The sequence below is a fragment of the Streptomyces sp. NPDC050759 genome (genome assembly GCF_044456945.1).
GTDB lineage: Bacteria > Actinomycetota > Actinomycetes > Streptomycetales > Streptomycetaceae > Streptomyces.
The window spans coordinates 457,751-569,898 of sequence record NZ_JBITGI010000001.1 but is presented as its reverse complement, the minus strand read 5'-3'; the positions used below and the strand labels follow the sequence as shown (position 1 = coordinate 569,898).

At 70.7% G+C, this 112,148-nt stretch carries 105 protein-coding genes, 1 tRNA gene and 1 pseudogene (2 of these 107 running past the window's edge); 48 read left to right on the top strand and 59 right to left on the bottom strand.

Annotated features, from left to right (window positions below; genetic code table 11):
* The 5 genes from ACIBJB_RS02535 to ACIBJB_RS02515 all read right to left on the bottom strand — a co-directional run.
* Nucleotides 1–1,186: the 5' portion of a condensation protein gene (locus ACIBJB_RS02535; protein WP_398925712.1), read on the bottom strand. It extends 206 nt beyond the left edge of the window; 1,186 of the gene's 1,392 nt are visible here — the first part of the coding sequence; its start codon is at nt 1,184–1,186; its stop codon lies off the left edge, out of view.
* Entirely contained in the window at nt 1,183–5,394 is a 4,212-nt protein-coding gene (locus ACIBJB_RS02530) for an alpha-(1->3)-arabinofuranosyltransferase family protein (protein ID WP_398926809.1), read from the bottom strand. The genes ACIBJB_RS02535 and ACIBJB_RS02530 overlap by 4 nt, the downstream gene beginning before the upstream one ends.
* Nucleotides 5,391–6,188 carry a class I SAM-dependent methyltransferase gene (locus ACIBJB_RS02525; protein ID WP_398925710.1) on the bottom strand — a complete coding sequence of 266 codons (798 nt, stop codon included), beginning with the start codon at nt 6,186–6,188 and terminating at the stop codon, nt 5,391–5,393. The genes ACIBJB_RS02530 and ACIBJB_RS02525 overlap by 4 nt, the downstream gene beginning before the upstream one ends.
* A gap of 5 nt (nt 6,189–6,193) precedes the next feature.
* Nucleotides 6,194–7,375, bottom strand: a complete 1,182-nt coding sequence (locus ACIBJB_RS02520) for a glycosyltransferase family 4 protein (RefSeq protein WP_398925708.1) — start codon at nt 7,373–7,375, stop codon at nt 6,194–6,196.
* Between the two features lie 193 nt (nt 7,376–7,568).
* Nucleotides 7,569–8,558 carry a DUF3068 domain-containing protein gene (locus ACIBJB_RS02515; protein WP_398925706.1) on the bottom strand — a complete coding sequence of 330 codons (990 nt, stop codon included), beginning with the start codon at nt 8,556–8,558 and terminating at the stop codon, nt 7,569–7,571.
* Between the two features lie 203 nt (nt 8,559–8,761).
* Here ACIBJB_RS02515 and ACIBJB_RS02510 point away from each other — a divergent pair, with 203 nt between their 5' ends.
* The 4 genes from ACIBJB_RS02510 (at nt 8,762) to ACIBJB_RS02495 (ending at nt 11,915) form a co-directional block, all read left to right on the top strand.
* On the top strand, nt 8,762–8,914 hold the full coding sequence (locus ACIBJB_RS02510) for a hypothetical protein (protein ID WP_020116177.1): 153 nt from the start codon (nt 8,762–8,764) through the stop codon (nt 8,912–8,914).
* A gap of 3 nt (nt 8,915–8,917) precedes the next feature.
* Nucleotides 8,918–10,141, top strand: coding sequence for a PucR family transcriptional regulator (locus ACIBJB_RS02505; RefSeq protein WP_398925704.1), 1,224 nt, complete (start codon nt 8,918–8,920; stop codon nt 10,139–10,141).
* A 155-nt stretch (nt 10,142–10,296) separates the two neighbouring features.
* Nucleotides 10,297–11,070, top strand: coding sequence for an IclR family transcriptional regulator (locus tag ACIBJB_RS02500; protein ID WP_398925702.1), 774 nt, complete (start codon nt 10,297–10,299; stop codon nt 11,068–11,070).
* Nucleotides 11,067–11,915, top strand: coding sequence for an SMP-30/gluconolactonase/LRE family protein (locus ACIBJB_RS02495; RefSeq protein ID WP_398925700.1), 849 nt, complete (start codon nt 11,067–11,069; stop codon nt 11,913–11,915). The genes ACIBJB_RS02500 and ACIBJB_RS02495 overlap by 4 nt, the downstream gene beginning before the upstream one ends.
* Before the next feature lie 10 nt (nt 11,916–11,925).
* On the opposite strand, the gene ACIBJB_RS02490 is transcribed toward ACIBJB_RS02495, so the two are convergent.
* The 3 genes from ACIBJB_RS02490 to ACIBJB_RS02480 are packed head-to-tail and all read right to left on the bottom strand — an operon-like array spanning nt 11,926 to nt 15,138.
* Entirely contained in the window at nt 11,926–13,326 is a 1,401-nt protein-coding gene (locus ACIBJB_RS02490) for an FAD-dependent oxidoreductase (protein ID WP_398925698.1), read from the bottom strand.
* Nucleotides 13,319–14,551, bottom strand: a complete 1,233-nt coding sequence (locus ACIBJB_RS02485; protein ID WP_398925696.1) for an MAB_1171c family putative transporter — start codon at nt 14,549–14,551, stop codon at nt 13,319–13,321. The genes ACIBJB_RS02490 and ACIBJB_RS02485 overlap by 8 nt, the downstream gene beginning before the upstream one ends.
* Entirely contained in the window at nt 14,548–15,138 is a 591-nt protein-coding gene (locus tag ACIBJB_RS02480; RefSeq protein WP_398925694.1) for a toxin-antitoxin system, toxin component family protein, read from the bottom strand. Before ACIBJB_RS02480 ends, ACIBJB_RS02485 begins: the two co-directional genes overlap by 4 nt.
* Nucleotides 15,139–15,331: 193 nt before the next feature.
* Here ACIBJB_RS02480 and ACIBJB_RS02475 point away from each other — a divergent pair, with 193 nt between their 5' ends.
* The 5 genes from ACIBJB_RS02475 to ACIBJB_RS02455 all read left to right on the top strand — a co-directional run bounded on the left by ACIBJB_RS02475 (nt 15,332) and on the right by ACIBJB_RS02455 (nt 21,444).
* Nucleotides 15,332–16,681 carry an extracellular solute-binding protein gene (locus tag ACIBJB_RS02475; RefSeq protein WP_398925692.1) on the top strand — a complete coding sequence of 450 codons (1,350 nt, stop codon included), beginning with the start codon at nt 15,332–15,334 and terminating at the stop codon, nt 16,679–16,681.
* A complete protein-coding gene (locus ACIBJB_RS02470) occupies nt 16,678–17,616 on the top strand; it encodes a carbohydrate ABC transporter permease (RefSeq protein WP_398925690.1) in 939 nt (312 codons plus the stop codon). Before ACIBJB_RS02475 ends, ACIBJB_RS02470 begins: the two co-directional genes overlap by 4 nt.
* Entirely contained in the window at nt 17,613–18,476 is an 864-nt protein-coding gene (locus ACIBJB_RS02465; protein ID WP_398925688.1) for a carbohydrate ABC transporter permease, read from the top strand. The genes ACIBJB_RS02470 and ACIBJB_RS02465 overlap by 4 nt, the downstream gene beginning before the upstream one ends.
* Before the next feature lie 460 nt (nt 18,477–18,936).
* Complete coding sequence (locus ACIBJB_RS02460) at nt 18,937–19,902, top strand: arabinan endo-1,5-alpha-L-arabinosidase (RefSeq protein ID WP_398925686.1); 966 nt, start codon at nt 18,937–18,939, stop codon at nt 19,900–19,902.
* 21 nt (nt 19,903–19,923) lie between these two features.
* Nucleotides 19,924–21,444 carry an alpha-N-arabinofuranosidase gene (locus ACIBJB_RS02455; RefSeq protein ID WP_398925684.1) on the top strand — a complete coding sequence of 507 codons (1,521 nt, stop codon included), beginning with the start codon at nt 19,924–19,926 and terminating at the stop codon, nt 21,442–21,444.
* Between the two features lie 18 nt (nt 21,445–21,462).
* On the opposite strand, the gene ACIBJB_RS02450 is transcribed toward ACIBJB_RS02455, so the two are convergent.
* Both ACIBJB_RS02450 and ACIBJB_RS02445 read right to left on the bottom strand, forming a co-directional pair.
* Complete coding sequence (locus tag ACIBJB_RS02450; RefSeq protein WP_398925682.1) at nt 21,463–23,316, bottom strand: endo alpha-1,4 polygalactosaminidase; 1,854 nt, start codon at nt 23,314–23,316, stop codon at nt 21,463–21,465.
* Between the two features lie 51 nt (nt 23,317–23,367).
* Nucleotides 23,368–26,355, bottom strand: a complete 2,988-nt coding sequence (locus ACIBJB_RS02445) for a beta-galactosidase (RefSeq protein ID WP_398925680.1) — start codon at nt 26,353–26,355, stop codon at nt 23,368–23,370.
* 110 nt (nt 26,356–26,465) lie between these two features.
* Here ACIBJB_RS02445 and ACIBJB_RS02440 point away from each other — a divergent pair, with 110 nt between their 5' ends.
* The gene (locus tag ACIBJB_RS02440) at nt 26,466–26,924 is read left to right on the top strand and encodes an RrF2 family transcriptional regulator (protein WP_398925678.1); all 459 of its coding nucleotides are present in this window, start codon (nt 26,466–26,468) and stop codon (nt 26,922–26,924) included.
* 121 nt (nt 26,925–27,045) lie between these two features.
* Complete coding sequence (locus tag ACIBJB_RS02435) at nt 27,046–27,696, top strand: DUF4360 domain-containing protein (RefSeq protein ID WP_398925676.1); 651 nt, start codon at nt 27,046–27,048, stop codon at nt 27,694–27,696.
* A 44-nt stretch (nt 27,697–27,740) separates the two neighbouring features.
* On the opposite strand, the gene ACIBJB_RS02430 is transcribed toward ACIBJB_RS02435, so the two are convergent.
* Complete coding sequence (locus ACIBJB_RS02430) at nt 27,741–28,496, bottom strand: intradiol ring-cleavage dioxygenase (protein ID WP_398925674.1); 756 nt, start codon at nt 28,494–28,496, stop codon at nt 27,741–27,743.
* 161 nt (nt 28,497–28,657) lie between these two features.
* Between ACIBJB_RS02430 and ACIBJB_RS02425 the strand changes: the two genes are divergently transcribed.
* A complete protein-coding gene (locus ACIBJB_RS02425; protein WP_057615412.1) occupies nt 28,658–28,963 on the top strand; it encodes a hypothetical protein in 306 nt (101 codons plus the stop codon).
* Between the two features lie 69 nt (nt 28,964–29,032).
* Here the strand turns inward: ACIBJB_RS02425 and ACIBJB_RS02420 are convergent, their stop codons facing one another.
* Both ACIBJB_RS02420 and ACIBJB_RS02415 read right to left on the bottom strand, forming a co-directional pair.
* The gene (locus ACIBJB_RS02420) at nt 29,033–29,812 is read right to left on the bottom strand and encodes a S1 family peptidase (protein WP_398925672.1); all 780 of its coding nucleotides are present in this window, start codon (nt 29,810–29,812) and stop codon (nt 29,033–29,035) included.
* Nucleotides 29,813–29,834: 22 nt separating this feature from the next.
* Nucleotides 29,835–30,026 carry a hypothetical protein gene (locus ACIBJB_RS02415; protein ID WP_398925670.1) on the bottom strand — a complete coding sequence of 64 codons (192 nt, stop codon included), beginning with the start codon at nt 30,024–30,026 and terminating at the stop codon, nt 29,835–29,837.
* Nucleotides 30,027–30,103: 77 nt separating this feature from the next.
* On the opposite strand from ACIBJB_RS02415, the gene ACIBJB_RS02410 reads away from it, so the two are divergent.
* The 6 genes from ACIBJB_RS02410 to ACIBJB_RS02385 all read left to right on the top strand — a co-directional run bounded on the left by ACIBJB_RS02410 (nt 30,104) and on the right by ACIBJB_RS02385 (nt 34,521).
* A complete protein-coding gene (locus tag ACIBJB_RS02410) occupies nt 30,104–30,364 on the top strand; it encodes a hypothetical protein (protein ID WP_398925668.1) in 261 nt (86 codons plus the stop codon).
* A 302-nt stretch (nt 30,365–30,666) separates the two neighbouring features.
* Nucleotides 30,667–31,236 (top strand): dihydrofolate reductase family protein, encoded by a 570-nt coding sequence (locus ACIBJB_RS02405; protein WP_398925666.1) that lies wholly within the window; start codon nt 30,667–30,669, stop codon nt 31,234–31,236.
* Between the two features lie 92 nt (nt 31,237–31,328).
* The gene (locus tag ACIBJB_RS02400; protein WP_398925664.1) at nt 31,329–32,288 is read left to right on the top strand and encodes a helix-turn-helix domain-containing protein; all 960 of its coding nucleotides are present in this window, start codon (nt 31,329–31,331) and stop codon (nt 32,286–32,288) included.
* 121 nt (nt 32,289–32,409) lie between these two features.
* Nucleotides 32,410–32,754, top strand: a complete 345-nt coding sequence (locus ACIBJB_RS02395; RefSeq protein WP_398925662.1) for a DUF1330 domain-containing protein — start codon at nt 32,410–32,412, stop codon at nt 32,752–32,754.
* Between the two features lie 85 nt (nt 32,755–32,839).
* Nucleotides 32,840–33,394: a hypothetical protein gene (locus tag ACIBJB_RS02390; protein ID WP_398925660.1), complete on the top strand. Its 555-nt coding sequence runs from the start codon at nt 32,840–32,842 to the stop codon at nt 33,392–33,394.
* A 170-nt stretch (nt 33,395–33,564) separates the two neighbouring features.
* The gene (locus ACIBJB_RS02385) at nt 33,565–34,521 is read left to right on the top strand and encodes an arabinan endo-1,5-alpha-L-arabinosidase (RefSeq protein ID WP_398925658.1); all 957 of its coding nucleotides are present in this window, start codon (nt 33,565–33,567) and stop codon (nt 34,519–34,521) included.
* Nucleotides 34,522–34,545: 24 nt separating this feature from the next.
* On the opposite strand, the gene ACIBJB_RS02380 is transcribed toward ACIBJB_RS02385, so the two are convergent.
* From ACIBJB_RS02380 to ACIBJB_RS02345, 8 genes are all read right to left on the bottom strand, one after another.
* Nucleotides 34,546–36,243: a pyridoxal phosphate-dependent aminotransferase gene (locus tag ACIBJB_RS02380; RefSeq protein WP_398925656.1), complete on the bottom strand. Its 1,698-nt coding sequence runs from the start codon at nt 36,241–36,243 to the stop codon at nt 34,546–34,548.
* A gap of 268 nt (nt 36,244–36,511) precedes the next feature.
* Nucleotides 36,512–37,660 carry an aldose epimerase family protein gene (locus ACIBJB_RS02375; protein WP_398925654.1) on the bottom strand — a complete coding sequence of 383 codons (1,149 nt, stop codon included), beginning with the start codon at nt 37,658–37,660 and terminating at the stop codon, nt 36,512–36,514.
* A gap of 61 nt (nt 37,661–37,721) precedes the next feature.
* On the bottom strand, nt 37,722–38,966 hold the full coding sequence (gene mmsB / locus ACIBJB_RS02370) for a multiple monosaccharide ABC transporter permease (RefSeq protein ID WP_355747834.1): 1,245 nt from the start codon (nt 38,964–38,966) through the stop codon (nt 37,722–37,724).
* The gene (gene mmsA / locus ACIBJB_RS02365; protein ID WP_398925651.1) at nt 38,963–40,513 is read right to left on the bottom strand and encodes a multiple monosaccharide ABC transporter ATP-binding protein; all 1,551 of its coding nucleotides are present in this window, start codon (nt 40,511–40,513) and stop codon (nt 38,963–38,965) included. The genes mmsB and mmsA overlap by 4 nt, the downstream gene beginning before the upstream one ends.
* Nucleotides 40,514–40,561: 48 nt before the next feature.
* Nucleotides 40,562–41,668: a multiple monosaccharide ABC transporter substrate-binding protein gene (gene chvE, locus ACIBJB_RS02360; RefSeq protein ID WP_398925649.1), complete on the bottom strand. Its 1,107-nt coding sequence runs from the start codon at nt 41,666–41,668 to the stop codon at nt 40,562–40,564.
* A 143-nt stretch (nt 41,669–41,811) separates the two neighbouring features.
* The gene (locus tag ACIBJB_RS02355) at nt 41,812–42,783 is read right to left on the bottom strand and encodes a hypothetical protein (protein WP_398925647.1); all 972 of its coding nucleotides are present in this window, start codon (nt 42,781–42,783) and stop codon (nt 41,812–41,814) included.
* Between the two features lie 108 nt (nt 42,784–42,891).
* Nucleotides 42,892–43,896 carry a zinc-binding dehydrogenase gene (locus ACIBJB_RS02350; protein ID WP_398925645.1) on the bottom strand — a complete coding sequence of 335 codons (1,005 nt, stop codon included), beginning with the start codon at nt 43,894–43,896 and terminating at the stop codon, nt 42,892–42,894.
* The gene (locus ACIBJB_RS02345) at nt 43,893–45,050 is read right to left on the bottom strand and encodes a mandelate racemase/muconate lactonizing enzyme family protein (protein ID WP_387719324.1); all 1,158 of its coding nucleotides are present in this window, start codon (nt 45,048–45,050) and stop codon (nt 43,893–43,895) included. Before ACIBJB_RS02345 ends, ACIBJB_RS02350 begins: the two co-directional genes overlap by 4 nt.
* 406 nt (nt 45,051–45,456) lie before the next feature.
* Between ACIBJB_RS02345 and ACIBJB_RS02340 the strand changes: the two genes are divergently transcribed.
* Nucleotides 45,457–46,623, top strand: coding sequence for a hypothetical protein (locus ACIBJB_RS02340; protein WP_398925643.1), 1,167 nt, complete (start codon nt 45,457–45,459; stop codon nt 46,621–46,623).
* A gap of 73 nt (nt 46,624–46,696) precedes the next feature.
* Here ACIBJB_RS02340 and ACIBJB_RS02335 read toward each other — a convergent pair whose 3' ends face one another.
* Nucleotides 46,697–47,131 (bottom strand): MarR family winged helix-turn-helix transcriptional regulator, encoded by a 435-nt coding sequence (locus ACIBJB_RS02335; protein WP_069759237.1) that lies wholly within the window; start codon nt 47,129–47,131, stop codon nt 46,697–46,699.
* A 91-nt stretch (nt 47,132–47,222) separates the two neighbouring features.
* Here ACIBJB_RS02335 and ACIBJB_RS02330 point away from each other — a divergent pair, with 91 nt between their 5' ends.
* Both ACIBJB_RS02330 and ACIBJB_RS02325 read left to right on the top strand, forming a co-directional pair.
* Entirely contained in the window at nt 47,223–48,221 is a 999-nt protein-coding gene (locus ACIBJB_RS02330; protein ID WP_398925641.1) for an NADP-dependent oxidoreductase, read from the top strand.
* A gap of 106 nt (nt 48,222–48,327) precedes the next feature.
* Nucleotides 48,328–48,750: an organic hydroperoxide resistance protein gene (locus tag ACIBJB_RS02325; protein ID WP_398925639.1), complete on the top strand. Its 423-nt coding sequence runs from the start codon at nt 48,328–48,330 to the stop codon at nt 48,748–48,750.
* A gap of 74 nt (nt 48,751–48,824) precedes the next feature.
* On the opposite strand, the gene ACIBJB_RS02320 is transcribed toward ACIBJB_RS02325, so the two are convergent.
* Together ACIBJB_RS02320 and ACIBJB_RS02315 are read right to left on the bottom strand one after the other, a co-directional pair.
* Nucleotides 48,825–49,976 (bottom strand): serine hydrolase domain-containing protein, encoded by a 1,152-nt coding sequence (locus tag ACIBJB_RS02320; RefSeq protein ID WP_398925637.1) that lies wholly within the window; start codon nt 49,974–49,976, stop codon nt 48,825–48,827.
* Nucleotides 49,977–49,991: 15 nt separating this feature from the next.
* Nucleotides 49,992–52,517: a M14 family zinc carboxypeptidase gene (locus ACIBJB_RS02315; RefSeq protein WP_398925635.1), complete on the bottom strand. Its 2,526-nt coding sequence runs from the start codon at nt 52,515–52,517 to the stop codon at nt 49,992–49,994.
* 174 nt (nt 52,518–52,691) lie between these two features.
* On the opposite strand from ACIBJB_RS02315, the gene ACIBJB_RS02310 reads away from it, so the two are divergent.
* The 3 genes from ACIBJB_RS02310 to ACIBJB_RS02300 are packed head-to-tail and all read left to right on the top strand — an operon-like array spanning nt 52,692 to nt 54,867.
* Entirely contained in the window at nt 52,692–53,555 is an 864-nt protein-coding gene (locus ACIBJB_RS02310; protein WP_398925633.1) for a hypothetical protein, read from the top strand.
* A 24-nt stretch (nt 53,556–53,579) separates the two neighbouring features.
* The gene (locus tag ACIBJB_RS02305; RefSeq protein WP_398925631.1) at nt 53,580–54,401 is read left to right on the top strand and encodes an EI24 domain-containing protein; all 822 of its coding nucleotides are present in this window, start codon (nt 53,580–53,582) and stop codon (nt 54,399–54,401) included.
* On the top strand, nt 54,385–54,867 hold the full coding sequence (locus tag ACIBJB_RS02300) for a GNAT family N-acetyltransferase (RefSeq protein ID WP_398925629.1): 483 nt from the start codon (nt 54,385–54,387) through the stop codon (nt 54,865–54,867). Before ACIBJB_RS02305 ends, ACIBJB_RS02300 begins: the two co-directional genes overlap by 17 nt.
* Here ACIBJB_RS02300 and ACIBJB_RS02295 read toward each other — a convergent pair.
* The 3 genes and pseudogenes from ACIBJB_RS02295 to ACIBJB_RS02285 all read right to left on the bottom strand — a co-directional run bounded on the left by ACIBJB_RS02295 (nt 54,815) and on the right by ACIBJB_RS02285 (nt 57,036).
* Complete coding sequence (locus ACIBJB_RS02295; protein ID WP_398925627.1) at nt 54,815–56,110, bottom strand: pyroglutamyl peptidase; 1,296 nt, start codon at nt 56,108–56,110, stop codon at nt 54,815–54,817. The two genes, ACIBJB_RS02300 and ACIBJB_RS02295, sit on opposite strands and share 53 nt — an antisense overlap.
* 75 nt (nt 56,111–56,185) lie before the next feature.
* A pseudogene (locus tag ACIBJB_RS02290) lies at nt 56,186–56,461 on the bottom strand (LysR substrate-binding domain-containing protein); the annotation flags it as partial.
* Nucleotides 56,455–57,036, bottom strand: a complete 582-nt coding sequence (locus ACIBJB_RS02285) for a TetR/AcrR family transcriptional regulator (protein ID WP_398925625.1) — start codon at nt 57,034–57,036, stop codon at nt 56,455–56,457. The pseudogene ACIBJB_RS02290 and the gene ACIBJB_RS02285, both read right to left, overlap by 7 nt.
* Nucleotides 57,037–57,140: 104 nt before the next feature.
* Here ACIBJB_RS02285 and ACIBJB_RS02280 point away from each other — a divergent pair, with 104 nt between their 5' ends.
* A complete protein-coding gene (locus ACIBJB_RS02280) occupies nt 57,141–59,570 on the top strand; it encodes a glycoside hydrolase family 3 protein (RefSeq protein WP_398925623.1) in 2,430 nt (809 codons plus the stop codon).
* Between the two features lie 74 nt (nt 59,571–59,644).
* On the opposite strand, the gene ACIBJB_RS02275 is transcribed toward ACIBJB_RS02280, so the two are convergent.
* On the bottom strand, nt 59,645–60,616 hold the full coding sequence (locus ACIBJB_RS02275) for an aldose epimerase family protein (RefSeq protein ID WP_398925621.1): 972 nt from the start codon (nt 60,614–60,616) through the stop codon (nt 59,645–59,647).
* Nucleotides 60,617–60,626: 10 nt separating this feature from the next.
* Nucleotides 60,627–61,511, bottom strand: a complete 885-nt coding sequence (locus tag ACIBJB_RS02270) for an SGNH/GDSL hydrolase family protein (protein WP_398925619.1) — start codon at nt 61,509–61,511, stop codon at nt 60,627–60,629.
* Nucleotides 61,512–61,763: 252 nt separating this feature from the next.
* On the opposite strand from ACIBJB_RS02270, the gene ACIBJB_RS02265 reads away from it, so the two are divergent.
* On the top strand, nt 61,764–62,258 hold the full coding sequence (locus tag ACIBJB_RS02265; protein ID WP_007381747.1) for a DUF3145 domain-containing protein: 495 nt from the start codon (nt 61,764–61,766) through the stop codon (nt 62,256–62,258).
* A 66-nt stretch (nt 62,259–62,324) separates the two neighbouring features.
* On the opposite strand, the gene fabF is transcribed toward ACIBJB_RS02265, so the two are convergent.
* From fabF to ACIBJB_RS02240, 5 genes are all read right to left on the bottom strand, one after another.
* Nucleotides 62,325–63,596 carry a beta-ketoacyl-ACP synthase II gene (gene fabF, locus ACIBJB_RS02260; protein WP_359375680.1) on the bottom strand — a complete coding sequence of 424 codons (1,272 nt, stop codon included), beginning with the start codon at nt 63,594–63,596 and terminating at the stop codon, nt 62,325–62,327.
* A gap of 99 nt (nt 63,597–63,695) precedes the next feature.
* The gene (locus ACIBJB_RS02255; RefSeq protein WP_062042561.1) at nt 63,696–63,944 is read right to left on the bottom strand and encodes an acyl carrier protein; all 249 of its coding nucleotides are present in this window, start codon (nt 63,942–63,944) and stop codon (nt 63,696–63,698) included.
* Nucleotides 63,945–64,021: 77 nt separating this feature from the next.
* Entirely contained in the window at nt 64,022–65,017 is a 996-nt protein-coding gene (locus ACIBJB_RS02250) for a ketoacyl-ACP synthase III (RefSeq protein WP_398925617.1), read from the bottom strand.
* Between the two features lie 16 nt (nt 65,018–65,033).
* On the bottom strand, nt 65,034–65,957 hold the full coding sequence (locus tag ACIBJB_RS02245) for an ACP S-malonyltransferase (RefSeq protein ID WP_398926807.1): 924 nt from the start codon (nt 65,955–65,957) through the stop codon (nt 65,034–65,036).
* 89 nt (nt 65,958–66,046) lie between these two features.
* On the bottom strand, nt 66,047–67,252 hold the full coding sequence (locus ACIBJB_RS02240) for a PucR family transcriptional regulator (protein ID WP_398925615.1): 1,206 nt from the start codon (nt 67,250–67,252) through the stop codon (nt 66,047–66,049).
* A gap of 80 nt (nt 67,253–67,332) precedes the next feature.
* On the opposite strand from ACIBJB_RS02240, the gene ACIBJB_RS02235 reads away from it, so the two are divergent.
* A complete protein-coding gene (locus ACIBJB_RS02235; protein WP_398925613.1) occupies nt 67,333–67,986 on the top strand; it encodes a pirin family protein in 654 nt (217 codons plus the stop codon).
* On the opposite strand, the gene ACIBJB_RS02230 is transcribed toward ACIBJB_RS02235, so the two are convergent.
* Nucleotides 67,983–68,798: a serine hydrolase domain-containing protein gene (locus tag ACIBJB_RS02230; RefSeq protein WP_398925611.1), complete on the bottom strand. Its 816-nt coding sequence runs from the start codon at nt 68,796–68,798 to the stop codon at nt 67,983–67,985. The two genes, ACIBJB_RS02235 and ACIBJB_RS02230, sit on opposite strands and share 4 nt — an antisense overlap.
* 137 nt (nt 68,799–68,935) lie before the next feature.
* On the opposite strand from ACIBJB_RS02230, the gene ACIBJB_RS02225 reads away from it, so the two are divergent.
* Nucleotides 68,936–69,400, top strand: coding sequence for a MerR family transcriptional regulator (locus tag ACIBJB_RS02225; RefSeq protein ID WP_069759259.1), 465 nt, complete (start codon nt 68,936–68,938; stop codon nt 69,398–69,400).
* The gene (locus ACIBJB_RS02220) at nt 69,397–70,413 is read left to right on the top strand and encodes an aldo/keto reductase (protein WP_398925608.1); all 1,017 of its coding nucleotides are present in this window, start codon (nt 69,397–69,399) and stop codon (nt 70,411–70,413) included. Before ACIBJB_RS02225 ends, ACIBJB_RS02220 begins: the two co-directional genes overlap by 4 nt.
* Nucleotide 70,414: 1 nt before the next feature.
* Here ACIBJB_RS02220 and ACIBJB_RS02215 read toward each other — a convergent pair whose 3' ends face one another.
* The 3 genes from ACIBJB_RS02215 to ACIBJB_RS02205 are packed head-to-tail and all read right to left on the bottom strand — an operon-like array spanning nt 70,415 to nt 73,238.
* Nucleotides 70,415–71,272 carry a DUF4429 domain-containing protein gene (locus ACIBJB_RS02215; protein ID WP_398926805.1) on the bottom strand — a complete coding sequence of 286 codons (858 nt, stop codon included), beginning with the start codon at nt 71,270–71,272 and terminating at the stop codon, nt 70,415–70,417.
* Nucleotides 71,273–71,330: 58 nt separating this feature from the next.
* On the bottom strand, nt 71,331–72,548 hold the full coding sequence (locus tag ACIBJB_RS02210; protein WP_398925606.1) for an alpha/beta hydrolase: 1,218 nt from the start codon (nt 72,546–72,548) through the stop codon (nt 71,331–71,333).
* 54 nt (nt 72,549–72,602) lie between these two features.
* Entirely contained in the window at nt 72,603–73,238 is a 636-nt protein-coding gene (locus ACIBJB_RS02205; RefSeq protein ID WP_398925604.1) for a TetR family transcriptional regulator, read from the bottom strand.
* 66 nt (nt 73,239–73,304) lie between these two features.
* Between ACIBJB_RS02205 and ACIBJB_RS02200 the strand changes: the two genes are divergently transcribed.
* On the top strand, nt 73,305–74,921 hold the full coding sequence (locus ACIBJB_RS02200) for an MFS transporter (protein ID WP_398925602.1): 1,617 nt from the start codon (nt 73,305–73,307) through the stop codon (nt 74,919–74,921).
* Between the two features lie 252 nt (nt 74,922–75,173).
* Nucleotides 75,174–75,485 (top strand): hypothetical protein, encoded by a 312-nt coding sequence (locus tag ACIBJB_RS02195; RefSeq protein ID WP_057615275.1) that lies wholly within the window; start codon nt 75,174–75,176, stop codon nt 75,483–75,485.
* 831 nt (nt 75,486–76,316) lie between these two features.
* On the opposite strand, the gene ACIBJB_RS02190 is transcribed toward ACIBJB_RS02195, so the two are convergent.
* Nucleotides 76,317–77,054 (bottom strand): potassium channel family protein, encoded by a 738-nt coding sequence (locus ACIBJB_RS02190; RefSeq protein WP_398925599.1) that lies wholly within the window; start codon nt 77,052–77,054, stop codon nt 76,317–76,319.
* Between the two features lie 79 nt (nt 77,055–77,133).
* Complete coding sequence (gene aceE, locus ACIBJB_RS02185) at nt 77,134–79,866, bottom strand: pyruvate dehydrogenase (acetyl-transferring), homodimeric type (protein WP_398925597.1); 2,733 nt, start codon at nt 79,864–79,866, stop codon at nt 77,134–77,136.
* 343 nt (nt 79,867–80,209) lie between these two features.
* Here aceE and ACIBJB_RS02180 point away from each other — a divergent pair, with 343 nt between their 5' ends.
* From ACIBJB_RS02180 to ACIBJB_RS02155, 6 genes are all read left to right on the top strand, one after another.
* Nucleotides 80,210–80,641 (top strand): DUF3052 domain-containing protein, encoded by a 432-nt coding sequence (locus tag ACIBJB_RS02180; protein WP_020116104.1) that lies wholly within the window; start codon nt 80,210–80,212, stop codon nt 80,639–80,641.
* Between the two features lie 110 nt (nt 80,642–80,751).
* Nucleotides 80,752–81,210 (top strand): peroxiredoxin, encoded by a 459-nt coding sequence (locus ACIBJB_RS02175; protein WP_398925595.1) that lies wholly within the window; start codon nt 80,752–80,754, stop codon nt 81,208–81,210.
* A gap of 96 nt (nt 81,211–81,306) precedes the next feature.
* Nucleotides 81,307–81,882, top strand: a complete 576-nt coding sequence (locus ACIBJB_RS02170; RefSeq protein WP_030323468.1) for a calcium homeostasis/redox stress adaptation protein — start codon at nt 81,307–81,309, stop codon at nt 81,880–81,882.
* Nucleotides 81,883–82,007: 125 nt separating this feature from the next.
* The gene (locus tag ACIBJB_RS02165; RefSeq protein WP_398925593.1) at nt 82,008–82,583 is read left to right on the top strand and encodes a TerD family protein; all 576 of its coding nucleotides are present in this window, start codon (nt 82,008–82,010) and stop codon (nt 82,581–82,583) included.
* Between the two features lie 125 nt (nt 82,584–82,708).
* Complete coding sequence (locus tag ACIBJB_RS02160; protein ID WP_398925591.1) at nt 82,709–83,857, top strand: DUF475 domain-containing protein; 1,149 nt, start codon at nt 82,709–82,711, stop codon at nt 83,855–83,857.
* A gap of 88 nt (nt 83,858–83,945) precedes the next feature.
* A complete protein-coding gene (locus tag ACIBJB_RS02155; RefSeq protein WP_062042516.1) occupies nt 83,946–84,683 on the top strand; it encodes a Tellurium resistance in 738 nt (245 codons plus the stop codon).
* A 6-nt stretch (nt 84,684–84,689) separates the two neighbouring features.
* Here the strand turns inward: ACIBJB_RS02155 and ACIBJB_RS02150 are convergent, their stop codons facing one another.
* The gene (locus ACIBJB_RS02150) at nt 84,690–85,484 is read right to left on the bottom strand and encodes a TerD family protein (protein WP_398925589.1); all 795 of its coding nucleotides are present in this window, start codon (nt 85,482–85,484) and stop codon (nt 84,690–84,692) included.
* A 174-nt stretch (nt 85,485–85,658) separates the two neighbouring features.
* Between ACIBJB_RS02150 and ACIBJB_RS02145 the strand changes: the two genes are divergently transcribed.
* From ACIBJB_RS02145 to ACIBJB_RS02135, 3 genes are read left to right on the top strand one after another with little or no spacing between them, the layout of a single operon-like run.
* Nucleotides 85,659–86,822, top strand: coding sequence for an HpcH/HpaI aldolase/citrate lyase family protein (locus ACIBJB_RS02145; protein WP_398925586.1), 1,164 nt, complete (start codon nt 85,659–85,661; stop codon nt 86,820–86,822).
* Nucleotides 86,823–86,846: 24 nt separating this feature from the next.
* A complete protein-coding gene (locus tag ACIBJB_RS02140; protein ID WP_398925584.1) occupies nt 86,847–89,315 on the top strand; it encodes a phosphoribosyltransferase in 2,469 nt (822 codons plus the stop codon).
* Nucleotides 89,315–90,145 (top strand): HAD family hydrolase, encoded by an 831-nt coding sequence (locus ACIBJB_RS02135; RefSeq protein ID WP_398925582.1) that lies wholly within the window; start codon nt 89,315–89,317, stop codon nt 90,143–90,145. The genes ACIBJB_RS02140 and ACIBJB_RS02135 overlap by 1 nt, the downstream gene beginning before the upstream one ends.
* On the opposite strand, the gene ACIBJB_RS02130 is transcribed toward ACIBJB_RS02135, so the two are convergent.
* Nucleotides 90,120–90,752 carry a DedA family protein gene (locus ACIBJB_RS02130; RefSeq protein ID WP_398925580.1) on the bottom strand — a complete coding sequence of 211 codons (633 nt, stop codon included), beginning with the start codon at nt 90,750–90,752 and terminating at the stop codon, nt 90,120–90,122. The genes ACIBJB_RS02135 and ACIBJB_RS02130 overlap by 26 nt on opposite strands.
* 57 nt (nt 90,753–90,809) lie before the next feature.
* The gene (locus ACIBJB_RS02125) at nt 90,810–91,028 is read right to left on the bottom strand and encodes a zinc ribbon domain-containing protein (protein WP_398925577.1); all 219 of its coding nucleotides are present in this window, start codon (nt 91,026–91,028) and stop codon (nt 90,810–90,812) included.
* A gap of 102 nt (nt 91,029–91,130) precedes the next feature.
* On the opposite strand from ACIBJB_RS02125, the gene ACIBJB_RS02120 reads away from it, so the two are divergent.
* A complete protein-coding gene (locus ACIBJB_RS02120; RefSeq protein WP_398925574.1) occupies nt 91,131–92,756 on the top strand; it encodes an alkaline phosphatase D family protein in 1,626 nt (541 codons plus the stop codon).
* Between the two features lie 176 nt (nt 92,757–92,932).
* Nucleotides 92,933–94,297, top strand: a complete 1,365-nt coding sequence (locus ACIBJB_RS02115) for a carbohydrate-binding protein (protein ID WP_398925572.1) — start codon at nt 92,933–92,935, stop codon at nt 94,295–94,297.
* A 39-nt stretch (nt 94,298–94,336) separates the two neighbouring features.
* Here the strand turns inward: ACIBJB_RS02115 and ACIBJB_RS02110 are convergent, their stop codons facing one another.
* The 7 genes from ACIBJB_RS02110 to ACIBJB_RS02080 form a co-directional block, all read right to left on the bottom strand.
* On the bottom strand, nt 94,337–95,431 hold the full coding sequence (locus ACIBJB_RS02110) for a serine hydrolase domain-containing protein (RefSeq protein ID WP_398925570.1): 1,095 nt from the start codon (nt 95,429–95,431) through the stop codon (nt 94,337–94,339).
* Complete coding sequence (locus ACIBJB_RS02105; RefSeq protein ID WP_398925568.1) at nt 95,428–96,348, bottom strand: DUF6895 family protein; 921 nt, start codon at nt 96,346–96,348, stop codon at nt 95,428–95,430. Before ACIBJB_RS02105 ends, ACIBJB_RS02110 begins: the two co-directional genes overlap by 4 nt.
* Nucleotides 96,345–97,322, bottom strand: coding sequence for a DUF6895 family protein (locus ACIBJB_RS02100; RefSeq protein ID WP_398925566.1), 978 nt, complete (start codon nt 97,320–97,322; stop codon nt 96,345–96,347). Before ACIBJB_RS02100 ends, ACIBJB_RS02105 begins: the two co-directional genes overlap by 4 nt.
* The gene (locus tag ACIBJB_RS02095; protein WP_398925564.1) at nt 97,319–98,029 is read right to left on the bottom strand and encodes a hypothetical protein; all 711 of its coding nucleotides are present in this window, start codon (nt 98,027–98,029) and stop codon (nt 97,319–97,321) included. Before ACIBJB_RS02095 ends, ACIBJB_RS02100 begins: the two co-directional genes overlap by 4 nt.
* A gap of 13 nt (nt 98,030–98,042) precedes the next feature.
* Nucleotides 98,043–98,231 (bottom strand): hypothetical protein, encoded by a 189-nt coding sequence (locus ACIBJB_RS02090; protein WP_398925562.1) that lies wholly within the window; start codon nt 98,229–98,231, stop codon nt 98,043–98,045.
* Nucleotides 98,232–98,370: 139 nt separating this feature from the next.
* The gene (locus ACIBJB_RS02085; protein ID WP_398925560.1) at nt 98,371–99,747 is read right to left on the bottom strand and encodes a hypothetical protein; all 1,377 of its coding nucleotides are present in this window, start codon (nt 99,745–99,747) and stop codon (nt 98,371–98,373) included.
* A gap of 79 nt (nt 99,748–99,826) precedes the next feature.
* Complete coding sequence (locus tag ACIBJB_RS02080) at nt 99,827–100,597, bottom strand: DUF4097 family beta strand repeat-containing protein (protein ID WP_398925558.1); 771 nt, start codon at nt 100,595–100,597, stop codon at nt 99,827–99,829.
* A 211-nt stretch (nt 100,598–100,808) separates the two neighbouring features.
* Here ACIBJB_RS02080 and ACIBJB_RS02075 point away from each other — a divergent pair.
* Nucleotides 100,809–100,880 (top strand) — tRNA-Val (locus tag ACIBJB_RS02075).
* A 46-nt stretch (nt 100,881–100,926) separates the two neighbouring features.
* Here the strand turns inward: ACIBJB_RS02075 and ACIBJB_RS02070 are convergent.
* Together ACIBJB_RS02070 and ACIBJB_RS02065 are read right to left on the bottom strand one after the other, a co-directional pair.
* Nucleotides 100,927–101,265, bottom strand: a complete 339-nt coding sequence (locus tag ACIBJB_RS02070) for a hypothetical protein (RefSeq protein ID WP_398925556.1) — start codon at nt 101,263–101,265, stop codon at nt 100,927–100,929.
* 51 nt (nt 101,266–101,316) lie between these two features.
* Nucleotides 101,317–102,633 (bottom strand): MFS transporter, encoded by a 1,317-nt coding sequence (locus tag ACIBJB_RS02065; RefSeq protein ID WP_398925553.1) that lies wholly within the window; start codon nt 102,631–102,633, stop codon nt 101,317–101,319.
* Nucleotides 102,634–102,849: 216 nt separating this feature from the next.
* Between ACIBJB_RS02065 and ACIBJB_RS02060 the strand changes: the two genes are divergently transcribed.
* On the top strand, nt 102,850–103,275 hold the full coding sequence (locus ACIBJB_RS02060; RefSeq protein WP_398925551.1) for a DUF6003 family protein: 426 nt from the start codon (nt 102,850–102,852) through the stop codon (nt 103,273–103,275).
* A 247-nt stretch (nt 103,276–103,522) separates the two neighbouring features.
* On the opposite strand, the gene ACIBJB_RS02055 is transcribed toward ACIBJB_RS02060, so the two are convergent.
* The 3 genes from ACIBJB_RS02055 to ACIBJB_RS02045 form a co-directional block, all read right to left on the bottom strand.
* Nucleotides 103,523–104,488 carry a YihY/virulence factor BrkB family protein gene (locus tag ACIBJB_RS02055; RefSeq protein ID WP_311719546.1) on the bottom strand — a complete coding sequence of 322 codons (966 nt, stop codon included), beginning with the start codon at nt 104,486–104,488 and terminating at the stop codon, nt 103,523–103,525.
* Nucleotides 104,489–104,550: 62 nt separating this feature from the next.
* Nucleotides 104,551–105,099, bottom strand: a complete 549-nt coding sequence (locus tag ACIBJB_RS02050) for a YciI family protein (protein WP_398925549.1) — start codon at nt 105,097–105,099, stop codon at nt 104,551–104,553.
* 28 nt (nt 105,100–105,127) lie between these two features.
* Nucleotides 105,128–105,889 (bottom strand): hypothetical protein, encoded by a 762-nt coding sequence (locus ACIBJB_RS02045; RefSeq protein WP_398925547.1) that lies wholly within the window; start codon nt 105,887–105,889, stop codon nt 105,128–105,130.
* 131 nt (nt 105,890–106,020) lie between these two features.
* Here ACIBJB_RS02045 and ACIBJB_RS02040 point away from each other — a divergent pair, with 131 nt between their 5' ends.
* Nucleotides 106,021–107,208: an MFS transporter gene (locus ACIBJB_RS02040; RefSeq protein WP_398925545.1), complete on the top strand. Its 1,188-nt coding sequence runs from the start codon at nt 106,021–106,023 to the stop codon at nt 107,206–107,208.
* Nucleotides 107,209–107,267: 59 nt separating this feature from the next.
* Complete coding sequence (locus ACIBJB_RS02035; protein WP_398925543.1) at nt 107,268–107,882, top strand: dihydrofolate reductase family protein; 615 nt, start codon at nt 107,268–107,270, stop codon at nt 107,880–107,882.
* Here ACIBJB_RS02035 and ACIBJB_RS02030 read toward each other — a convergent pair.
* Nucleotides 107,840–108,826, bottom strand: a complete 987-nt coding sequence (locus tag ACIBJB_RS02030; RefSeq protein ID WP_398925541.1) for an alpha/beta fold hydrolase — start codon at nt 108,824–108,826, stop codon at nt 107,840–107,842. The two genes, ACIBJB_RS02035 and ACIBJB_RS02030, sit on opposite strands and share 43 nt — an antisense overlap.
* A 155-nt stretch (nt 108,827–108,981) precedes the next feature.
* On the opposite strand from ACIBJB_RS02030, the gene ACIBJB_RS02025 reads away from it, so the two are divergent.
* Nucleotides 108,982–109,494, top strand: coding sequence for a GNAT family N-acetyltransferase (locus ACIBJB_RS02025; RefSeq protein ID WP_398925539.1), 513 nt, complete (start codon nt 108,982–108,984; stop codon nt 109,492–109,494).
* A 41-nt stretch (nt 109,495–109,535) separates the two neighbouring features.
* On the opposite strand, the gene ACIBJB_RS02020 is transcribed toward ACIBJB_RS02025, so the two are convergent.
* The gene (locus ACIBJB_RS02020) at nt 109,536–110,450 is read right to left on the bottom strand and encodes a ketopantoate reductase family protein (protein WP_398925537.1); all 915 of its coding nucleotides are present in this window, start codon (nt 110,448–110,450) and stop codon (nt 109,536–109,538) included.
* A 117-nt stretch (nt 110,451–110,567) separates the two neighbouring features.
* Between ACIBJB_RS02020 and ACIBJB_RS02015 the strand changes: the two genes are divergently transcribed.
* Complete coding sequence (locus ACIBJB_RS02015) at nt 110,568–110,798, top strand: DUF2277 domain-containing protein (RefSeq protein ID WP_057615221.1); 231 nt, start codon at nt 110,568–110,570, stop codon at nt 110,796–110,798.
* A 430-nt stretch (nt 110,799–111,228) separates the two neighbouring features.
* Here ACIBJB_RS02015 and ACIBJB_RS02010 read toward each other — a convergent pair whose 3' ends face one another.
* Together ACIBJB_RS02010 and ACIBJB_RS02005 are read right to left on the bottom strand one after the other, a co-directional pair.
* On the bottom strand, nt 111,229–111,840 hold the full coding sequence (locus tag ACIBJB_RS02010; protein WP_398925535.1) for a DedA family protein: 612 nt from the start codon (nt 111,838–111,840) through the stop codon (nt 111,229–111,231).
* 193 nt (nt 111,841–112,033) lie between these two features.
* Nucleotides 112,034–112,148 carry the 3' end of a DoxX family protein gene (locus tag ACIBJB_RS02005; RefSeq protein ID WP_398925533.1) on the bottom strand. The gene runs 335 nt beyond the window's last position, so 115 of the gene's 450 nt are visible here — the last part of the coding sequence; the start codon falls outside the window, past its right edge — the gene reads right to left on this strand; its stop codon occupies nt 112,034–112,036.

Below are 112,148 nucleotides of genomic sequence, written 5' to 3'. Positions count from 1 at the left end.
AGTCCAAGGGGTACGGGATGCGGCCGATGTTGCTGAGCAGCGTGGTCGAGGTCCAGGGGGCGGCGGCTCTGCGCAGACCGCGGGTGAGGGCCGCCCGCCAGGTCACCGGGGTGACCGGGGCGGTGAGCAGGCTCGCGCCGTGGCCCAGTTGGGGGCGGGTGAGGGATTTGAGGGCGCGGGTGCGTTGTGCCGTGCGGCGCAGGAACGCGGGCATGTCGTCGGGGTCGAGCTTCAACTCGTCCGGTGCGAAGGGGACTTCCACCAGGCGGGTGCCGTTTCCTATCGGCATCGTCGTGTCCCTCGGGCGGTCGTCGACGGGCATCGTGATGCGGAGGGGGCGGGGGCGGGCGCCGTGTTCCCTGTTCCAGTGGGCGATCGTCAGGGCCGTGGTGACCATGAGCTGGTCGTTGACCGTGTAGGGGGAGCCCTTGGGGCGGTGGGGGAGGGGGAGTTCGGTGACGAGGAGGCCGTTGCCGGGGGAGTTCTCGGGGGTGCCTTGCGCTACGCGGGCGGGGCGGGTCCAGTTCGAGGGGGTGTCTGGGGTCTGCTGTGGGGTTTCCGGTGCGCGGGTGGGGGCCGGGGCCGGGGAGTTGTCCTTGCCGCCGTAGATTTCGGCTGCCGTGGCGAGGATGCGGAGGCAGGCGGGGCCGTCGAGGGCGGTGTGGTTGATGGTGAGGAAGAGGACGGTTGTGTTTCGGGTGCGCGCCGGTGGGGGCTGGTCGCGCCCCGCGGCGGAGCCGCTTATCGATACAGCCCCGCGCCCCTTAAAGGGTGGGTGCAGGCCGACCATGTCTGTTGCCTCGCTGCCTTCTGCTGGACCCGCCCCCTCCACCACCTCCAGTCGTATCGGTGGGGACAGTGACAGGGGAGGCGCCTCCACCAGCGCCCTCGTCCGCGCGTTCCGCAACGCATCCCGCCCCGGAGTCGGAAAGGTAACCACCTCCACATCCGGCTCCGTCGTCAGTTCCCACTCGTAGCGGCGGCGGTAGCGGCCTCCTGGAGCCTCTCGCATCAGGATCCGGGGGTGTCGGTGCAGCGCCTCCGTGAACGCCTTTCGGAGGCGAGCCGGATCCAGCCGTCCCGGCAGATGCACCTCGATGTGGACCGTCTCCGGTTCCTCCTCCTGGAGGCAGTGGCGGGAGACCTCGTCGACCACCGGGAACGGGATGCGCGTCGGTGGGGTCATGTCGGTTCCGTCCTCCCCTTGCTCACCTCGACCGGCGGCAGTTGCTGTGTCGGTGCCTCGGAACCGGGGGGTGCCTCAGCCTGGGCCTCGCGCTCGTCCTCACGCACACTCACCAGGGCCGCGAACAGGCCGATCAGTGCGAGGAGTTGGGCCACGTGACCGAATGCCCCGTGCGATGCGCCCACCGGCTCTCCCGCGCCCACCGCCGCGGCGATGCCCGCCCCCGCCAGTGCCACGAAGGCGATCGGCACCAGGAGTCCATGGCGCCGGGACGCGAGCAGTGCCAACGCCGGGACCAGCAGGGCGAACCAGCCCGCGATGACCACGCCCACCACCGTGAGCGCCACCACTCCGAGCCACACGCCCGGCGCCGGGGGCACCCGCTGCGGCTCGTCGGGGTTCGGGGAGCGCCTGCGCCACAGCACCAGGCCCACCAGCGCCGCCAGTGCGACCCCGCTGCCGATCAGCGCGCCGTCGTGGGTCGTCGCGGGTTCGTACGACAGCTTGACCGTGCCGCCCGCGCCCGCGGGGATGCGCCAGCCCTGCTGCCAGCCGTCGAGCCGCAGCGGGGACAGCGACTTCCCGTTCAGGGTGGCCTTCCAGCCGTCGTTGTAGTTCTCGTACGTCGTGAGGTACGAGGCGGCGCCCGACCCCACGGTCACCTCGCGTTTGTCGCCGAGCCAGTCCCGTATCCGCACCTCCCGTGCGAGGGAGGTCGGTTCCGCGACGGTGCCACGGGTCAGCGTGATGCTGGTCAGGGCGAGCGGTCCGGCGTCCCCGCCCTCGACGACATGCTCACCGGAGGCGAGGGACAACTCGGCGTCGGAGCGGCCCGACTGACAGAGCGTGACCGTCAGCTCCCGCCGGTCGGTCAGGTCCCGGATCCGGCCCGACACGCCGGTCTGGTACAGCTTCCCGTCGACCGCAAGGACCGGTCCCTTGCCGCACGGCAGGGAGAACTTCCGGGTGGCCTTCGGCTGCGGGGTCCGGTACTGGTCGAGGGCCGGGATGTAGGCCTCCGTGAGCCCCACCGGGAGTTGGAGATCCTCGTCCGCGACCGGGTTGTGCAGGGTCAGCGGGGCCGTCTTGGTGATCGTGATGTCGAGGCGGTCGGTCGTGATCGGCGGGAAGCGCACCGCGCCGTTCTCGTCGACACCGGCGACCGTCGCGCCGTCGGGCGAGGTGATGTCGACCTCGGTGGGACGGGAGGAGAGTCCGCCGGCGGGCGCCAGCACCACTTCCCCGATGGGCTGTTTGCCGTTCCAGCTGAGGTGGACGGTGGGCCGGTCGCCCGCGATCCAGGCCGTGGTGAGGTCGCCGTCGGTGAGATTGCGGGCGGACAGGCCCGTGCCGAGGGTTGCCGTGGAGTCGGCGGTCGCGGTGATGCGGTTGCGCTGGTCGGGGGCGACCTCGTACAGCAGCCGGTCGAGTTCCTCCCCGCTCACCGGCACCGCGCTCGCCTTCACCGAGTACGTTCCCGAGGCCGCCGTCTCGAACCGGCGGTGCAGGCCGGCCTCGGTGCCGGTCGGGGAGATCCCGGCCGGGTCGGGGACCCGGTGCAGGGAGACGATCTCGGCGGGCGCGTCGGCGGAGTCCGCGTCGGCCGGCAGTCGCAGCAGCCGGGTCACCTGCACGTCCGGCAGGTCGATCTCGGAGAACCCGGCCCCGGCGAGACCGGTCCGGCGCGCGACCGAGTCGACGATCGTCAGCTTCATCCAACCCGTCGTGCCGGGAGGGGACTTGATGCTCTGTGTCGATCCGTCGGCCCGCAGGAAACTGGTGCGCGAGCCGTTCTCCGTCTCCACCCGCACCTTGGTCGCCGCCGACCGCACGCTCTCCTGCGGCAACGGCGTGACCTTGAACGACGAGGGCATGTCGTACGCGGGGTCGGAGAAGCCGATGCGCAGCCACTGCCCGTCCGGCGAGCCCGCCACGCCCTCCGCCCAGGCGGTGTCCGGATTGCCGTCGAAGGCGTTGACCGGGTCGAACTGCGGGAGATGGAACAGCCAGTTGCCGTACGACGACGCCGTCACCGTGCGGGCGCCGCGCAGTTCGGCCACCGTCTGGTGCGAGAGTCCCTTGGTCGGCAGGATCTGGTGCGGTTTCTCGCCGGCGTCCTGGGCGGCCCCGGAGGCGTTCCGCTCGTCCTCGGTGTACGTGTAGGAGGTGTTCGCGTTGACGAGCCCGAACCGGGTGTCCGCGCGCCGCAGTCCGTCGCCGACGACCTGGAGCGGCGGGGTACCGAGCCCCGGGTGGTTGTCCCCGGTCAACACCGTTGCCCGGCCGCGCAGTTCGGTCGCCAGCGGCAGCAGCGACTCGGGTCCGCCGGACACCTGGACGGTGTCGGCGACCGGCAGCAGCCCCGCCTGACCGGGCCGTGGCACGTCCTCGCTCGCCGGACGGTAGATCTCCACCGCCCGCTGCCTCGGGTACAGCCCCTCGATCTGGAGCGGGGTGTCGTGCGCGATCTTCCCGCCCGTCATGAGCGGCCCGAGGCCCGTCACCCGCTCGTAGCCGGACTGTTCGAGGGCCCGCTTGACGACCGAGGACGACACGGTGCCGATCTGGTCCGGGTCGAGGTCGTTGCGGACGACGACGTAGTAGACCCCGGCCCGGCTCAGGTAGTCGGCGAGTCCCGGGATCTCACCGCCGGTCAGCAGTGCCTGCTCGACCGCGTCCGTCGTGCGCCGGTTGCCGGGGGTGCCGAAGGGGACGTAGTCCCGTTGCGCCCACCGGGACTCGGCGAGCACGTCGAGCGGCTGGTCGATGGGGGAGCCCCAGGTGTAGATGCCGTGCGCGGTCGCGGGGACGACGAGGGCGCGTGAGTCGGGGGAGTACTTCTCCAGCCAGTCGGACGTGGACTGCCAGTACTTGGGCAGTTGCTGGAAGGAGCCCGGGTTCAGGATCGTGCCGTTGAGATACGGCCACATCAGCCCGGGCAGGACGAGGACCGCCGCGATCAGCGGGGCGTACCGGCGGCCTCTCATCGCACGCGCCCCGCGCGGTTCGGCGGCCACGCCCACCAGATGGGCGAGGCCCAGCACCAGCGCGAGCGCCAGCCCCGGCTGGAACTTGTAGATGTTGCGGAAGGGCGCGAGGCCGCCGTTCAGCCAGTCCTGCACGAGCCCGTGGAAGGGTGCGCCGAACGCGCCGCCGTATCCCGCGAGCAGCACCAGGACGGCCGTCAGCACGGTCAGCACCAGCCACCGGCGCTCCGGCATGTCCCGCCGCGCGAGGCCCGCGAGACCGAGCCCGGCCGCGAGCGCCGAGCAGAGGATCACGATCACCGAGGAGGCCACGGTCCAGCCGGCCGGCAGCCACGCCTCGCCCAGGTGCAGGTAGGCGACCCAGTTCCCGGCACCGCGCAGGGCCTCCGTCGCCGACATCGTCTCGGTCGTGGTCCGCGCGCTCTCGACGTACGGCAGGAAGTTCTCGCCGTAGAGGCCGAGCAGCAGCAGGGGGATCACCCACCAGGCCGTCGCCAGGATCACGCCCGGTACCCACCAGGCGATCAGCTTGCGCTGCCGGGGCCCGGGTGGCCGGGAGAGGAGATACAGGCCGACGGGCAGCAGAGAGGCCAGCGTGGAGGCCGCGTTCACCCCGCCCATGAAGGGGATGATCAGCGCCGAGCGCAGGGCGGCGATCCGGGCGCTGTAACGCTCGTTCGTCAGCGGCAGCAGCACCCACGGCAGGAAGGCGCCGGGCAGTGCGGCGGCGGAGGTCGAGCCGATGACGATGGTGAAGGTCGGCCACAGCGCGTACGCGACGGCGCCGAGCAGCCTTCCCGGACCGTTGCCGATGCGCAGCCGCTCGGCCAGCCGCAGCGCGCCCCAGAAGGCGACCGACACGATCAGCGACATCCACAGCCGCTCCACCAGCCACACCGGCAACTGGAGGGCGTGGCCCAGCCAGTAGAACGGCAGCATCGGCCACAGATAGCCGACGTACTGGTCCTGGATCCCGCCGAAGGAGCCCTGGTCGTGCCACAACTGCCCGAGATCGGCGAGGAAGCGCCCCGGGTCGGTGGTGACGCCCAGCTTCGTGTCGAAGGTCTGCCGGCCCGGGTGCACCACGAGGAACAGCACGAAGACCACGGCCCAGAACCCCAGCAGCCAGCTCCGTGACCGCGGGCCCTCCGGGGGGCCCGACATGACCGCGGTGCTGGGGACGGCTGCCGGAGGAGGGGCCTGGACCGTGGACGTCGTCATGGTGGACACCGCCGGAGGATGAGGAGGAGATTCCAGGTGGCCACCTCGCGGATCCCGGGAGCCCTGACGACGGTCTCCGCGAGGAAGGGCCAGTAGCGGGAGCGCGCCGAGACGACCGTGACGTCGTCCCGGGCACGCACCTGCCGCAGGGTCGGGCCGATGTGCACGGCGAACAGGTTCTCGCCGAGGGTGTGCTTCGCGGCCTTTCCGGTACGGCGCCGATAACGGGCACGGGCCCGTTCGGCACCCAGGTAGTGCCAGGGCGCCCACTCGTGGCCGCCCCACGGGGACAGCCAGTTGGTGAACGACACGTAGATCAGCCCACCGGGCCGGGTCACCCGGATGAGCTCGCTCAGGAAGGTCTCCGGATCGGCCACGTGCTCCAGCACGTTGGAGGAGAAGGTGACGTCGGCGACCGCTTCCCGCAGGGGCAGCAGATAGCCGTCGGCGATCACGGTGGAGTCGGGTGGCTTCGCTCCCAGTTCGCTCGGATCGGGCTCGAAGAGGAACGCGTCGGCACCCCGTCTGCGGAACTCCTCGGTGAAGTACCCGCTCCCGCCGCCGACGTCCACGACGGTACGGCCGGCGACGGGACCGTCGTAGGCCTCGACCTGGTCCACGGCGTCGCGGGCGAGCAGCGCGTAGCAGGACTCGGGGTCGTCCTGCTCATGGAGGAAGGCCCGGAAGAGCGTGAGGGAACGCCGGAACGAGGGGTCCTTGAATGTCTGGGGGCGCGGGGCTGTATCGAAAAGCGGCTCCGCCGCGGGGCGCGACCAGCCACGATGGCGCCGCACGCGCGTCACGGTCCCCAGCCCCTCACCGCCTCGGAGGCCACAGCGCGAAACTGTCTGACAGTCCGATGCCAACGGAATCGGGCAGCCCGATCGCGAGCGGCCTTACCCATCAACTCCCGCTGATGGGAGGAAAGAGCCAACGTGCACCAGGCGGCGGCGAACGAGGACTCGCCCCGCGCCAGCACTCCGGTCTCCCCGTCCACGACGGAGTCCCGCAGCCCGGGTACGTCGAAGGCGATGGTCGGCGTCTCACGGGTCGCGGCCTCGGTGACGACCAGTCCCCACCCCTCCACGGCGGAGGGGTGAAGCAGCAGCCACGCCTCGCACAACAGCCGGTGCTTCTCGGCCTCGGAGACATGTCCGGTGAACTCCACGCCGGGACCGGCGAGTTGCTCCAGCCGGGACCGCTCGGGCCCGTCTCCGACGATCACCAGCCGGCCACCGGTCACCGGGCGCACCCGCTCCCAGAGCCGCAGCAGCAGATCGATCCGCTTGTACTCGACCAGCCGGCCCACGGCGACGAAGAGCGGTTCGGGCGAGCGGCGGACGAGCGGCTCCGGCTCCTCGACGCCGTTGTGCACGACGCGGATACGGTCCCGCTCGACACCGATCGCCCGCAGGGCGTGGGCCGTCGACGGGGACACGGCGACCAGCAGGCTCCGGTGTCTGGCCGCCGCACCGGCCAGGGCCCAGTGTTCGAGTCTTCGGCCGATCCGGGCGGCCGGGGCCAAGGGCCCGCCGAACCGCATCTTCCACAGGTCGGTGTGCACATGGTTGACCAGACACAGGGTCGGGCCGTGGTGCCACAGGGGCGCGAGGTACGGCATGCCGTTGCACACCTCGACCAGCAGGTCGGTCTCGCCGACCTGGCGGGCGAAGGCCGTACGGGCGCGCAGGTAGTGGCCGAACTCGCCGCCCGCCGATACGACGCGGTAGTCCCGGTAGGAGGCCGGGCCGCCGCACAGGAGGGTCACCTGGTGGCCGAGCCGGGTCAGTCCGTCGGCGAGCCGGTCGACGAGCAGCTCGGAGCCGCCGGCCGCGGGATTGTCCAGGTCACGATGGGCGAGAAAAACGATTCGGCGCGGAGGTGGGGGGAGCGCCGAGGAGTGGTGCGGGCTGTGCGATGAGGGTTGCCGCTGCGACGCCTGTGAAGGCGTGTGCAACGGATGGGGCACGTGCTGGGGCATGGGTGCTCCAACTCGTCTCAGGGTGCGGAACTCAGCAGAGTCTTTCCGGCTGGTTGTGGGGGGACTGAGCGCTTCTCAGGGGGAGGATGTGGACGGGCTGTGTTCAGGTGGGGTGGCACAGTTTTCGCCGACCCGTTCGCCGTGGCTACTCACCCACGTGACAATTTCCGGGCTTATTAGAGCTGACGTCCAGTCACATCGTGAGGACGGGCTCGGGCGTATCGCTCATATCGGTGGACTCGGGGCGCCTGCGTCCCCGTACCACCAAAACGCCCCCCATGGCAGCCAGTACGAATCCAGCCACAGCCGCCCCGATCGGCAACGTCTCGCCCACCGCGCGCAGTTGGCCGCTGTCCCGCTTCGCCAGCCGCACCGCTTCCTTCTGGGTCGCGGTGGTGAACGCGATCTTGGGGCTGTCCAGCAGGACCACGGCGTCCTTCTTCGTGCCGGGCGCCCGCAGGGTGCGCTTCGGGCCGACCTGTGCGTAGACCACCCGGCCGGTGCGCTGGTCGACGACCAGCTCGATGCCGTGGTTGGAGTACCACTCCTCGGCCAGCACCTGCGGCCGGCCGGGCTGGTCCACGATCGTGCCCGGCACCAGCCGCGTCCCGACCTTCGCCGGGGCGACCGTGCCGGTGAACCGGTAACCCGTGTACCCCTGAACCTTCTTCGTACCCTGATAACGCAGAGTCACCGTCGAACCCAGGGAGTTGTCCCACCACTGGTAGGAGCGCCGCTGCACGTCGAAGGGGAACTTCAGATAGGCCTCGCCCTCGATGTACGGCTTCTCGCCGCAGCAGTGCACCGGCCTGGTGGTCTTGCGGTCCATGACCCAGCGGTGCGGGACGAACTCCAGGGCGTCGTGCGGGTCGGAGGCCGGCAGCGACTTGTCGGTGTCGACGGTGGTGGTGACGTCCCACACCGCGGCTCCGTCGCTGCGCTCACTTTCCTCGACGTTGCCGCGCACCCGCTGAGTGACGGTGATCCGCTGGTCGGGGACGGTCTTCACCTGCTCGGTGTCGAAGACGCTGCCCGTGCCGCGGTAGACGGCGGTCTGGTCGATGTTGATCGGATTCACGGCGGCCCGTGGAGTCACGTACCACGCGAGCAGGGGCGCCAGTACCAGCAGAAACGTGCCGAGTCCCAGCAGAATCAGGGAGATTGGAGAGGCTGTACGGCGCATCCGGACACTCCAGTGGCGTGAGATGACGGAGTTCGGGCCGCTCTATGGGCCGGAGACCGTAGGCGTATCGGTACGGGGTGTCAATGTCTTGACGGATTGTCAGTGACTTGTTGAGACTGGGCGCACAGGCAGGGTGGGTACCGGACGGGTTCCGGGTGGGGACGTACGCCGGATCGAGCCGCTCGAGAGAGGCTGCCCCTGCGATGTCCAGACTGCTCGCCGCCGCACTGACCGTCGTGGTCGCCGCTTTGCTCGCCCTCGGTGCCGCGCTCGGCATCGTCGCGCTGCTGGAGGCGACGCCCGAGCAGCCCAACACCCCCTTGATCACCTACGAGCAGACGGACCAGGGGAGTTGACCCGTGGCCGCCCGCCCGGCAACTGTGCACGCCCGCTCGGCCTGGCACGACGTCCCCCGCCTCCAGGTCCGCCAGTTCGCGGCCATCGCCATGGCCGAGGCGCCGGCCCTCGCGGAGGAGATCCTGCGCGAGATCCGCCGCGAGTACCCCCATCTGCCGGTGGTCCTTGACGAGTCCGGCGAACCGATGGCCCTGGTCGGCATCCGCCGCGCGATCGAGGTCTTCGTCCAGCACCTGGAAACGGCGGAGGGCCGCCCGACGGTCCCCCCGGGTGTCTTCCAGGAATTCGGGCGGGGCGAGGGTCTGAACGGCCGCAGCCTCGACTCCCTCCAGGCGATCTACCGCATGGGCGTACGCCTGGCCTGGCGCCGGTTCGCCGACATCGGCCAGCGCGTGGAGATCCCGCCGCCGGCGATGTACGAGCTGGTGGACGCCGGCTACGAGTACCTGGACGGCCTGGTCGACCAGTCGGTCCGGGGCTACGCCGAGGCAGCGGCACGCCAGGCCGGCGAGCGCCTGCGCCTCCAGCGCCGCCTGATGGAGTTACTGCTGGCCGAACGCCACCGGGGCGATCCGGCGGACGCGCTGACGGAACGCGCGGCCCGCATCGGCTGGCCCCTCCCGAAGAAGGTGGCGGTCGGCGTCCTCCTCCGCCCGGCCCGTGAGGCGGTACCCCCCGCGGTGGGCCAGGGAGTCCTCCTGGACATGGACTACGAACAGCCCCGCATGGTCGTCCCGGAACCGGGCGCGGCGGGCCGCCCCGAACTCCTGCACCGGGCCCTGACCGGCTGGGCGGGCGCGATAGGCCCCCCGGTCCCGCTCACCGACGCGGCGAAGTCCCTCCGCTGGGCCGAGGCCGCCGTACGCCTGATGGAACGCGACCTGCTCCCCGCCGGGGACGTCCTCTACTGCACCGAACACACCGAGGCCCTGGTTCTGCTCCAGCCGGAGGAACTGATCGACGACCTGGCCCTGCGCTGCCTGGCCCCCCTGCGACACTGCGGCCCCACCCACGGCCGCCGCCTCGCGGAGACGCTGCTGGCCTGGCTGGAGACGAGGGGCGGCGCCCCGGAGGTGGCGGCCCGCCTGGGCGTCCACCCCCAGACCGTCCGCTACCGCCTCCGCCAGATCCGCGAACTGTGGGGCGACGAGATCGACGACCCGGACCGACGGTTCGAGCTGGAGCTGGTACTGCGGGCCCGGCGGTTGCGGGGGGAGCTGGCGTGAGCGACGCAGTGTGACGTGCCGCACACGGAGTGGGTCTATGTCCCCCTTGCCCATTGCCCGAGGAAACAGCCTGTCGCTAGCCTGTGTTCGTCATGCCGATCGTCTGTTGAGATTTCGAACGCAGGCGCCTTAGACACACAGAGAGGGGGCCGGTTGTGGGACGCCTCGTACCTGCCGTGACCCGGGCTCTCGATATTCTCGAGCTCTTCCTCGACGGAGACGGGACGCTCTCCGCTCCCGACATCGTGCGCAGGCTGCAGCTGCCGCGCACCACCGTGCACGAGCTGGTGACCACTCTCGCCGCCCGGTCGTACATCGTCCAGGTCCCGGGGCAGCCGGGACGCTACCGGCTCGGGGTGCGGCCCTACCAGCTCGGCAGCCGGTACGCCGAGCAGCTGGACCTCGCCGCCGAGGGACAGCAGGTCGCCCGGTCCGTCGCCGAGACCTGCGACGAGACCGTCCATGTGGCGATCCTCGAGGGCACCGACGTCATCTACATCGCCAAGGTCGACTCGACGCACGCGGTGCGGATGGTGTCGGCGGCCGGCCGGCGGCTGCCCGCGCACTGCACCTCCGTCGGCAAGATGCTCCTCGCCTCCCTCCCGGAGCCGCAGCTCGCCTCCCGTATCCCGGACGACACCCCGCTCGCCGGTATGACGCCCAACAGCATCACCGACCCCGGCGCCCTGCGCGAGGCCCTCGACGAGATCCGGCAGCGCGGCGTCGCCGTCGAGAACCGGGAGTCCAACCCGGACGTGTCCTGCGTGGCCGCCCCGGTCCGTGACCGCACCGGGCAGGTCGTCGCCGCGCTCTCCATCTCCGTGCCGATGATCCGCTGGAGCGACGACCGCCGCGTCGAGCTGGAGCAGCTCGCCGCCAAGGGCGCCGCCGAGCTGTCCGAGCGCCTCGGCCACCGGAGCGTGGGATGACCCGCTTCACGACGTACGAGGTCGCCGTGCGCGCCGAGGCCACCCTCGGTGAGGGGCCCACGTGGGACGGCGAGCGGCTGCTGTGGATCGACATCCTGGGCGCTCGGCTCCACAGCTATGACCCCGTCTCCGGGCACCGCACGGTTCGCGTCCTCGACCAGCACATCGGTGCCGTCAAGCCGCGCGCCGGCGGCGGACTCGTCCTCAACCTGCGGGACGGCGTGGCCGTGCTGGACCCCGACGACTCCTTCCGCTGGCTCCACCACGAGCCCGTCCCCGGCCGCCGGGCCAACGACGCCGCCGTGGCCCCCGACGGCTCTCTGTGGGCCGGCACCATGCGCTACGACGAGGCACCGGGCGGCGGCACCCTGTCCCGGATCACCGGTGACGGCACCCACCACACCGTCCTCGACGACGTGGCCGTCAGCAACGGCACCGGATGGAGCCCGGACGGCCGGCTCATGTACTACATCGACTCACCCACCCGCCGCGTCGACGTCTTCGACCACCACGACGGCCACATCGGAAACCGCCGGACCCTCGTCGGGATCGAGGACGGCGCCGGTTTCCCCGACGGCCTCACGGTCGACGCGGACGGGTGCGTGTGGGTCGCCCTGTGGGACGGGGGAGCGGTACGGCGGTACACGCCCGACGGCGAGCTGGACCGGGTGATCACCCTCCCGACCCCGCGCGTCACCGCGTGCGCGTTCGGCGGCCAGGACCTGACCGACCTGTACATCACGACCGCACGGGTGGGGCTGGACGCCCCGCACCCGGTGGCGGGCTCCCTGCTGGTGGTACCGGGGGCCGGAAAGGGCCTGGAGCAACTGCCGTTCGCGGGCTGACCCGGGCTGCCTACTCGAGCCCCGCCTTCTTCAACTCCTCGGCGGTCAGAGGCGGTTCGGTCAACGCCGGCTTCAACGGCCCCACCGCCGCCGCCAGCAGGACCCCCGGCGCGAGCAGCACCTCCGCCCGCCGCTCCAACGACGTGACATCGGTGACGCGGCGGGCGATCCGCCCGTTCCCGGTGGCCGTGTACATCAACCGGTCGACGTACGCGGCCACCACACGGTCCCGCAGCGTCGGTCCGTCCTGTGTGGCTCCCGGGTAGAACACGTCCTGCCCGATCGCCAGATCCCACGCGGCCGCTACCGGCCGGGCGACCGCCTTCTGGATACGGCGGGACAGACCGGGCGCGCCCCAGCCGTGCCGTCGTACCGCCGCCCGCAGGGCCACCGCACCCTGCGCCGCCACCGACATGCCGTGCCCGTACACCGGGTTGAACGCGGCGACGGCGTCGCCCAGCACGGCGAAGTTCTCGGGCCAGGCCGGCATCCGCTCGTAGAAGTGGCGGCGATTGGCCGTCGTACGGGTGAGGGCCACCTCCGTCAGCGGCTCGGCCCGGTCGACGAGCTCGGCGAGGACGGGGTGGCGCAGCTCCGCACGGGCGTACCGGGCGAAGTCGGCGGTGTCGGCGGCGGGTTCGCCGCCCCGGGTGCCGTACAGCGTCACCAGCCACTGCCCGTTCTCGATCGGCAGCAGCACACCGCCGCGCCCGGGCCGGCCGGAGCGCGCGTCGGGCTGGACGCTGACGACGGGGTAGCCGGCGCGGGCGGGCTCGGGGGCGCGGTAGCGGCGACTGGCGTAGGTGAGGCCGGAGTCCACGGTCCGGCTCCGGGGGGCGGGCAGGCCGAGCTCGGTCAGCCACTGCGGGGTCCGTGAGGCCCGGCCCGTCGCATCGACGACCAGGTCGGCGCGCAGCGTGCGTTCGGCACCGGCCACCCGGACCCGGACGCCGGTGACCGCCGCGCCCGTACCGTCGAGCCCGAGCACCTCGGCGTCCTGCAGCAGCTCGATCCGGTCGTCGGCCAGCACCTGGGCACGCACCGTGGCGTCCAGCAGGTCCCTGCTGGACAGCAGCATGAAGTGCGACTCGCTCCAGCGCCGGAACCAGCCCCGCGGGGACAGCGCCACCATGTCGGTGGTCACCGGCAGCCGGTGCGCCCCCGCGGCACGCAGTCGTCCCGTGACCCCCGGCAGCAGTTCCTCCAGCGCGAGCGCCCCGCCGGACCAGAGCTGGTGGACATGGCGGGCCTGCGGAAGCCCCTTGCGGGGCGCGGGGCCGGAGGGCAGCACATCGCGTTCCACGACGACGACCCGGTCGGCGGGCCCGGCCAGGGCGGCCGCCGCGAGCATGCCGGTGTGGGACCCCCCGAGGACGACGGCGACTCTGGCGGGGGAGGGGCTTTCAGTCATGCGTGGACATGCTCTCTGCCGGGACGGCCGCGCGGGCGCGCACCGCCGTGATCTCGTCGGGACTGCGCAGGGCCGCGGAGACGGCGTGGATCTCCTGCAACAGGTATGCGGTGTCAGGAGCCGTCGTGTCGTCGCCGTCCGTGGCGTGCCGCTCGGTCTCCACGGCGTCCAGGATGGTCACCGCGGCGGCGAGGGCCCGGGCCCGGCCGGGTTCGGCGCCGAGGGCGAGGGCGGCGTCGTGGGAGCGCCGCCGCAGGTCCTCGTCGAGGTGGCGGGAGAGCTGCAGGAGCGCGTCGCGGATGTAGGTCTCGCGGCGGATCAGGCGGATCTCGGGGGTGACCTGCAGGGCGAGCGGCTCACGGCGGCCCGGCACGGCCCGCAGGAGGCGGGCCAGCGGCTTCAGGTTCCGGCGTCGGCGGCGGACCAGCCAGCGCTCCTGCAGGTACTGCCCGGCGTGCGGGACGATGACGCCGGTCGCGACCATGGTGGCGCCGATGCAGGCGGCGGACGGCGCGATGTTGGTGTTGAGCCAGTCCAGGTCGTGCCCGGTCCACCGGGCCACGATGGCGGTGAACTTGGCCGCGCTGAACAGGAGGTTGGTGACGTAGCCGACGGTGAGGAACCTCAGGCCCCAGCGCAGCCAGCCGTCGAGTCCCTCGGTGCGGATCCAGGTCCAGATGAGCCGGGCGGTGATCAGACAGGCCGCCGTGTGCACGATCAGGTAGAGGAGGATCTCCTCGCGCATGAAGGGCGTGGTGGCGTAGTACGTGTCCAGGTCCTCGATCTGTTCCACCGGTACATCGGCGAGGGCGAACAGGACCCACAGCGCGACCACCACGGCCGTGTAGACGCCGACCACCCAGCGGGTCGCACGCCGTGTCTGCGCGCGGCGGTCGGTGTGGCCGTTGCGCCAGTGCACGACCAGCAGCAGCCAGGACGCGGACAGCGCGGTGATCAGGGAGTACACCCAGGGGGCCGCGATGTTCGGGACGCCGGTGACCCGGTTGGTCCAGGCGATGGTGCTCGGGGCCGCGAAGACGAACACCGCGCAGGCGAGCAGCAGCAGACCGCCGACGGCACGCAGCAGCGGATCCCGCCACAGCTTGACGATGCTGGGCAGTTTGATCGCCAGGGCGGCGCCCAGGACCAGGCCCGGCAGCCAGAAGGAGATGTACAGGCCGGTGAAGAACGCGGTCGGTCCCTCGGCCAGTTGCTGAGGTGTCACAGCGTCCCGCCTCCGCGTCCCCGGTAGCCCAGCGACCTCTGGACCGGGTCGGGGCAGGCCGGGCCGCCTCGCCCCACCTGGTGGAAGGCGGCCGCCAGCCGGTGCCCGAAGTCGTCGGCCTCGGCCTCGTCCGCCTCGCGGGAGCCGTTGCGGGCCGCGACGGTCAGGGCGACGGAGTCCCAGCCGGGCCGTCCGGCGAGCGCGTCCGCGGCGGCCGCGTGATGGTGGGCGTGGCCCGCGTGCAGGTGCCACAACTCGTGGCCCAGGATGACCAGTTGCTGCATCTCCTCGGCCCGCTCCTCCACGATGACGAGGTCGAAGTCCTGGAACTCCACCCACAGTCCGGTCACCGCGATCTCGTCGGGGAAGCGCTCGAAGCGCAGGTCCAGGGGCCGGCCGCCGCGCCGCGCGCTCATCTCCTGGCACAGGGCCCGGCACAGCTCGGGCACGTCGGCCGGGGGACGGGGTCTGGCCCGGACCGCGGCGGTGAGGTGGGAGACCAGATCGCGCATGGCCGAGGTCGCACGGGTGCGTCGTAGCGCCGAGGCGATCCGGGCCGCACTCCTGCGCGCGCCCGCGATGTCCATCCCACCCCCTGAGCTCTCCCGCCGCCGTAGGACGGGCTGTTCGAGACTACGCGCCCCGAACTGTCCCGTCACGCGATCCGATTTTGCTGCCCGGACCATTGACTGGAAAGCGCTTCCTGCCTACGGTCCCGTTCGAAGTTACGAGCGCAATTCGAGATATCGAACAGATGATATTCGACAGATGGGGCAGGGAATGGGACGACCTGACCTGAGCCGCAGGCACCTTCTCGCAGCGGCGGGCGGACTGACCGTCGCCGCGAGCTTCGGCTTCGCGGCCCTCGGCACCGGCGCCGACGCGCTCGCCTCCGGGGCGGACACCCGGGTGCGCTACTGGAACCTCTTCAGCGGCGGCGACGGCGCCAACATGATCGCGATGCTGGACGCCTTCCGAAAGGCCCATCCGGACATCGACGTGAAGGACTCCACCCTCCAGTGGGGCAACCCCTTCTACACCAAGCTCGCCATGGCGGCCGCGGGCGACCGCGCACCCGACCTCGGCGTCATGCACATGGGCCGGGTCACCGGCTTCTCGCCCGGCCGCCTTCTCGACCCGTGGGACGTCGACCTGCTCGCCAAGTACGGCGTGCGCGAGCAGGACTACAACCCCGCGCTGTGGAAGCGCGGCGTCATCGACGGCAAGCTCTACGCCCTCCCGCTCGACATCCACGTCCAACTCTGCTTCTACCGCAAGGACGTGCTGGGCAAGGCGGGCCTGCTCGGCGACGACGGCCGGATGATCCCGGTCACCTCCACCGACGAGTGGTTCGACGTCCTGAAGAAGGCCAAGGCCGCCCAGAAGAAGGGCCTCCAGACGATCGGCCTGTGGACCAACGACCAGAACTTCCAGTGGTGGTTCTTCGTCGCCTTCTACACCCAGCTCGGCGGCGAGTGGTTCAACGCCGACAACACCGAGGTCCTCTTCGACCCCGACAAGGCCACCCGGGTACTGGAGTTCCTCCGCCGGCACGTCACCGACGGGTACGTCATCCCGGGCGCCCCCACCGGTGAACAGTTCATCAACGGCGCCCCCTTCACCTGGGAGGGCAACTGGTCCGTGCCGGTCTTCTCCGGCGCGAAGCTGGATTACGGCGCGACCCCGCTGCCGCCCGTCTTCGGCAGGCAGGCCACCCACGCCGAGTCGCACGCCTTCGTCCTGCCGCACCAGGCGGGCCGCGGCGGCGCCACCAACGAGGGCGCCCACGAACTCGCCGCCTACGTCGTCACACACGCCCTCCAGTGGGCGGCCGGCGGTCACATCCCCGCGTACACGCCGACGCTCTCCACGGCCGCGTACAAGAAGCTCACCCCGCAGAACGAGTACGTCAGCGCCATGGACCACCAGGCCACCGAGCCGAAGGTGTGGTTCGCGGGCTCCACCGGCGTGCTCGCGCAGGACCTCGGCCCGGTCGTCGTCTCCTCGACGATGGGCTCCGCCAAGCCGGACAAGGTCGCGCGCACGATGAAGAGCCATCTCACCAAGCTCCTCGCCTCGAAGAACCCGATGGACGGCAGGACCGCCGCGCAGGGAGGTGCGGTCGCATGACGACCAGCGCTCAGACCGTCATAGCGCCCTCGCGCACCAGGAGCGCGACCGCCGTCGCGACCGTCCGCCGCAAGCAGGGCTTCCAGCACGGCGGCTGGTTCGTCGCCCCGTTCCTCGCGCTCTTCGTGCTGTTCGTGATCTGGCCGCTGCTGCGCGGCGTCTGGCTCAGCTTCACGGACGCCAACATCTCCGGCGACGGCGCGAGTTTCGTCGGCCTCGACAACTACCGCGAGGCCCTGAACGACTCGGCGATGTGGGACGCGCTCGGCCACAGCGCCTACTTCACGCTGCTGGTCGTGCCGTGCATCACGGTCCTCGCCTTCCTGCTCGCGATGCTCGCCCACCACATCGAGCGCGGCAAGTGGCTGTGGCGGCTGTGCTTCTTCGTGCCGTTCCTGCTGCCCTCGACGGTCGCCGCCAACATGTTCCAGTGGCTGTTCACCCAGGGCATCGGCCTGATCAACGAGACCTTCGGGCTCGACACACCCTGGCTGACCGACAAGTCGTACGCGATGCTCGCCATCGTCATCGAGACCCTGTGGTGGACCGTCGGCTTCAGCTTCCTGCTCTACCTCGCCGCCCTCCAGGGCATCCCCGACCACCTCTACGAGGCCGCGAAGCTGGACGGCGCGAACGCCTGGCACCGCATGGTCCACATCACGCTGCCGATGCTGCGCAACATCACCGGTCTGGTGATCGCGCTCCAGATCCTCGCCTCGCTGCAACTCTTCGACCAGGCGGTCGTGATGATGGACTTCGGGCCGGGTCCTGAGGTCAGCACCCGCTCCTTCGTCCAGTACACCCTCGAACAGGGCTTCACCAGCTACCGCGTGGGCTACGCCTCCGCGATGTCCATCATCTTCTTCGTGATCATCGCAGTCGTCGCCCTGGCTCGGATGTGGCTGCTGCGCACCCGTGAGGAGGGCGGCCGATGACCACCACCGCCGTACCGGTCCGTAAGAGCACCCGCAAGCCCTGGACTCCCAGCCAGATCATCCTCACGCTGATCGGCGTCGCCGTCTCCGCCGTGTTCGTGGCGCCGATCGCCGCGGCCCTGTTCACCTCCCTCAAGTCCGAGGCGGAGGCGGCCGAGATCCCGCCGCACTGGCTGCCGGAGGTCTGGACGGTCCAGGCGTGGAAGGCGCTGTGGGAGACCGGCAACATCACCAACTGGTTCATCAACTCGCTGGTGGTGTCGGTGTGCGTCACCTCCGTCGTGCTGACGGTCAGCGCCCTCGCCGGATACGGCTTCGCCCGCACCGAGTTCCGCGGCAAGAGCGTGCTCATGGGCATCGTGATGTCGGGCCTGATGATCTCCCCGGCGGTCCTCGGCGTCCCGCTGTTCACCACGGTCCAGCAGATGGGGATGGTCGACACGTACTGGGGCATGATTCTTCCCCAGTGCGCGCCGGCCGCGATGGTCTACATCCTCTACAAGTTCTTCCAGGGCGTCCCGCGCGAACTGGAGGAGGCGGCCTTCATCGACGGCGCCGGGCGCTGGCGGGTCTTCTTCACGATCGTCGTCCCGCTCGCGAGGCCGTCCTTGGCGGCGGTCGGCATCTTCACCTTCATCGCCTCCTGGAACAACTTCCTGTGGCCCTACATGGTGACCAACAACCCCGACCTGATGACCATGCCGAACGGCATCGCGACCGTCATGAACTCCTACGGCATCCAGTGGGCCCAGCTCATGGCCGGCGGCCTCATGGCGGGCCTCCCCCTGATCATCGTGTTCGTCTTCTTCCAGCGCCAGATCGTGGCGGGCGTGGCCCACACGGGGCTGGCGGGCCAGTGACACGACCACGGTACGGCGCGGGGCCGGACGCCGGGCGTGACGCGGCGGTGGTCCGCGGTGAGGGCTGTGCCGTATGCGGCTTTGGTGGGTCGGGGGCCCGGTCGCGGCGCGAGGCGCGGCCCTCCGGCGGCGGCCGGGACCTGGTGATGGTCCCGCCGGGGTCAGCGGGGCGGTCGCTTGCTCGCAGTCGGCGAGGGGACATGGCTGCACCGGTCGCATGCGGTCCCCGTAGGCCGGTGTCCCGACCAGGGCGCGGCGCGCGGCTCCGCGGCGGCCGGGACCTCGTGGGCTGTCGGGGACGGGCATTTCTTCGCGGAGGCCGAGCACGCGGTGCCGCACCAGCCGGATCCGCCCCGGGTGGTGGCGGGCGGGCGGCCGCCTCTTCGCCGCCGCCCGGCCGGCAGCGCCACACCGACCTTATTCGGCCCCCGCGGGCCACCAACAGCATGGGGAGCCCCAGTTGAAACGTCTCAGACTTGCCACGCTCCTGACCGCCGCCCTCCTCGCCGTGCTCCCGACCACGGCCCAGGCGGACACCGCCTACCCCGACCCGCTCCCGATCAGCGGGCAGCAGATCATCCATGACCCGACGGTCATCCAGCTCAAGTCCGGTGGCTACGTGGCCTATTCGACCGGCGGTGTGATCGGCGCCCGGCTGTCCAAAGACCTCAGGCACTGGACCGACGCGGGCAACGCCTTCGCCGAGCCGCCGAGTTGGTGGTACGAGTACAACGACACCGGCGATCCCTGGGCGCCGGACATCTCGTACCGCGCGGGCCGCTACTGGCTCTACTACGCCGTCTCGTCCTGGGGCACCAACCACTCCGCGATCGGCGTGGCCACCTCCCCGTCCGGCCTCCCCGGCACCTGGACCGACCACGGCAAGGTGTTCACCTCCGAGACCACCGACTCCTGGAACGCCATCGACCCGGCGATCGTCCGGGCCGACGGCAGGCTGTGGATGTCGTTCGGCTCGTACTGGACGGGCATCCGCATGGTCGAGCTGAGCCCGGCCACCGGAAAGGCCCTCCCCGGCACCACCGTCCACCACCTGGCCACCCGCCCCGACGCCCCGTACGCGGTCGAGGGCCCTGACATCGTCAAGCACGGCCGCTTCTACTACCTCTTCGCGTCCTACGACGCCTGTTGTGCGGGAGTGAACTCCACGTACAAGATCAGGGTCGGAAGATCCACGACCGTCACCGGCCCGTACCTCGACAGCACGGGCAAGCCGCTCCTCGAGGGCGGCGGCGACCTGCTGCTGGCAGGACACGGGAGGTACATCGGCACGGGAGGCGAGTCGGTCTTCCGCACCCGCGGCCAGGACTGGCTGGCGTACCACTACTACGACGCAGAGGACAACGGCACACCGAAGCTGGGCCTGAACAGGCTCGGTTGGGTGCGTGACTGGCCGGTTGTCCAGTAACTCCCTTCCTGAAAGGTCTCCATGAGCACGTCCACCGCCCGCTTCACCCTCGACCCCGCCTTCGCCGTCGGCGAAGTGAACCCCCGCCTCTTCGGCTCCTTCGTCGAGCACCTCGGCCGCTGCGTCTACACCGGCATCTTCGAACCGGACCACCCCACCGCCGACGACAAGGGCCTGCGCGAGGACGTCCTGGAGCTCGTCCGCGAACTCGGCGTCACCGCCCTGCGCTACCCCGGCGGCAACTTCGTCTCGGGCTACAAGTGGGAGGACTCGGTCGGCCCTGCCGCGGACCGCCCCCGCCGCCTCGACCTCGCCTGGCACTCCACCGAGACCAACCGCTTCGGCCTCTCCGAGTACATCGACTTCCTCCGCAAGGTCGGCCCCCAGGCCGAGCCCATGATGGCCGTGAACCTCGGCACCAGGGGCGTCGCCGAGGCCCTCGAACTCCAGGAGTACGCCAACCACTCCGAGGGCACCGCCCTGTCGGACCTCCGTGTCGCGCACGGCGACAAGGACCCCTTCGGCATCAAGCTGTGGTGCCTGGGCAACGAGATGGACGGCCCCTGGCAGACCGGCCACAAGACGGCCGAGGAGTACGGCCGGATCGCCGCCGAGACCGCCCGCGCGATGCGCCAGATCGACCCCGGCGTCGAACTCGTCGCCTGCGGCTCCTCCAGCCAGTCCATGCCGACCTTCGCCGAGTGGGAGGCGACGGTCCTCGAGGAGACGTACGACCTCGTCGACTACGTCTCCCTGCACGCCTACTACTGGCCCGAGGACGGTGACATCGACTCCTTCCTCGCCTCGGCCGTCGACATGGAGTCGTTCATAGCCAACGTTGTCGCGACCGCCGACCACGTGGGCGCCAAGCTCAAGTCGAAGAAGAGGATCAACCTCTCCTTCGACGAGTGGAACGTCTGGTACCTGCCCGAGTGGGAGAAGCGCGCCAAGGAGTTCGAGCAGGACGACTGGCCCGAGGCCCCCCGCCTCCTGGAGGACAACTACAGCGTCCTCGACGCCGTCGTCTTCGGCTCGCTCCTCATCGCCCTGCTGCGGCACGCCGACCGCGTCACCGTCGCCTGTCTCGCCCAGCTCGTCAACGTGATCGCCCCGATCATGACCGAGCCGGGCGGCCCGGCCTGGCGCCAGACGACGTTCTTCCCGTTCGCCCAGGCCTCGCGGTACGGCCGCGGTGAGGTCCTCGACGTACGGGTCGACTCGCCGACGTACGCGACGAAGAAGTACGGCGAGACGGACCTCCTGCACGCCACGGCCGTGCGCGCCGAGGACGGCACGGTCACGGTCTTCGCCGTCAACCGCAGCCAGAACGACCCGCTGCCGCTCGAAGTCGCCCTGAACGGGCTGGACCTGACGAGTGTCGTCGAGCACAGCGTCCTCGCGGACGCCGACCCGGACGCCCGCAACAGCCTCGACGCCCCGGAGCGGGTCGCCCCGCACGCGGCCGAGGGCACCGCGCTGAAGGACGGCACCCTCACCGCCGTACTGGAGCCGCTGTCCTGGAACGTGATCCGGCTGAGCTGAACACGGTCCCCGAGGGCGTCAGCAGGTTTCGCGCAGGAACCCGTCGGCGCCCTCGGGGACGACCTCCTCGTCCCGGCGCACCACGCTGAGGGTGCCGCTCCAGGTGGCGCACGCCATGGTCAGGCCCTTCTTGGTGTACTCGACCACGAGGACGTTGTCGTCGAAGGCGTCGGCGTACGCGCCGCACTCGTCGTACTCCGCACACTCCTCCGCGATGGCGAAGTCCAGGCCAACGGACGCGCGGTCGGAGACGAGTTCCACGGTGTTCTTCTGCGCGACGGCCAGTCCCTTGCCATGGGCGTGCGCCGCCAGCAGCTTCATCAGGGCCTCGGCCTGGGCGGCCTTGAGATACGACGGGAAGCGGGTGAAGGAGTCGTAGTTGTCGGGCTCCACGGCCTGGTAGCCCTTGGCCGCGCAGGCGTCGATCCAGGTGGCCAGCCTTGCGGCGATGCGCTCGCGCTTGGCGGCCGTACGGATGTCCAGGACGGCCTCGTCCCAGTCCGTGTCGTGGACGACCTTTCCGTCGGCGTCGCGCAGCAGCAGGTCGGCGTCCCAGTCGCTCTCCTGGTCCGACTCCGCCTGGTAGGCGTTGATGTTGCAGATGTTGTAGAGCCCGGGAGCGGGCGCGCTCTCGTAGCTGCGGCTCACCACCCGGACACCGGCCGCCGGAGGGTACGCGCCGCCGATCTGGTAGTCCCACGGCACGTTCTTGGGCGGGAGCGTCACGGAGGCGGGGGCGGTGGACCCGGGCGAGGTGGACGTCGGCCCGGTCGGTGACGGGGCGCTTCCGAGGTCCGACGCGGCCCGCACCGCCACGACGCTCAGTCCGGTGACGGCCAGGGCCGCGACGAGACCCACCAGGACGCGCCGCCGGGATCCGCGGCCTGCCCGACCGTCTCCGCTGCCCCGGTCGCCCCGGCCCGCTCCGGTGCCGTCCGCAACGGCGGCCGTTCCTTCGTGGGCCGCGTCCGATGCTTCGGGCCGCGCTCGGGAGACCTGGTGGGTGGTCGCCGCGGAGCCGGACGGCCCCGGCGACATCGGTGCGGCAGGAGCGGCCGGCCCCTCGGTGTCCGGCAACGTCCGCAGCAGGTCGCGCAGTTCACCGAGTTCCGGCCGTGTTGCCGGGTCCTTGTCCAGGCAGCGTTCGGCGATGCTCCGCAGCGGTTCCGCGACCCCGTCCAGGGCCGGCGGCTCGTACATCACCTGATAGCCCGTCAGGTACGGGCTGCTGCCGTCGAACGGACGGCTGCCGGTGGCCGCGTAGACCAGCAGGGACCCCAGCGAGAAGACGTCCGAGGCCCCGGTGACCTCGCGCGGCGCGGCGAACTGCTCCGGCGACATGAAGGGCGGGGTGCCGATCAGCCGCCCGGTCAGGGTGAGCGCCTCGTTGTCCACGGCGTACGAGATGCCGAAGTCGATGACGCGGGGCCCGTCCTCGGCCATCAGGACGTTGCTCGGCTTCAGATCCCGGTGCACCATGCCGACCCGGTGGATGTCCCGCAGTGCCTCGACCAGGCCCAGCGCGAGCACCCGCAGCGAGCTTCCGCGCAGCGGGCCGTCCTGGGCCACGATGTCCGCGAGGCTGCGGCCCGGGACGTACAGCGTCGCCATCCACGGCTGCGGGGCGTCCGGGTCCGCGTCCACCACCGGGGCCGTGAACGCGCCGCTCACCCGGCGGGCCGCCGCGACCTCCTGCCGGAAGCGGGTGCGGAACTCCTCGTCCAGCGCGTACGCGGGGTGGACGAGCTTGACCGCGACCTGCCGCCCGGAGTCCGAGCGGCCGAGGTAGACGACGCCCATGCCGCCGCTGCCGAGCCGGTCGACCAGCGTGTAGCCGCCGATGGACTCCGGATCGCGGGGGCTCAGCGACATCGCGAGTCACCCTTCCCGAGTGCGGGTGTTCGAAAGTTCAAGGGCATCAGGCTAGCGGCCGGGAGAATCGACCTGCGCGACCGGTACCCCGCCTGCCGCCGCCCCCAGCAACGTCAGGCGTACGGTCCCCGGCCCCGACTCCGTCGTCCCGTCGGACAGCACCGCCAGCGCCAGGGTGTTGGTGCCGCGGGTGCGCAGGATGCCGTTCGGCAGGACGAAGGCGTGCTGCGGGCCCACGTCGTTGACGTACTGGCCCATGTTCCAGCCGTTGAGGAAGATCTGGACGCGGTAGGCGCGCTGCGGGTCGTCGTCGAGAGTGAGGCCGACCGAGGCGTCGATGCCGGCGTCCACGGCGAGCCGGAACGTCGTCCGGTACCAGGTGACCCCCTGGCGCCGGTCGGCACCGGGCAGTTCCGCGGCCTCCCAGCCGTCCTCGGCGAAGCCCGGCAGATGCCAGCCCTTGCGCTCCCCGTACAGTCCGCCGTTGTTCAGCGGGCCGCGCACCGGGTCGGGTGCCGTCTCGCCCCGGATCCGCCAACTCGCCTTCGGCGAACCGCCCTTGAAGGTGACCTCCGTCAACCCCCGGGCCACCTTGTGGGAGTCGGCGGACCCGCCGTCCATGTCGTGCGCCATCCGCCGTACGAGGACCGACAGGACGCGAGGCGACTCCCCGGTGGCCGGTGGCACCTCGAAGGTGGCCGTCGCCGTCCAACTCCCCTTGTGGGCGGTGCTCTTGTCCGGCACCGGCATCCGGTGCGTGCCCAGCGGCTCGCCGTCCAGCCACGCCATCAGCAGCCCCTGCGTGCCGGTGCTGTAGGCGAGGGACACCGACTCCAGGTCGTCCGCGTCCGTCAGGCGTCCCCGGTACCAGACGTCGCCGTAGTGGAAGCCGTAGTCGTCGGCGAACAGGACCGGCCCGCTCTTCGGGACCGGGGTGACGCTGTACGAACTGGTGCGGTCGGCCGTCGTCCAGCCGGAGTCGTCGTAGTCCGGGGCGGACTCGAAGTTCTCGGTACGGCGCCGCCAGCCGCCCAGCGCGGGCAGCCGCACCTCGCCCACGGCGGGGATCGGGAGCTGTCCGGGCGTGGCCGGCATGTCGGCGCGCAGGCTGCCCATGGGGGTGGCGGAGGTGCGCAGCGGGCGCCCGTTCCAGGTGATCCGGCCGATGCCGCGCGGGGCCCACACCTCCATGCCCGTCCCCTCGACGGTGTCGCCGGTGAGATGGGCGGTCGGGCCGTCCAGGGTGGCCCCGCGCACCAGCGAGGGCCCGTACACCAGCACCGGGCCGGTCGGGGTGTCCACCGGGAACAGCCGCAGCGACCAGGGGTCGTCGGCGAAGATCAGCAGCAGCGGAGTGTCGCTGCCGCCGCCCTCGACCCGCACCCGGGCCGGGCCGCCGACGCCCATCGGCGCGGTGATCCTGAGGACGCCGAGGTCGTAGTTCCACGCGGGTTCCGCGTCGCCCCGGGTGACCAGCGGCTCCTCCGGGCACTCCAGCAGGACCTGCGCCATCTCGCCGTGCGGGGCCGTGAAGACGGCGACGTCCATCCGCCCGACCTTGAGGCACATCATGGGCTGCGCGGTGGCGTACTTGAGGATGCGGCCGCCCAACTGCAGGTTGGCGGTGAGCAGTCGGGCGTCATGGGCGGCGACGGTGAAGGCCACGTCGATCCCGGCGGCCGGGATGGTCGTCGTGATCGGCGCGTCGGTGTCGTTGCGCACCACGTACACCTGGGAGCCGGTGTCCGGGTTGGTCAGGTGGTACACCTTCAGCCGCTCGTCCTCGGCCCGTACCGCGTCCGCCCGGTCCAGCTTGGCGAAGTCCGGCACGGTCCCCAGGAGATGGCCGAGCTGGTGGAGCGGGGCGAGCTTCGGTGTCTGCCGGCGTGCCTCGTCGATCGCCGCCCCGTAGTCGTACGACGTGTAGACCTGCGGCGCGGGCAGCCAGCCCCACGAGGTGCCGCCGAAGGTCATGTAGACGTTGTGCACGGTGATGCCGTTGGCGAGGTTGGTGAGCTGGAAGCGCCGCTCGTAGGCCGCGTCCCGGGTGTACCGCGCCTCGGCGTACCCCTTGCCGTCGAAGGTGGCCCCGCCCCACGAATCGAACCAGCCGCCGCCGAACTCCGGGATGAACCCGGGTGTCCTGGGGCTGGCCGTCGCCCCGCCCTTCAGCCCGCCCACGCCGAAGTCACCCCAGTCGGGCGGCACTTCGGCCGGATCGGGATACCCGTCGAAGCCGTACAGCCAACCGCGCTCCTCGCCCCCGGTGTTGAAGGATCCGGGGGCCCAGTAGCCGTTCCTGCCCTTGTCGTTGTGGAAGAGCGGTACGTCGATCCCGTCGGCGCGCACCTTCTTGTACAGGTGGGACATGTAGTCGCGGCCGAGGCTCTCGTCGACGAAGGCGTCGTACTCGTTCTCGATCTGGTAGAGCAGGACCGTGCCCGTGCCGTTGGTGAACAGGTGCCGGGCCGCGATGGCGTTGACCTCGGTCAGCCACTCGTCGACGTGGGACAGATACGTCGGGTCGGAGGTGCGGGCCCGGCCCGCCGTCGCCGCGAGCCAGCCCGGGAAGCCGCCGCCGTCGACCTCGGCGTTGATGTACGGACCCGGGCGCAGGATCACGTACAGGCCGGTCTCGCTGGCCGTGCGCAGGAACAGGTCGAGGTCGCGGACGCCGGTGAAGTCGTACTGGCCGGGGCCGGGGGAGTGGTAGTTCCAGGCCACGTAGACACTCACCGCGTTGAAGCCGTGGGCGCGCATCTTCTGCAGGACGTCCCGCCACAGCGACGGGCTCGGCAGCCGGAAGGGGTGCATCTCGCCCGACCGCAGCACCAGACGCCGGCCGTCGACCAGCAGCGAGTACTTGTCGTAGCCGACCTCGTGCCGCACCCGGTCGGCCGCGGGCGTGCCCGGGGCGGGCCCGGTGGGCACGCTGTGGGAGGCGTACGCCCGGGTGGTCTCCCCACCACTGCCGCTCAGCGCGAAGCCGAGCGCCGTGGTGCCGGCGAGGGCGCTGAATGTACGTCTGCTCAGCTCCAAGGGAGCGCCTCCTGGTCGTGCCGCGCTAGCGCCAGTCCGTTCGTGGGTGTGAATGGTGTGCCTATTGTGGCGTGGCCATTGTCTACGCCCCAACGCCGCACAATTGTCGTATGAGGATCTCTGCACGGGCGGACTACGCGGTACGGGCGGTGCTGGAGCTCGCCGTGAGGCGGGACACGGAGCCGGTGAAGGCCGAGGCCATCGCCGCGGTCCAGGACATTCCGCACAAGTTCCTGGAGGGGATCCTCGGCGACCTGAGGCGCGGTGGGATCGTCGACAGCAGGCGGGGCGGGGGCGGTGGTTACCGGCTCGCCCGGGAGGCCTCGGCCATCACGGTCGCGGACGTGATCCGCGCGGTCGACGGGCCGATCGTGTCGGTGCGCGGCGAGCGCCCCACCGGTCTGGAGTACACCGGCTCCGCACAGCCGCTGCTCCCGCTGTGGATCGCCCTGCGGGCCAACGTCCGCAAGATCCTGGAGGGCGTCACCATCGCCGACATCGCGGGCGACGCGCTCCCCGAGCCGGTGCAGCAGCTTGCGGCCGAACCGGCCGCGTGGGAGAACCCCTGAATGGCTGGAGTTCGCTCTGGCGGGGTCACAGAGCGCTCCCTACGATTCGATCGCCGCGGTGCTTCACAGAAATCACACAGGTTCTCCACGCTTCAACTTCAGCGCAGAGGAGAGACCCCCCATGGCAAGTGGACTGCTTCTGGGCGGCGCCGTCGCCGCCCTCGTGACCGCGGCGGTACCCGCGCACACCCCGTCCGGCGGGTTCGTCGACCCGCCGCCCGACAAGATCGTCATCAACGTCGCCACGGTGAACGGCTCCGGCTGTCCCGCGGGCACGGCGGCCGTCGCCGTCTCCGAGGACAACACCGCGTTCACGGTGACCTACAGCGACTACCTCGCCCAGGTCGGCGGCAACTCCGACCCCACGGCGTTCCGCAAGAACTGCCAGCTCAACCTGATCGTCCATGTCCCCCAGGGCTTCACGTACGCCATCGCCGAGGCCGACTACCGCGGCTTCGCCTCGCTCCAGGCCGGCGCGAGCGGCGTCCAGCGGGCCTCGTACTACTTCCAGGGCTCCTCGCAGACGGCCGCCAAGACGCACTCCTTCCCCGGCGCCCTCAACGACAACTGGCAGGCGACCGACACCACGGACTGGGCCCAACTGGTGTGGGCTCCCTGCGGAGTTCAGCGCAACTTCAACATCAACACGGAGGTCCGCGTGAACGCGGGCACCTCCTCGCCGTCCAAGGTCAGCTTCATGACGATGGACTCGACCGACGGCGACATCAGCACCGTGTACCACATGGCGTGGAAGGAGTGCCCGGGTAAGTGAACGGGTGTCGCCCGCCGCTCTTGTGAGCGGCGGGCGACGCGTGTTCAGCGTTCGACGCCGAGCGTCAGGGTGCCGGAGTAGCCGGCGGAGGGGCTGCTGCCCAGGGCGGTCAGGGTCAGCAGGCCGGACGCGGCGCCGCCGTCGTCGTAGATCCCGTCCTGCGCGAGGGTGGTGCGGGTGACCGTGTTGGCCGAGTACGGCGAGAGCGCGCCGACCTTGGCGGTGACCGTCTCGTCGAAGAAGAGCTGGCCGGTGTGGAGCTCGGTGCCGCCGGTGAAGGAGCCGTCGGACGTGAGCGTGACGCCGACGTGCACCTTGACGTGGATGTGGACGCAGCGGCCGATGTACCACCCGGGGTAGATCGTCGTGATGGTGGCGAGGCCGCTGGAGTCGGTGAGCACGCCGCCGCGCAGGAAGGTGCCGCTGTCGGGCTCGTTGTGGCCGTTGTTGCCGACATAGCCCGAGTACTCGCCGAGCGCGTCGCAGTGCCAGATCTCGACGAGGGCGTCGCTGATCGTGGCGCAGGTGTCGTCGTCGACGACGGTGAGGGCGAGTGTGAGCGGGAAGCCGGTTTTGCCCTCGGTGATGTCGGCGCGGACGTACTGGCCGTCCAGGTAGTAGGGGCCCTCGGTCATTTCCTTGGTGAGGGTGCAGACCGCCGCGGCGGCCACGGGGGCGGTGTCGGGGGACGCCTGGGTGCCGGAGGTGGCGGCGCCCAGGGCGAGGGTCACCGCGGTGGCGCCGGTGGCGAACAGGACGGTGCGACGGGCGAGAGTGTCTCTCGTGGGGGTCTCATTCATGGGGGTGTCTGTCATGAACACGGCACCGTAAAAGCGGTCCCTGTTGATGGGCTGTCAGTTCGGCAAAATGAGGGGTCGTCAAGTTTCCTGCGAGACAGGTTGCGGGGTTCGGAGGGGTGGGCGCGGTACCGTACCGGGGCGTATGCCGACAAGGAGGGTAAATGGGGCTTACCGTGCGGGTCGAACGGCGCATCGCGGAGGACTTCCCCGGCCGGGACGGCGAGGTGGTGGGAGATCTCCTCACCGAACTGGTCAACCACCTGACCGACCGGGGCGACCGCGAGGACAAGGAACGGATCGCCGCAGCGACGCTGCTGTGCGGACAGGGCCGGGTGGACCGGCTCCTCGACGCCGTCCAGCTGGCCAAGGAGGACTGGCGGGACGTGCTGGTGGGGGCGGGGCTGGCGGACGCGGGGTGGAGGGAGCGGCTGGAGGCGGACTTCGGGCCGGCGGTCGCCTCCGGCTGACGTGGGGGTGTGGCCCCACCACGGCCGACGTGGCGGTGGGGCCGCCCGGCTGCCGCCGACCGACGGTGGCTACACCGCGCCGCGGATCCCGGTCACCCAGGTGGTGAGCGCGGGGCCGCGTGTATAGACGCCCACGTCGTCGATGCGGCAGCTGGGACCCCAGGTGACCAGGCCCCACACCGTGTTCGTGGCCACGACCGGGCTGCCGGAGTCGCCGGTGCAGGTATTGCGGGTGGCGTCGGCGGTCGGCAGGGCGCACAGCTGCCAGGCGGGGTTGGCAGTGATGTCCAGGTCGAGCTGGGCGCGAGTGCACCGCTCCCCGGACACGAAGCGCAAGGGGACGGCGGTGCGGCGGCAGGGGGCGACCCCGCCGTAGCCGCCCCGGCCCCAGCCGAACTCGGTGCCGGTGGGGGGCGGTCGTTCTCCGGCGCCGGGCAGACGGGCGGGTGCGGCGGTTGCTCTGCCCGCCAGGAACAGGAGCGCGGCGTCCACGACCCGCCCCTGGGGACTGCGTGGATGCAGGAGGACGGTGCGGACGTGGAGCCGCTGTCCGGGGATCGGCGCCCCACGGCAGAGGTTGTCGGCTCCGACGACGGCGTCCACGGAGGCGGGCCGTCTGTCGCGCACGCAGTGGGCCGCTGTGAGGACCAGAGCGGGGGCGACGAGCACGCCCCCGCAGAACTGGCCGTTGAAGAGGTTCCCGGCGGGTGAGGAGGCGTTGACCAGGGCTACGACCGCGCCGGTGCCGGGAGCCTGAACCGGACGCGGCGTACGCGCCTGGGGGCCTGCCGAACCGCCCGGCAGCAGGCCGATGAGGATCATCAGCACCGCTGCCGGGACGCTCGTCATGAGGCGACGGGGCATGAGCGGTTCAGCATGACTTCTTCTTCGTCTCCACGGTCAGTCCGAGCACGTTGTGCCACACGTAGTCGGAGCCGCCGACGTGGTAGTGGACCAGGACTCCGGCCATGCGTACGCCTGACGCCCCGGTGACCTGAAGATGCAGGACCAGGTTGTTCGCGACCTTCGCGTGGTCCGGTTGGGGTGCAATGGTTGCTCCCACGGCCTTGCGGCGATGGGCCCAGTCGATGCCTGGCTGGTCGCGTGCCTCTGGAACCGGCGGCCAGCCGTAGCCGTATCATGGCCGCGATCATCGGGGACCGGGACTACCTCGCCCGCCGCCTGCGCGAGTGGACCCTGCTGGGGACCATCGTCCTGGACGAGCCATGGGCCACCGAGGCGCTTACCGCCGCTTCCGACTGGTTCCGACGCACAGCCGCGACCGCGCAGATCATTACCGCATCGGACGCCTTCAGCCTGCTCGCCGAACAGGGACGAACCCGCCGCGTCCGCAACGCGGCAAGCCGACGGATGGAACAACTGGATCAACCACCGAACTGATGAGTGCCGCCTCAGGCAACGTGTGCGACGTTCGTCGTTGACCCTGAGCCGACGGTAGGTGACGCGGCACCGTGCATCGAAGTCGAGCGTTATGGGGCCGTCCCTTTGCGCACCTGAACGCTTCGAGCGCCGAATCGGGCGCGCGCTCGGTCTGCGGTCTGGTTCGCATCACGACGAAGTCAAAGTTCGCTTCACGTCGGCGTCCAAGGAGGTGCGATCGGGGCACCGATGAGAAATGGCGCCGGCAGTCGTCTGAGTACGGTCCGGTGAACGCGGGGCGCGCATCAAGGGAGAGCAACGAGATGAGACCACTCCGATACTCGATCAACGTCACGCTCGACGGCTGCTGCCATCACGAGGCAGGGCTCCCCCCGGACGAGGAGTCGATGCGCTACTGGACCGCTGAGATGGAGCGAGCCGATGCCCTGCTGTTCGGCCGGGTGACCTACGAGATGATGGAGTCGGCGTGGCGGAAGCCGGCGACGGGCACGTGGCCTGACTGGATGGATGAGTGGCAGGTCCCGTTCGCCGAGACCATCGACCGGGCGAAGAAGTACGTCGTGTCGAGCACGCTGAGCGGGGTCGATTGGAATGCCGACCTGGTGCGAGGCGACTTGGGACAAGCGGTTCAGCGGCTCAAGCAGGAGTCAGGCGAGGGCCTGTGGGTGGGTGGCGTGACGCTCCCCCTGGCGTTGGCAGATCTGGGACTGATCGACGAGTACGAGTTCCTTGTTCAGCCGGTCCTTGCCGGACACGGGCCGACGCTGCTCGCCGGTCTGCGCGAGCGCATCCAGCTCGAGCTCGTGGACCGCCATGAGTTCCGGTCGGGGGCGGTAGCCCAGCGATACCGGCCCACGCGAGTTACGGCTTGACGTGAAGTGTCCTGGCCCGTTGGCCGCTGCCTCGCGAGGGGGGCACTGACAGGGACCCCCTCCCCGGCGGAAGCGCTCGTAGAGTGAGGCGCATGGCAGGCAGAAACGACCCACAAGGCGGCAACCGCGACATCCGTGACGATTTCCGCGCGGAGATCCGGGAATTCCTCGGCACGCGACGGGCCAGGGTCACGCCCGAGCAGGCCGGACTGCCCGTGTACGGCGGAGAGCGCCGACGGGTCGCCGGGCTGCGCCGGGAGGAGGTCGCCCTCCTCGCGGGCATTTCGAGCGAGTACTACACGCGGCTGGAGCGCGGCAACGCCGCCGGAGTCTCCGAGAGCGTCGTCGAAGGCATCGCGCAAGCACTGCAGCTCGACGAGGCCGAACGCATCCACCTGAACGACCTCCTGCGCGGCGCCGGCACCACCCGCCCACCACGTCGCCGACCCGCTCAGCAGCGTGTCCGGCCGACGGTACGGCGCGTCCTCGACTCGATGGCCGGCACGCCCGCGTTCGTGCTCAGCGGACGCGGGGACATCCTGGCCGCCAACCACCTCGGGCGCGCCCTGTTCTCCCCCGTCTACGCCGACCCCCTACGGCCGCCGAACAACGCCCGGTTCGTCTTCCTCAGCCCGCACGCGACCGAGTTCTTCCGCCACTGGGACGAGGTCGCCAACGACGCCGTCGCCATGCTGCGCGCCGAGGCCGGCCGCGACCTCTACGACCGTCGGCTCACGGACCTGATCGGGGAGCTGTCCACGCGCAGCGAGGAATTCCGGCGCCGCTGGGCGGCCCACAACGTCCGGATGCACACCACCGGCGTGAAACTCCTTCACCACCCGGTCGTCGGCGACCTCGACCTGCCCTTCGAGACCTTCCCACTCGGCGACGGCCCCAGCCAGTTCCTCCTCACCTACACCGCCGAGCCCGCGTCCCCCTCGCAGGACGCCCTGAACCTGCTGGCCAGCTGGGCCGCGAGCAACGACGACATCGAGCGGTCCGCCCCGGACAACGACTCCGAGCCGGCCGACCCGGCCGAGACACCCGACTGAACGACTCCGGCTTCCTTGACCGACTTACCTCGACCGACCTACCTCCCGGGTAATCGACCCCGGTTCTCCCCGCGTGCCAGGCTCGTCGGCGTACGGAGCCCTACCGACCGGGGAGGACACCATGACCGCCTACGCCATAGCCCACCTTCGGGAAGCCGCGCCGCACCCGGAGATCGCCGAGTACATCGAGTGCATCACCGCCACCTTCGAGCCGTACGGCGGGCGCTTTCTTGTGCACGGTGTGGGGCACGAGGTGAAGGAGGGTGACTGGCCGGGACATGTCGTGGTGATCGGGTTTCCCGGGATCGTGGAGGCGCGGGCCTGGTGGGATTCGGCCGCGTACCAGGAGATCGCGCCGTTGCGGTCGCGGCACATCGCGGGTGACATCATCCTCGTCGAGGGCGTGCCCTACGGTTACGACCCGGCGGTCACCGCGAAGACGATGCGGGACGCGCTCACTTCGTGAGCAGGCCGAACCGACGCCCGTGGTCCCCGGATCGAGGATCTTCCGGACGGCAATCCGATCGACATCGACATCAGGTGGTGGCCAGATGACCAGCGCGAGCCCGGCGTCGTCCCGTCTGATCGCGACGGTGGACGCCCTGCGGACGGCGCTGGCGGAGAGCCCGGACGTGCTGTCGTACACGCTGGGCGGCACGATCGACGAGGAGACGGCCGCCGCCGCGGAGGCCGACGGGGTGCCGCGGGTGTTCCTGGACTTCTGCCGGGTGCTGGACGGCGTGAGCTGTGGGCCGTCCGTGCAGCTCTTCGGCCTGGAGGAGGCCGAGGAGCACCAGTTCTACTGCGAGCCGGTGGTCGACTCCCCGTTGGACCTGTCCCCGCAGAAGCTGTTCTGCATCGGGATGACCAACCAGACGCCGGTCTTCCTCGATCGCGCGGGGGGCGCCGTTCTCGGTATCCCGGACGAGCACTGGGAGTGGGTCGACGCGGAGCGCTTCGACCAGCTCGCGCCGAGCGTGGAGGCCTACTTCCTGGAGCGGCTGGCCACGTTCGACGAGTACAGGCGGCTCGCGCTGGTCGACGACGAACTGGTGGAGTACGACGACTGGTTGAAGCTGCTGCGGCGGGCCGGTCTCGCCGACTGATCCGCCTGCACGCCCGAGTTCTCGCGATACGCCTGGCACGACCACTGAGGTGTGCGCGAACCATTGACGCGCAAGGGGTTCGATTCTACGGTCCCGTCCGAAGCTCTGATCGGTGATCGACATATCGAACACCTCCCCACGCACCTTCCCCCCACTCAAGGAGCGTCAGCGTGCGCCGCACCTCACTTCTGGCCGTTCCCGTCGCCTTCCTGCTGGCCCTGATCCCGGGCACGGCATCCGCCTACCCCAACCCCGGTACCGTCACCGGCGCCACCACCATCCACGACCCGACGATGATCCGTACGTCGGCGGGCCGTTACCTGCTGTACGGCACCGGCGGCGGACTCGGCTACCGCACCTCCACCGACCGGATCGCGTTCACGGCCGGCAGCGACGCCTTCTCCACCAGGCCGGGCTGGTGGTCGTCGTACGCCACCGAGGCCTGGGCGCCGGACATCTCCTACCAGGGCGGCAAGTACCTGATGTACTACGCCGTCTCCACCTTCGGCTCCAACAAGTCCGCGATAGGCCTGGCGACTTCGAGCACCGGCCTGCCCGGCTCCTGGAGCGACCAGGGCACCGTGTACACCTCCACCACCTCCAGCGACTACAACGCCATCGACCCGAACCTGTTCGTCGACAGCGACGGCAAGTGGTGGCTGTCCTTCGGCAGTTGGTGGACCGGCCTGAAGATGATCCAGATCAACCCGGCCACCGGCAAGCAGCTCTCCACCAACACGACCCGGTACTCCATCGCCTCCCGACCCACCGGGACCAAGGCCGTCGAGGCGCCGTACATCGTCAAGCGGAACGGCTACTACTACCTCTTCGCGTCCTACGACACCTGCTGTGCCGGCACCAGTTCGACCTACAAGGTCAAGGTGGGCCGCGCCACCAGCGTCACCGGGCCGTACGTCGACAAGAACGGCGTCTCGATGACGAACAACGGCGGCACCCCGGTCCTGGAGTCGCACGGCCGCTACATCGGCCCCGGCGGGCAGTCGATCATGAACGACTCCGACGGCGACCTGATCGTCTACCACTACTACGACGGCAACGACAACGGCACACCCAAGCTCGGCATCAACCTGCTGAACTGGAGCAGCGGATGGCCCGTCGCGTACTGATCAAGCCGAACCCGCGGACACCGCTCAGCCGGCCTGCCCCATGCCCGCCGCGTTCGGCCAGCTCTGAGCGTTGGGCCACCCGGTGGCAGGCGCCTGGGACAGCTCCTGCGGGGCCCCGGGCGCCGGCGCGGTCATGCCCCGCACCTGCGCGGCCGTAAGCCCGCCACGGGCCGGCACTCCCACCGGAGTCGGCCCGCTGGGCGGCGGGAAGGGCGCCGGAGCCGCGGGAGCCGGCGGAGGCGTCGGCATCGGGACAGGGGCAGGCATCGGGACAGGGGCAGGCATCGGAGCCGGCGCCGGCATCTGGGCCGGCATCGGCATCCCCGAGCCCATGGAATTGGCCGAACTCATGGAAGCGGCCGAGCCCATGGAATTGGCCGAGCCCATGGAAGCAGCCACCCCCATCGGCGCCGCCGCGGCCACCGCCACCGGCTGGGCGACCGGCATCGGCATGCCGACGCCTGAGCCCATCCCCCCACCGCCGACGGCCATCGCGGCCAGGTCCTGCATGCCCGCCCCGTTGGTCTGGCCGACCAGACGATCCACTGCCGCCGTACCCGAGCTGTAGCCGGTCCCTTGAGCGAGCTCGGGCACGGCGGCTCCCCTCCTGGTCCCGTAGAGCACCTGTTCCAGGCCGGACACCAGGCGACGCACGTCCACCTGGGGGCGCACCACGAGCCGCAGGAAGCGGCTTGAAGAGCCGATCTTGTTGCCGCACTCGCGGACGAGGATCCGGTGCTCGGTGAGCATCCGGTCCCGGACCACGGTGCCTTCCGCGCCCACGGGCAGGCGCACGAAGAGGAAGTTCCCCTGGGAGGGGTAGACGGTCAGGCCGGGCAGCGCGGAGAGCTGGCTCGCCATGTCGAGACGGTCCCGGCGGACCTGATGGAGGCTCTGCGCGTACTCGGCGCCGTGCTCCTTGAGCATGAACACCACGTACTCGGCGAAGGCGTTGAGGTTCCACTTCGGCAGCATCGAGCGGACCCGGCCCGCGAGGGCGGGGTTGGCGACCATGTAGCCGAAACGGATGCCGTGCAGGCCGAAGTTCTTGCCGAGGCTGCGCAGGACGATGACGTTCGGCCGGATCATCGCCTCCTGGACGACGCTCGGCTCCTGCTCGGCGTCCGCGAACTCCAGGAACGACTCGTCGATGATGATGAGGTCCAGATCGGCCATGGCGTCCATGAACTGCACGAGCGCGTGCTTGTGGAGGAAGCCGCCGTCGGGGTTGTTGGGGTTGCAGATGACCGCGACCCGCGTGCCCCGGGTGCGTATGAACTCGGCGTACTGCGCGAGGTCCAGGGCGAATCCGCTGGACTCCTGCAGCGGGAACATGTCGACCCGCTTGCCGGTCTCCATCGGCTGGTCGGTCCAGCGGCCGAAGGTGGGGACGGGGATGGCGAGGGACTCGCGGACCAGCAGGTGGTCGATCCAGGTGATCAGTTCGGTCGAGCCGTTGCCCATCGCCACGGCCTGCGGCGGGAGTTGGAGCAGGTTGCACAGCTCGGCGGTGATCGTGTCGGCGCTGCTGGGGTAGTACGTGACGATGTCCTTCAGCCGCGAGGCCATGGTGTCCATCATCGCCGGAGTGGGGAAGTAGGGATTGCAGGGGATACAGAAGTCCACCGGCCCCGTCCCGTCGCCGCCCTCGCGCGTCAGCGCCGCCATGGACGGGCTGTGCGCAGCCGTGCTGCGGAACAACGAGGTGACGTTGTCGGCCATCGAACCTCCGTATGGGGCGGACCCGGCGGGGACGACCGGGTCCGTCGTCATTGGGTGGCCCGCGCGGGGGAGCACGGGCCGCCCTTACATACGGATGCCTGCGTGGCGCTGTTCAACGGGTGTGAAAGTAGTGTGAGTCCGGGAACGGAGGGCCCACTCTGCGCATCTTCCCATGTCAGGGCCCTGAGCGCGCCCCAAAGGGGCGCGGGGAACTGCGCGGCCGGCCACAGCCGGCCCGCAGCTCCCCACGGCCTTCTCAGCGGAGCGTCTACGCCCCGAACGAGTGAATCGTCGTCGTCCGGTACGTCTGCCCCGGCCGCAGCACCGTCGACGGGAACGACGGGTGGTTCGGCGCGTCCGGGAAGTGCTGTGTCTCCAGGCACAGCGCGTCGCCCTGGCGGTAGGTGTGACCGCCGGTGCCGGTGAGGGTGCCGTCGAGGAAGTTGCCGGAGTAGAACTGCAGCCCCGGCTCGACGGTGGAGATCTTCAGCGTGCGGCCCGACGACGGGTCGCGCAGGGTCGCCACGTGCTCGGGCTTGGCCGTGATGCCCTTGTCGAGCACCCAGTTGTGGTCGTAGCCCTTGGCGAGGACCTGCTGCTGGTGGCCGGCCCGGATGTCCCGGCCGATCTGCTTGCCCTTGCGGAAGTCGAAGGGGGTGCCCGCGACCTTCGCCAGCTCACCGGTGGGGATCAGACCCGAGTCGGTGGGCGTGTAGCGGGAGGCGGCGATCCTCAGCTCGTGGTCCTCGATGGTGCCGGTGCCCTCGCCGCCGAGGTTCCAGTACACGTGGCTGGTGAGGTTGACGACGGTGGCCTTGTCGGTGGTGGCCTCGTAGTCGATCCGCCACTCGCCGTGCCGGGTCAGGGTGTACGTCACCTTCACCTTGAGGGTGCCGGGGTAGCCCATCTCGCCGTCGACGGACGTGTAGTGCAGGTGCAGGCCGACGTCCGAGCCCTTGGTGAACGGCTCGACGTCCCACACCCGCTTGTCGAAGCCCTGGGTGCCGCCGTGCAGGCTGTTGACCCCGTCGTTGACGGAGAGCTGGTAGCTCTTGCCGTCCAGGGTGAACTGGCCCTTGGCGATGCGGTTGCCGTACCGGCCGATCAGCGCGCCGAAGTACGGCGTCTTGGCGACGTAGTCCTCGATGTTGTCGAAGCCCGCCGAGACGTTGGCGTAGTGGCCGTGCCGGTCCGGGATCTCCAGGGACTGCACGACGCCGCCCCAGGAGAGGACCTTCATCTTCGTGCCGCCATTGGCCAGCGACCAGATGTGGACCTTGGTGCCGTCGGCGAGGGTGCCGAAGAGCTTCTTGGTCGGCTTCTTGCTGCTGGACGCCTCAGCGGTGCCCCCGAGCGTCGTCGCGGCGATTCCCGCGGCCGCGGCACCGGCGATGACCGTTCGTCTGTTCAGTTCCATCTAGCGGCTCCTGTGAAGGAAGCGGGCCCCGCCGGGTTTCTCCGACGGGGCCCGAGATGACTTACGAACCGGACTTGCGCTTGTTCCACACGTCGAACCCGACCGCGGCCAGCAGGGCGAGGCCCTTGATGACCTGTTGCCAGTCGGTGCCGACACTGAGGAGGTTCATGCCGTTGTTCAGCACACCGAGGACGAGACCACCGATGATCGCGCCGAGGACGGTTCCCACACCGCCGCTCATGGAGGCGCCACCGATGAACGACGAGGCGATCGCCTCGAGTTCGAAGTTCAGGCCCGCCTTCGGTGAGGCCGCGTTCAGGCGGGCTGCGACCACCAGACCCGCCAGGGCCGCGAGCACGCCCATGTTCAGGAAGACAAGGAAGGTGACCTTCTTGTCCTTGACGCCGGACAGCTTCGCGGCCGGCAGGTTGCCGCCGATCGCGTAGATGTGCCGGCCGAAGACCGCGTTGCGCATGACGTAGCCGTAGCCGACCACCAGCACACCGAGGACGAGCAGGATGATCGGCGCGCCCTGGTAGCTGGCGAGCAGCATCGTGACCGCGAGGACCGCCGCGGCGATCGCGACGAGCTTGAGCAGGAAGGCGTTCCTGGGCAGCACGTCCAGCGCGAACTCCTGCTGGCGCTTGCGGTCGCGGACCTCCTGGTAGACCACGAAGGCCAGCAGCGCGAAGCCCAGCAGCAGGGTGATGTTGTGGTAGTTGGTGTTCGGGCCGACCTCCGGCAGGAAGCCGTTGCCGAGCTTCTGCAGACCGTTCGGGAACGGGCCGAGGGTCTGGCCCTCCAGGAGGATCTCCGTCAGACCGCGGAAGAGCAGCATGCCCGCCAGGGTGACGATGAACGACGGTATGCCGAGATACGCGATCAGATAGCCCTGGACCGAGCCCGCGACCGCGCCCACCACCAGGGTCAGCACCAGCGCGACCGGCCACGCCACGTCGTGCTGCACGGTCAGCACGGCCGCGAAGGCGCCCACGAACGCGGTCAGTGAACCGACCGACAGGTCGATGTGCCCCGCGATGATCACCAGCATCATGCCGATCGCGAGGATCAGGATGTAGCTGTTCTGGAGCACCAGGTTGGAGACGTTGCGCGGCAGCAGCAGGTCTCCGTCGGTCCACACGGCGAACAGCGCGACGATCAGGCCGAGCGCGATCAGCATGCCGTACTGCCGCATGTTGCGGCGCAGCCCGTTCAGCATCAGCTGGAGCAGGCCCCCGTCGGAGGACGACCCCCCGCTCTTGCCCGGCGGCGCCGCGGCCGGAACCTTCGTCACATCGGTGCTCATCGCGTTACCTCTTTGTCCTTCGTCATCTGGCGCATCAGCACTTCCTGCGTGGCCTCGGCCCGCGGAACCTCACCCGTGAGCCGTCCGGCGGCCATGGTGTAGATGCGGTCGCACATGCCGAGCAGCTCCGGCAGCTCGGAGGAGATGAAGACGACCGCCTTGCCCTCGGCGGCCAGCTGGTCGATGACCGTGTAGATCTCGTACTTGGCGCCCACGTCGATGCCGCGCGTGGGCTCGTCCAGGATCAGCACCTCGGGACCGGCGAAGATCCACTTGCTGAGGACGACCTTCTGCTGGTTGCCGCCGGACAGCCTGCCCACCGTCTCGAAGACGGTCGGCGCCTTGATGTTCATCGACTTGCGGAAGCGCTCGGCGACCTTCCGCTCCTCGTGCTCGTCGACCACACCGTGCTTCGCGACCTTGTTCAGCGCCGTCAGCGAGATGTTGCGGTTGATGTTGTCGATGAGGTTGAGGCCGTAGTGCTTGCGGTCCTCGGTGACGTAGGCGATGCCGTGCTCGACCGCCTCGGCGACGGACTTCGTACGGATCTCCTTGCCGTCCTTGAAGACCTTGCCGCCCGCGTGCCGGCCGTAGGTGCGCCCGAACACGCTCATCGCGAGCTCGGTGCGCCCCGCGCCCATCAGGCCCGCGATACCGACGATCTCCCCGCGCCGCACATGGATCGACACGTCGTCGACGACCTTGCGCTGCTGGTCGATCGGGTGGTGGACCGTCCAGTTGCGGATCTCCAGCGCCGGGGCCGCGTCCGCCTCGCCCTCGTACGGAGTGCGCTCGGGGAAACGGTGGTCGAGGTCGCGGCCGACCATGCCCGAGATGATCCGGTCCTCGGTGGTCTCCGGGGCCTTCACGTCGAGGGTCTCGATGGACCTCCCGTCGCGGAGGATCGTCACCGAGTCGGCGACCCGGCGGATCTCGTTGAGCTTGTGGGAGATGATGATCGAGGTGATGCCCTGCTTCTTCAACTCCAGGATGAGATCCAGGAGTTTGCCGCTGTCCTCGTCGTTCAGAGCCGCGGTCGGCTCGTCGAGGATGAGCAGCTTCACCTTCTTGGAGAGCGCCTTGGCGATCTCCACCAGCTGCTGCTTGCCCACACCGATGTCGGTGATCCGGGTCTCCGGGTGGTCGCTCAGACCCACCCGGCGCAGCAGCTCGGTGGCGTGCTTCAGCGTGTCGTTCCAGTTGATGAACCCGCCCGAGGCGTGTTCGTTGCCGAGGAAGATGTTCTCCGCGATCGACAGGAACGGCACCAGGGCCAGTTCCTGATGGATGATCACGATGCCGTGCTGCTCGCTCGCGCGGATGTCCTTGAAGGAGACGACCTCTCCCTCGAACAGGATGTCGCCCTCGTACGTGCCGTGCGGATGGACGCCGGAGAGCACCTTCATCAAGGTGGACTTCCCGGCGCCGTTCTCACCGCAGATGGCATGGACCTCGCCCTGACGGACGGTCAGTGTGACGTCCGACAGCGCTTTGACGCCGGGAAAGGTCTTGACGATCGAGCGCATTTCCAGGACGGGTCCCGCCATGGTCGTGCCTTTCAATCAGGGGGGAATGGGCCGATGGAGAAGAGCTGACTAGTTGAGCTCGCTGGCCTTGTAGTAGCCCGTGTCGACCAGTTCCTTGGTGTAGTTGCTCTTGTCGACGCTCACCGGCTGCAGCAGGTAGGCGGGGACGACCTTGGCGCCGTTGTCGTACGTCTTGGTGTCGTTCGTCTGCGGCTTCTTGCCGTTGAGGACGTCGTCCACCATGGTCGAGGCGACCTCGGCGAGCTTGCGGGTGTCCTTGTAGACGGTCTGCGTCTGCTGGCCCGCGATGATCGACTTCACCGAGGCGAGCTCGGCGTCCTGGCCGGTGATGACCGGCAGCGGCTTGCTGGCGGAGCCGTAGCCGTCCGACTTCAGGGCGGCGAGGATGCCGATCGAGATGCCGTCGTACGGCGACAGGACCGCGTCGACCTTGCCGCTGCCGTACGTCGAGGTGAGGATGTCCTCCATGCGCTTCTGCGCGGTGGCGCCGTCCCAGCGCAGCGTGGTGACCTGGTTGATCTTGGTCTGGCCGGACTTGACGACGAGCTTCTTGCTGTCGATGTACGGCTGCAGCACGCTCATCGCGCCGCCGAAGAAGTACTTGGTGTTGTTGTCGTCGTTGGAGCCGGCGAACAGCTCGATGTTGAAGGGGCCCTTGCCGCTCTTCAGGCCGAGCTTGTCGACGATGTAGCTGGCCTGGAGCTCACCGACCTTGGTGTTGTCGAACGACGCGTAGTAGTCGACGTTCGGCGTGCCGAGAATCAGGCGGTCGTAGGCGATGACCGGGATCTTGGCGTCCTTGGCCTGCTGGAGCACGTTGTTCAGCGACTTGTTGTCGATGGCCGCGACGATCAGGCCCTTGACGCCCTGGGTGATCAGGTTCTCGATCTGCGAGACCTGCTGGTCGGGGTCGTCCTCGCCGTAGACCAGCTTGGTCTTGTAGCCCTTGGACTGGAGGTTCTTGACGACGTTGTTGCCGTCGGCGATCCAGCGCTCGGAGGACTTGGTCGGCATCGCGATACCGATCGTGCCTCCCTTGGCGCTGCCGGTCGACTCCTCGCTGCCGCCTTTGCTGTCCTGGCCGCAGGCCGAGAGGGTCAGGGCGAGGGAGGCGGCGCCGGCTATGGCGGTGAGTGCGGCTCGACGAGTACGCATGATCATCATCCTTGATGTCGGGACGGGTTCGGTCTGGCGGTGCGGGACGCTCTGGCAAGGAGGTGCGGGCTCTGACCGAGGAAGGGGCGTGTGGGATTGTGTGCGGCTGCGTCTGCTTTTGTGAAGGGAGTCGGTCCGAAACGTTATGAGGGTGTTTCGAAACGCTTCAGCGCCCCCGGCAGACGCGAACCGAGCGGCGCCATGTCGCCGTCCGCTCCGTGCCGTGCCAGCAGGTCCAGGGCGAGCCGCCCCCGCCGTACCCGTTCCCGGGCCGTGTTCAGGGTCAGGTCGCGCATGTGGTGGCCGTACGGGTAGATCCCCGGGGCCTTGGACAGGCCGAACTTCAGGTAGAGCGGCGCTCCGCGCCGGATCAGTTCGGCGACCTCGTACATCCGCACGTAACCGCCGAGATCGTCCGGCGCCTCGATGTACATGTCCATCGGGGCGGCGGACACCCGCCGGATCTCGGTGAGGTGATCGAGCGTCAGATCGCTGGGCACGTTGATGGAGTCGGCGCCCAGGTTCTCGTACACCGCGTACGCGGCCGGGTTGACCGGACCGACGAGCGCGCTGAGCTTCAGTGTGGTGTCGGCCGGGATGATCCCGGCGGCCCGCGCCCGGTGCAGCGTCCACAGCACGCCCTCGTCGGCGACGAGGAGGCACTGGACGCCCAACTCCGTTGCCCGGACGGCGTCTTCGACACAGCCGGCCACGGCGTCGTGGCCCCGGGCCCGCAGGCCCGCGCCGCGCGAGTCGGTGCGCGTCGAGCCGCCGATGTCCCAGGTGCCGCGCGGGCCGGTGAACAGGCAGAGCTCGATGTCGCGTTCGCCCGTCGCCTCGACCATCTCGGTGATCTCGGCGTCGGTCAGCATCCACACACCGCTGCCCTGGCTGATCCGGTGGATCGGCACGTCGAGCCGCGAGGCTTCCTTCAGGACGACGGCCAGCGCTTCCGGCCCCTCGCAGGAGGGGACCTCGGTGCGCCAGCGGCCACCGCCGGGGAAGGTGTGCGGCGAGGCATCGGCGGGATCCAGGGCGGGCGCGCCCAGGCCTAGTGCGGTGAGCGCCTGCTCACCGGGGCGGCGGGCCGCCGTGGCGGAAGCGTCGGTCGTCACAAGCTGTCCTTCGTGTTCGATATGTCGGACGAGGTTCGCGGCTCAAGTCGTGCGGGGCTTGGGGTACGCCGGTACGGAGTGGTCAGGTCACCCCGTACCGGCGTACGTCTAGGGGCGGAGCAGCACCTTCCCGACCTTCGGATCACCGGACCCGACCAGCTCGATCGCCTCCGGGAACCCGTCGAGCGGGAGCTCGTGCGTGACCAGCGGCAGCGGATCGAGCAGACCGGCCCCGAAGACCCGCACGGTGTGCGCCCAGGCGTCCGGCGGGGCCCCGAAGACGGTGTGCACCTCCAGCTGCCGTACGACCAGGTCGGTCGGGTCGAGACCCTCGGCGCCCGGCGCCGGGATGCCCGTCAGGACCAGCCGTCCGCCACGCCTGAGCAGACCGGCGGCGGTACGGGCGGCGGAGGCGGACCCGGCGGTCTCGATGACGACGTCGAAGTCGTCGGGGAGCTCCTGATCCTTCGTACGGAAGTCGGTGGCACCGAAAGCTTTCGAAAGCTCCGCCCGGTCGGGCCGGGTCCCTACCACGAGCAACTCGGCGGGCGAGCCCGCCTTCAGGAACTGAACGGCGAACATCCCGAGTGTCCCGGTCCCCACCACGGCCACGCGCTCGCCGGGCAGGGCGTTCGCCTTGATCGCGGCGGCCGCGATACAGGCGGCAGGCTCCAGCAGGGCGGCGGCCGTCAGATCGGCGTCGTCCGGCAGGATGTGGAGCAGGCGTGCAGGCAGGGTGAGCGTGGTGGCCATGGCACCCGGCTGGGTGAACCCGGTCTCCTCGTACCCGGCCGTGCACAGGGTCGTCTCGCCCGCGTGACAGCGGTCGCAGACCTGGCAGTTGCGGAAGCCCTCGCCGACGACCTTGCGGCCGACAAGAGTTGAAGGCACACCCGCCCCCACCGCCTCGACCGTCCCGGACCACTCATGGCCCGGTGTGAGGGGGTAACGGACGTATCCTTCGGGCCGGTTGCCCTGGTACACCTCGCGGTCGCTGCCACAGATGCCGACGGCGTGGACGCGCACCAGCGCCTCGCCGGCCGCGGGCTCACGAGGGGCGTGCTCGTCGAGCCGGTGCTCGCCGGGCCCCTCGATGACGACCTGGGCGCTCACTTCGTGCCCTTGGGCTTGCGCTGCTCCCAGCCCTCGGCCCACAGATCGAAGCGGGCCTGCTGCTGCGGGAACTCCGCGGCCGCGTCGACGTCCAGCTCGACACCGAGACCCGGTGCGTCGGAGAGGTGGAAGTAGCCGTCCACGACCTGCGGGGCGCCCTTGACCACCTTCTTGATCTCGGCGTCGGCGAAGTCGTTGAAGTGCTCGAGGATCTTGAAGTTCGGAGAGGTGAAGCCGACCTGCAGCGAGGCGGCGGTCAGCACCGGACCGCCCACGTTGTGGGGGGCGACCAGCATGTAGTGGGTCTCGGCGGTCGCGGCCAGCTTCCGGGTCTCCCAGATGCCGCCGATGTGGCCGACGTCCGGCTGGATGATGTCCACGGCCTGGCTCTCGAAGAGCTCGCGGAACTCGATGCGGTCGTGGATCCGCTCACCGGTGGCCACCGGGATGTCGACCTTGGCGGCGACCTTCTCCAGCGCCTTCAGGTTCTCCGGCGGCACCGGCTCCTCCAGCCACGCGGGCTTGAAGGGCGCGAGGTCCTTGGCCAGCCGGACCGCGGTCGACGGCGAGAAGCGGCCGTGCATCTCCAGCATCAGCTCGGCGTCGGGACCGATGGCGTCCCGCACGGCCTCGATCAGCGAGACGGCGTAGAGGCTCTGCTGGTGGTCCAGCTCGAAGTGGCCGGTACCGAACGGGTCGATCTTGAGCGCCTTGTACCCGCGCTCCATGACCGTCTGCGCGGCCTTGTGGTACGCCTCGGGAGTCCGCTCCGTGGTGTACCAGCCGTTGGCGTACGCCTTGACCTTGTCGGTGACCTTGCCGCCCAGGAGCTGCCAGACCGGCACCCCGAGGGCCTTGCCCTTGATGTCCCAGCAGGCCATCTCGATCACGGCGATACCGGACATGACGATCTCGCCGGCCCGACCGTAGTCGCCGTACTTCATCCTCTTGACGAGGTCCTCGACAGCGAACGGGTCGGAGCCGAGAATGTGATTGGTCTCGGCCTCCCGGAGATAGCCGATCAGCGCGTCGGTGTGTCCCAGCATCCGGGTCTCGCCGACTCCGGAGATGCCTTCGTCGGTGTGCACCTGCACGTACGTCAGGTTGCGCCACGGCGTCCCGACCACGTGTGTGCTGATTCCGGTGATGCGCACGGCGGTTGCCCCTCGTTGCTTCGTCGGCCCAGTGACGTTGTTCGAAATTTCGTCACACGTTCGAAATGCTGACGTGACAGTAAGGAGGGGGTGAGGGGAGTGTCAATGGGTCGAACGCGTAACGGTTTCGACACGGCTTTCGACACGGCTTTCGAAGCCGCTTTCGGTGAGATCGGGAAGGATGCCCGAACGGTCCCTGGCGGACCCCTCAACTCGCCACGCCGGAATGGGTAGTTCCGCACACAACCTTCACAGGCGTGACTATGAAAGCCACGTGAGAGGAACTTAGTCTTCCCGCGTCATGGACTACTGCAACCCGTGCCGACGGCACCTCAATGGCGCCCTCGCCTGCCCGGGGTGCGGCACCCCCCGTGTACCGGCCCAGGGCGGGCCGCAGGAGCCCTCGGTGACTCCGGCGTACGGGGCGTACGGAGCCGGGGAGCAGTACGGCGGCCCTTCCCTCGCGCAGGACGCCCACGCGGGCGCGTACGCGGGCCATGAGGCGACGGCGGCGGGGTTCGGCATCCACGGGGACGCGGGCGGGACGGGTGTGTACGGCGGCCAGGGGATGGCCGGGGGGTACGGCCCGGGCGCCGATCAGGTGGTGGCCCCGGCATACGGCACAGCCACCGGCACGGGCGCGACTTCTTCGTACGGCGGAGGCGGCGACGAGGCCACGCCGTACGGCGGAGACGGGCACGGCCCCGCCTCGTACGGCCCGGGTGGCGGGAGCGGTGCGGGGTATGGCGGCGACGCCCAGGGTGGCGTGGCGCACGGCGTCGGCGGTCACGGGGCCGCCCCTCGTGCGGACGACCCCGCAGGTGGTGGGTCGGCGGAGATCGGGGCGGGCTACGGCTCGACCGGGGCGGACACCGGCTCCGGCCCCGGTGTCGGGGGAGACACCGGCTCGGATGCCGACGTCGAGGCCGACGTGAGCGGCGGCGCGGCGCGGCCGACGGGTGGCCGGGCCTCGCGGCGGCGTGCGCGGGGCCGCAGTGCGGAGAGCGCCGACGGTCCCGCCTCCTCCACGGAAACCGAAGACGGCTACGCCGACGAGTACGACGAGGACAACCCCGACGACCCCACCGGCGGAGCCAGTCGTCGCGACCGCAAAGCAGCCGCCCACCGCAGGCGTCGCCGCCGGACCCTGCTGGTCGCCGCCGGGTTCGTGCTCGCGGCCGGCGGTCTGAGCCTCGCGGAGCTGGGCATGGACGCCCCGGGATCCTCCCCCAAGCCGGCTGCCGCGGGCGGGGAGTCGGCCGAGGGCGGCGCCTCCCCGGAGGCGAGCGAGTCGGCGTCGACGGCCGCCGACTCCAGTGGAACCGTTCCTTCGGGATCGCCCTCCCCGAAGGTCTCCGAGTCCCCGTCGGCCTCCGCGTCCAAGAGCGGGGGCGCCGACGCGAGCAAGAGCCCCGGCAATCAGTCGGCGCCCACCAAAACGTCCGGTGCGTCGACCCCCACCGCGACAGCTACGTCCACGAGTGGCGGCTCGGCCCCCACCGCCACCCCCACCACCGCGGCCCCGAGCCCATCCCCGTCGGAATGCAACCGTTTCCTGTGGTGGTGCACGTGACGCCTTCGCTCAGGTGAAGCGAAGGCGTACAGCTGAACGGCCGTAACCGCACTCGCGGCACCCCGCACGGCGCCTACGCGTCCCGCATCCGTCGCAGCAGGTCCCGAAGGGACTCCCGTTCCCCCTGCGACAACCCCGCGAGCGGCTCCCGCGCGAACCGCAGCCCCTCCCGCAGCTCCCGGGCCACCTGGACCCCCGCCTCCGTCGCCGCCGCCACCTTGACGCGCCGGTCCGCGGGATCGGGCCGCCGCTCCACCAGCCCGCGTGCCTCAAGGCGGTCCACTATCCCGGTGACGTTCGACGGCTCGCACTTCAGTTTCTGGGCCAGCTTGCGCATGGGCAGCGGCTCGAGGGACAGCAGACTCAACAGCCGCGCCTGCGCCCCGGTGAGGAGGTGCTCCGCGGCCGCGTCCTCGTAGTCCGAGTAGAAGCGGGCCACCACGTCCCCGATGAGCTCCACGACTTCCATGGTCAGCGCGTCGGGCCGGGTCTTGTGAGGAGTGGGCATGGGATCCAGGGTACCCCTTTACTTGACAACCTGAAATATTCAGAGGCATGGTTGTTTCAGGTACTGAAGTAAATGGAAAGGTCCAGGCATCATGATCAACCGCGAATGGCACCTCCTCTCCCGCCCGGTCGGCTGGCCCAAGCCGGAGGACTTCGCCCTGGTCGAAGCCGAGGTCCCGACCCCCGGTGAGGGTCAGGTGCTGGTCCGGAACAAGTACCTCTCCGTCGACCCGTACATGCGCGGCCGCATGAGCGCCGCGAAGTCGTACACCGCGCCCTTCGAGCTCGGCAAGGTCATGCAGGGCGGCGCGGTCGGCGAGGTCGTGGAGTCCCACGCCGAGGGCATCGCCGTGGGCGACCACCTGCTGCACTTCTTCGGCTGGCGCGAGTACGCGGTCGTACGCGCCGAGAGCGCCGTCAAGGTGGACGCGGACGCCGCGCCCCTGTCGACGTACCTCGGCGTCCTCGGCATGACCGGCCTCACCGCCTACGCGGGCCTCCTGCGCACCGCCTCCTTCAAGGAGGGCGACTCGGTCTTCGTCTCCGGCGCCGCCGGTGCCGTCGGCAGCCAGGTCGGCCAGATCGCCAAGCTCAAGGGCGCCTCCCGGGTCATCGGCTCCGCCGGCTCGGATGAGAAGGTCAAGCTGCTCCTCGAGGAGTACGGCTTCGACGCGGCCTTCAACTACAAGAACGGCAAGGTCAGCGACCAGCTGCGCGAGGCGGCCCCGGACGGCGTCGACATCTACTTCGACAACGTCGGCGGCGACCACCTGGAGGCCGCCATCGGCTCCCTCAACCAGGGCGGCCGGATCGCGGTCTGCGGCATGATCTCCGTATACAACAACACCGAGGCCGCTCCCGGCCCGCGCAACCTCGCCCGGCTGATCCAGACCCGCGGCCGTATCGAGGGCTTCCTCGTCGGCGACCACTACGACCTCCAGCCGGAGTTCGTCTCCGAGGTCGGCCCGTGGGTGGCGTCCGGAGAGCTCAAGTACCGCGAGACGGTCGTCGAGGGCATCGAGAACAACCTGGAGGCGTTCCTCGGGGTCCTGCGCGGCGACAACACCGGAAAGATGATCGTCAAGCTCTGATCCCTGTGACCCCTGTGCTGGATTTCCGGCATGCGGTAACTTCTTTCCGAATTCCGCCGTCGATCGTGGGCGCGAGTCGCGGCGGACCGAGGAGGAAGACACCCGCATGCCGCAAATCCAGCAGTCCGACGTCCTGTACACCGCCGTCGCCACCGCCGAGAACGGCCGCGACGGCCGTGTCGCCACCGATGACGGCAGGCTCGACGTGGTCGTCAACCCGCCCAAGGAGATGGGCGGCAGCGGCAGCGGAACCAACCCGGAGCAGCTCTTCGCCGCCGGATACAGCGCCTGCTTCCAGGGCGCCCTCGGCGTCGTCGCCCGCCAGGAGAAGGCCGACATCTCCGGCTCGACGGTCACCGCGAAGGTCGGCATCGGCAGGAACAGCGACGGCTTCGGGCTGATCGTCGAGATCTCGGCGACCCTCCCGAACCTCGACGCGGCCACGGCCCGGGCCCTCCTCGAGAAGGCCCACCAGGTCTGCCCGTACTCGAAGGCGACCCGCGGGAACATCACCGTGACGCTCGCCTGACGGAGCTCGTTGGTCGTACAGGCGGAGGCGGCACTCCTGGACGTGGGGTGCCGCCTCCGCTCATGCCCTGCGGCTCACACGGCCAGAGCCGCCTGGTGTACGGCCCTCACGAACCGCTCGTTCTCCGGCGCCGCCCCTCCCGGGAACGCCATCCGGCGCCGGGTGTAGCCGTAGGCCAGGCCACTGCGGGGATCGGCGAAGGCCTGGGAACCGCCGGCGCCGCTGTGACCGAAGGAACCGGCACCCAGGAAGGGGTGCCACATGTCGGCGGTGGCCTGGAAGCCCAGGCCGTACGACTTGTGGGCGCGGGCCACCAGGTCGTAGCCGACGGACTGGATCTGGCCCACCTCCGCGATGGTGTCCGGCTTCAACAGGGGTGGCCGGTCGGCCACTTCGCTGATCGCCGCCGCGTACATCCCGGCCAGCCCGCGCGCGGCCGCCACGCCGCCCGCCGACGCCGGCCCCTTCGCCCGTACGGCACGGGAGTTGGCGTAGCCGACCAGGTCGCCCGGGTCCGGCACCTGCTGGTTGAAGGCGATCGCGGCCAGGGTGTGCGGACCTGTCGGCGCCGCGTCCAGCAGGGCCTGCTGCTCGGCGGTCGGGGCCATCGGCTGCACCGAGCGGTAACGGGGTTCCAGCGCCTCGGGCAGCCCCAGGTGGAAGTCCAGGCCGTACGGCGCCCGGATCCGCTCCTCGTACACCTCCTGGAGCGAACGGCCCGTCGCCCGGCGCACGATCTCACCGCTGAGCGCGCCGATCACCAGCGCGTGATACCCGAACGCCGTGCCGGGGCGCCAGAACGGCTTCTGGTCCGCGAGCCGCTCCGCCACCGCCCGGTCGTCCGTCAGCTCCTGCGCGCTGAACCCGGCGTCCAGGCCGATCACCCCGGCCCGGTGCGCCAGCAGATCACGCAGGGTCAGCTGGCCCTTGCCCTCGGCCCCGAACTCCGGCCAGTAGTAGGTCACTTTGCGGTCCAGCTCCAGCGTGCCCTCCTGGATCAGGAGCGCGGCCACGAGATGGGCGGCACCCTTGGTCGACGAGAACACGCCGTAGAGGGAGTCCGGTCCGACGCCCTCGCCCGCCCACAGGTCGACGACCCGCCGACCGTGCACATACGCGCTCAACTGCCCCTCGTAGTCGGGCCGTTCGCCCGCCACGAAGGCGGCGAACTGCTCGCGCACCGCCTCGAAGCCGTCCGCGACGGTGCCGTGGATCTCCTGCGTCATCCGCTCTCCTCAACCTCAGCCGCTGCTCGCGTGTGCCATGGTGAACAATGCCCGCCCGACCTGGGCGAACTCCCCCTTCGGGTGATCCCTGAAGAGAGGCTCGGTGCCGAACAGGACGGCCCTTGGGCCGCTGACGACCGAGGCCTGTCCGGCCGCGGCGGCGGGCCCGCCGGACCCGTCCGGCAAGGGCCGCCAGTGCCCGGAGACCAGCGGACCGCCGGTGGCGTACGACTGTTCCACCCGCACCCCCGGCCCGAGATCGGTGAACCAGACCGGCGCGTACACGAACCCGTGTTCCGGGGCCCCGGCCGTCACCGGACCCGAGTTCACCACGCGCACCACGCCGTTGGCGTCCCCGTTGCCCTCCACCGGCTTCGCGGCCAGGAGCCCCGTGGCCGCGCTCAGTTCGGCCCCGGCGACCCCACGGCCGACGAGGCCGTGCCCGGCGTCCAGGAAGGCGTCCAGGGCCGTGCGGGCACCGGTGGTGAGGGCGTCGCGGTCCAGCCCCGCCGACACGAACAGCACGTCCACCGACGACCAGTCGAAACCGGCGTTCAGGACGGCCGTCGAGACCGGGGTGACCTCGAAGTTCATCTCCCGCAGCGCGAACAGCTCACCGGGCGTCACGGCGGCGGCCACGCGAGTGCGGTGCAGCTCGGCCGTGCCGGCCTGCCGGGTCGCGTCGAGGACGACGTCGTAGGTGCGAGCGGCTTCGGCGGCACGGTCCCGCGCCGACGCGGGCACGATGGCACTGCCGTCGGCGGCCCGCCGTACCGAAACGCCTTGCGCGAGCAGTGAGTTGAGCGCCGCGATCTCCTGCGGGCCGGTCAGCCGCAGCCGCAGATCGCCGCGCGGGGCGACGTGACCGACGTGCGCGGCGGCCTGGACGCGCCTCAGTGGCGCACCGGCGAGGCTCCCCGACGTCACGGGCGTGACCGTCGCGCCCCACAGCCGGCCCAGGCTCCAGCCCGAGATGTCGTACATCACCGAGACCTTGTCGCTGATGTCCCGCCCGTCCGCGAGCAGCACGTTCGCCAGGCCCCGCTTCGGCTGGCGCATGTCGACGACGTACGAGCCCTTCGGATACGTCCGTCCGCCGAGCCGCAGGTCGCGGCTCGCGCGGCTGACGCGGACGTCGTTGGCGAGGAGGTGGTCGACGAGCCGGACGGCGGCCGTCGAGCCCGGGGGAATCACGTACGCGCGGGGGAAGTCGGTGGTGTACACGTCCTCGGGCCCGATGCCCGGCACCCCGGGGACCGTCTCCTCGGACACCGGCACCTGTGCGGCCCCCGCCGCCCCGCGCCGGAAGACCTCGATCTGGTCGGCGATCAGCGACGTGCGCCTCTCCCGCACGAAGCCGAGCGTCGCCCTGATGGCCGCGCCCGCCACGGCCGTGTTGACCGCGGACCGGCGCCGCAGCTCCGCGACGGGCAGGCTGTCGTAGAGGGAGTTGTTGACGGCCAGCGGGATCTCGACCGTGTGCGCGGCGACCGTGCCGTGGAAGGCCGCGTACTGCGGGGTGAAGATCGGCGGCCAGTCGTCCCAGCCCTCCTCCTGGTCCCGGAAGGGGATCTGCGCGGGCTCGACACCGTCCCTCGCGGGTGTGTAGCCGAGGCCGTTGACGGCGGCCTCCATGCCGAGGGCGTTGGCGTAGGTGTTCTTGAGGAAGAGGTCGTACTCGTAGTTCTCGCCGTGCGGGGGAGTGGTGGGCTCGATGAGCGTGCCGTTGACGTACCCGTGCAGGTCGAGCATCACGGCCGGCTGCTTGTCGATCTCGATCTGCCGCATCGCCCGCACCTCGGGCTGCGAGGCGGTCACGAAGTCCCGGTTCAGGTCGAAGCCGTTCGCGTTCGCGCGGGTTCCGGCGATACGGCCGTCGGGGTTCGCGGTGATGTTGAAGTACAGGCGGGAGTGGGCGAGAAGGCTCTTCGTGTGGGTGTCCTCGGCGGTCGCGAGCCGCTCGACGATCTTCAGGGAGGCGTCCGTGCCCTCCCACTCGTTGCCGTGGATGTTGTTGTTGAAGAAGACGGGCGCCTTGTAACCGGCCTTGATCTCCGCGGACTTGGCGGCGGTCGCGGGCGCGGTCTCGATCAGCTCGCGCATCCGCTCCTGGGCGCGGGCCTGGGCGGTGGTCTCCGGGGCGGTCACGGTGACCAGGTAGAGCCGGTGCCCGCCCGCCGAACGCCCGGCGACCTCGACGCTCACCCGGTCGCCCAGCCGCTGGAGCGCGTTCAGCCTCGGGGCGATCGCGTGGTACGGCGTGAGGCCCAGCTTGACCGACTTGTCCGCCGGGTTCACGGGGTCGGGGGTGAGGACCTGCTCGCGGGGATAGCCCCGGGTGGTGTCCGAGAAGCCGGTGGTGGGGGCGGTGAGCGCCCGCCGGGTGGCGCTCTCCGGGGCCCGGGCCGCGCCGTGGTCGCCGGCGCTCTCGCGGGTGGGGGGCTCGGGGTCGGCGCTCGCGTTGTTCGGGGTGAGCAGCAGCGAGCCGGTGAGGGCGATGAGCAGGACAGGTCTCGCAGGAACGGTTCTCGTGGTGTGCACGCGTACCTCCTGAGGGCTTCCTGAGATCGGTACGGCGAGATGTACCTGTTCGACTCAACCGCAACAAGAGGGAGTTCGTGGCGCGGATGCCACGGATGGCGCAACTCGGGTGCCCGGACGGGGCATGCTGAGAGCGGCGGAAGCGGGCGGCGAGCGAGTCCACAGGAGAGGCCCATGGCGACGATCCCTTCGCTCCCCAGCAGGGACGAAGTACTGCGCATGGCACGGAACACCACCGACATCACCGGCCAGCTCCTGGACACGGCCCAGAACATCACCAGGATCGCGATCAACACCTTCGATCCCCGGGACGGTTCGGGCCCGGAGGTGCTGCGCGTCCTGCGCGAGACGACGGCGGAACTGGCCGAGGCGAGCGCGTCCCCGCAGGCCCAGGAGGCGTTCTACCGGATCGTCGACACCCTCACCCGGCTCGGCACCACCGGCGCCCCGCTGGCCGTGCACCCGGTCAGCGAACCGGCGCGGGCGCTGCTGGCGGCGCTGGGCGACAGTCTGCTGCCCGTCCTGGACGCGGTGGAGCCGGCGGTGGAGGAGTTCGCGACCGCACTGGGCGAACTGGTCGAGGCGACCTCGCCGTTGATCCCCGCAGCGGCGGGCGTGGCCGCGGGAACACTGCTGGCCCTGACTCCCCTGATCCGGGCGGCGACCGGGGTCCTGCGCGACTCGACCCCCGAACTCCGGCGGATCGCCGACGCGTTGACGGCGGCACTGGCCCCGCTGCTGCCCCTGCAGGTGACCCTGGCCGAACGGGCGGCCGCCGCCGGTGCGGGGGCCGTACGGGCGACCCTCCCGCCCCTCGCCGACCTCACCGACGCGGCGGCGGCCGCGGCGAAGGCGGCCCGGCCGGTACTGATCGCCGGTGAGGAGCTCTTCGTGTCCGGCCTGGAGCGGCTCCAGCCCGCGCTGATGGCCGCGGCCTCCCACGCGGGCAGCGTGGCACGGGCGGTGGCGGTCAGGGTGTCGGCTGCGGTGTCCCCGGCGGCGGAACAGGGGGTGGTGGTGGCCGTATCCCCGGCCTGACGGGCACCCGATAGGGTTCGGGACATGCGTGATCTCGGGACGGGCTTCCACTATCTCCTGAAGGGCCAGCGGTGGGTGGCCCGGCACGGCAAGCAGTACGGTTTCGGCCTGATCCCGGGCCTGATCACCCTGGTGCTGTACGTGGCGGCACTGGTCGCCCTGGCCACCTGGGGCGAGGACTTCGTGTCCTGGGCGACGCCGTTCGCCGACGACTGGTCGAGCCCGTGGCAGGGCCTGTTCCGGGGCTTCCTCACGGTGGTCCTGTTCGCGCTGGCCCTCCTCCTCGCGGTCCTCACCTTCACGGCGGTCACCCTCCTGATAGGCCAGCCCTTCTACGAGAACCTCTCCGAGAAGGTCGACCGGGACGTCTCCCCGGACGGCACGGCCCCCGAGTCCGGCCTCCCGCTCTGGCGCGAGCTGTGGATCTCGGCGAGGGACAGCCTCCGCATCGTTGTCCGGGCCGCCCTGTGGGCGGTCCTGCTCTTCGCCCTGGGCTTCGTCCCCGTGGTCGGCCAGACCCTGATCCCGGTGCTCGGCTTCTTCGTGACGGGCTTCTTCCTCACCGAGGAGCTCACCGCGGTGGCCCTCCAGCGCCGAGGCGTGGACCTCCGGGCCCGCCTCACCCTCCTCCGCTCCCGCAAAACCCTGATCTGGGGCTTCGGCACCCCCCTCGCCCTGGCCTTCGTGGTCCCCTTCGTCGCGGTGTTCCTGATGCCGGGCGCGGTGGCGGGGGCGACGCTGATGGCACGGGAACTGCTGGGGGAGGAGACCCGGGACGGCGAGGACGAGTCCGAGGACTCCGACGAGTCCGACGGGGAGACGGTGTCCGGTGGACTCGGCACCTGAGCCGACGGTCCGCGCGGCGACGGTCACGGACGCGGACGCCGTCTTCCGCCTCCTCGCCGACTTGGTGACCACCTACCGCCCCGACCCCGCCCGCTTCACGACCGTCACCTTTCCCGAGGTCCTGCGGGCGTCCGCCGAGGGGCGCGCCGAGTTCCTGGTGGCGGAGCGGAACACCCAGGTGATCGGCTACGCCTACGCGGCACGCATGCCGACCCTGTTCGCGGGCGGCATGGTCCTCGAACTCCTCGAACTCGCCGTGGACACGTCCCAGCGCGGCCTCGGTACGGGCTCCCGGCTCGTCCGGGCCATGCAGGACCGCGCGCGGCACGCCCAGGACGTGGAGATCACCGTGCCGACGCGCAGGGCTGCCGACTTCTACCGCCGCCTGGGTTTCACAGAGACGGCGACCTACCTCAAGTGGCCTTCTCCACCGCCACCACCAGAATCGCCCGCACCTGCGCGATGATGTCCAGCCGGTTCTTCACGAACCCCGGATCGGTCACCGCCCCCGTCGCGGGATCCGTGTTTCCGGCCCCGAACTCCAGGACGGGCGTGTGCACATGCCCACCCGGCAGCTCGTCGTGCAGTCCGAGCCGGTCCCGCAGCAGGGTGACCCGGTAGGCGATCTCGTTGGAGAGATAGTTCCCGCCGCCCCCGGCCCGCGCAGTGGACCCCGCGGTCGGCCCGTCCGCCCGTACGACGGGCACGGTCTCGCCCGCAGGGATCTCGGTCACGCTCGTGTTGTCGTAGACGGGGAATCGCCCGGTGTCCGCGTCCACGATCGCCTTGTACGGCAGCGTCGTCGACGTCCACTGCGGTTGCGAGGCGGGATCCGGGACCGGCACCACCCCCGTCACCCCGACGTTGTCGTTGTCCGGGAAGCCGCCCCGCCAGGCCCCGTTGGTCCGCTCGACGTCGAACCGTCCCACCCGCCCCTGACTCACGGTCGTGAAGAGATCCACCTTCTTCAGATACGGCCGCAGCGCCCGCTCCACGGTCTGGTCCGTGAAGTCCTGCCACCGCACGGGGAAGACGACGGTCTCCACCCGCGCAGGACCCTCCGCCGTCTCGATCACCGTCCCGTCGAGCGCGAGCGCACTCGCCCCGGACGGATTCGAGATCCGGATGTCCCGGTCCAGCGTGAACGGATCGAACCCGGTCACCAGGACCCGCTTCAGCCGGTCCCCGCCGGGATACCGCACAGTGGTCTGCCCTCGCGAGGTCCGCTCCAACTCGCCTAGCAGTGCGGCACGTTGTGCCTCGGAGAGCCCGAAGGACGGCTCCCAGGTCCGCACTTCACGGGTCATCCCCAACCGCGCCCAGTACAGGGGCCGATCGTCGTCCCGGCTCAGGCCCACCCGTCGCCCACCACCACCCTTCCAAGGAAGCGCTTCGCGCCCATCTAATTCGGCCGGCCCCCGCCCCTGCGCCCGGTCGACGGCCCGCTGCCACAGCGCGGACCCCTGCCGTACGACGACCTTCCGCGCCTCCGCGTAGGAACGTGCCGTTCCGAGCGCCCGCGTGAAGCGGAGCGGCACGGCGTCGAATCCGGACCGTTCGAGGATCTCCCGCGGCACGGCCTGGTCGAGCCGCTGCTCCTCCACCGTGGGTGAGGACGCGGCCGCGGCCGCCGCCGGGCTCGCGGGGGCCGCCGACCCCGCCAGCAGGACAAGTCCGAGGATTCCGATCCGAACACGCAGTGGCATCAAGGGAGTTCAGGTCCTTCCGTCGCTGTGGGGCGCGAGTGGTGCCGGACGACGGCAGTATCGCGTGACGGAAGTGGTCTACGCCATGGGGTCCGACGTGCGGGGAATCCGCCCCGCCGCCTCCCGCAGCGCCCCGACGAACGCCTCCACGGCCGGCGAGGGCGACCGCCCCCGCAGCACCGCCGCGTACACCGCCCGCGCCGGGGCCCCCTCGAGCACCGGCAGCAGCACGACGTCCGGCCGCACGGCCTCCGTGGCGAGCGCCGGGACCAGCGTCACGCCGAGCCCCGCGGCAACGTATCCCTGCTTGGCGGTCCACTCGCCGACGACATGCGCGATCCGTGACCTCAGTCCGCCGTCTCGCCCAGCAGTCGCAGAAAGTCCCGGAACGCCCCGGGCATGTCCACCGACTCGGGGTCCAGCAGCCACTGGTACTGCAGGCCGTCCATGACCGCGACCAGGAGCGGCGCGGTGCGTTCGGGGCTCAGCCCGTTGGGGAGCCGGTCGCCGTACTCGGCGCGCAGGGCCACCGTCATCGACGCGCGCACCCGCGTGTAGCGGTCGGTGAAGTACTCCCGTGCCGGATGCCCTTCCGTCACGCTCTCGCCGAGCAGCGCCGAGAAGGTCTGGATGATCCCCGGCCGCATCGCGTTGTACTCGACGAGCGAGGCGAGCAGGTCGACCCGCCAACTGCCGTTCGGCACCGCGTCCCACTTGTCCCGCTCCTCCAGCACCGCGACCAGCAGCGCGTCCTTCGTCGGGAAGTGGTGCAGCAGCCCCTGCTGGGTCAGCCCGACCCGCTCGGCCACCGCGGCCAGGCTGGCGCCCCGGTAGCCGCGCTCGGCGATGACCTCCAGGGCCGCCCGGACGATCTCGGCCCGGCGCTCCTCGCTTCTGGTCCTGGCGTTCATGGCGTCACCGTACGACATCCCGAGATCCCGAATATAACAGCCGTATAACGAAACCTACCGCTCACCAGGTAATCGATGCACGATGAGAGGACCCGCACGGACTTCAACGAGGAGGCACCGTCATGGCGGCACCCACCCCCGCCGACCAGGCCCGCGAGGCCGCCGTCGAGGCGGCGCTGGCCCGGCTCGACCTCGACGCCAAGGCGAGGCTCCTCGCCGGTCAGGACATGTGGACCCTGCCCGCGCTCCCCGAGATCGGCCTGGACTCCCTCGTCATGTCGGACGGCCCGATCGGCGTCCGGGGCGTGCGCTGGAGCGCCGACGACCCGTCGATCGCCCTGCCCTCCCCGACCGCGCTGGCCGCCACCTGGGACCCGGAACTCGCCCGCCGCGCAGGCGTGCTGCTCGCCCAGGAGGCCCGCCGCAAGGGCGTCCACGTCCTGCTGGCCCCCACCGTCAACCTCCACCGCTCCCCGCTGGGCGGCCGCCACTTCGAGGCCTACAGCGAGGACCCGTATCTGACCGGACGGATCGGCGCCGGGTACGTCACCGGCGTACAGGAGGGCGGTGTCGGCACCACCGTCAAGCACTTCGTCGCCAACGACGCCGAGACCGACCGCTTCACGGTGAACAACCTGGTCTCCGAACGCGCCCTGCGCGAGCTCTACTTGGCGCCCTTCGAGCACATCGTCGCCAACGCCCACCCGTGGGGCATCATGACCGCCTACAACACGGTCAACGGCACGACGATGACCGAGCACCATTACCTGGTCAACGAAGTCCTGCGCGGCGAATGGGGCTTCGACGGCTTCAACGTCTCCGACTGGATGGCCGCCCGTTCCACCAAGGGCGCCATCGAGGGCGGCCTCGACGTCGCCATGCCCGGTCCGACGACCGTCTACGGCGAGGCCCTCGCCCGGGCCGTCCGGGACGGGGGGGTCGAGGAGAGCGCGGTCGACACGGCCGTACGCCATGTCCTGCGGCTCGCCGCCCGCGTCGGCATCCTGGACGGTGCCGAACCCGTCGTCACCGAGCTTCCGGAGACCGTCGACGGCATCGAACTGGCCCGCGAGATCGCCCGCCGCTCCTTCGTGCTGGTCCGCAACCAGGGCGCGCTCCCGCTGAAGGAAGGCACGGTCGCCCTCATCGGCGCCGCCGCCCGCGACGCCCGGGTCCTCGGCGGCGGCTCCGCCACCGTCTTCCCGGACCGGATCGTCTCCCCGCTCGACGGCCTCACCGCCGCCCTCCCCGAGGGCACCCTCAGCTACGCCGTCGGCGCCGACCCCAACACCGAACTCGCCGTCGCCGACCAGGGGTTCACCTTCGAAGCGGTCTGCCGGGACGCGGCCGGCGAGGTCATCGGCACGGCCTCCGTGCCCAACGGCCACATCCAGTGGATGGGTTCGGACCTCCCCGAGGGCGTCACCCACGACCGGCTGCACACCGTCGAGTTGACGGGCACCTTCACCCCGCGCGAGAGCGGCACCCACACCTTCGGCATCAAGGGACTCGGCGCCTTCAAACTGGTCGTCGACGGCACGACGTACTACGACGACGTCCAGCGCACCGACGAGGACGACCCCTTCGTCACCTTCTTCGGCGCCCCCGAGCCCCGCGCCCAGGTCGAACTGACCGCGGGCGAACCGGTCGAGGTCTCCCTCACCCACGTCGTCGTCCTCCCCGAGGACGTCCCGATGAAGGTCGTCACGTTCTCCCTCGCCCACCAGGACCCGCGGCGCGACCCCGACGAACTGATCGCCGAGGCCGTCGAGGCGGCGCGCAACGCCGACACGGCCGTCGTCGTGGTCGCCACCACCGAGCGCGTCGAGTCCGAAGGCTACGACCGGAAGGACCTCGCGCTCCCGGGCCGCCAGGACGAGCTGGTCCGCGCGGTCGCCGCCGCCAACCCGAACACCGTCGTGGTCGTCAACTCCGGCTCCCCGGTGGAGCTGCCGTGGCGTGCGGACGTCGCCGCCGTCCTGCTCGGCTGGTTCCCCGGCCAGGAGGGCGGCGCGGCCCTCGCCGACGTGCTGACCGGCGCCCACGAGCCCGGCGGCCGCCTCCCCACCACCTGGGGCACCCTGGCCGACGCCCCGGTCACCCGGGTCACCCCCAAGGGCGGCGAACTCCCCTACGACGAGGGCGTGTTCATCGGGTACGCGGCCTGGGAGAAGGAGGGCCGCACCCCGGCCTACCCCTTCGGCCACGGCCTCGGCTACACCGACTGGACCTACGAGTCCGTCGAGGTCCGGGGCACCACCGTCCGGGTCCGGCTGCGCAACTCCGGTTCCCGCGCCGGCCGCGAGGTCGTCCAGGTCTATCTGGCGCCCGCCGGACCCGACGCCGAGCGCCCGGCCCGCCGGCTCGCCGGATTCGCGGGGGCCGAGGCCGGTCCCGGCGAGAGCGTCGAGGTCACCGTGGAGATCCCGCACCGGGCCTTCGAGATCTGGGACGAGAAGACCTCATCGTGGTCGTATGTGAAGGGTTCGTACGAAATCCAGGTGGGTCGCTCGATCGGCGACCGCCGGGTCACCGCGACGATTAACGTCTGATCCGAGGGGGCACAGCCCTCACACAAGCCAGCCCCGGCCCGGGACCTGACCCCTGGGCCGGGGCTCGTGCGTGTCTACCTGCTGGTGAATCCGTAGACCGTCTCCGAGCGGTAGGTCTCTCCCGGCCGCAGCACCGTGCTCGGGAACTCCGGCCGGTTCGGGGAGTCGGGAAAGTGCTGGGTCTCCAGCGCGATGCCGTCACCGGGCGCGAAGGGCTCCGGCAGATGGTCCGCGGTGTACAGCTGGAGCCCCGGCTCGGTGGTCGCCACCGTCAGCACCCGGCCGGATGCGGGGTCGTACAACTCGGCGACCTCGACGGCCCGTTCGGTGATCCCCTTGTCGAGCACGAAGTTGTGGTCATAGCCCGCGCCCACCTTGCGCGCCTGACGGAAGTCGAAGCGGGTGCCCGCGACCTCCTCGATCCCGGTAGGGATCAGATCGGCGTCGACCGGGGTGAACCGCGAGGCGGCGATCCGCAGTTCGTGGCCGCCCGCGTTCCCGGAGCCGGCCAGGTTGAAGTAGCTGTGGTTGGTCAGGTTGACGATGGTCGGCGCGTCGGTGACCGCCTCGTACGAGATCCGCAGCGCGCCCGACTCGTCCAGGCTGTACGTCCCCGAGACCTCGAGGCGCCCCGGGAAGCCCTCCTCGCCGTGCGCGCTGACCCGGCTCAGCCGCACCCCGTGCTCGCCGGCCGGCTCCATGTCCCACACCCGCTTGTCGAAGCCGCGCTCGCCGCCGTGCAGGGAGTTGGGCGCGTTGTTGGGGGCGAGGGCGTAGGTCAGCCCGTCGAGCTCGAAGCGGCCGCCCGCGATCCGGTTCGCGTACCGCCCGATGAAGGCGCCGAGATACGGACCGGAGTTCTCCAGATATCCGTCCAGCTCGGCGAACCCCAGCACCACGTCCGCCGTCCGCCCGTCCCGGTCCGGAACCTCGACCGACTGCACGATCCCGCCGTACGACAGGATCCGCACGCGGACGCCCGCGCGCTCCAGGGTCCAGCGGTGCACCGGGGTGCCGTCGGAAAGTGTGGCGAAGAGTTCGTTCATGTGCGGAACTTTAAGTCACGGACCTGACCTTGCGGTATGCGATCTCCGCCAGACGCGCCTGTCCGTTCACACTCGGGTGGAACCAGTCCCAGTGGCTGAGCTGCTCGGTGCCGAACCGGTAGTCGTACACCGCGCCCCCGTCGTACCGGCAGTGCCCGTCCTTGGCGCACACCTCCTTCAGTACGGAGTTGTAGGCCTCCACCCGGTTCTGCACGGTGTCCCGCCGCTCGGTCGCCGCCGCGTCCAGGGCGTCCGCGTCGGCCAGCATCGACGGACACACGCCCAGCTTCCACACCTGCTTGCCCAGCGGATTGGCGCGGCCCTCGGACCACAGCCGCTTGAGGTTCGGCACGCTCGCCACGTACACCTGCGCCTTGGGCGCCTGCTTGCGCAGCACGCTCAGCGCGTCCTCGAAGCCGGACCGGAACGCGGACACCGAGGTCATCGCCGCGGTGGAGTCCCGGCAGGCGTCGTTGGCGCCCACCATCACCGTCACCAGAGCGGGCGTCCGCGCCGCCGCCTGTGCCATCTGCGCGGGCAGATCGGCCATCCGCGCCCCGGACACCGCGTAGTTCCAGCTGCGCTCGGCCGCCTTCGCCCGCCCCAGCAGCCGTACGGCGAGCGAGTCGACCCGGGTGCTGCCGCCGGTGGCCCAGGACACGTCGGGGCAGTCCTTCAGGATCCCGCAGGCGTCGAAGCCGCGCGTGATGGAGTCGCCGACAGCGGCTACCGAAGCCGGGCTGCTGTCCCACGCCGGAGTGGGCTTCGGAGAGGGTGTGGCCTTCTGCGTGGGTCCCGCCGAGTCGCCCCCCACCGCGTCACACCCCGCGACGCCCAGGAGAGCCGCCGTCAGAACGGCGACGACGGCCCGTGAACGGGGGCCCTGCTTGCGCATCCGTGGTGTTCCCCTCGTGAAAACGATGGTCCTCTCATAACAACGCACAAGAGTTCCCGGTGGCGCGCGAGGGAACGATCGACACCCGTACTAGCGTCCTGCCGGGTGAATGGCGGGCGTTTCGGGGCATCGGGACCGACGGTACGTCACACTCCTTGCGCCGCCGCACGGTAGCCTCGCCATCAACGTGGCCGGCCGGCATCGCCGCCATGCCGGCCAGCAAGATCTGTCCCGCTCTGCCCGGAGGTCCCGGTGACGACACGTGGAGTTCTGTACGTGCACTCCGCGCCGCGCGCGCTGTGCCCGCACGTCGAGTGGGCCGTCGCCGGGGTGCTCGGCACGCGCGTCAACCTCGACTGGATCCGGCAGCCGGCCGCACCGGGCACCTGGCGCTCGGAGTTCTCCTGGAAGGGCGAGGTGGGCACGGCGTCCAAGCTCGCCTCCGCCCTCAGAGGCTGGCACCTGCTGCGCTTCGAGGTCACGGCCGAGCCCTGCCCCACCGCCGAGGGCGAGCGCTACAGCTGCACCCCGGAGCTCGGCATCTTCCACGCCGTCACCGGCATCCACGGCGACATCCTGATCCCAGAGGACCGCCTGCGCGCCGCCCTGACCCGCTCGCAGCGCGGGGAGACGGACCTGGAGGCCGAGCTGGCCAAGCTCCTCGGCAAGCCCTGGGACGACGAACTGGAGCCCTTCAGGTACGCCGGCGAGGGCGCCCCGGTCCGCTGGCTGCACCAGGTCGTCTGAGTTCTCCGCACAGGTGAAGGGCCCCCACCGACCGGTGGGGGCCCTTCAGTTGCGTACACACGATTCTCAGACCGTACGGAACGCCAGCACCACGTTGTGCCCGCCGAACCCGAACGAGTCGTTCAGTGCGGCGATACGGCCCTCCACGGGCAGCTTGCGGGCCTCGCCGCGGACGACGTCGGCGTTGGCCTCCGCCTCCGGGTCGAGGTTCTCGACGTTGATGGTCGGCGGAGCCACCCGGTGGTAAAGGGCGAGCACGGTCGCGACCGTCTCCACGCCGCCCGCGCCACCCAGCAGGTGACCGGTCATCGACTTGGTGGCGGACACGGCCATGTGGTCGGCGTCGTCGCCGAACACCTTCCGCAGCGCCTTGAGCTCGGCGATGTCCCCGGCCGGAGTCGACGTCGCGTGCGCGTTCACGTGCACGATCTCCGCCGGGTCCAGGTCGGTGCTGTCCAGCAGGTTCTCGAGCGCGCGCGAGATGCCACGCCCCTCGGGCTCCGGCTGCACGATGTCGTGGGCGTCGGCGGAGACGCCCTGGCCCACCGCCTCGGCGTACACCCGCGCACCGCGCGCGGCGGCGTGCTCGGCGGACTCCAGGACGACGACACCGGCGCCCTCGCCGAGGACGAAGCCGTCCCGGGCGATGTCGTAGGGACGCGAGGCGCCCTCGGGGTTCTCGTTGTTCTTGGACATCGCCATCATGTTGCCGAACGCGGCGATGGGCAGCGGGTGGATCGCCGCCTCCGTGCCACCGGCGACGACGACGTCGGCGCGGCCGGTACGGATCATCTCGATGCCGTAGCCGATGGCCTCGGCGCCCGACGCACAGGCGGAGACCGGCGTGTGCACGCCCGCGCGGGCGCCCACCAGCAGACCCACGTTGGCGGACGGGCCGTTGGGCATCAGCATGGGGACGGTGTGCGGGGAGACGCGGCGGACGCCCTTCTCCTTGAGCACGTCGTACTGGTCGAGCAGGGTCGTCACGCCACCGATGCCGGAGGCGATGACGGCGCCGAGACGGTCGGGGTCGACCTTGTCGTCCTCGCCGGCCTTGGCCTCGAAGCCCGCGTCGGCCCACGCCTCCTTGGCCGCGATCAGCGCGAACTGCGCCGAGCGGTCGAGACGGCGGGCCTGCGGCCGGGGAATCACCTCGGACGGCTCCACCGCGATCTGCGCGGCGATGCGGACCGCCTGCTCAGCGGCCCACTCCTGCTCCAGGGGCTTGACGCCGGACTTGCCGGCGACCAGACCCTCCCAGGTAGAGGCTGCGTCGCCACCCAGCGGTGTGGTTGCGCCGATACCGGTGACGACCACGGTGCGATTGGTCGGGCTCACGGGAAATCTTTCTCCAACGTTACGAGGATTAAGCGGCGCCACCGCCGGGTGGCGGGGCCGGCACGTCCGGCCTGGAGGGCTCCGGGGAGCCCGGGAGACTCAGGCCTGGTGCTTGAGGATGTAGCTGGTCGCGTCGCCGACGGTCTTGAGGTTCTTGACGTCGTCGTCCGGGATCTTGACGTCGAAGCGCTCTTCAGCGGCGACGACGACCTCGACCATGGACAGCGAGTCGACGTCCAGGTCGTCGGTGAAGGACTTGTCCAGCTGGACGTCCTCAACCGGGATGCCGGCGATCTCGTTCACGATGTCGGCAAGACCGGCGACGATCTCTTCCTGAGTGGCGGCCATTGGGCGCTCCTTCGTTTTCTTATCCAGAGGGTTGGCAGTGCGTCCCGTCCCGGACCGAGTGATCCGGCACGGAGTGCCTAGGGGAGGGTAACGACAGTGGCGGCGTAGACGAGACCCGCCCCGAATCCGATGACGAGCGCGGTGTCGCCGCTCTTCGCCTCGCCGGTCGCCAGGAGCCGCTCCATGGCGAGCGGGATCGAGGCGGCCGAGGTGTTGCCGGTGGTGCGCACGTCACGCGCGACCGTGACGTGCTCCGGCAGCTTGAGAGTCTTCACCATCGAGTCGATGATCCGCTCGTTGGCCTGGTGGGGAATGAAGACGTCCAGGTCGGCCGGACTGATCCCGGCCGCGTCCAGCGCCTGCTGGGCGACCTTCGCCATCTCGAACACGGCCCAGCGGAACACCGCTTGGCCCTCCTGCGTGATCGCGGGGAACTTGCCCGTGGAGTCGTACTCGGTCCACGCCACGGTCTGCTTGATCGTCTCGGACTTGTCGCCCTCGGAGCCCCACACAGTGGGGCCGATGGCCGGCTCCTGGGCGGGGCCCACGACGACCGCGCCGGCACCGTCGCCGAACAGGAAGGCCGTGGCGCGGTCCTCCAGGTCGGTCAGGTCGGACAGCCGCTCGACACCGATGACAAGTACGTACTCTGCCGAGCCCTCGACGATCATGCCCTTGGCGAGCGTGAGCCCGTAGCCGAAGCCCGCGCAGCCCGCCGAGATGTCGAAGGCGGCGGCCTTGTTCGTGCCCAGCTTGTCCGCGATCTCCGTCGCCACGGCCGGGGTCTGCTTGAAGTGCGAGACGGTCGAGACGATCACGCCGCCGATCTGCTCGGCGGAGATCCCGGCGTCGGCGATCGCCTTGCCGGACGCCTCGATCGACATCGCGGCGACGGTCTCCTCGGCGTTCGCCCAGTGCCGGGTCTCGATGCCGGAGCGCGAGCGGATCCACTCGTCGGACGAGTCGATCGTCTCGAGGATCACCTCGTTCGGCACGACCCGGGTCGGGCGGTAGCCGCCGACACCGAGGATGCGCGCGTACGGGGCGCCCTTGCTGGGCTTGATCTTCGACATGCTCTCGTGCTCCTTCTCAGGCACCGTGCTCGGCGATGAGCTCGCGAGCAGCGTCGAGGTCCTCGGGGGTCTTCAGTGCCAGGGTCTTGACACCGGGCAGCGCGCGCTTGGCGAGGCCGACCAGCGTGCCGCCGGGGGAGACCTCGATGAACGCGGTGGCGCCGAGCTCCTTGAACGTCTCCATGCACAGGTCCCAGCGCACCGGGTTGGCGACCTGCCCGACCAGTCGCTCCAGCACCTCGGCGCCGGTGGCGACGGCCTGGCCGTCCTTGTTGGAGACGTAGGTGACCGTCGGGTCGGCTGGCGTCAGGTCGGCGGCGGCCTTGGCGAGCGCGTCGACCGCGGGAGCCATGTGGTGGGTGTGGAAGGCGCCGGCGACCTTCAGCGGGACGACCTTGCGGACGCCCTCGGGCTTGTCGTCGTTCAGGACGGCGAGCTGCTCCAGCGTGCCCGCGGCGACGATCTGCCCCGCGCCGTTGACGTTCGCCGGGGTCAGACCCAGCTTCTCCAGGTGCGCGACGGAGACCTCGGGGTCGCCGCCGAGCAGCGCCGACATGCCGGTCTCGGTGATCGCGGCCGCGTCGGCCATGGCCAGACCCCGCTTGCGTACGAGCGTGAGGGCGGCGGTGTCGTCCAGAACGCCCGCGAAGGCGGCGGCGGTGATCTCACCGACACTGTGCCCGGCGACCGCGCCGGGAGCGATGTCAGTGATGGCACCGAGTGCCGAGGCGGACAGGATCCCGGCCGCGACCAGCAGCGGCTGGGCCACCGAGGTGTCACGGATGGCGTCCGCGTCGGCCTGTGTGCCGTAGTGGGCGAGGTCCAGGCCGATGGCGTCGGACCACGCGGCGACGCGGTCCGCGGCACCGGGGAGTTCGAGCCAGGGGGTCAGGAAGCCGGGCGTCTGGGCGCCCTGGCCGGGAGCGACGAGTACGAGCACTCTCACACTCTCTCTTGAGGGCGGCCCAAGCCGCCCGTGGGGACAGGGACGAAGAACATGGAGGGGTTTTGTGGGGCCCCGACAAAAGCCTAGGGCTGGGGATCTCCGTCGGCCAGACGCCCCAGGATGAGCGCGATCCGCAAGGTGAACGCCGAACGTACATCGGAGGGCGACCAACCGGTGACATCAGTCACACGTCGAAGCCGGTAGCGCACGGTGTTGGGGTGCACGAAGAGCATCCGGGCCGCACCCTCCAGACTGGACGCCTGTTCGAGGTAGACGGAGAGTGTCTCCAGGAGCGCGGAGCCGGCCTCCTCCAGCGGTCTGTAGATCTCCTCCACCAACTGCTGGCGCGCGCTGGGATCCCCGGCCATCGCGCGTTCCGGGAGCAGGTCGTCCGCCAGGACCGGGCGCGGGGCGTCCTGCCAGGCGGAACACGCCTTGAGGCCGGCGGCGGCGGCCTGCGCGGACCGGGTGGCGGCGAGTAGATCGGGTACGACGGGCCCGGCGACCACGGGTCCGGCCGCATAGGGCCCGATCAGCGACTTGGCCACCGCGAGAGGGTTGTCGCTGCCGCCCGCGATGACGACCAGCCGGGAGCCGAGCACCCCGGTCAGCACCTGGAGCTTGGCGTGCCGGGCGGCCCGCCGGATGGCCTCGACGGTCAGCTCGGAGTCACCGTCGGGAGCGGTGCCGAGGAGCACGCACACATGCTCGGGAGCGTTCCAGCCCAGCGCGGCGGCCCTGCTCACCGCCCCCTCGTCGGCCTCACCGCTGAGCACGGCGTTCACGACGAGCGACTCCAGCCGGGCGTCCCAGGCACCGCGTGCCTCGGCGGCCTGGGCGTAGACCTGTGCGGTGGCGAAGGCGATCTCGCGGGCGTACACGAGCAGGGCCTCACGCAGCACGGACTCGTCACCGGGGGCGGCGACCTCGTCGATCGCGCTCTCCATGACCTCGATGGTGGTGCGCACCATCTCCACGGTCTGCCGGAGCGTGATGGCCCGGGTCAGCTCACGGGGGGCTGTCCCGAACACGTCGGTGGAGATGGCCTGCGGGGCGTCGGGATGCCGGAACCACTCGGTGAAGGCCGCGATGCCGGCCTGGGCGACCAGCCCGATCCAGGAACGGTTCTCCGGAGGCATGGCCCGGTACCACGGCAGCGTCTCGTCCATGCGCGCGATGGCCTGCTGCGCGAGAGCCCCGGACGACTTCTCCAGCCGCTTCAGGGTCGCGACATGGGCGTGGACGCCGGGCGCGTCGGGGTCGGACTTGCGGTGTTCGGGTTCGGGCACGGGACAAGACTGCCTTATCCGGACGTCAACGCGCGCCGCCGGGTACCGACTGCGGCCCACCTGGGCACTACCGTGGTCCCGTGACGGACGTACGGCGCGCGACGGAGCGCTACCCAGGCGGGGATCCGGGGGCCGGGATCGAGTCGTGGCACGCCTTCTCGTTCGGGCCGCACTACGACCCCGACAACCTCCGCTTCGGCGCGCTGATCGCCTCCAACGAGGAGCGGCTGGTGCCCGGGGCCGGGTTCGACGAGCATCCGCACAGCCACACCGAGATCGTGACGTGGGTGGTCGAGGGGGAGCTGACGCACCGGGACTCGACGGGGCACGAGACGGTCGTACGCGCCGGTGACGTGCAGCGGCTCAGCGCCGCCGCGGGCGTCCGGCACGTCGAGCGCAACGACGCCGAGACCCCGCTGACCTTCGTGCAGACCTGGCTGGCACCCCTGGAGCCGGGCGGTGAGCCGTCGTACGAGATCGTCCGCGGGATCGCCGACTCGACGCCGTACGCCATCCCGGAGGCGGGCGCGATGCTCCATGTGCGGCGGCTGGCCGCGGGGGAGCGGACCGCGGTGCCGGACGGGCGGTACCTGTACGTCCATGTCGTGCGGGGCGAAGTGCGGCTGGACGGCGAGGAGTTGGGGCCGGGCGACGCGGCCCGGGTCACCGACGCCGAGGAACTGGACGTGGTGGCGGTGACCCCGGCCGAGCTGCTGGTGTGGGAGATGTCCTAGAGCTCGGCCAGGACGGCGTCGGTGAACGCCGGCCACGCCTCGACCGCCCACGGTCCGAACGCGCGGTCCGTCAGCGCCACACAGGCCGCACCCGCGTCCGGGTCGATCCACAGGAACGTACCGGACTGGCCGAAGTGCCCGAAGGTGCGCGGCGAGGACGAAGAGCCCGTCCAGTGGGGGGACTTGCCGTCGCGGATCTCGAAGCCGAGGCCCCAGTCGTTGGGGTTCTGGTGACCGTACCCGGGCAGCACGCCCTTCGTGCCCGGGTACTGGACCGTCATCGCCGCCGCGACCGTGCGCGGGTCAAGCAGCCGTGGCGCCTGCGCCTCCGCCGCGAACCGGAGAAGATCCTCGACCGTCGACACACCGTCCTTCGCGGGGGAGCCCTCCAGGGACGTGGACGTCATGCCCAGCGGCTCGAGCACCGCCTGCCGCAGATACTCCGCGAACGGGATGTCCGTCGCCTTGGCGACATGGTCGCCGAGCTGCTCGAACCCCGCGTTCGAGTACAGCCGCCGCTCCCCGGGAGCAGCCGTCACCCGGTGCTCGTCGAAGGCCAGCCCCGAGGTGTGCGCGAGCAGGTGACGCACCGTCGATCCGCTCGGCCCGGCCGGCTCGTCGAGCTCGATCGCCCCCTCCTCGTACGCGACGAGGACGGCGTACGCGGCGAGCGGCTTGGTGACCGAGGCCAGCGCGAAGCGCCGCTCGACGGGACCGTGGGTACCGAGGACCGTGCCGTCGCCGCGCACCACCCCCGCCGCAGCGGTGGGAACCGGCCAGTTCTCGATCAACGCGAGGCTCTGCAAGGACATGCCGTCGAGCGTAAGCCGCTCAGAGCTTCGGCATCATCGTGGGGTCCGGCTCGCCCCCGGGGGCTCCGCCGCGTCCTGCCGATTTCTTACCGGTTCCGCTTGCTTCGAGTGCACTCCAAGGCCATAGCGTTGGGGTCATGACGGTGATGGAGACCACGGGTACCAGGACCGACAGCTGCGCGGCTCCGCCGCACCCCCACCGGCGTCCGGCGGGCCAGGACAGCTACACGATCAGCGAGGTCGTCGCCTTCACCGGCCTGACCGCGCACACCCTGCGCTGGTACGAGCGCATCGGCCTGATGCCGCACATCGACCGCTCGCACACCGGCCAGCGTCGCTACAGCAACCGCGACCTCGACTGGCTCGACCTCGTCGGCAAGCTCCGGCTCACCGGCATGCCGGTCGCCGACATGGTGCGGTACGCGGAACTGGTGCGGGAGGGCGACCACACGTTCACCGAACGGTTCGAGCTCCTGGAGACGACCCGCCGGGACGTGCTGTCCCGGATCGCGGAGCTCCAGGACACGCTCGCCGTACTCGACCGGAAGATCAGCTTCTACGCCGACGCCGGTCGCACCTATGAAACGGAGAAGGCAGGATGACGGACAGCACGATCCCGACCGCACGGCTCGGCGACACCGGTCCCGAGGTCGGCGTCCAGGGACTCGGCTGCATGGGCATGAGTTTCGCGTACGGCCCCACGGACGCGAAGGAGTCCCGGGCCACCCTGGAGCGGGCCCTGGAACTCGGCATCACGCTCTACGACACGGCGGACGCCTACGGCAACGGGGAGAACGAGAAGTTCCTGTCCCCCTTCTTCAAGGCCCACCGCGACGAGGTCGTGATCGCCACCAAGTTCGCCCTGTCGATCCCCCCGGAGGACCCGACCCGGCGGATCATCCGCAACGACCCGCCCTACATCCGCCAGTCCGTCGAGGCGAGCCTGAAGCGCCTCGACGTCGAGGCGATCGACCTCTACTACATGCACCGGCGCGATGTGCACGTGCCGATCGTGGAGTCCGTCGGCACCATGGCCGAGCTGGTGCGCGAGGGCAAGGTCAAGCACCTGGGCCTGAGCGAGGTCACCGCCGCGGAGCTGCGTGCGGCGCAGGCGGTGCACCCCATCGCCGCCGTGCAGTCGGAGTGGTCCCTGTTCAGCCGGGACATCGAGGCCAAGGTGGTCCCGGCGGCCCGCGAGCTGGGCGTGGCGCTCGTGCCGTACTCGCCGCTCGGGCGCGGCTTCCTCACCGGGTCCTTCACCGACGCCGACAAGGACCTCACCGCCGACGACTTCCGCCGCCGGCAGCCCCGCTTCACGGGCGAGAACGCGACGGCGAACGCGGCCCTGCTGGAGCCGATCCGTACGGTCGCCGAGGCGCACGGAGCCTCCCTGGGCCAGATCGCCCTTGCCTGGGTCCAGCAGCAGAGGACGGTGCACGACCTCCCCGTGATCCCGATCCCGGGCACCCGCAAGCCGAGCCGGGTGGCGGAGAACGCGGCGGCGACGGGCATCGAGCTCACCAAGGAGGAACTGGAACTCCTGGAGCCGATCGCGGCACAGGTGGCCGGCGACCGGTACGCGGACATGCGGTTCTCTTCAGCGGGCCGGGAGTGAGCTAGAGCTCCGCCAGCAACTCCGCCTTCTTCACGGAGAACTCCTCGTCGGTGACCAGGCCGGCCTGATGTAGCTCACCAAGATGGCGAATCCGTTCGGCGATATCCGCGGGGTCCCGGCGCGGCGCGGTCGCGGCCGGGACCGCCGCCGCGGGCCCTCGTTGGCGTACGGCCGCCAGGACCGCCGCCGCGAACGGCAGCGACTCATGGACCGGCCCGTACCCCAGCCCGAACACCACGGCCGCCGGATCCTGATCCGCCTGCACCGGCCCCGGCTCCCCGCGCAGCAGCCGCAGATGGCCCTCGAAGACCTCCGGCGACCGCCACTCCACCCCGGTCAGCCCGGACACCGGGAAACTCTGGTCGCCGGCCTTCCACTTCGCCGAGGACGCTCCCGTCCAGAACCACCGGAAGCGCACGGTACGGCCGTCGAAGGTCGCCTTCCCGTCGTACGCCTTGAACTGCAACGGCGCCTCGGGCGCCGGCACCAGGAATCGTTCCGCCGGCTCGTCGTCCTCCTTCAGGAGCGTGCGCAACTCGTCCGCGTAGTACTCGGCGAGTGTCTCCTTGTCGCCCGGCAGCACCAGCCGGTACGGATCGCACCCTTCCTTCAGCTGCCCCGCCGCCGCCTCCATGAGCGGATCCGCCCCCGGTCGCGGCTCGGCGTGCAACACCACCGTGCCCCGCTTGCCGGGAGTCAGCGTCACCCCGGAGATCGCCTCCAGGGGGATGCGCCGCTCTCCCAGCGCCTGGAAGAGCTTCGGTGTTCGAATCCCCCGTTCGTAGCGGATGAGCACGGAGTCGGACTCGAACTCCCAGGCGGCATGAAATCCGGCCAGTACGTCACCCATGCGGGTCATCGTATTCGGCACGAGCTCCTTCGTCCCCTCCTCGCGCAGACCGCAGTTCCTGCGGTCTCTACGCGCGTCCGGTCGTGGCCGTGCCGGACAAACCGGCGCGGCAGGCTTCGTCCTCGTGGGCGCAGTGCACCGAGCGGTATGCGCCAATGCCGATCTCGGCGAAGTTGAGCAGGCTCTCCGTTCCGGGCTCGAAGTAACCGGCGTGACCGTCCGCACCCCGCGCGGACAGCACACGCGCGCCGAACGCGGAGGACACCGGGTCGGCGCCGTGGCCGAGCCCGCCGACCTCCATGTACGGCACGTCCTGGATCCAGTCGTCGGCGTCCCGCATCGCCCACACATGGGCGGTGGTGCGCAGATGGGAGGCGTTGGCGACCCGCATTCCGGGGCTGCCGGCCACCGCGATGTCGGCCACCCGGTCGGGCAGCGTGTGCGCGGCCACCCCGCACACCACGGAGCCGTAGCTGTGGCAGAACAGGGAGACCGGCGAGGCGCCGGGCAGTGCGCGCACCAGCGCGTTCAGCCGGACGGCGCCGGTCTCGGCGCGCATCGCGGTGGCCGAGTCGATGCCGAGTCCGGCGGGTGCCGTGTAGTCGGCCCAGGCGATCACCGCCGTACGCGTGGCCGGGCTCGCGTCACGTTCGGCCCGGTAGAGGGCCTTGGCCATGCCGACCGGCGCGGAGTAGCTGCGGCGGGTGCGCTGGAAGGTGAGCAGGTCGGTGTCGACGCCGGGCACGACGAGGGAGATCCGCTCCGCCGTGCCGAGATCGCCGAAGACCTCGGCGACCCGGCCGGAGCCGTCGGGGTCGAAGGCGAGGATGTGGCGCTCCGGGGCCGTCAGCGACTCGAAGCGGTGCATACGGCGGCCCGCCTCCTGCTGACCCGACGGCGTGAGCCGGGGGTCGTGCATGCGTGTGCGCTCGACGGCACGGGCCTGGAGCAGCGCGAGGCGGTTGGCCTGGTAGCGCAGGGTGACGGGGGCGCCGTTCATGTTGCCGACAGCGAGCGGGTAGCGCTGGGCGAGGCGGACCCGCTCCTGGGAGGTGAGCGCGGCGAAGAAGCGCGTGAGCCGGTCGGGGGCGGTGTCCGGGTCGGGCAGCGGGTGTCCGTGCAGACGGCCGTGCGCCCAGGACTCGAGCGAGGCCTGGAGCGGAGTGGCCTCCCTCTGGTTGCGCAGCGCGGTCCAGCCGGTGGTCGCCAGCATCACGAACACCACGGCCAGCGCGAGCAGTGCGCGCCAGACGTTGAGTTGCGGGGAGGTGTCGAAGGAAGTCACTGAAAGGACACACTAGGAGAACGGGACGGTCTCGGGTTAATCCAGTGACGGGGATCACGTTTTGGTGTAAGGGAACCACTTGCCGGTCAGCGCGGGACCGAGCAGCTCCAGGTGCGAGACCGTCAGCTCGCGCATGGCCTCCAGGCTGAACTCCCCGTCGGTCAGCCACTGCCGTTCCGTCACCCGCATCACACCGCTGAAGACGGCCACCAGCAGCCTGGGTCGCGGGTCGGTGGCCGCGTCGAGGCCTTCGCGTTCGGCGAGCACACGCGTGAGCACCTCCTCGACCTCCGCCGAGCGCCGCAGATGGGCGGCGAGCAGGACGGGTGTCGACTCGATCACCCGGTACATGGCCAGGAACCGCGCCACCGGCACGACCGACTCGACGACCTCGTGCAGGGTGTCCCAGCTCTCCAGCACGGCCAGGCGCAGCGCTTCCAGCGGGGGTTCGTGCGACGGACGCGCGCGTACGGCGTCGACGAAGCGCGTCACCGTCATCTCGTCGAGCGCCAGCGCCGCGTCCTCCTTGCCGGCGAAGTACCGGAAGAAGGTGCGCTGCGAGACCCCGACGGCGTCGGCGATGTCGTCGACGGTCGTCCGCTCGTAGCCCTCGGTGGTGAAGAGCTCGATGGCGACCCGCAGCAGCGCCTCTCGGGTGCGCTGCTTCTTGCGTTCGCGGAGTGTTTCCATTGGTGTCAGTTACCGACTTGTGAATTGGTTTGTCAATTGTCAGTGGCTGTCATTAGCCTCGATCGTATGACTAGTCAGACCATCGATACGACGGGGGCGGGGGACGGCGCGTCGCGGTCCCCGTCGGATCAGCCGCCCGCATCCGGACTGCGCGGCCACCCGTGGCTCACCCTGCTGACCGTGGCCGTCGGGGTCATGATGGTGGCCCTCGACGGCACCATCGTGGCCATCGCCAACCCGGCCATCCAGGCCGACCTCAAGGCGAGCTTCGCGGACGTCCAGTGGATCACCAACGGCTACTTCCTCGCGCTCGCCGTCGCCCTGATCACCGCGGGCAAGCTCGGTGACCGCTTCGGCCACCGCCAGACCTTCCTGATCGGTGTCGTCGGCTTCGCCGCCGCCTCGGGCGCGATCGGACTGTCCAGCAGCATCGCCGCGGTCGTCACCTTCCGCGTCCTCCAGGGACTGTTCGGCGCCCTGCTGATGCCGGCCGCGCTCGGTCTGCTGCGGGCCACCTTCCCGGCCGAGAAGCTCAACATGGCCATCGGCATCTGGGGCATGGTCATCGGCGCCTCCACCGCCGGCGGCCCGATCCTCGGCGGTGTCCTCGTCGAGCACGTCAACTGGCAGTCGGTGTTCTTCATCAACGTGCCGGTGGGTGTCCTCGCCCTCGTCCTCGGCGTGCTGATCCTGCTCGACCACCGCGCCGAGAACGCCCCGCGCTCCTTCGACATCCTGGGCATAGCCCTGCTGTCCGCCGCCATGTTCTGCCTGGTGTGGGCGCTCATCAAGGCCCCGACCTGGGGCTGGGGCGACGGACTGACCTGGACCTTCATCGCCGTGTCCGCCGTGGGCTTCGCGCTGTTCGCCTTCTGGGAGACGAAGGTCAAGGAACCGCTGATCCCGCTCGCGCTGTTCCGCTCGGTGGCGCTGTCGGCGGGTGTCGTCCTCATGGTCCTCATGGCGATCGCGTTCATGGGCGGCCTGTTCTTCGTGACCTTCTATCTGCAGAACGTGCACGGTATGAGCCCGATCGACGCCGGTCTCCACCTGCTCCCGCTCACCGGGATGATGATCGTGGGCTCCCCGCTCGCGGGCGCCATGATCACCAAGCTCGGCCCCCGCATCCCTCTGGCCGGCGGCATGGCGTCCGTCGCGATCGCCATGTTCGGGATGTCCACGCTGGAGACGGACACCGGCAGCGCCGTGATGTCGCTCTGGTTCGCCCTGCTGGGCCTCGGCCTCGCACCCGTGATGGTGGGCGCCACCGAGGTCATCGTCGGCAACGCGCCGATGGAGCTCTCCGGCGTGGCCGGCGGTCTCCAGCAGGCCGCGATGCAGATCGGCGGCAGCCTCGGTACGGCCGTCCTCGGCGCTGTGATGGCCTCCAAGGTGGACGGCGACCTCGCGGCCAACTGGAAGGACGCGGGTCTGCCGGCGCTCACGCCGGCCCAGCTGGACCAGGCGTCCGAGGCGGTCCAGGTGGGCGTGGCCCCGGTCGCCAAGGGGACCCCCGAGGCGATCGTCGCGAAGATCACCGACGTCGCCCACGACACCTTCATCTCCGGCATGAGCCTGGCGTCCCTGGTCGCCGCCGGGGTCGCGGTGGTGGCGGTGTTCGTCGCCCTGCTCACCAAGCGCGGCGAGAACGCGGAGGCGGGCGCGGGCGTGGGCCACATCTGACGGGGCTTCAGTGTTCTTCCCCTATCAGGGTGAAGAGGCTAAAGATTTCTCGCCCTCGGTACGCGCCGCAGGTCACAGTAAGTCAAGTCCTCCGCACGGCACGCTCGTGCGACGCGGAGGACGGACGGCGCTGCGGCGCGCTGCCGGAGGGGGGCGGCGCGCCGCAAGGCCGGAGGATTAACGGCTGTGCCGGGGGTACTCGCATCGTTGAACCCGAGACGAACCCAACCAATCAAGGGTGTCAGGGAGTTGATGATGGCGGGCTTCGGACACGGAACGCGCAGGTACCCCCGATCACGTGGCCGGACGTGGTCACGGACCGGGCCGGATCGCGCGACGCTCGGAATCATCGGAGTCATCTGCGCGATCGCGGGATTCTTCGTGCTGGGGATCATCCTCGGCCCCGTGGCGATCGTCTGCGGCTGGCTCGCCATGGGCCGCACCTGGTCGGGCGGCAACCGTGCCTGGCCTGCTCTGGTCGCCTTCGTTCTGGGCGCCATCGACACGCTCCTGGCGATCATCTGGCTCGTCGGAGCGGCCACCCCGGGCAGCGGGTTGTTCTGACCCGGGGCGCGTGAGGGAAGGGCCCCCGGTGGGACGACCGGGGGCCCGCTCTTGCTCTGCCGACGGAGGTGCGCGGCGCTGGGAATCACCGCCGGCGTCCGCGGGGGCGACGCCCCATGCTCGGGTGGGTGCCCCCGCTGTGCTTCGCCGTCTTCGGAGCCATGGCCCCGCGTCCGGCCCACCGTTTCGGCCCGGCAGCGGCGGCCTCGCGCGGCTCCGGGGTCGGGGGCGGCGGTCCGCGACCGTGGTTGCGGTGGTCCAGGTCTGCGGGCTCGTCCACGACGACCCCGCGAGGCCCGCGTGCGGACGTTCGCGTCGTGGCGGCGGGACAGTCCGCCGGGGTCCGCGGGGGCGACGCCCCACGCTCGGGCGGCCTCGCGCGGCTCCGGGGTCGGGGGCGGTGGTCCGCGGCCGTGGTTGTGGTGGTCCAGGTCTGCGCGCTCGTCCACGACGACCCCGCGAGGCCCGCGTGCGGGCGTTCGCGTCGTGGCGGCGGGACAGTCCGCCGGGGGCCGCGGGGGCGACGCCCCACGCTCGGGCGGCCTCGCGCGGCTCCGGGGTCGGGAGCGGTGGTCCGCGGCCGTGGTTGCGGTGGTCCAGGTCTGCGCGCTCGTCCACGACGACCCCGCAAGGCCCGTATGCGGGCGTTCGCCTCGCGGCGGCGGGGCAGCCCGCCGGGGCGATGTCCGCGCTCGGGGGCCGCGGTTCGTGGCCGTGGTGGCGGGGCAGCCCCGCCGGGGCATCCCTGCCAGGGGGTCCCCGGAGCGTGCCGGTCTGCGCACGGCGGCAACGCGGCGCCCGCCCGCCCGCGTCCGCGAGGCAGGGCCGCCGTCAGCCGCCGACGGACGTCTTCCGCAGGGCCGCGACCTCTGTGCGCAGGGCCCGTACTTCCTCTGTCAGGGCCTGGATCGCCTCCGTCTGCCGGCGTTCCTCCACGTCGTCCTTCTCGAACCGCTCGATGAACCACGCGGCGATGTTCGCGGTCACCACACCCAGCAGGGCGATCCCGGACAGCATCAGCCCGACCGCGACCATCCGGCCCAGTCCGGTGGTCGGGGCGTGGTCGCCGTAGCCCACGGTCGTCATGGTCGTGAAGGACCACCACACCGCGTCACCCAACGTGCGGATGTTCCCGTTCGGAGCGTCCCGTTCCACCGAGAGCACCGCCAGTGACCCGAACATCAGCAGCCCCACGACCGCCCCGGCCACATACGTCGTCACCCGGATCTGCGAGGCCATCCGGGCCCGCTGCCCCACCAGCAGCAGGGTGGAGACGAGGCGCAGCAGCCGCAGCGGCTGTATGAGCGGCAGCACCACGGCACACAGGTCCATCCAGTGCTGCCGTACGAATCCGCGCCGGTCCCGCGCGAGCGACAACCGCACGAGGTAGTCGACGGCGAAGACCGCCCACACCACCCACTCGACCACCGTGCACACCGCCGTCAACGACCGTCCCGCCGAGGTGTCCACGATCGGCACGGCATAGGCGACGGCGAACAGCACCGCGAGCGCCAGAAGGGGCCGCTGGGTGTGCTGTTCCCAACGGACCTGCGCCGACTGTTCCTTCATGACCGCATCGTAAGGAAACGGTAAGGGCGGTGGAGCCCCAGCTCCACCGCCCTTCGTCCGTTCCGCCCGAGCGCAGCGGTTACGCGTCGCCGCCCGCGGCCCCCGGGTCCGCCGCCGAGACGTCCAGCAGCTGGTACCGGTCGATCGCCTGCTTCAGCACCGAACGGTCCACCTTGCCCTCCCGCGCCAGCTCCGTCAGCACACCCACCACGATCGACTGGGCGTCGATGTGGAAGAACCGCCGCGCCGCGCCCCGGGTGTCCGCGAAGCCGAACCCGTCCGCGCCCAGCGACTGGTATGTGCCCGGCACCCACCGCGCGATCTGGTCGGGAACCGCCCGCATCCAGTCGGACACCGCCACGAACGGCCCCTGCGCCCCGGCCAGCTTCCGCGTCACGTACGGCACCCGCTGCTCCTCCTCAGGGTGCAGCAGGTTGTGCTCCTCGCAGGCCACGGCCTCGCGCCGCAGTTCGTTCCAGGAGGTCGCCGACCAGACGTCCGCCTTGACGTTCCACTCCTCGGCGAGGATCTTCTGCGCCTCGACCGCCCACGGCACGGCCACACCGGACGCCATGATCTGCGCCGGGATCGACCCCGAAGTGCCCTCGGAGAACCGGTAGATGCCCTTGACGATGCCCTCGGCGTCCACGTTCGCGGGCTCGGCCGGGTGCCGGATGGGCTCGTTGTAGACGGTGAGGTAGTAGAAGACGTTCTCGCTGTCCGGCCCGTACATCCGGCGCAGACCGTCCTGCACGATGTGCGCGATCTCGAACCCGAACGCCGGGTCGTACGCCACACAGCCCGGGTTGGTCGAGGCGAGCAGCTGCGAGTGCCCGTCCGCGTGCTGCAGCCCCTCACCGGTCAGCGTCGTACGGCCCGCGGTCGCACCCAGCACGAAACCGCGCGCCAGCTGGTCCGCCATCTGCCAGAACTGGTCACCGGTGCGCTGGAAACCGAACATCGAGTAGAAGACGTACACCGGGATCAGCGGCTCGCCGTGCGTGGCGTACGCCGAACCCGCCGCGATCAGCGACGCCGTGCAGCCCGCCTCGGAGATGCCGTCGTGCAGCATCTGCCCGGTCGGCGACTCCTTGTACGCGAGCAGCAGTTCACGGTCGACCGACTCGTACTGCTGCCCGAGCGGGTTGTAGATCTTCGCGCTCGGGAAGAACGAGTCCATGCCGAAGGTGCGGTACTCGTCCGGCGCGATCAGCACGAACCGCCTGCCGAGCTCCTTGTCCCGCATGAGGTCCTTGAGCAGCCGTACGAACGCCATGGTCGTGGCGATCGACTGCTGACCCGAGCCCTTCTTCACGGTCGCGTACGTCTTGTCGCCCGGCAGCGCGAGCGGCTTGGAGCGCACGACACGCGTGGGGACGTAACCGCCGAGACCCAGTCGGCGGTCGTGCATGTACTGGATCTCCTCCGAGTCCCGGCCCGGGTGGTAGTAGGGCGGAGCGCCCGACTCCAGCTCCTTGTCGGAGATCGGCAGGTGCAGCCGGTCGCGGAAGCCCTTGAGGTCGTCGACCGTCAGCTTCTTCATCTGGTGCGTGGCGTTGCGGCCCTCGAAGTTGGGCCCCAGCGTCCAGCCCTTGACGGTCTTGGCGAGGATGACCGTCGGCTGGCCCTTGTGCTCCACGGCCGCCTTGAACGCCGCGTAGATCTTCCTGTGGTCGTGACCGCCGCGGCCCAGGTGCAGGATCTGGTCGTCGGTCATGCCCTCGACCATCGCGCGCAGGCGCTGGTCGTCGCCGAAGAAGTGATCGCGGATGTAGGCGCCGGACTCGGTGGCGTACGTCTGGAACTGGCCGTCCGGGGTGGTGTTCATCTTGTTGACGAGGATGCCGTCGCGGTCCTGCGCGAGCAGCGGGTCCCAGGTGCGGTCCCAGATCAGCTTGATCACGTTCCAGCCGGCGCCCCGGAAGACCGACTCCAGTTCCTGGATGACCTTGCCGTTGCCGCGCACCGGGCCGTCGAGGCGCTGCAGGTTGCAGTTGACGACGAAGGTCAGGTTGTCCAGGCCCTCGCGCGCGGCGATGGTGAGCTGGCCGAGCGACTCCGGCTCGTCCATCTCGCCGTCGCCGAGGAATGCCCACACATGGGACTTGGACGTATCGGCGATCTCGCGCGCGTGCATGTAACGGTTCATCCGCGCCTGGTAGATCGCGCCGATCGGGCCGAGGCCCATCGACACGGTCGGGAACTCCCAGAAGTCCGGCATCAGCCGCGGGTGCGGGTACGAGGACAGTCCGTGCGGGGCCTTCGACTTCTCCTGGCGGAACCCGTCCAGGTTCTGCTCGCTGAGCCGGTCAAGGAGGAACGCGCGCGCGTAGATGCCCGGGGAGGCGTGGCCCTGGAAGAAGACCTGGTCGCCGCCGTCGCCCTCGTCCTTGCCACGGAAGAAGTGGTTGAAGCCGACGTCGTAGAGGGACGCGGAGGAGGCGAAGGTGGCGATGTGGCCGCCGACGCCGATCCCGGGACGCTGGGCACGCGAGACCATCACGGCCGCGTTCCACCGGGTGGCGTTCAGGATCTTCCGCTCGATCTCCTCGTTGCCCGGGAAGAACGGCTCCGCCCTGGTGGGGATCGTGTTGACGTAGTCCGTGCTGCGCATCTCCGGCACGGCCACGCGCTTCTCGCGGGCCCGCTCGATGAGCCGCAGCATCAGATAGCGGGCCCGCTCCCGGCCGCGCTCGTCCACGGCGGCGTCGAGGGAGTCGAGCCACTCCTGGGTTTCCTCGGGATCGAAGTCAGGAACCTGACTCGGAAGGCCGCCAATGATGATCGGGTTGCGATCGGATCCGGAAGCCACGCTGTTCCTTACCTGTCAGAGGGCCGTATTTCTGTATGTCTGCACCGCTCCCCATCGTGTACCTCGGGGGGCCAAACGTCATCTCTACTCCGTGGTAACCCGGGGCTCCGCGCCCGGGTATGGTTCCCAAACACGCAAAGAGGGCAGAAAGGTGTGGCATGCGTCACGACGCAACCGCGATGATGTGCCTGGAGTTGCGTCGACACGTTCCGGAACGTCACCGTTTCGGCGGTCTGAAACGCCGGGTACTTGCGCGATCCGTCCCGCCCGTGTGGACTACGGCCAACGCTTCGCGCACGCGCGTGGCAGGAACACTCATCAAGACATGATCAGGAGGCAACCCGTGAGCGCGACCGCGGACCACGCGGAGACGAGCCCTGCCGTGAGGCTGGGGTTCCAGCCCGAGCAGGTGGTCCAGGAGATCGGCTACGACGACGACGTAGACCAGGAACTCCGCGAGGCCATCGAGCAAGTCATCGGCAGCGACCTTGTGGACGAGGATTACGACGACGTCGCCGATGCCGTGGTGCTCTGGTTCCGTGACGAGGACGGCGACCTGACCGATGTGCTGGTGGACGCCACCACGTACATCGAGGAGGGCGGCTCGATCCTGCTGCTGACGCCGAAGACCGGCCGGGACGGCTACGTGGAGCCGAGCGACATCTCCGAAGCCGCGACGACGGCAGGCCTGTCCGCCTCCAAGAGCGTCAGTGTGGGCAAGGACTGGAGCGGCAGCCGGCTGGTGACGCCCAAGGCGGCCAAGTCCAAGAAGTAGCCCTGTGGGACCGGACGGGCCGGCGCGACCGGCCCGTCCGCATACCCGTGGTGATCGCTGCGTAGGGTGGTCGCGTCACTCGAACAGCCCCCCGAAGGGACATCCACGCGATGGCGATCCAGGTCGGCGAAAAGGCCCCCGACTTCGAGCTCAAGGACAACCACGGCCGGGCCGTGAAGCTGTCCGACTTCCGCGGCAGCAAGAACGTCGTGCTGCTCTTCTACCCCTTCGCCTTCACCGGCGTGTGCACCGGTGAGCTGTGCGAGCTGCGTGACAACCTGCCGCAGTTCTCCGACCGCGACACCCAGCTGCTCGCCGTCTCCAACGACTCCATCCACACCCTGCGCGTCTTCGCCGAGCAGGAGGGCCTGGAGTACCCGCTGCTGAGCGACTTCTGGCCGCACGGCGAGGTCTCCCGGGCCTACGGCGTCTTCGCCGAGGACAAGGGCTGCGCGGTGCGCGGCACCTTCGTCATCGACAAGGAGGGCGTGGTCCGCTGGACCGTCGTCAACGCCCTGCCGGACGCCCGTGACCTGAACGAGTACGTGCAGGCGCTCGACACCCTGTGATTGTTCGCCTCCAGGGACTGCGTGGGCCGGGAACCCGTCACTAGGATCGAAACGTTGATCCGGCAGCATCTCAACCAGCAAACCTATGGAGGACTCGTGGGAGTCAGCCTCAGCAAGGGCGGCAACGTATCGCTGACCAAGGAGGCCCCGGGCCTGACCGCGGTCATCGTCGGTCTGGGGTGGGACGTCCGCACCACGACCGGCACCGACTTCGACCTGGACGCCAGCGCACTGCTGCTGAACTCGGCAGGCAAGGTCGCCAGCGACGCCAACTTCGTCTTCTTCAACAACCTCAAGAGCGCCGACGGCTCGGTCGAGCACACCGGCGACAACATCACCGGTGAGGGCGAGGGCGACGACGAGCAGATCAAGGTCAATCTCGCCGCGGTCCCGGCCGACGTCGACAAGATCGTCTTCCCGGTCTCGATCTACGACGCCGAGAACCGCCAGCAGTCCTTCGGCCAGGTACGCAACGCGTTCATCCGCGTCGTGAACCAGGCCGGCGAGGCGGAGATCGCCCGCTACGACCTCTCCGAGGACGCGTCCACCGAGACGGCCATGGTCTTCGGCGAGCTCTACCGCAACGGCGCCGAGTGGAAGTTCCGCGCCATCGGCCAGGGCTACGCCTCGGGTCTGCGCGGGATCGCCCAGGACTTCGGCGTCAACGTCTAGCACCTGTTCCATGGGCAGGCCCTCGGACCCGCCCCGGCTCTCTTCGTCCGGCGCCGCACCGTTTACGTGCGGCGCCGGACGCGCAGGACAAGCACAGAAGCACACTCTCGGGGAGGGAACAGCACATGGGCGTCACGCTCGCCAAGGGAGGGAACGTCTCCCTGTCCAAGGCCGCCCCCAACCTCACCCAGGTGATGGTCGGACTCGGCTGGGACGCACGCTCCACCACCGGAGCCGACTTCGACCTCGACGCCAGCGCCCTGATGTGCAGCAACGGGCGGGTCCTGGGCGATGCATACTTCGTCTTCTACAACCAGCTCACGAGCCCGGACGGCTCGGTCGAGCACACCGGCGACAACCTCACCGGTGAGGGCGAGGGCGACGACGAGTCGATCCTGGTCGACCTCGCCAAGGTGCCGGAGCAGTGCGACAAGATCGTCTTCCCGGTGTCGATCCACGACGCCGACAACCGCGGCCAGACCTTCGGCCAGGTCAGCAACGCCTTCATCCGCGTGGTCAACCAGGCCGACGGCCAGGAACTGGCCCGCTACGACCTCTCCGAGGACGCCTCCACCGAGACCGCGATGATCTTCGGCGAGCTCTACCGCTACCAGGGCGAGTGGAAGTTCCGGGCGGTGGGCCAGGGGTACGCGTCGGGCCTCAGGGGCATCGCTCTCGACTTCGGAGTCAACGTCTCATAACGCGATATGAGCAAAAGCCGGGGCAGGGTGGGGCCTCGAGGGCGCCCGACTACACTTCGCTTCAAAGTTTCGTAAAGCCGAGTGCGGCACGGGGGAATCCCGTACACGTACGGATTGGGTAGCCAGTGGTTCTCAAAACCTTCGGCTGGTCGTTCGCGGTCACCGCGCTCGGCTTGGTCGCTGCGGTCCTCTACGGGGGGTGGGAGGGCTTCGGTGTCGTGGCGATCCTCTCCATCCTCGAGATCTCCCTGTCGTTCGACAACGCGGTGGTCAACGCCGGAATCCTGAAGAAGATGAACGCCTTCTGGCAGCGCATCTTCCTCACGATCGGTGTCCTGATCGCCGTGTTCGGCATGCGGCTGGTCTTCCCCGTCGTGATCGTCGCGATCAGCGCCAAGATGGGGCCCATCGAGGCGGTCGACCTCGCCCTCAACAACAAGGACCACTACCAGGAGCTGGTGACCGACGCGCACCCGGCGATCGCCGCGTTCGGTGGCATGTTCCTGCTGATGATCTTCCTGGACTTCATCTTCGAGGACCGGGACATCCAGTGGCTGCGCTGGATCGAGCGGCCGCTGGCCAAGCTCGGCAAGGTCGACATGCTGTCGGTCTGCATCGCGCTGGTCGTCCTGCTGGTCACCGCGTTCACCTTCGCGACCCAGGCCCACCAGCACGGCGGCGCGCATGTCGACAAGGCGCAGACCGTCCTGATCTCCGGTATCGCGGGTCTGATCACCTACATGGTCGTCGGCGGCCTCTCCGGCTACTTCGAGGACAAGCTCGAAGAGGACGAGGAACGCGAGCACGAGGAGGAGGAACAGGCCGAGCGCGAGGGCAAGCCCAAGTCGGCGGTCCTGATGGCCGGCAAGGCCGCGTTCTTCATGTTCCTCTACCTGGAGGTCCTCGACGCCTCGTTCTCCTTCGACGGCGTGATCGGCGCGTTCGCCATCACCAACGACATCGTCCTGATGGCGCTGGGCCTCGGCATCGGCGCCATGTACGTCCGATCCCTGACCGTGTACCTGGTCCGCCAGGGCACCCTCGACGACTACGTCTACCTGGAGCACGGCGCCCACTACGCGATCGGCGCCCTCGCGGTGATCCTCATGGTCACCATCCAGTACGAGATCCACGAGATCATCACCGGCATGGTCGGTGTCCTCCTGATCGGCTGGTCCTTCCTGTCCTCCGTGCGCCGCAACAGGGCGCTCGCGGCCGCGGAGGGAAAAGCCGAGGGCTCGGACGAGAAGACTGAGGTCTCGTCCGGGGTGTGACACCCTTCCTGGTGAGGAACGCTCTGAGCGGGGCGGCCGGCCTCCGGCCGCCCCGCCGGTTTTCTCCAAAGTGAACATGGGGGCGGGAATGGGCTTCTTGGACGGACTCCGGGGCGGCCGCGAGGTCGACTTCGACTCGGGCAGCGCGGCCAGCAACGCGATCGAACTGACCAAGCGGCACAACCGGGTCTCGCTCACCAAGCAGGGCGCCGCGACCGGGAACCTCCGCGTCAACCTGACCTGGCGGATGCGGACCTCCGACATCGGGGGCTCACAGCGCGAGTCGCTGCTGCGGCACCCCTTCAAGGCGCTCAAGCCGCCGGAGGTCCTCGGACACAGCCAGAGCATGGTCAACGTCGACCTCGACCTGGGGTGCCTGTACGAGCTGGCCGACGGCACCAAGGGCGTCGTCCAGCCGCTCGGCGGGCTGCTGGGGGACGTCAACGCGCCGCCGTACGTGAAGCTCAGCGGGGACGACCGGTTCGGGTCGGCGTCCGGCGAGACGATGTACGTCAACCTCGATCACCGGGACCAGATCAAGCGGCTGCTGGTCTTCGTGTACATCTACGACCAGACGCCGGCGTTCGACCGTACGCATGCCATCGTGACGCTGTATCCGAGCAACGGGCCGCGGATCGAGATAGGTCTCGACGAGCGGCACCCCCAGGCCCGGTCCTGTGCGGTCGTGATGATCGAGAACGTCAAGGGCGAGCTCATCGTGCGGCGTGAGGTGCAGTTCGTGTACGGCTTCCAGGGCGAGCTGGACCGGCTGTACGGGTGGGGGCTGCAGTGGGGGCGCGGTTACAAGGCGAAGGCGGACCGGTGAGGGCCGCTACCGTCCGATGAACTGCGGCCCCTGGGGAGGCATACGGAACTCCGCCGCCGGTACCGGAGCCACCGGCTGCGGGTAGCCGTAGCCCGACGCCGCCACGGGGGCCGTCGCCGGAGTCGCCTGCTGGGGGTAGCCGTAGGCCGGCTGGGTGGGGACCGAGGTGGCCGACTGGGCCGGCTGCTCCGGGGGCAGGGGGAACGACGTGGCCTCGGGCTGGGACGGGGTCTGCGCGGAGTCGGACTCGTCCACCACGATGCCGAAGTCCGTGGCCAGGCCCTGCAGCCCCTCCGCATAGCCCTCGCCCAGGGCGCGGAACTTCCAGCCCTCGCCGCGGCGGTACAGCTCGCCGCAGATCAGGGCGGTCTCCTCGCCCGTCTCCGGCTTGATGTCGAAGTAGAGCAGCGGCTCGCCGTCGGCGACCGAGGCGTCGTACAACAGGATGCGCAGGCCCTGCACGCGGCCGAAGGTGGGGTTGCCCACCGACTCCTCGTCCACCGACGCGACCAGGAGAATCTGGCTGACGTCGGGCTCGACACCGGCAAGATCTGTCTGGATCGTGTCGGTGGGACCCTCGGCGACGCGCTTCTTGCCGAGGAGCCAGACCTTCCCGGAGGGGTGCCGGGGCTGGTTGTAGAAGACGAAGTCCTCGTCGGATCGCACACGACCGTCGGGGCCGAGGAGGAGCGCCGAGGCATCGACGACCGGGACCCCCTGCCCGGGCGCCCAGCGCAGCACGGCGCGTACCGTGGTGGCTTCCAGCGGGACGTTCGACCCTTTCAGCATGGCGTGCGTCATGCGGTCATCCTGCCCTCTCGGTCCTGGTCACGACAACGCGGGGTGCGGGACACCGGTTTGTCTGCGTTACCTGAAATTCATGCCCGATGGGAACCTCGGACATGGGTACCTACGTACTATTACCGGCCACCTGTGAACGGTTCACGGGCGGCACAGCTGTCACGGGGGAGTCATATGCGTCATTTCGGGCACATCGCCCCTGAGGTGCGTCAGCGCCTCTTCCACCAGGAGCCCTGTGAGTTCACCGCGGACTCCTCGGCCCGGCTGCTCTCCGCGGCCCTGGGCGCCACGCTCTACAGTCCGGCCACGCGGCCGCGGCTCGCCGACGACATCGTCAAGCAGACCGGACGCGGCGTGGTCTCGATGGTGCTGTGCCTGGAAGACTCGATCGGCGACGAGGACGTCGCAGAGGGCGAGGAGAACCTCGTCCGGCAGTTCACGGACCTCGCGGACCGGCAGGTGGACCTGCCCCTGCTCTTCATCCGGGTCCGCCACCCCGAGCAGATCCCCGATCTCGTACGACGGCTCGGTCCCGCCGTCCGGCTGCTGTCCGGATTCGTGCTCCCGAAGTTCACCGAGGAGCGCGGCATCCCCTTCCTGGAGGCCCTCTCCGCCGCCGAGGTCGCGAGCGGACACCGGCTCTTCGCCATGCCCGTGCTGGAGTCTCCGGAACTGCTCTACCGGGAGACGCGCGTAGAGACCCTGGAGGGCATCGCGCGCGCGGTCGACAAGTACCGCGACCGGGTCCTGGCGCTGCGCCTCGGCGTCACCGACTTCTGTTCCTCCTACGGCCTGCGCCGCGCCCCCGACATGACCGCCTGGGACGTCCAGATCGTCGCCTCCGTGATCGCCGACGTGGTGAACATGCTGGGCCGCGCCGACGGCACCGGCTTCACCGTGACCGGGCCGGTCTGGGAGTACTTCCGGGTCCAGGAACGCATGTTCAAGCCGCAGCTGCGCCGCAGCCCCTTCCTGGAGGGACAGGCCGAGGAACTGCGCGAGGCGCTCATCGAGCACGCCATGGACGGCCTGCTGCGCGAGATCACCCTCGACCAGGCCAACGGCCTGCTCGGCAAGACCTGCATCCACCCCTCCCACGTGCTGCCGGTGCACGCACTGTCCGTGGTCAGCCACGAGGAGTTCAGTGACGCGCAGGACATCCTGCGGCCCGAGCGCGGCGGCGGCGGGGTGCTGAGGTCGCAGTACACGAACAAAATGAATGAAGTGAAGCCGCATCGCGCCTGGGCCGAGCGGACCCTGCTGCGCGCCGAGGTCTTCGGGGTGGCCAACGAGGACATCGGCTTCGTGGAGCTGCTCGCCGCCGGAATCTCCGGCTGATCTTCCGTGGACACCAAGGGACGCATGAACAAGGCAGTGAACGACGGGACGCCGGGCGACGTCTGGTCGGGGACGTGGGTCGCCGACCGGCTCGGCGTCGAACTCGTGGGCGACAGCCGGCTGACCGACCTGCTGGGACTGGCGCTGCGCCGCAACCCCAAGCGGGCCCATCTGCTGGTCTCCAACGTGCTGGGCAAGCACGTCCCGCAGTCGCCGTCGGTGGTCTACGGCCAGGGCTTCGCGCTGGGCCGCAGGGTCCGCGACCTGCTGGGCGACGAGGAGGCGGCCCGAGCGGTCGTCCTCGGCTACGCGGAGACGGCGACAGGTCTCGGCCACTCCGTCGCCGACGGCATCGCCCTCGCCCCCTACCTCCACTCCACCCGCCGCCCGGTCCCCGGCGTGGCCCCGGCGGGCGGCTTCGAGGAGTCCCACTCCCACGCCACGTCCCACCTGCTCCTCCCCGAGGACCCCGCGCTCCTGGCCGGCGACGGCCCCCTGATCCTGGTCGACGACGAGTTCTCGACGGGCAACACGGTCCTGAACACGATCAGGGATCTGCACGAACGGTATCCGCGGGGCCGGTACGTGGTGGTCGCCCTGGTGGACATGCGGTCGGAGGCGGACGCGGGGCGCCTGGACGACTTCGCCCGGGAGATCAACGCGAGGGTGGACTTGATCACGGCGGCTTCGGGCACCGTACGCCTGCCCGAAGGGGTCTTGGAGAAGGGCCAGGACCTTGTAGCCAGGTTCGAGGTGACTGACCCAGGGGCGCGGGGAACTGCGCGACAAGCCCCCACGCACCCGCACCCGGCACTCAACCGCATAAACCTCTCGTGGCCCCGAGACCTCCCCGACGGCGGCCGTCACGGTTTCACCCCGGCGCACCGAATACGCCTGGAATCCCTGCTCCCCGCCATGGCGGCGAGGCTCGTCGAGGCACTCCCGGCGGACGCCCACCGCGTACACATCCTCGGCTTCGAAGAGCTCATGTACGCCCCCCTGAGACTCGCCAGGGAGCTCGAACAGGTCGCTGAAGGCGTCGAGGTGACCTACTCCACCACCACCCGCTCACCGGTGCTCGCCGTCGACGACCCCGGCTACGCCATCCGCACCCGCCTGGTCTTCCCGGCCCACGACACCCCGGCGGACGGCCCCGGCGACCGCTACGCGTACAACGTTGCCGGAGCCGGTTTCGACACCGTGATCGCCGTCGTCGACGACACCGCCGACACCCCCGAACTGCACGCCCCCGACGGCCTCCTGGCCCAACTCGCCGCGCACACCCGGCAGGTCGTCCTCGCCGTCGTCCCCAGTTACACCCCCGAAAGGCCCCCCATGCTCCCCGAGCCCCTCCGCGGCCCCGCCTTCTCCTCGTACGCCCCCGAGGAGGTCGGCTGGCTGCTCCAGGACCTCTCGGACGTCACGCTGGAGGCGCCGACCGAGGAGCGCGAGGAGGCCATCCAGAGCGGCGGCGCGCACTACGCGGAGTCGCTGCCGGTGGAGTACCAGCCGAGCGACCAGTACCAGGAGCTGTTCCGGACGGCCCTGCAGGAGTCCTCCGCGAGGATCGCCCAGGCGGTCGGCGCGGTGACGGAGATCGTGCTCCAGGAGCGCTCGCCCCGCCCCGTCCTGGTCTCCCTCGCCCGCGCCGGCACCCCGGTCGGCGTGCTGATGCGCCGCTGGGCCCAGTTCCGCCACGGCCTCGAACTGCCGCACTACGCCGTCTCGATCGTCCGGGGCCGCGGCATCGACGCCAACGCCCTGCGCTGGCTGGCCGGACACCACGACCCCGCCGACGTCGTGTTCGTCGACGGCTGGACCGGCAAGGGCGCGATCACGCGTGAACTGGCGGAAGCGATAAAGCAGTTCGAGGCCGAGGGCGGTTCCGTCGGCTTCGACCCGGAGATCGCCGTACTCGCCGACCCGGGCTCGTGCGTGAAGACGTACGGCACCCGCGAGGACTTCCTCATCCCCTCCGCGTGTCTCAACTCCACGGTGTCCGGCCTGATTTCGCGCACGGTTCTGCGCGCGGACCTGGTCGGCCCGGACGACTTCCACGGCGCGAAGTTCTATCGCGAACTCGCCGGCGCGGACGTGTCGGTGGACTTCCTGGACGCCGTCGCCGCCCGCTTCCCCGAGGTCGCCGAGGCGGTCGGCGCACAGGTCAAGGAGCTCCTCTCCAGTGACCGGGAGCCCACCTGGGAGGGCTGGGCGGCCGTCGAACGCATCAGTGAGGAGTACGGCATCCACGACGTCAACCTCGTCAAGCCGGGCGTCGGCGAGACCACCCGGGTGCTGCTGCGCCGGGTGCCCTGGAAGATCCTGGCGCGGGCCGGTGCGGGCACCGACCTGGACCACGTACGCCTGTTGGCCGAGCAGAGAGGTGTCCCGGTGGAAGAGGTCGCCGAACTCCCTTACACCTGCGTGGGGTTGATCCACCCCAAGTACACGCGGGGCGCGACGGGCGCCGACGGCAGGGCGGTGACCCTCTGATGCCGGCTCCAGCTCAGCCTCCGGTGCTCGTGGCGAGCGACCTCGACCGCACGCTCATCTACTCCGCCGCCGCCCTGGCGCTCACCATGCCGGACGCGCGGGCGCCCCGGCTGCTCTGCGTCGAGGTGCACGAGAGCAGGCCGCTGTCGTACATGACGGAGACCTCGGCCGGGCTGCTCTCCGAGCTCGGGGACGCGGCGGTCTTCGTGCCGACGACGACCCGCACCCGCAAGCAGTACCAGCGCATCAACCTGCCGGGCCCCGCGCCCACGTACGCGATCTGCGCGAACGGCGGCCACCTGCTGGTCGACGGCGTCACCGACGTCGACTGGCACACCCGCGTCGCGGCCCGCCTCGCCGACGAGTGCGCACCCCTGGAGGAGATCCGCGCGCACCTCCAGGAGAGTGCCGATCCCCTGTGGGTGCGCAAGCACCGGATCGCCGAGGATCTCTTCGTCTACCTCGTCGTCGAGCGTGAACTGCTGCCCGAGGACTGGATGAAGGAGCTCGCGGTGTGGGCCGAGAACCGCGGCTGGACGGTCTCCCTCCAGGGCCGAAAGATCTACGCCGTTCCCAAGCCGCTCACCAAGAGTGCGGCCATGCGCGAGGTGGCCCGGCGCACCGGGGCCACCCTGACGCTGGCCGCGGGTGACTCCCTGCTGGACGCCGACCTGCTGCTCGCGGCCGACCGGGGCTGGCGGCCCGGACACGGGGAGCTGGCGGACGTGGGCTGGACGGCTCCGGCGATCACCGCGCTGCCGGAGCGGGGTGTCGCGGCGGGGGAGCGGATCCTGCGGGAGTTCCTCAGGACGGTTCGGACACCTCAGTAGGGTTCGGCCGGCCTCGCCGCAGCAGTCGTACGGCGATGAAGGCCACGGCCGCGAGCGCGGCGAGCGCGAGGACGACCTTCGAGTACGCGGACACCACGTCGGTGACCCGGGTCCAGTTGGCGCCCAGGGCGTGGCCCGCGAGGACGAACGCCGTGTTCCACAGGGCGCTGCCCAAGGTGGTCAGCGTCAGGAACACGGGCAGCGGCATGCGTTCGACGCCGGCCGGGACGGAGACGAGGCTGCGGAAGACCGGGATCATCCGGCCGAAGAACACCGCCTTGGTTCCGTGCCGCAGGAACCAGGCCTCGGTCCGCTCGATGTCCGAGACCTTGACGAGGGGCAGCCGGGCCGCGAGCGCCACCGTGCGGTCCCGGCCGAGGAGCGCGCCGACGCCGTAGAGCGCGAGGGCGCCGATCACCGAGCCCGCCGTCGTCCACAGCAGCACGGCGACCAGGCTCATCCGGCCGGTGCTCGCGGCGAAGCCCGCGAGCGGCAGGATCGCCTCGCTCGGGATGGGCGGGAAGAGGTTCTCCAGGGCGATGGCGATCCCGGCGCCGGGCGCGCCGAGGGTGTCCATGAGGCCGGTGACCCGGTCGATGGCTGACATGGGCCCACGCTAGGGAGGCGGACCTGAAGGCAGCCTGAAGAGGTTGTCGTACGGCGGTCAGCCGCAGCAGCCTCCGCCGCAGCAGCCGCCGCCTCCCGCCTGGGGGGTCGGGGCGGCCGACGCGGATGCCGAGCCGCCCACCGCCACCGTCGACAGCAGCTTCACGGTGTCGTCGTGGCCCGCCGGGCAGTCGGCGGGGGCGGAGGACTCGGCCATGGGACGGCTCAGTTCGAAGGTGTCGCCGCAGGTCCGGCAGCGGTACTCGTAGCGAGGCATGAGCACAGGTTAACCGGCGCCCCGGCGGGGTGCCCGAATTATGATCTTTGTCCGGTTAGCATGCGGGGGTTCTCTGCCGACGATCAACCGTGGGGGAACCCCTTGGCTGTGCGACACAACCCCGAACTGCTCGCCGCCGCCCGGCACTTCGGGCGGCGCCACTTTCTCACGGTCACCGCGGCGGCCGCCGCCCTCGCGTTCAGCACCCAGCTGCCGGCCCGGGGCGCGGCGGGCTCCACCGAACTCGACGCGGCGAGGATCGCCGACGATCCCTTCACCCTCGGCGTCGCCTCCGGGGACCCGCTGCCCGACTCCGTGCTCCTGTGGACCCGGCTCGCACCCGCCCCCTTCGAGCCGGACGGCGGTCTGCCCCAGCAGTACGTCACCGTCCAGTGGGAGCTGGCCCTCGACGAGCACTTCAGCGTGCCCGTCCGCACCGGCGTCGACATCGCCTACCCCGAGTACCACCACACCCTGCACATCGACGTCGCGGGCCTCGAGCCCGACCAGGTCTACTACTACCGGTTCAAGACCGGAACATGGATCAGCGAGACGGGCCGTACCCGCACGGCGCCGGTCACCACCGCCGCCGCGGCGTCGCTCACCTACGCCGCCGTCTCCTGCCAGGCCTACCACGACGGGTACTACACGGCGCACCGCCATCTCTCCCGGGACGACGTCGACGTGGTCTTCCACCTCGGCGACTACCTGTACGAGTACGCCGTGAACTCCACGGGCGGCCAGCGCGGCTACACCGACCGCAAGCTGCCCGACCTGTTCAACCGTGAGGCCATGACCCTGGAGGACTACCGGCTGCGCTACGCGCTCTACAAGAGCGACCCGGACCTGCGGGCGGCCCATGCGGCGCACCCCTTCGTCGTCACCTGGGACGACCACGAGACCGAGAACAACTACGCGGGCGCCATCAGCGAGAACAACGATCCGCCGGAGGTGTTCCTGCTGCGCCGCGCCGCCGCCTACCGGGCGTACTGGGAGAACCAGCCGCTGCGCGGCGCGCAGTTGCCGAACGGTCCCGACGCGCGGCTCTACCGTCGGCTCCAGTGGGGCACCCTCGCCCAGTTCGACATCCTCGACACCCGGCAGTACCGCTCCGACCAGGTGTACTCGTCCACCAAGCACACCGGCGGCCCGCTCCAGGACGACCCGGCGCGCACCATGACCGGGGCGGCGCAGGAGAGCTGGCTGATCGACGGCTGGCGTGACTCGCAGGCCCTGTGGAACGTGATGCCGCAACAGGTGTGCTTCTCGCAGCGCAAACTCGACCTCACGTCGGAGCCCCTGATGTCCATGGACGCCTGGGACGGCTACCGGGCCTCGCGCCGCAGGATCCTCGACGGCGTGAAATCGGCCGGGGTCGAGAACCTGGTGGTGATGACCGGGGACGTGCACGTCGGCTACGCCTTCGACATCAAGGACGACTTCGACGACCCGGACTCCACCACCCTGGGCACGGAGTTCACCGCCACGTCGATCGCGAGCGGACGGGACGGCGCCGAGCGGCCCCCCACCTGGGACACGTACCTCAAGGCCAACCCGCATCTCAAGTTCTACGACGGGCGCCGCGGCTATGTGAGGGTCACACTCGACCGGCAGCAGGCGCAGGCCGACTTCAGGACCGTGTCCGCCGTGACCAAGCCGGGTGCGCCGATCGCCACCGCCGCGTCCTTCGTGACGGAGGCCGGCAACCCGGGCCTCCATCCGGCCTGAGGAACTGCCGGGCAGCGGTACCCGGCCTGACGGCCCGTCGGCATCCCGTGCTCCGCCGGGCGGCCCCTTCTTGTCGTCCGATGCGTGGAACAGGCAGGGAGCGGACATTGTCTGTCCGGTTATCGGCAAAACCTAGGGATTCGAGACCTTTGTACTCACACCCGAGGAGATGCCTGATGGTCCACAGACACGCTTCGGCCGGCTGTGCCGCGTTGACGCTGCTCAGTGCCCTCGTGCTCACGGGGCTGCCCGCGGCCGCGGCCGTCGAGCCCCCCGCGCCCACGACGACGCCCTCCGCCGCCGAGACGCTCGGCGCGAACAAACCCTCGCCCGCGGTCCTGCGGGCGCTGAAGCGTGATCTGCGCCTGACCGAGGATCAGGCCAGGACGCGGCTGGTCAACGAGGCCGAGGCGGGCACGCGCGCGGGCCGCCTCCAGAACGCGCTGGGCAAGCGCTTCGCGGGAGCGTGGGTGAGCGGCGACACCTCCGCGGACCTGACGGTCGCGACCACCGACGCCGCCGACAGCCCCGCCATCGAGGCCGGTGGAGCGCGGGCCGTAGTCGTCAGGACCCCGCTGCAGGACCTGAAGACCGCCAAGGCGAAGTTGGACGCCACCGTGACCGGCGAGGCCCTGGACACGCCGGTCCGGTACATCGACGTACGGACCAACCGGGTGACGGTGCAGGCGAAGAGCCGCGCCGCCGCCGACAAGCTGATCGCGGCCGCCCACGTCGACACCGCGGTCGTGGACGTCAAGGTGTCGGCCGACCAGCCGCGCGCCCTGTACGACATCCGGGGCGGCGACGCCTTCTACATCGACGGCACGGCCCGCTGCTCCATCGGATTCGGCGTCACCAAGGGCACCCAGCAGGGGTTCGCGACGGCCGGCCACTGCGGGAAGGCGGGGGCGAAGACCACCGGGTACAACCAGGTCGCCCAGGGCACCTTCCAGGCGTCCGTGTTCCCCGGGAAGGACATGGCATGGGTGGGCGTCAACAGTGACTGGACCGCCACGCCCGCCGTCAAGGGGGAGGGCGGACAGGACGTTCAGACCGCAGGCTCGGTGCAGGCCCTGACGGGTGCCGCGGTGTGCCGGTCCGGTTCCACCACGGGCTGGCACTGCGGCACGATCGAGCAGCACGACACGAGCGTCACCTACGCCGAGGGCACCATCGACGGCGTGACCCGTACGACGGTGTGCGCGGAGCCGGGCGACTCCGGTGGCTCGTACATCTCGGGAACCCAGGCCCAGGGCGTCACGTCCGGGGGTTCCGGCGACTGCACCAGCGGCGGGACGACCTTCTACCAGCCGATCAACCCGGTGCTCAGCACCTACGGCCTGACTCTCAGGACCAGCACGAGCGAGAGCGGCAGCACCGCCCCCGAGGACGGTCAGGAGGGTGGCTGGGCCCCGGGGCAGGTGTACGAGGTGGGCGCGCGGGTGACCCACGACGGCGTCTCCTACGAGTGCCTGCAGCCCCATCAGGCGCAGGCCGGGTGGCAGCCGGCCCTCGCTCCCGCCCTGTGGCAGCGCGTCTGAGGACGCGGTGACGTCGGCGATGCCCGAGCTCGTCGGCCGCTACATCTCTGCCAGCAGGGTGTACGCGGTCGGCACGAAGGCATCGCCGGCGTGGAAGCGGCGGGTGCACACGGCGGCCAACGCCGTCCCGATGTCGGGCCGGAAGCCCAGGAAGGCCTGCTGACCGAGTGTCGCCCCGCCGTGGAAGTACATCGGACCGCACTGCGTGGGGTGCTGGAACCAGGCCACCGTGTGCACCTGCCGGTGGCCGAGACCGCGCCGGAGCACAGGGCGGCGTACCGCGCGCAGCGCGGCGGTCAGCGGCCCGCCCGACGGATCCAGATGTGCTTCCAGGAACGTGAGCAGATCGTGCGGGGTGGCCCGGACGGCGCCGGCCGCCTGGAAACCGCCGACGGTCAGCGGCGGAACGGGCGTCGTGCCGTCCCTGCGGTGCCCGGTGGCGTCGGTGTCCGGGCCGCCGGGGCGAAGCGTGGCGCCGCTCAGCCGGAGCGGACCCAGCACCTGACCGGTGAGCAGCTCGTCCCACGGGGTGGCGGTCGCCGCCGCCAGGGCGTGACCGAGGACGGCGACACCGAAGTTGGAGTAGTGCCAGCGGGTGCCGGGCCGGTGGCGTTGCCGGTGGCGCAGAAAGGCGTCGACCACGCGCTCGGCCGGATAGCGGGCGTAGGGGTTGGTGTGCCACGCCGGCAGCGCCCGGACGAAGAAGTCGGCGGGCAGGGCGGGCAGTCCGGAGGTGTGGGTGATCAGGTGGGCGAGGGTGACGGGATCCTCGCCGGCCCGCCGAGCCGGATCCAGCAGCGCCGCGGCCGGCTCGCCCGCGGACAGCCGGCCCGTCTGGGTCAGCTGGGCCAGCAGCAGTCCGGTGAACGTCTTGGAGGCCGAGCCCATTTCGTAGCGCAGTTGCTCGCGGGGGACGGGCGGGGGCGGCGCGGTGCCCCCGGTGCGCACGGTGCGGCGACCGTACCGGGAGAGGGCGAAGACGACGTCGGGCGCGGGCACGGCGTCGACGGCCTCGTCGAGCCGCCGCCGCACCGCCTCGTCGTCGCCGGGTGCCTCCCTCCGCGTCACGGCGGTGACGTCGGGCGGGACGCCCGGCCAGGGGGCGGGACGCGCGGGGCGTGCGCCGACCGTCATGACGGTGTGTGGACCAGCCGCGTCAGGGCGCGGGACGTGGCCAGGACGGAGGCGAAGGCGGCGACCAGCGTCGGGTGGTAGACGACGTCGAAGACCTCGTCGGGTTCGCCCTGCGGCATCGTGCGTACGGCGGGCATCGCGCCGTCGGGCTGCTGGGCGGCGGCGAAGCCTTCCCACGCCCGCTCGTCGAACGTGGGGCGGGGCAGACAGGCGTCGACGACGAGCAGTTCACCGAGCAGGTCCCAGCGTTGCAGGTCGAGCCAGTCGTCCAGCCAGGCCGGCAGCCAGTCCGCGAGGTAGCCGGCGATCCCGGCCGGCAGGCCGTCGGGGTTCTCTCCCCAGTCGGTGAGGTGGAAGACGGTGTGGGTGATGTCGTAGGCGATGTGCCCTTCCACGGTCCAGGGTTCGGGCGAACGCCCCAGCCACGTCGCGCCGACGACGTCGGCCTCCGGAACCCGGGGAGGCAGGCCGAAGCGGCGCTGGAAGGCGGACAGGCCCAGGCGCCGGACCGGTGACATCTCCAGGGCGGCGTAGCTGTCCAGCCGCTGGTTGAGCCGGAAGGCCCGCTCGGCCTCGGGGCTGCTGTAGCCCAGCTCCTTGAAGGGCAGGTACACCTCGAAGGGGATGGGTGAGAGGGGCTCGGCGTGCTGCCCGCGCACCAGCATCCGGCCGCCGTCCAGCGTGTGACACCAGGCGTGGTCGATCAACTGCCGTGCCAGCGCGGCCTGTCGGGATCCGGCCACGCCCTCGCGGAACAGCACCTTGCAGATGAGCGCCAGTTCGCCGACCGGTTTGAAGCGTTCCAGGAAGCCGATCTCCGGGTCGACGTCCAACTCCAGCCGGAATCCGTCGCGGTGGGCGTGCAGCCACTCGAGAGCGCCGACGCCGACATGGTGGATGAGACGCGTGTTGTTCATCCCGGCACTCCCTGTCCGCCGTCCACCGCAACCGCCTCGGCGTCCCCGGCCGTCTCGCGCAGCCGGTTGACGGTCAGCACGGCGGCGAAGGCCGTCATCAGTGTCGAGTGGTAACAGTCGATGAAGTCGGGTGCGGTCGTACGGCTGCCCCGGCCGCCCACCTCCGGGACGGCGCCCGAGTCGTCCTGCGCCACCGAGAGTCTCGCCCAGGCCTCCTGGAACAGGGCGAGGTCCGGCGGGCCGGGCAGACTGCTCGCCACGGCCAGCAGTTCGCAGCTCAGGTCCCACTGCTCGTCCTCCAGACAGGTGTCGAGCCAGGGCGCGAGCCAGTGCCGGAGGTAAGCCGCGACGGGCGGGGGTACGGCCTGCGGGGTCAGGCCCCAGTCGGTGAGATGGAAGATCACATGGGTGAGCGTGTAGCCGGCGGCCAGCTCGAACGTCCACGGCTCCGGCAGGCCCGCGAGCCAGGTGCGGCGCAGTGCCCGCGGCATCTCCTCGTGTTCCGGGAGGCCGCTGCGGCGCTCGGAGTTGAGCACGCTCATGCGTCGGTTCGGTTCCTGCTCCGTCAGGTGCCAGCCGCGGGTACGGGCCACCGTCGCGGTGGCGCTCTCGTAGCCGGCGTGGCGCAGACCTGCCGACGCGAACGCCGCGTAGACCTCCAGCGGATAGGTCGCGAAGGGTTCGAGACGCTGCAACTCCACGAAGAGGGCGCCGCGTTCGGTCTGTTGCCACGCGAACGACAGCAGGTCGGACGCCAGCACGTGGACCGGGTCGGCCGGATCGGTGTGCCGTCGTACACAGACACATACCTGGGCCAGTTCACCGAGGGGCTTCCAGGTGGTGTTCACGTCGCCGTGCTCGGCGAGCGCGTCGCCGCCGAGCGCGAACCCCTCGCGGTGGGCGGACACCCAGGCCAACGCGGCCGCGCCCAGAGCCCGGACCTCGCGCCTCACCCCGGCCTCGTGCGCCGTCACACCGGCACTCCGGCGCGCATCAGTCGAGCGGCCTCGACCTGGAACGCCACACGGGAGTCCTCGCCGCCCATCTGCGCCACGAAATCCAGCCCGGCGTCCAGGCCCAGCGTCTGCGGCACCTCGTCGAGGAGGACCAGCCAGCGTCCCGCTCCGGCTGCCTGGAGCCAGTCGCGGCGGCGGACCGCCCGTACGAATCCCCGGGCGACGTCGACCGGGCGGCGCCGCGCCACACGGGCCACCGCGCAGTCCTCGCCGGGCAGCGCGAGCGGGGCGAGCACCGCGAGTTGGTGGGTCAGGAACTGCCACGGCGCGTCGTCGAGCCAGGCCGCCCCGGGCTCGGTGTCGTCGCCCGACGCGCCGTCGAGGGACGCGTCCAGCCGCAGGAGCGCCCGCCGCATGGCCCAATGGCTCCACACCGAGGTGGGAGGGGCCGCGGCAGGTGGTGGGTAGGCGTGAACAGCCCTGCTGAACACGGTGAGATCGTCCGACGCGGGGGGCGCGCAGCGCAGCAGGACGCTCGGCAGGACGACATCGGCTCCGACCACCCGTACGGCGGCGAGAGCCGGGTCGGCGGTCGCCTCGGGGCCGTTCCCCGCGACCGTGCCTGCGAGCCGGAAACGGTCTCCGCTCCGAAGAGCGGAGACCAGTTCCGACATGAGGCCCTGCACCGCGCCCGCGAGGCGGGTCGAAGTGCCTGACTGCTCCATTCGGGTTCTCCCGTCAGCCCTTCTTCGGCCGTGGCGTCGGAGGCGAGAGCAGGAGCTGGCTGTGCGACGACACCAGGGCGAGCGCCGCGCACTGGCGGCTGTCGCGGTAGTAGCCGTCGGCCTCGACCGGGTCGAGAGCCGCTTCTACGTCGATGCCGGGTGCGTCGGTGAGGTCGTCGAGCAGGAACTCGGTGGAAGACATACCACCATCTCCTTTACGAGAGATATGCGGGTCTTCTTCCATGTCACCCCATTGGGGCGATCTATGCAAAAGAGGGCGATTTGTCTAGTTCGTGCGAGATTCAATTTCCCGCTCGCGAGTAGTTGACGGTGACGCACTCTCAGTGCGAGCCCCCGCGCTCCTCACGGATCTGCGAGACCACCCGCGCCACCGTCTGCCGTACCGCTTCCGTCTCGGTGAGGAAGTGCCAGTAGTCGGGGTGGCGGCCCTCCAGGGTGGCGATCGCCCGGTCCAGGCGGGCCACGGAGTCGTCCAACGGACGTGCGTGCCTGGGGTCGGGGGTGGTGCGGCCGCTCATGGCGAGGCGTTGGGCGTCGCGGATGGCGAAGCGCGTGCGGTCGATCTCCTGCTGGGGGTCCTTCTGCACGGCGTTCAGCCGGTGCAGCCGGTCGCCGGCGGCGGAGACGGACTCGTCGGTGGTGTTGAGCAGGGCGCGGACCGTGGAGAGCAGGGAGGTCGCGTCCGGCCAGCGCTGTTCGTCCCGCGCGGCGCGGGCCTCGCGGAGTTTCCGCTCGGCCTGCCGTACGTTCTCCGCGGCCTGGTCCGGGACGTGCTGGAGGTCCTGCCAGCAGGCGGCCGTGAACCGGCGGCGCAGTTCGCTGAGCACCGGGTCGACCTGGCCCGCGCGGGTGGTGAGGGCCTCGGCGCGGGTGCGCAGGGAGACGAGCCGGTGGTCGATCTCCGCGGCCCGCTCCGGCAGCCGCTCGGCCTCCACCCGGATCGACTCGGCCTCCCGCGCGACCCGTTCGGCCCGCTCCAGGGTCTGCGGCACGCCGTGCTGTCCCGCGCCCTGGTTGAGCGCGGTCAGCTCGGGTCCGAGGGCGGCGAGCCGGGCGGCGAGGTCGTCCGCCTTCAGCCCCGACTCCCGTACGGCGTCCAGGGCGTTGGAGGCGGCCAGCAGCCCCTGCCGGGCCCGCTCGACGGCCGGGGCGAGACGGGCCAGCTGCGTCTCGGCCTTGCCGAGCAGCGGTCCGAGGCTGTCGCCGAAACGGTCCAGCTCCCGCTTGACGTTGTCCAGGTCGTCCTTGGCCCGGGTGAGCTCGGTACGCGCGTGTGCGGCGACCGAGGCCTCCAGATCGTCCCGGTCGAGGTCATGGGCGTCGACGGCCTCGATGTAGCGCCGGCTGGCCTCGTCGATCCGCCCGCTGATCGCCTGGAAGTCGGCGACCGCCCGCCGGGCGGCGGGGGAGTCGTCGACGGCCGTGATCGTCTCGATCGAGATCCGCAGATCCCGCTGGGCGGTGTCCAGTTCGTAGAACGCGGCCGCCGCGGCGTCCTTCGCGGCCTGCGCCTCGGCCCGCTGGCTCTCCGCGCGCCCGCCGAACCAGCGCCGGGTGCCGCCGCCGGCGAACGCGGCCGGCAGCGCGAGGGCGGCGAGCAGGGGCAGACCGACGAGGGTGAGGGTGTCCTTGAGCGCCTGGCGGTGTGCGCGCGGCACCGACGACGACGAGTACGGCTGCGATGGTGTCGCCGTCACATCCCTCTCCCGTGCTGTGTTCCGTCCTGGCGGTGCCCTTGTCATTCTCCCACCGGTAAAGGACGAACACACGGGCCGGTCAGTTCGCGGTTCGCACCGTGATCTTCCCGTCTCCGCTCTGGGCGGACACCATGTGGTCGCTGGAGTCGGACCGGGGCACGGACACGTCGACCCCTCCGTCGCCGGTCCTGGTGTCCACGCGGTAGGTGGCCTTCGGCAGCTCGACGGTCACGGAGCCGTCGCCGCTGCGGGTCTCCACCCGGTCCGGTACGGCGCCGAGTTCGAGGTGGAGCGAGCCGTCGCCGGTACGGGCGGTGATGCGGCGGGAGGTGACGTCCGCCCTCATGGAGCCGTCGCCGGTGCGCAGCTCCAGCGGCCCGCTGGAGTCGGTGACCCGCACGGAGCCGTCGCCGGTGCTGATGCTCAGCGGCCGGGTGAACCCCCGGGCCCGCACACTGCCGTCGCCGTCCTTCACCTTCACGCTGATGTTCCGCGGCACCTCGATGCGGTGCCTGGCCGCGCAGTCGGCCACGACACCGCTGCACTTCATGCGCAGCACCAGCCGGTCGTCCTTCATCGACCAGGTCACCTCGGGGTCCTTGCCGAGGGCGACGGTCCCCTGGAACCAGCGGGTGACCTCGACCGTGCCCGCCTTGTTCGCATCGGCGGCGACGATCTCCAGCGCCGAGTCGTCGGAGTCGACGGTGAGGGTGCGGCCGTGGAGGGCGAAGGACTTGTGGTCGGGGGTCTTGTCGTCCCCGGCGGAGGCGCCGCAGGCGGTGGCCCCCGCGACGACGAGCGCGACGACCCCGGCCGCGGCGGCGGCACGTACGGGAACGGAACGGACCATGACGATCTCCCCCTGAGCTGGCCCTGGACGGGCGGTCGCGGGCAGTCCGCGACCCTGCTTCGACCCTAGGGACCGGGGCTCCCGCGGGGGATCCGGGTCGCTCCCGGATCGGGGGTGGGGTTTTCCCCCGTATCAACCCTGACGCCCCCGCGCCCCCGAGTAAGGGTTTGCAGGACAGCGCCCCGGGCAAGGTAGGCTGTCGACTCGTCTCGGGTGCGTAGCTCAGGGGTAGAGCGCCTGCCTTACAAGCAGGATGTCGGCGGTTCGAAACCGTCCGCGCCCACACCGGAAGAGGACCCCGGCCGATCTCGGCCGGGGTCCTTCGTCGTTCAGCCGGTTTCCGGCCTGCGGGACGCGTGCTTCAGCCTGGTGCGGGCGTCCACGCGTTCCGGTGTCGCCACGTCCGTCCAGAAGCGGTGGGTGGTGACGAAGACCGCGAGTTCGTGTTCGCGCTGTCGGAGCTTTTCCACCTCGGCCTGTTCGTCGGGGGTCCAGCCGGGGGAGGCGGGGCGCTCCACCTTCCGCCAGCCGTTGCTGTCGCTGAAGCCGTCCAGCGGCACGACCGACCAGGGAAGCCGCTTGAGCAGGGCCGACAGCTCGGCCCGGACCTGATGCAGCTCCTCCTGACCGGCCAGGAGGTCACTCGGAAAGTCATAGGTCGTTGCCACGGCACAATGCTACGCCTGTTCGATTTTGGGTGGCGAGTCGCTTCGGGAGGTTCATGCGAACGGGGGCGGCCCGTCCGTCCCATCTCCTGTGCATGCCGGAAGCGTCCGCCCCAGGCGGGCGAGCGGGGACAGGGCCATCACCACCGGGGACAGCAGCATGCCCGCGGCCGTCACCAGGAGACTGGTGCGCAACCCCCACTCCTGCGCGAGGAATCCGCCGAGCAGGGAGCCGAGCGGGGTCATCCCCATGCCGACGAACGTGATCGTGGCGGCCGCACGGCCCTGCATCCCGTCCGGGGTGGCCGTCTGCCGGACGGCCATGACCGTGACGTTCACCAACTGGCCGCCCGTCCCGAACACGAAGCCGACCGCGAGAAGCACGGGAAGTGTCACCGCACTGGAGCCGTGCAGCGCGGGCACGCACAGGAACGCGCCGTCGCCCAGTGCCGCCGCGGACACGAGCACCACGCCGTAACCGAACCGGCCCGGCAGCCGGGCGGCCAGCACCGAGCCCAGGAGCGCGCCCGGCCCCGTCGCCGCGAGCGCCAGCCCGACGGAGGTCCCCGACAGGTGCAGCTCCCGCGGCAGGAACAACAGATAGACGGTCATCAGGGCCGCGAAGCAGAACTGGAAGGCGGCCGAGGCCAGGCACACGGCCCGCAGCAAGGTGTCGCCGGCGACGAAACGGAGGCCCTCGTGGATCCGCCGCCCTATGTGAGGGGGACGTTCCGAGCGCTCCGGGATCGATTCGCGGCGACGGATCCGCCGGATCGACAGGAACGACAGCGCGAAGAACAGTGCGCCGACGGCGGCGGCGATCGGCGCCGACAGCAGCGACACCAACGCACCCCCGAGGGCGGGACCGCCGATCTGCGCCGCGGACCGGCTGCCCTCGAGCGCGCTGTTGCCCCGCACCAGCTGATCGCGTCTCACCAGCCGCACGAGAGACGCCTGGTACGCCACGTCGAAGAACACGGACAGGGCCCCCACGGTGAAGGCGACCACGAGCAGCGCGGGCAGGCCGAGCAGCCCGAGGAGACCGCCCAGGGCGGCGGCGCCCAGTGCCAGGGACCGGCCGGCGTCCGTCAGCACCATCACCGTGCGGGTCCGCCATCTGTCCACCCACGCGCCGACGAGGAGCGAGAGCAACAGGATCGGCGCCTGGCCCACAGCGCGGAGGCCACCCAACTGGCCGGCACTGGCGTCGAGGGTCAGGACGGCGAACAGCGGCAACACCAACAGGCTTGTGTGTTCACCGAGTTGGGAGGCCGTCTGGCCCACCCAGAGGCGACGGAAGTCACGGTCCCGCCACAGGCTCGACGGGGCGGGGCGACCGGAATCGGACACGGCGGAGGAAGCGGATGGCACGGAGAACCTCGGATCGAAGGCTTGCTGTGCCACACCGTCAAGGGCAGCACGCGATGACAGGCCGGACGGCCTACGACGTCAACGCGCGCTCGGAAGACCGACCATGTCCTCGCTCCTCTTCGGTCACTCGCCGAACCAGAACATTAGCCGGGCGAGGCGGGGTAATGGGAGTCGATCAGCCCCTGTGGAGGAGCCGGTGTTGAGAAGGAGCCGAGGATGACCGACGACGCCTATCTGTTCCTGCTCGACGACGCGTCCGCGCAACTCGGCGTGGCCCCCGCCGCCGTCGGCGATCTCGCGTGCATGGAGACTCCCGCCGTGCGCGCGTGGCTGGACGCCCAGGGAACCACGGCGACCTCCCCGCACCTGCGTCTGCTGCCACCGGAGGAGACCGCCGCCGTGCCCGAGGGGGCCGAGCGGCTGCCCGTGCCGCTGAGCGACGAGGAACTGAGCCGGCTCCGCCACCACCTGGCGCCGCAGTCGCTCGCCGGGGTCGAGGAGGAACTGCTCGCCTACCGCGACTGCGCGGACGGCCGTGACGGCCTGATCGGACGCGCGCTGGCCGCGGGCGTGCCGCCGCACCGCATCGTGGAACTGACCGGCGTGGACCCGGCGACGGTCACCGCTGCCGCGGAAGGCTGACGACGAGACCGCCGCCCGGCCTCACGCGCCTGTGCCGGCCGCAGGCGTGCCGCCGCACCGCATCGTCGAACTGACCGGCCTGGACCCGGCGACGGTCACCGCCGCCGCGGAAGGCTGACGACGAGACCGCCGCCCGGCCTCACGCGCCTGCGCCGGCCGCGGGCGTGCCGCCGCACCGCATCGTCGAACTGACCGGCGTGGACCCGGCGACGGTCACCGCTGCCGTGCGGGGCTGACCGTTCTGGCCTCAGACACCCGGGCCGGGGTCCGGATGGACGGCCGACTCGATGCCGGCGCGGGCCGCTTCCAGCTGGGCGGCGAACGCGATGCCGAGGAAGAGCGCGACGGCGGTGAGGTTCGCCCACAGCAGCAGGGCGATGAAGGCGGTGAGCGGCCCGTACACGGCGCCGAACGCACCGCTCTCCTCGACGTACAGGGCGAGCAGCCAGGTGGCCGCCACCCACAGCAGCAGATGGACGGCCGAGCCGAAGGCCAGCCAGGTGTAACCGGGCTGCACACGGCGCGGCGACCAGCGGAAGATCACCGCGGAGGCCACCCAGGCCAGCGCGAGCCCCACCGGCAGGTCCAGCACACCCCACCAGCGCGGCCCGCCGCCGTCCCGGCCCGCGGACTCGGCCACCGCGTCGCCCACCGCCTCACCGGCCACCAGCACGACGAACCCCAGCACCAGGGGCAGACCGGCGGCGAGCGCGAGCACAAGCCCGCGCGCGTACTTGCGCGGGAAGGGCCGGTCGCGCTCGATGCCGTAGATGCGGTTCGCGCCGCGTTCGATCTGACCCATGGCCGAGGCGAGGTTCAGCAGCGCGAAGCCCAGACCGAGCCACAGGGCGAGCGTGCTCCAGACATCGCCGTGCGCGGTGCGCCGGGTCCCGTCGAAGGCGTCCTTCACGATGTCGGCGCTCGCGCCCGGCACGATCCGGCCGAGTGTGAGCTCGATGATCCGGCCCACGCCCTCCGTGTGCACCGAGGTGGCAAGGCCGACCAGCGCCACGGTGCAGGGAACCAGCCCGAGGACCACCTGGAAGGCGAGGGCCCGGGCGTTGGTGAAGCCGTCGGCGTAGCGGAACCGCGCGAAGGAGTCGGCCAGCAGCCGCAGCCCGCCGTAGTGGCGCAGGGCGGTGAAGGCCTCGTCTCCGGAGAGCTCGTCCCCGATCATGTCCCGGGTCTGCGGGACGCGGACGGCGGTACCCATGGCGTGGACGCTCCTTGCTCGGACGGCCGGTCCCTGTGCGGTTGCCCCGAGAACCAGGGTTGTCAGCGTCGTCCGCCGAACTCCCACTCGTGGACCTCTACGGCCGCGTACCGGTCCGCGGTCAGCACGGCCCGTGCCCGCTCCGGGTCCGGGGCACGGACCAGGGCCGCCGTGCCCAGCCAGAGGGTGGCGTCGTCGGACAGGAGGGGGCCGTAGGCGATCAGGTCGTCCCTGCCGGGCGGTACGGTGAGGTCGGCGGCCTCTCCCGTGCCGAGACCGAGCACCAGATAGCGCCCGCCACCGGTCCGGCCGCCGGGGAAGTCCCACATGGTGCGGCCCAGCAGGTTGCGCCAACGGCGCAGCAGTACGTCCCGGTACGCGCCCGCCTGATAGGTGGGTTCGTCGAACGCGAACGCGCGGGCGGCCGCCGGATCGGGCAGGTCGACGATGTGCACGCTTCCCGTCGGCGTCTCACCGTCGGCGGCGAACGTCGGCCCGCGGGCGATCAGTTCGGCCGCGTACCGGTCCATGTAGGACCAGTGCGCTTCCGCCAGCTCCTCCCGCAGGGGCAGGGAGCCGGGCCGGTCACGGTGGTAACAGAAGAACTCCATGACCAGGGAGCCTTGTCGACGGGCGGCGTCATCTCAACGGCATTTCGTTCGGCGGCGTGTTCGTCAGCTCCTCGAACATCGGGGCCAGAAGGGTGGCGAGTTCGGGACGGAAGCGTTCGAGCTCGGCCGTGACGACGCCGACCGTGGCGCTCAGGGCGCGGTGGAGCTCCGAGGCGGTGAGCGAGTGTACGAGAGTCGTCTCCAGGGCGGTCGAGAGGTCGCCGGGGAGCAGGTGGGCGCCCTTCGCGTGCGCGGCCGGGTGGCCGAGTCGCAGGCAGGCCAAGGTGATCACGTGCTCGCGCAGGGCGCTGATCCAGTGCTCGGCCTGCCAGTAGCGGGCGCGCTCGACGCACGCGCGCGCGTGGAGGGCGTGATGCCACAGGAGGCCCGCCAGGGTGTCGCCGTCCGGGGGAGTGAAGGGTTCCAGGGGGCGGGGCCGGCCGAAGACCGTCCGCCACTGCGGGCCCCGCGGACCGAACTCGGCCTCCGGGGCGAAGGTCAGGTCGATCTCCAGCCAGCCGGGCAGGAGGAACACCCGGATGACGCCGGCCCCGACGCGCAGATCCCAGTGGTGCCGCGCGCCGAGATCGCCGTAGAGCCAGCCGGTCCACCGCTCCAGCGTCGCCGTCAGGTCGCCGCGCACGGCCAGCACCAGGTCGGTGTCCGACCAGCGGTCGGCCTCCCCGACGGCGTACGAGCCCGTGAAGGCGGCGCCCACGACGCTGTCGTCGGCCTCCGCGCGCGCGAGCAACCGCTCCCGGAGGCGGTCCCGTTCCTCGACCGTGAACATCGGCCCCGCTTTCGTCCAAGCGTCGTCGCTTCTTTGTCCATGGACCGGTCCGCGGTCGGGACGCGAGAGTCGGTCCATGAACGCGGATCTTGAGGATTGTCGTGCATAGCCAGGTGATCGGACGGTCGCGGATGCCAAGGGGGCTCGTCGCGCTGGCCGTCGGCGGGTTCGGCATCGGGCTGACGGAGTTTCTGATCGCGGGGCTGCTGCCCCAGGTGGCGGGGAGTTTCGCGGTGTCCGAGGCTGCCGCGGGGCGGCTGATCTCGGGATACGCGTTGAGCGTGGCGGTCGGTGCGATCGTCCTGACCGCGGCGACCGCGCGGCTGCCCCGCAAGCACGTCCTGGTCGGCCTGGTGGTCCTGTTCGTCCTCGGCAACCTGCTGTCCGCGATCGCGCCGAGCTATTCGGTGATGCTGCTCGGGCGGATCGTGGCGGCGCTGTGCCACGGGTCGTTCTTCGGCATCGGCTCCCTGGTCGCGCGCAGCCTGGTCGTACCCGAGCGCGCGTCCCGCGCGGTGGCCGTCATGTTCGCGGGGCTGACCGTCGCGAACGTGCTCGGCGTGCCGTTCGGCGCGCTGGTCGGGGAGCGCTGGGGCTGGCGGGCCGCGTTCTGGGCGGTCACCGCGATCGGCCTGCTCGCGCTCGCGGGAATCATCGCGTTCGTGCCGAGCCGCGCCGGACAGACACCGCCGACCGCCTCCACCGGCCTGCGCGCCCAGCTCGGCGCGTTCCGGTCCGGGCAGGTCTGGCTGACCCTGGTGGCCACCGCGCTCGGCTACGGCGGGATGTTCGGCGCGTTCAGCTATATCGCCTACACGTTCACCGAGGTCGGCGGCTTCTCCTCGGCGGCTGTCGCCTGGCTGCTCATGGTGTACGGCGTCGGCCTGGTCGTCGGGAACCTGATCGGCGGGCGGGCCGCCGACCACGACCGTGACCGCGCGCTGGTCCTCGCCCTGACCGGACTCACCGTCACCCTGGCCTTGTTCGGGCTGCTCGCCACCAGCGCCACGGCGTCGGTGGTGCTGGTGTTCCTGATGGGGGTGTTCGGGTTCGCCGGTGTGCCCGGCATGATCACCCGCGTCACCGACTACGCGCACGGGGCCGCCCTGGCCGCCAGCGCCAACGTGTCCGCGTCCAACATCGGCAACGCGCTGGGCGCCTGGGCCGGAGGCCTCGCCATCACGGCGGGCCTCGGCTACACCGCACCGCTCTACGTCGGCGCCGGCATCGTGCTGACCTCCGTCCTCGTCATGACCGTCGCCGCACATCGAGCGAGGCCGATCGGGAGGCAGGCCCGCGAGTCGGAGGTCCGGCGATGACTTTCGCGCGCGGGGCCGGTCTCAGGGGGGACGAGGAGCATCCTGAGAGAGGACCAGCCATGGAGAATCCTCAGCACATGGACACGAGGGCGGCGGCGGACATGGAGCCGCAGACCGCCGCGGGCAAGGTGCTCTGGCACTTCACGATGTCGCTGGACGGGTTCGTGGCGGGCCCCGGGCACGGCATGGCATGGATGACGGGATTCTCGTTCCGGCCCGGCCTCGTCGAGGAGTACGCCGGGACGACCGGGGCCGTGCTGGGCGGCCGCGACGGCTGGGACGCCTTTCCCGACGCCGGTGGTATCTACGGCGGGGCGTGGCAGGGAGCGGTGTTCGTCCTCACACACCACCCCGAGGACGCGCCGAGCGCCGAGGGCGTGACCTTCCTGAGCTGTGACGTCGCCGAGGCGGTCCGGATCGCGCTCAAGGCCGCCGGCGGCAAGAACGTCGAGGTTTTCTCACCTACGATCGGCCGCCAACTCCTCGAACGCGGACTCATCGACGAGATCGACCTCCACATCGCGCCCGTCCTGCTCGGTGACGGGATCCGGCTGTTCGACAACCCCGGCGGCGATCCCCTCCGCCTCGAACTCCTCAACGGCGGCGACCGCACGGCCACGGTGAACGTGCGCTACCGCCCGGCCACGACCGATCCCAGCCAGTCGGTCAGGTGACGGCCGACCTCATCGGGGCGTTCCTGCTGGATCCAGTGTCCGCAGCCGTCGAGGAGATGGGCGCCGCGCAGACCGGGGAGGGTGGTCGGGAAGGCGTCGATGGCGTCGGAGAGCCAGGTGGTGGAGGCGTCCAGGGTGCCGCCCAGGAAGAGAGAGGGCTGGCGGATCGCCGCGCCCGCGTGGGCGGCCAGATCCTTCCAGTCCCGGTCCATCGCGCGGTAGCGGTTCAGGGCACCGGTCAGGCCCGTGCGCTCGAACTCCCCCGCGTAGACGTCGAGATCGTCCTCGGTGAGCCAGGCCGGGAGGCGGTCGGTGGGGAAGCGGTCCCGGAGCCGGCCGCCGGGTGCGACGAAGTGGGGGTCGGCGGGCACGGGGTGGGCGTCGGCCATGGGCATGGTGTCGGCGGAGAGCGCGGCATAGAAGCCGGCCAGCCAGCCCCGGACGTCCGGTTCGATCTCGCGCTCGGCCCGGCCGGGCTCCTGGAAGTAGGAGACGTAGAACTCCTCCTCCCCGCCGAGCCGCGCGAACACCTCGCTGGGACGGGGGCCGCCGGGCGGGGTGTACGGCACGCTCAGCAGGGCGACCGCGTGGAAGACGTCCGGCCTGAGCAGCGCCGAGTGCGCGGCGATCGTCGCTCCCCAGTCGTGCCCGACGACTACCGCGGAACGCTCGCCGAGTGCCTCCACCACGGCCGCGTTGTCCTCCACCAGCTCGGTCATCCGGTACGCCGCCACCGCCTCCGGCTTCGAGGAGCGGCCGTATCCGCGCACGTCCACGGCGACCGCGCGGTATCCGGCCGCGGCCAGCACCGGCAGCTGGTGGCGCCACGAGTACCAGGACTCCGGGAAGCCGTGCAGCAGCAGGACCAGGGGCCCGCTGCCCTGCTCCACGAGGTGGATCCGGCCGGCGGGACCGGGGACCAGACGGTGGGTGCGGTGCGGCATGTGTCCTCCGTGGGTACGGCGGTGCGGTGACGGCTCACGGACTGCGGCTCACGGCGATCCTGCAACGTACGGCGGGATGGTTGCGAGGCCTTTTGCCGATTCGGCAAAACCGCAGGCCGGGGGCGTTGTCAGACCTGGCGCCTAATGTGGTCGGCATGGAGACGGAGCAGGTGCGGCTGGTGCCCTGGGCGGAGGGCGACTTCTGGCTGCTGGAGCGGACCAACAGCCCGGAGATGACCGACCACTTGGGCGGGCCCGAGAGCGAGGAGAAGCTCGTCGCACGGCATCGGCGGTACGTCGAGCTGTCGGCGGGGCGGATGTACCGCGTCACGCTCGCGGACGGCGGGGAGACCGTGGGCTCGGTGGGGTTCTGGCAGCGTGAGTGGCGGGACTCCCTGATATGGGAGACCGGGTGGGGGATCCTGCCGGAGTTCCAGGGACGGGGACTGGCCGCGCAGGCGGCCCGCGCCGTCGTGGAGGAGGCACGGGCCGCCGGGGAGCACCGGTATCTGCACGCGTTCCCGAGTGTGGAGCACACCGCGTCGAACGGCGTCTGTCGCCGGGCGGGCTTCACGCTGCTCGGACAGGCCGAGTTCGAGTACCCGAAGGGGCGCTGGCTCACGTCGAACGACTGGCGGTTCGACCTGACGGGCGGCGACGGCGGCTGAGGGCGCGCGTGAGGGTGGGCGGTGGCGGTCGGGGTGGGCCGTCAGCGGGCGGCGTCCGTCAACTCCCGTACCACCCGGGTCGCGACGGGCACCTTCACCCCGTGCCGGTCCGCCGCGCGCAGCAATGCCCCGCCGATCGCGTCCAGTTCGAGGGGGCGGCCCGCCTCCGCGTCGCGCTGCATCGAGGACTTGGTCCGGGGTGGGAAGGCGTCGTAGCGGGCGAGGGCCTGGGCCGGGTCCGCGGGGCCGCCGCAGGCCGCGCTGACCGCGGCGGTCTCCTCGACCAGGGCGGTCAGCTCCTCGCGGTGGCTGGTGCGTACCTCGCCGAGGGGGAGGCCGTGCAGGGTGGTGAGGAGGGCGAAGGGAGCGAGGAAGGACATCTTGGCCCACAGGGCGGCCGACTCGTCGTCCAGGACACGGGTCGCGGGGCCGGCCTCGGCCAGGGCGGAGGCCAGTGCGTCGAGGCGCTCGCGGGGGACGCCGTCGCCGGTCAGGTCGAGCTCGGCGAAGGGGCTGCCGTGCTCGATGACGCCCGGCGCGATCCGCGTCGACTCGACGCGGATCACCGCGGGGGCGACCCGGTCCGGGCGGTAGCGGGCGCGCAGGGTCGCCGGGTGTTCCACGCCGTTCAGGAGGGGGACGACCAGGCCGTCGCCCAGGGCGGTGGGCGGGACGCGGTCGAGGGCGGAGTGGAGGGAGGTGTGCTTGACGGCGATCAGACAGGCGTCGACCGGTTCGCGCAGTTCGGTGTCGGCCTCGACGGGCGTGGTGAAGTCGCCGAAGGTGCCGCTGCGGACCTGGAGTCCGGCCGTGCGCAGGGTGTTCGCCGTGTCGTCGCCGGCCAGGCAGATCACGCGGTGTCCGGTGCGGGCGAGGAGGGCGGCGAGAAGGCCGCCGGTGCCGCCGGGGCCCAGGACGGCCACGGTGAGTTTCTGGTGCGCGGAGTCGTGCGCCATGTCGGAATGTTCCTCTCGTCGGTCGGCCCCGGAACCGGTGGCCGCCTCGCCGAGGATCATGACATTCGGAACGGGCGGACGGAAGCGCCGATCCGCTCGGGGAGGGAGACTGTCGGTATGTGCCGCAGTATCAAGACGCTTCGTCCGCCTGTGTTGCCCGAGGAAGCGACGGAGGAGGAGATCCGGGCCGCCGCGCTTCAGTATGTGCGCAAGGTGTCGGGTTTCCGGGCCCCCGCCGCCCACAACCAGGAGGTCTTCGAACGGGCCGTGGAGGTGATCGCGGAGGCCACGGCGGAGTTGCTGGCGGGCCTGGAAGTCCGCGGAGCGGCTCGCCGCGAGGCGGGGTGACCTGGGCGGGGGGCCGCCGGCCGGGGTAGGCCGTGCTCGCCGGGTGCGTCTCGGCTGAACCTGCCCGAGGGCACGGTGCTGCCTGCATGCGCGGCTCCGCCACCTGGGACCAGCCACTACCGGCCGACCCCTACCCAGCTCGGGGTCGACGTACGTACGTCCTGTGCCGCCTCGGCCGGACGTGCCCGGAGGCGCGGAGCCATGTGCACGTGCGGCTCCGCCGCGGGCGCGACCAGCCCACACGGGCCAGCGGTCAACCGGCCGTGCGTCCTGTGCCGTCTCGGCTGGACGTGGCCGGGCGTGCGGGGCTGTGTGCAGGTGCGGCTCCGCCGCGTGGGCGCGGACAGCCACCCTCGGCCCGCAGCCGACGTACGTCCTTCCGCCGCCCTCGGCCCCCAGCCGACGCACGTCCTTCCGCCGCCCTCGGCCGCTAACGCGCTCCCGCTGTCACCGGACGTCGCCGCATCACATACGCCGCCCCCGCTCCCGCCCCGAACAGGGCCGCTACCGAGACCCCCGTCGCCAGCCAGGTCGCTCCCAGCCAGTGCGCGCCGAAGTAGCCGAGGGCGACGCTGTACGCGGCCCAGGACAGGCCCGCGAGGGCGGACCAGGGGAGGAAGTCACGGGCTCGGCGGTGGGCGGTGCCGGCGAGGAGGGAGACCACCGAGCGGCCGGCGGGGGCGAAGCGGGCGAGGACCACCAGCGCCCCGCCGCCCGCGGACAGCGCGTCGCCGAGACGTTCCTGCGCCGTGGTGAGGCGACGCGAGCGGGCGATCGCGCGGTCGAGGCGCGCACCGCCCCGGAAGGCGAGGCGGTAGGCCGCCAGGTCGCCCAGGACGGAGGCGGTCGTCGCGCAGAGGATCAGGGCCATCACGTCCGGGACCTCGCCGGTCGCCGCACTGCCCGCGGCCGCGGCCGTCGCGGCCGTGATGACCAGCACCCCGCTGGGCAGCAACGGCACGAACACGTCGAGGAGCACCGACAGCGCGACCATGGCGTAGATCCATGGACTGCCGGTCAGTGACCCCAGATTCTCCAGCACCGCGACTCCCCGTGATTCCCCCGTAGACAGCCATACAGCGTACGCCGGGGCAGGGGCAGGAGATTCACGGGGGGCTCATGAGATGGGTGCGGCATGTTCACCCGGCTGCCGCGTCAGGACGGCGCCGGTGCGCTTCCGAACGCGCCGGTGCCCTCCCCCACGGACGCGGGGGAGGGCACCGTACGCGATCGCCTCAGACGGCCACGGGCTCCGCCGCCGGCTTCCGCTCCTCGGCCGAGCGCTTCGCGAACAGCCGGTCCAGGCCGAACGCGCCGGACCCGGTGAAGACCAGCAGCAGGAAGGCCCAG

Excerpts from the sequence above, each read along its gene's own strand:
- ACIBJB_RS02530 (WP_398926809.1), bottom strand. The coding sequence starts at position 5,394 with ATGACGACGTCCACGGTCCAGGCCCCTCCTCCGGCAGCCGTCCCCAGC.
- ACIBJB_RS02520 (WP_398925708.1), bottom strand. The coding sequence starts at position 7,375 with ATGCCCCAGCACGTGCCCCATCCGTTGCACACGCCTTCACAGGCGTCG.
- ACIBJB_RS02515 (WP_398925706.1), bottom strand. The coding sequence starts at position 8,558 with ATGCGCCGTACAGCCTCTCCAATCTCCCTGATTCTGCTGGGACTCGGC.
- ACIBJB_RS02510 (WP_020116177.1), top strand. The coding sequence starts at position 8,762 with ATGTCCAGACTGCTCGCCGCCGCACTGACCGTCGTGGTCGCCGCTTTG.
- ACIBJB_RS02495 (WP_398925700.1), top strand. The coding sequence starts at position 11,067 with ATGACCCGCTTCACGACGTACGAGGTCGCCGTGCGCGCCGAGGCCACC.
- ACIBJB_RS02490 (WP_398925698.1), bottom strand. The coding sequence starts at position 13,326 with ATGACTGAAAGCCCCTCCCCCGCCAGAGTCGCCGTCGTCCTCGGGGGG.
- ACIBJB_RS02480 (WP_398925694.1), bottom strand. The coding sequence starts at position 15,138 with ATGGACATCGCGGGCGCGCGCAGGAGTGCGGCCCGGATCGCCTCGGCG.
- ACIBJB_RS02475 (WP_398925692.1), top strand. The coding sequence starts at position 15,332 with ATGGGACGACCTGACCTGAGCCGCAGGCACCTTCTCGCAGCGGCGGGC.
- ACIBJB_RS02470 (WP_398925690.1), top strand. The coding sequence starts at position 16,678 with ATGACGACCAGCGCTCAGACCGTCATAGCGCCCTCGCGCACCAGGAGC.
- ACIBJB_RS02465 (WP_398925688.1), top strand. The coding sequence starts at position 17,613 with ATGACCACCACCGCCGTACCGGTCCGTAAGAGCACCCGCAAGCCCTGG.
- ACIBJB_RS02455 (WP_398925684.1), top strand. The coding sequence starts at position 19,924 with ATGAGCACGTCCACCGCCCGCTTCACCCTCGACCCCGCCTTCGCCGTC.
- ACIBJB_RS02450 (WP_398925682.1), bottom strand. The coding sequence starts at position 23,316 with ATGTCGCTGAGCCCCCGCGATCCGGAGTCCATCGGCGGCTACACGCTG.
- ACIBJB_RS02440 (WP_398925678.1), top strand. The coding sequence starts at position 26,466 with ATGAGGATCTCTGCACGGGCGGACTACGCGGTACGGGCGGTGCTGGAG.
- ACIBJB_RS02435 (WP_398925676.1), top strand. The coding sequence starts at position 27,046 with ATGGCAAGTGGACTGCTTCTGGGCGGCGCCGTCGCCGCCCTCGTGACC.
- ACIBJB_RS02430 (WP_398925674.1), bottom strand. The coding sequence starts at position 28,496 with ATGAATGAGACCCCCACGAGAGACACTCTCGCCCGTCGCACCGTCCTG.
- ACIBJB_RS02425 (WP_057615412.1), top strand. The coding sequence starts at position 28,658 with ATGGGGCTTACCGTGCGGGTCGAACGGCGCATCGCGGAGGACTTCCCC.
- ACIBJB_RS02420 (WP_398925672.1), bottom strand. The coding sequence starts at position 29,812 with ATGACGAGCGTCCCGGCAGCGGTGCTGATGATCCTCATCGGCCTGCTG.
- ACIBJB_RS02410 (WP_398925668.1), top strand. The coding sequence starts at position 30,104 with ATGGCCGCGATCATCGGGGACCGGGACTACCTCGCCCGCCGCCTGCGC.
- ACIBJB_RS02405 (WP_398925666.1), top strand. The coding sequence starts at position 30,667 with ATGAGACCACTCCGATACTCGATCAACGTCACGCTCGACGGCTGCTGC.
- ACIBJB_RS02400 (WP_398925664.1), top strand. The coding sequence starts at position 31,329 with ATGGCAGGCAGAAACGACCCACAAGGCGGCAACCGCGACATCCGTGAC.
- ACIBJB_RS02395 (WP_398925662.1), top strand. The coding sequence starts at position 32,410 with ATGACCGCCTACGCCATAGCCCACCTTCGGGAAGCCGCGCCGCACCCG.
- ACIBJB_RS02390 (WP_398925660.1), top strand. The coding sequence starts at position 32,840 with ATGACCAGCGCGAGCCCGGCGTCGTCCCGTCTGATCGCGACGGTGGAC.
- ACIBJB_RS02380 (WP_398925656.1), bottom strand. The coding sequence starts at position 36,243 with ATGGCCGACAACGTCACCTCGTTGTTCCGCAGCACGGCTGCGCACAGC.
- ACIBJB_RS02375 (WP_398925654.1), bottom strand. The coding sequence starts at position 37,660 with ATGGAACTGAACAGACGAACGGTCATCGCCGGTGCCGCGGCCGCGGGA.
- mmsB (WP_355747834.1), bottom strand. The coding sequence starts at position 38,966 with ATGAGCACCGATGTGACGAAGGTTCCGGCCGCGGCGCCGCCGGGCAAG.
- mmsA (WP_398925651.1), bottom strand. The coding sequence starts at position 40,513 with ATGGCGGGACCCGTCCTGGAAATGCGCTCGATCGTCAAGACCTTTCCC.
- chvE (WP_398925649.1), bottom strand. The coding sequence starts at position 41,668 with ATGCGTACTCGTCGAGCCGCACTCACCGCCATAGCCGGCGCCGCCTCC.
- ACIBJB_RS02335 (WP_069759237.1), bottom strand. The coding sequence starts at position 47,131 with ATGCCCACTCCTCACAAGACCCGGCCCGACGCGCTGACCATGGAAGTC.
- ACIBJB_RS02330 (WP_398925641.1), top strand. The coding sequence starts at position 47,223 with ATGATCAACCGCGAATGGCACCTCCTCTCCCGCCCGGTCGGCTGGCCC.
- ACIBJB_RS02325 (WP_398925639.1), top strand. The coding sequence starts at position 48,328 with ATGCCGCAAATCCAGCAGTCCGACGTCCTGTACACCGCCGTCGCCACC.
- ACIBJB_RS02320 (WP_398925637.1), bottom strand. The coding sequence starts at position 49,976 with ATGACGCAGGAGATCCACGGCACCGTCGCGGACGGCTTCGAGGCGGTG.
- ACIBJB_RS02310 (WP_398925633.1), top strand. The coding sequence starts at position 52,692 with ATGGCGACGATCCCTTCGCTCCCCAGCAGGGACGAAGTACTGCGCATG.
- ACIBJB_RS02305 (WP_398925631.1), top strand. The coding sequence starts at position 53,580 with ATGCGTGATCTCGGGACGGGCTTCCACTATCTCCTGAAGGGCCAGCGG.
- ACIBJB_RS02285 (WP_398925625.1), bottom strand. The coding sequence starts at position 57,036 with ATGTCGTACGGTGACGCCATGAACGCCAGGACCAGAAGCGAGGAGCGC.
- ACIBJB_RS02280 (WP_398925623.1), top strand. The coding sequence starts at position 57,141 with ATGGCGGCACCCACCCCCGCCGACCAGGCCCGCGAGGCCGCCGTCGAG.
- ACIBJB_RS02275 (WP_398925621.1), bottom strand. The coding sequence starts at position 60,616 with ATGAACGAACTCTTCGCCACACTTTCCGACGGCACCCCGGTGCACCGC.
- ACIBJB_RS02270 (WP_398925619.1), bottom strand. The coding sequence starts at position 61,511 with ATGCGCAAGCAGGGCCCCCGTTCACGGGCCGTCGTCGCCGTTCTGACG.
- ACIBJB_RS02255 (WP_062042561.1), bottom strand. The coding sequence starts at position 63,944 with ATGGCCGCCACTCAGGAAGAGATCGTCGCCGGTCTTGCCGACATCGTG.
- ACIBJB_RS02250 (WP_398925617.1), bottom strand. The coding sequence starts at position 65,017 with ATGTCGAAGATCAAGCCCAGCAAGGGCGCCCCGTACGCGCGCATCCTC.
- ACIBJB_RS02230 (WP_398925611.1), bottom strand. The coding sequence starts at position 68,798 with ATGTCCTTGCAGAGCCTCGCGTTGATCGAGAACTGGCCGGTTCCCACC.
- ACIBJB_RS02225 (WP_069759259.1), top strand. The coding sequence starts at position 68,936 with ATGACGGTGATGGAGACCACGGGTACCAGGACCGACAGCTGCGCGGCT.
- ACIBJB_RS02220 (WP_398925608.1), top strand. The coding sequence starts at position 69,397 with ATGACGGACAGCACGATCCCGACCGCACGGCTCGGCGACACCGGTCCC.
- ACIBJB_RS02215 (WP_398926805.1), bottom strand. The coding sequence starts at position 71,272 with ATGACCCGCATGGGTGACGTACTGGCCGGATTTCATGCCGCCTGGGAG.
- ACIBJB_RS02205 (WP_398925604.1), bottom strand. The coding sequence starts at position 73,238 with ATGGAAACACTCCGCGAACGCAAGAAGCAGCGCACCCGAGAGGCGCTG.
- ACIBJB_RS02200 (WP_398925602.1), top strand. The coding sequence starts at position 73,305 with ATGACTAGTCAGACCATCGATACGACGGGGGCGGGGGACGGCGCGTCG.
- ACIBJB_RS02195 (WP_057615275.1), top strand. The coding sequence starts at position 75,174 with ATGATGGCGGGCTTCGGACACGGAACGCGCAGGTACCCCCGATCACGT.
- ACIBJB_RS02190 (WP_398925599.1), bottom strand. The coding sequence starts at position 77,054 with ATGAAGGAACAGTCGGCGCAGGTCCGTTGGGAACAGCACACCCAGCGG.
- ACIBJB_RS02175 (WP_398925595.1), top strand. The coding sequence starts at position 80,752 with ATGGCGATCCAGGTCGGCGAAAAGGCCCCCGACTTCGAGCTCAAGGAC.
- ACIBJB_RS02165 (WP_398925593.1), top strand. The coding sequence starts at position 82,008 with ATGGGCGTCACGCTCGCCAAGGGAGGGAACGTCTCCCTGTCCAAGGCC.
- ACIBJB_RS02155 (WP_062042516.1), top strand. The coding sequence starts at position 83,946 with ATGGGCTTCTTGGACGGACTCCGGGGCGGCCGCGAGGTCGACTTCGAC.
- ACIBJB_RS02150 (WP_398925589.1), bottom strand. The coding sequence starts at position 85,484 with ATGACGCACGCCATGCTGAAAGGGTCGAACGTCCCGCTGGAAGCCACC.
- ACIBJB_RS02145 (WP_398925586.1), top strand. The coding sequence starts at position 85,659 with ATGCGTCATTTCGGGCACATCGCCCCTGAGGTGCGTCAGCGCCTCTTC.
- ACIBJB_RS02140 (WP_398925584.1), top strand. The coding sequence starts at position 86,847 with ATGAACAAGGCAGTGAACGACGGGACGCCGGGCGACGTCTGGTCGGGG.
- ACIBJB_RS02135 (WP_398925582.1), top strand. The coding sequence starts at position 89,315 with ATGCCGGCTCCAGCTCAGCCTCCGGTGCTCGTGGCGAGCGACCTCGAC.
- ACIBJB_RS02130 (WP_398925580.1), bottom strand. The coding sequence starts at position 90,752 with ATGTCAGCCATCGACCGGGTCACCGGCCTCATGGACACCCTCGGCGCG.
- ACIBJB_RS02125 (WP_398925577.1), bottom strand. The coding sequence starts at position 91,028 with ATGCCTCGCTACGAGTACCGCTGCCGGACCTGCGGCGACACCTTCGAA.
- ACIBJB_RS02115 (WP_398925572.1), top strand. The coding sequence starts at position 92,933 with ATGGTCCACAGACACGCTTCGGCCGGCTGTGCCGCGTTGACGCTGCTC.
- ACIBJB_RS02110 (WP_398925570.1), bottom strand. The coding sequence starts at position 95,431 with ATGACGGTCGGCGCACGCCCCGCGCGTCCCGCCCCCTGGCCGGGCGTC.
- ACIBJB_RS02105 (WP_398925568.1), bottom strand. The coding sequence starts at position 96,348 with ATGAACAACACGCGTCTCATCCACCATGTCGGCGTCGGCGCTCTCGAG.
- ACIBJB_RS02095 (WP_398925564.1), bottom strand. The coding sequence starts at position 98,029 with ATGGAGCAGTCAGGCACTTCGACCCGCCTCGCGGGCGCGGTGCAGGGC.
- ACIBJB_RS02090 (WP_398925562.1), bottom strand. The coding sequence starts at position 98,231 with ATGTCTTCCACCGAGTTCCTGCTCGACGACCTCACCGACGCACCCGGC.
- ACIBJB_RS02080 (WP_398925558.1), bottom strand. The coding sequence starts at position 100,597 with ATGGTCCGTTCCGTTCCCGTACGTGCCGCCGCCGCGGCCGGGGTCGTC.
- ACIBJB_RS02060 (WP_398925551.1), top strand. The coding sequence starts at position 102,850 with ATGACCGACGACGCCTATCTGTTCCTGCTCGACGACGCGTCCGCGCAA.
- ACIBJB_RS02055 (WP_311719546.1), bottom strand. The coding sequence starts at position 104,488 with ATGGGTACCGCCGTCCGCGTCCCGCAGACCCGGGACATGATCGGGGAC.
- ACIBJB_RS02050 (WP_398925549.1), bottom strand. The coding sequence starts at position 105,099 with ATGGAGTTCTTCTGTTACCACCGTGACCGGCCCGGCTCCCTGCCCCTG.
- ACIBJB_RS02045 (WP_398925547.1), bottom strand. The coding sequence starts at position 105,889 with ATGTTCACGGTCGAGGAACGGGACCGCCTCCGGGAGCGGTTGCTCGCG.
- ACIBJB_RS02040 (WP_398925545.1), top strand. The coding sequence starts at position 106,021 with ATGCCAAGGGGGCTCGTCGCGCTGGCCGTCGGCGGGTTCGGCATCGGG.
- ACIBJB_RS02035 (WP_398925543.1), top strand. The coding sequence starts at position 107,268 with ATGGAGAATCCTCAGCACATGGACACGAGGGCGGCGGCGGACATGGAG.
- ACIBJB_RS02030 (WP_398925541.1), bottom strand. The coding sequence starts at position 108,826 with ATGCCGCACCGCACCCACCGTCTGGTCCCCGGTCCCGCCGGCCGGATC.
- ACIBJB_RS02025 (WP_398925539.1), top strand. The coding sequence starts at position 108,982 with ATGGAGACGGAGCAGGTGCGGCTGGTGCCCTGGGCGGAGGGCGACTTC.
- ACIBJB_RS02020 (WP_398925537.1), bottom strand. The coding sequence starts at position 110,450 with ATGGCGCACGACTCCGCGCACCAGAAACTCACCGTGGCCGTCCTGGGC.
- ACIBJB_RS02015 (WP_057615221.1), top strand. The coding sequence starts at position 110,568 with ATGTGCCGCAGTATCAAGACGCTTCGTCCGCCTGTGTTGCCCGAGGAA.